The organism is Boudabousia liubingyangii, from assembly GCF_001907245.1.
Lineage (GTDB): Bacteria > Actinomycetota > Actinomycetes > Actinomycetales > Actinomycetaceae > Boudabousia > Boudabousia liubingyangii.
The window spans coordinates 172,370-287,712 of the sequence record NZ_MQSU01000003.1 but is presented as its reverse complement, the minus strand read 5'-3'; the positions used below and the strand labels follow the sequence as shown (position 1 = coordinate 287,712).

96 protein-coding genes and 1 tRNA gene (2 of these 97 running past the window's edge) are annotated in these 115,343 nt (G+C 55.3%); 44 read left to right on the top strand and 53 right to left on the bottom strand.

Annotated elements, in window-relative coordinates; all coding sequences use genetic code 11:
* The 4 genes from BSR28_RS05935 to clpB all read right to left on the bottom strand — a co-directional run.
* Positions 1–1,067: the 5' portion of an ABC transporter substrate-binding protein gene (locus BSR28_RS05935; protein WP_073713624.1), read on the bottom strand. 298 nt of this gene lie to the left of the window's left edge; 1,067 of the gene's 1,365 nt are visible here — the first part of the coding sequence; its start codon is at positions 1,065–1,067; its stop codon lies beyond the left edge, outside the window.
* 226 nt (positions 1,068–1,293) lie between these two features.
* A complete protein-coding gene (locus BSR28_RS05930; protein ID WP_073713623.1) occupies positions 1,294–2,103 on the bottom strand; it encodes a serine hydrolase domain-containing protein in 810 nt (269 codons plus the stop codon).
* 21 nt (positions 2,104–2,124) lie between these two features.
* Positions 2,125–2,499, bottom strand: a complete 375-nt coding sequence (locus BSR28_RS05925; RefSeq protein WP_198928937.1) for a rhodanese-like domain-containing protein — start codon at positions 2,497–2,499, stop codon at positions 2,125–2,127.
* A 337-nt stretch (positions 2,500–2,836) separates the two neighbouring features.
* Positions 2,837–5,446 (bottom strand): ATP-dependent chaperone ClpB, encoded by a 2,610-nt coding sequence (gene clpB / locus BSR28_RS05920; protein ID WP_073713622.1) that lies wholly within the window; start codon positions 5,444–5,446, stop codon positions 2,837–2,839.
* A 389-nt stretch (positions 5,447–5,835) separates the two neighbouring features.
* Here clpB and BSR28_RS05915 point away from each other — a divergent pair, with 389 nt between their 5' ends.
* The 10 genes from BSR28_RS05915 (at position 5,836) to BSR28_RS05870 (ending at position 17,626) form a co-directional block, all read left to right on the top strand.
* Entirely contained in the window at positions 5,836–7,002 is a 1,167-nt protein-coding gene (locus tag BSR28_RS05915) for an HIRAN domain-containing protein (RefSeq protein ID WP_143237603.1), read from the top strand.
* Between the two features lie 41 nt (positions 7,003–7,043).
* On the top strand, positions 7,044–7,781 hold the full coding sequence (locus BSR28_RS05910) for a hypothetical protein (protein ID WP_073713620.1): 738 nt from the start codon (positions 7,044–7,046) through the stop codon (positions 7,779–7,781).
* 59 nt (positions 7,782–7,840) lie between these two features.
* Positions 7,841–9,589 carry a DUF2207 family protein gene (locus tag BSR28_RS05905; RefSeq protein ID WP_073713619.1) on the top strand — a complete coding sequence of 583 codons (1,749 nt, stop codon included), beginning with the start codon at positions 7,841–7,843 and terminating at the stop codon, positions 9,587–9,589.
* Between the two features lie 24 nt (positions 9,590–9,613).
* Complete coding sequence (locus tag BSR28_RS05900) at positions 9,614–11,344, top strand: DUF2207 family protein (protein WP_073713618.1); 1,731 nt, start codon at positions 9,614–9,616, stop codon at positions 11,342–11,344.
* Positions 11,345–11,368: 24 nt separating this feature from the next.
* Positions 11,369–13,093 (top strand): DUF2207 family protein, encoded by a 1,725-nt coding sequence (locus BSR28_RS05895; RefSeq protein ID WP_073713617.1) that lies wholly within the window; start codon positions 11,369–11,371, stop codon positions 13,091–13,093.
* A 49-nt stretch (positions 13,094–13,142) separates the two neighbouring features.
* Entirely contained in the window at positions 13,143–14,330 is a 1,188-nt protein-coding gene (locus tag BSR28_RS05890; protein WP_073713616.1) for a hypothetical protein, read from the top strand.
* Between the two features lie 63 nt (positions 14,331–14,393).
* Positions 14,394–15,176: a hypothetical protein gene (locus tag BSR28_RS05885; protein WP_073713615.1), complete on the top strand. Its 783-nt coding sequence runs from the start codon at positions 14,394–14,396 to the stop codon at positions 15,174–15,176.
* A 37-nt stretch (positions 15,177–15,213) separates the two neighbouring features.
* Positions 15,214–16,005, top strand: coding sequence for a hypothetical protein (locus BSR28_RS05880; RefSeq protein WP_073713614.1), 792 nt, complete (start codon positions 15,214–15,216; stop codon positions 16,003–16,005).
* A 114-nt stretch (positions 16,006–16,119) separates the two neighbouring features.
* The gene (locus BSR28_RS05875) at positions 16,120–16,914 is read left to right on the top strand and encodes a hypothetical protein (protein ID WP_073713613.1); all 795 of its coding nucleotides are present in this window, start codon (positions 16,120–16,122) and stop codon (positions 16,912–16,914) included.
* On the top strand, positions 16,895–17,626 hold the full coding sequence (locus BSR28_RS05870) for an NAD-dependent protein deacylase (RefSeq protein ID WP_198928936.1): 732 nt from the start codon (positions 16,895–16,897) through the stop codon (positions 17,624–17,626). Before BSR28_RS05875 ends, BSR28_RS05870 begins: the two co-directional genes overlap by 20 nt.
* A gap of 29 nt (positions 17,627–17,655) precedes the next feature.
* On the opposite strand, the gene BSR28_RS05865 is transcribed toward BSR28_RS05870, so the two are convergent.
* Positions 17,656–19,065: a DUF2254 domain-containing protein gene (locus BSR28_RS05865; protein WP_125899202.1), complete on the bottom strand. Its 1,410-nt coding sequence runs from the start codon at positions 19,063–19,065 to the stop codon at positions 17,656–17,658.
* 183 nt (positions 19,066–19,248) lie between these two features.
* Between BSR28_RS05865 and BSR28_RS05860 the strand changes: the two genes are divergently transcribed.
* On the top strand, positions 19,249–19,527 hold the full coding sequence (locus tag BSR28_RS05860) for a hypothetical protein (RefSeq protein ID WP_073709305.1): 279 nt from the start codon (positions 19,249–19,251) through the stop codon (positions 19,525–19,527).
* An 85-nt stretch (positions 19,528–19,612) separates the two neighbouring features.
* On the opposite strand, the gene BSR28_RS05855 is transcribed toward BSR28_RS05860, so the two are convergent.
* The 4 genes from BSR28_RS05855 to dnaK form a co-directional block, all read right to left on the bottom strand.
* On the bottom strand, positions 19,613–20,011 hold the full coding sequence (locus tag BSR28_RS05855; protein WP_073709306.1) for a heat shock protein transcriptional repressor HspR: 399 nt from the start codon (positions 20,009–20,011) through the stop codon (positions 19,613–19,615).
* A gap of 17 nt (positions 20,012–20,028) precedes the next feature.
* Positions 20,029–21,108, bottom strand: a complete 1,080-nt coding sequence (locus tag BSR28_RS05850) for a DnaJ C-terminal domain-containing protein (protein ID WP_073713612.1) — start codon at positions 21,106–21,108, stop codon at positions 20,029–20,031.
* 139 nt (positions 21,109–21,247) lie between these two features.
* Positions 21,248–21,895, bottom strand: a complete 648-nt coding sequence (locus tag BSR28_RS05845; RefSeq protein ID WP_073713611.1) for a nucleotide exchange factor GrpE — start codon at positions 21,893–21,895, stop codon at positions 21,248–21,250.
* Positions 21,896–22,020: 125 nt separating this feature from the next.
* Positions 22,021–23,871 carry a molecular chaperone DnaK gene (gene dnaK / locus BSR28_RS05840; protein WP_073713610.1) on the bottom strand — a complete coding sequence of 617 codons (1,851 nt, stop codon included), beginning with the start codon at positions 23,869–23,871 and terminating at the stop codon, positions 22,021–22,023.
* 291 nt (positions 23,872–24,162) lie between these two features.
* Between dnaK and BSR28_RS05835 the strand changes: the two genes are divergently transcribed.
* Entirely contained in the window at positions 24,163–25,854 is a 1,692-nt protein-coding gene (locus tag BSR28_RS05835; RefSeq protein ID WP_073713609.1) for a cation:proton antiporter, read from the top strand.
* Positions 25,851–26,318 (top strand): GNAT family N-acetyltransferase, encoded by a 468-nt coding sequence (locus tag BSR28_RS05830; RefSeq protein WP_073709311.1) that lies wholly within the window; start codon positions 25,851–25,853, stop codon positions 26,316–26,318. Before BSR28_RS05835 ends, BSR28_RS05830 begins: the two co-directional genes overlap by 4 nt.
* 101 nt (positions 26,319–26,419) lie before the next feature.
* Here BSR28_RS05830 and BSR28_RS05825 read toward each other — a convergent pair whose 3' ends face one another.
* Both BSR28_RS05825 and BSR28_RS05820 read right to left on the bottom strand, forming a co-directional pair.
* Positions 26,420–27,208 carry a hypothetical protein gene (locus BSR28_RS05825; protein WP_073709312.1) on the bottom strand — a complete coding sequence of 263 codons (789 nt, stop codon included), beginning with the start codon at positions 27,206–27,208 and terminating at the stop codon, positions 26,420–26,422.
* Between the two features lie 202 nt (positions 27,209–27,410).
* Positions 27,411–28,202, bottom strand: coding sequence for a demethylmenaquinone methyltransferase (locus BSR28_RS05820; protein WP_083563125.1), 792 nt, complete (start codon positions 28,200–28,202; stop codon positions 27,411–27,413).
* Positions 28,203–28,255: 53 nt separating this feature from the next.
* Here BSR28_RS05820 and BSR28_RS05815 point away from each other — a divergent pair, with 53 nt between their 5' ends.
* Positions 28,256–29,569 carry an isochorismate synthase gene (locus BSR28_RS05815; RefSeq protein WP_073713608.1) on the top strand — a complete coding sequence of 438 codons (1,314 nt, stop codon included), beginning with the start codon at positions 28,256–28,258 and terminating at the stop codon, positions 29,567–29,569.
* A gap of 105 nt (positions 29,570–29,674) precedes the next feature.
* Here BSR28_RS05815 and BSR28_RS05810 read toward each other — a convergent pair whose 3' ends face one another.
* From BSR28_RS05810 to BSR28_RS05790, 5 genes are all read right to left on the bottom strand, one after another.
* A complete protein-coding gene (locus BSR28_RS05810; RefSeq protein ID WP_073713607.1) occupies positions 29,675–31,225 on the bottom strand; it encodes a S1C family serine protease in 1,551 nt (516 codons plus the stop codon).
* Between the two features lie 109 nt (positions 31,226–31,334).
* Positions 31,335–33,206, bottom strand: a complete 1,872-nt coding sequence (locus BSR28_RS05805; RefSeq protein WP_073713606.1) for a thiamine pyrophosphate-binding protein — start codon at positions 33,204–33,206, stop codon at positions 31,335–31,337.
* A gap of 117 nt (positions 33,207–33,323) precedes the next feature.
* Positions 33,324–34,493, bottom strand: coding sequence for an o-succinylbenzoate synthase (locus BSR28_RS05800; RefSeq protein ID WP_073713605.1), 1,170 nt, complete (start codon positions 34,491–34,493; stop codon positions 33,324–33,326).
* A 102-nt stretch (positions 34,494–34,595) separates the two neighbouring features.
* Positions 34,596–37,898, bottom strand: a complete 3,303-nt coding sequence (locus BSR28_RS09030; protein ID WP_083563123.1) for a VaFE repeat-containing surface-anchored protein — start codon at positions 37,896–37,898, stop codon at positions 34,596–34,598.
* Positions 37,899–38,066: 168 nt separating this feature from the next.
* Positions 38,067–39,062, bottom strand: a complete 996-nt coding sequence (locus BSR28_RS05790) for a DUF2797 domain-containing protein (RefSeq protein ID WP_073713604.1) — start codon at positions 39,060–39,062, stop codon at positions 38,067–38,069.
* Between the two features lie 55 nt (positions 39,063–39,117).
* Here BSR28_RS05790 and BSR28_RS05785 point away from each other — a divergent pair, with 55 nt between their 5' ends.
* The 4 genes from BSR28_RS05785 to BSR28_RS05770 all read left to right on the top strand — a co-directional run bounded on the left by BSR28_RS05785 (position 39,118) and on the right by BSR28_RS05770 (position 43,187).
* Positions 39,118–40,101 (top strand): 1,4-dihydroxy-2-naphthoyl-CoA synthase, encoded by a 984-nt coding sequence (locus BSR28_RS05785; protein ID WP_073713603.1) that lies wholly within the window; start codon positions 39,118–39,120, stop codon positions 40,099–40,101.
* A 15-nt stretch (positions 40,102–40,116) separates the two neighbouring features.
* On the top strand, positions 40,117–41,553 hold the full coding sequence (locus BSR28_RS05780) for an AMP-binding protein (protein ID WP_143237599.1): 1,437 nt from the start codon (positions 40,117–40,119) through the stop codon (positions 41,551–41,553).
* A 63-nt stretch (positions 41,554–41,616) separates the two neighbouring features.
* Complete coding sequence (locus tag BSR28_RS05775) at positions 41,617–42,543, top strand: 1,4-dihydroxy-2-naphthoate polyprenyltransferase (protein ID WP_073713601.1); 927 nt, start codon at positions 41,617–41,619, stop codon at positions 42,541–42,543.
* A gap of 92 nt (positions 42,544–42,635) precedes the next feature.
* Positions 42,636–43,187, top strand: coding sequence for a hypothetical protein (locus BSR28_RS05770; protein WP_073713600.1), 552 nt, complete (start codon positions 42,636–42,638; stop codon positions 43,185–43,187).
* Between the two features lie 14 nt (positions 43,188–43,201).
* Here the strand turns inward: BSR28_RS05770 and BSR28_RS05765 are convergent, their stop codons facing one another.
* On the bottom strand, positions 43,202–43,873 hold the full coding sequence (locus BSR28_RS05765; RefSeq protein ID WP_073713599.1) for a histidine phosphatase family protein: 672 nt from the start codon (positions 43,871–43,873) through the stop codon (positions 43,202–43,204).
* 119 nt (positions 43,874–43,992) lie between these two features.
* Between BSR28_RS05765 and BSR28_RS05760 the strand changes: the two genes are divergently transcribed.
* Both BSR28_RS05760 and BSR28_RS05755 read left to right on the top strand, forming a co-directional pair.
* The gene (locus tag BSR28_RS05760; protein ID WP_073713598.1) at positions 43,993–44,832 is read left to right on the top strand and encodes an HAD family hydrolase; all 840 of its coding nucleotides are present in this window, start codon (positions 43,993–43,995) and stop codon (positions 44,830–44,832) included.
* Positions 44,833–45,003: 171 nt separating this feature from the next.
* Positions 45,004–45,711 (top strand): VIT1/CCC1 transporter family protein, encoded by a 708-nt coding sequence (locus BSR28_RS05755; RefSeq protein ID WP_073709324.1) that lies wholly within the window; start codon positions 45,004–45,006, stop codon positions 45,709–45,711.
* Between the two features lie 124 nt (positions 45,712–45,835).
* Here BSR28_RS05755 and BSR28_RS05750 read toward each other — a convergent pair whose 3' ends face one another.
* Together BSR28_RS05750 and BSR28_RS05745 are read right to left on the bottom strand one after the other, a co-directional pair.
* Positions 45,836–45,934: a 30S ribosomal protein bS22 gene (locus BSR28_RS05750; RefSeq protein WP_003792170.1), complete on the bottom strand. Its 99-nt coding sequence runs from the start codon at positions 45,932–45,934 to the stop codon at positions 45,836–45,838.
* Positions 45,935–46,010: 76 nt separating this feature from the next.
* A complete protein-coding gene (locus BSR28_RS05745) occupies positions 46,011–46,229 on the bottom strand; it encodes a helix-turn-helix domain-containing protein (protein ID WP_073709325.1) in 219 nt (72 codons plus the stop codon).
* Between the two features lie 253 nt (positions 46,230–46,482).
* Between BSR28_RS05745 and BSR28_RS05740 the strand changes: the two genes are divergently transcribed.
* Together BSR28_RS05740 and BSR28_RS05735 are read left to right on the top strand one after the other, a co-directional pair.
* Positions 46,483–48,042, top strand: a complete 1,560-nt coding sequence (locus BSR28_RS05740) for a TrkH family potassium uptake protein (protein WP_083563121.1) — start codon at positions 46,483–46,485, stop codon at positions 48,040–48,042.
* 136 nt (positions 48,043–48,178) lie between these two features.
* The gene (locus tag BSR28_RS05735; RefSeq protein ID WP_073709327.1) at positions 48,179–48,847 is read left to right on the top strand and encodes a potassium channel family protein; all 669 of its coding nucleotides are present in this window, start codon (positions 48,179–48,181) and stop codon (positions 48,845–48,847) included.
* A gap of 80 nt (positions 48,848–48,927) precedes the next feature.
* On the opposite strand, the gene BSR28_RS05730 is transcribed toward BSR28_RS05735, so the two are convergent.
* Positions 48,928–50,253: an LCP family protein gene (locus BSR28_RS05730; RefSeq protein ID WP_083563119.1), complete on the bottom strand. Its 1,326-nt coding sequence runs from the start codon at positions 50,251–50,253 to the stop codon at positions 48,928–48,930.
* A gap of 104 nt (positions 50,254–50,357) precedes the next feature.
* Between BSR28_RS05730 and radA the strand changes: the two genes are divergently transcribed.
* Positions 50,358–51,737, top strand: coding sequence for a DNA repair protein RadA (gene radA / locus BSR28_RS05725; protein WP_073713596.1), 1,380 nt, complete (start codon positions 50,358–50,360; stop codon positions 51,735–51,737).
* 92 nt (positions 51,738–51,829) lie between these two features.
* Here radA and BSR28_RS05720 read toward each other — a convergent pair whose 3' ends face one another.
* Positions 51,830–52,888: a hypothetical protein gene (locus BSR28_RS05720; protein ID WP_073713595.1), complete on the bottom strand. Its 1,059-nt coding sequence runs from the start codon at positions 52,886–52,888 to the stop codon at positions 51,830–51,832.
* Between BSR28_RS05720 and BSR28_RS05715 the strand changes: the two genes are divergently transcribed.
* Entirely contained in the window at positions 52,887–53,111 is a 225-nt protein-coding gene (locus BSR28_RS05715; protein WP_073713594.1) for a hypothetical protein, read from the top strand. The two genes, BSR28_RS05720 and BSR28_RS05715, sit on opposite strands and share 2 nt — an antisense overlap.
* Before the next feature lie 41 nt (positions 53,112–53,152).
* Here BSR28_RS05715 and BSR28_RS05710 read toward each other — a convergent pair whose 3' ends face one another.
* From BSR28_RS05710 to dacB, 9 genes are all read right to left on the bottom strand, one after another.
* Positions 53,153–53,656 (bottom strand): DUF3180 domain-containing protein, encoded by a 504-nt coding sequence (locus BSR28_RS05710; protein ID WP_073713593.1) that lies wholly within the window; start codon positions 53,654–53,656, stop codon positions 53,153–53,155.
* A gap of 3 nt (positions 53,657–53,659) precedes the next feature.
* A complete protein-coding gene (folB, locus tag BSR28_RS05705) occupies positions 53,660–55,171 on the bottom strand; it encodes a dihydroneopterin aldolase (RefSeq protein WP_073713592.1) in 1,512 nt (503 codons plus the stop codon).
* Entirely contained in the window at positions 55,168–56,013 is an 846-nt protein-coding gene (gene folP / locus BSR28_RS05700; protein ID WP_198928935.1) for a dihydropteroate synthase, read from the bottom strand. The genes folB and folP overlap by 4 nt, the downstream gene beginning before the upstream one ends.
* A 5-nt stretch (positions 56,014–56,018) precedes the next feature.
* The gene (folE, locus tag BSR28_RS05695; protein ID WP_073713591.1) at positions 56,019–56,603 is read right to left on the bottom strand and encodes a GTP cyclohydrolase I FolE; all 585 of its coding nucleotides are present in this window, start codon (positions 56,601–56,603) and stop codon (positions 56,019–56,021) included.
* Complete coding sequence (gene ftsH / locus BSR28_RS05690; RefSeq protein WP_073709335.1) at positions 56,600–58,642, bottom strand: ATP-dependent zinc metalloprotease FtsH; 2,043 nt, start codon at positions 58,640–58,642, stop codon at positions 56,600–56,602. Before ftsH ends, folE begins: the two co-directional genes overlap by 4 nt.
* Before the next feature lie 90 nt (positions 58,643–58,732).
* Positions 58,733–59,284, bottom strand: coding sequence for a hypoxanthine phosphoribosyltransferase (hpt, locus tag BSR28_RS05685; RefSeq protein ID WP_073709336.1), 552 nt, complete (start codon positions 59,282–59,284; stop codon positions 58,733–58,735).
* An 82-nt stretch (positions 59,285–59,366) separates the two neighbouring features.
* A complete protein-coding gene (gene tilS, locus BSR28_RS05680) occupies positions 59,367–60,533 on the bottom strand; it encodes a tRNA lysidine(34) synthetase TilS (RefSeq protein WP_073713590.1) in 1,167 nt (388 codons plus the stop codon).
* Complete coding sequence (locus tag BSR28_RS05675) at positions 60,533–61,690, bottom strand: zinc-dependent metalloprotease (RefSeq protein ID WP_073713589.1); 1,158 nt, start codon at positions 61,688–61,690, stop codon at positions 60,533–60,535. Before BSR28_RS05675 ends, tilS begins: the two co-directional genes overlap by 1 nt.
* A 1-nt stretch (position 61,691) precedes the next feature.
* Positions 61,692–63,143 (bottom strand): D-alanyl-D-alanine carboxypeptidase/D-alanyl-D-alanine endopeptidase, encoded by a 1,452-nt coding sequence (dacB, locus tag BSR28_RS05670; RefSeq protein ID WP_073709339.1) that lies wholly within the window; start codon positions 63,141–63,143, stop codon positions 61,692–61,694.
* 232 nt (positions 63,144–63,375) lie between these two features.
* Between dacB and BSR28_RS05665 the strand changes: the two genes are divergently transcribed.
* The gene (locus tag BSR28_RS05665; protein WP_073709340.1) at positions 63,376–63,873 is read left to right on the top strand and encodes an inorganic diphosphatase; all 498 of its coding nucleotides are present in this window, start codon (positions 63,376–63,378) and stop codon (positions 63,871–63,873) included.
* A gap of 138 nt (positions 63,874–64,011) precedes the next feature.
* The gene (locus tag BSR28_RS05660) at positions 64,012–65,589 is read left to right on the top strand and encodes a peptide ABC transporter substrate-binding protein (protein ID WP_198928934.1); all 1,578 of its coding nucleotides are present in this window, start codon (positions 64,012–64,014) and stop codon (positions 65,587–65,589) included.
* A 225-nt stretch (positions 65,590–65,814) separates the two neighbouring features.
* On the opposite strand, the gene BSR28_RS05655 is transcribed toward BSR28_RS05660, so the two are convergent.
* Positions 65,815–67,425: a C40 family peptidase gene (locus BSR28_RS05655; protein WP_073713588.1), complete on the bottom strand. Its 1,611-nt coding sequence runs from the start codon at positions 67,423–67,425 to the stop codon at positions 65,815–65,817.
* Positions 67,426–67,729: 304 nt separating this feature from the next.
* Here BSR28_RS05655 and BSR28_RS05650 point away from each other — a divergent pair, with 304 nt between their 5' ends.
* On the top strand, positions 67,730–69,010 hold the full coding sequence (locus tag BSR28_RS05650) for a hypothetical protein (RefSeq protein WP_073713587.1): 1,281 nt from the start codon (positions 67,730–67,732) through the stop codon (positions 69,008–69,010).
* A gap of 39 nt (positions 69,011–69,049) precedes the next feature.
* Here BSR28_RS05650 and BSR28_RS05645 read toward each other — a convergent pair whose 3' ends face one another.
* The 4 genes from BSR28_RS05645 to BSR28_RS05630 form a co-directional block, all read right to left on the bottom strand.
* The gene (locus BSR28_RS05645; RefSeq protein WP_073713586.1) at positions 69,050–70,186 is read right to left on the bottom strand and encodes an alpha/beta hydrolase; all 1,137 of its coding nucleotides are present in this window, start codon (positions 70,184–70,186) and stop codon (positions 69,050–69,052) included.
* A gap of 77 nt (positions 70,187–70,263) precedes the next feature.
* Positions 70,264–70,632 carry a helix-turn-helix domain-containing protein gene (locus BSR28_RS08950; protein ID WP_083563653.1) on the bottom strand — a complete coding sequence of 123 codons (369 nt, stop codon included), beginning with the start codon at positions 70,630–70,632 and terminating at the stop codon, positions 70,264–70,266.
* Complete coding sequence (feoB, locus tag BSR28_RS05635) at positions 70,632–72,758, bottom strand: ferrous iron transport protein B (RefSeq protein ID WP_331203663.1); 2,127 nt, start codon at positions 72,756–72,758, stop codon at positions 70,632–70,634. Before feoB ends, BSR28_RS08950 begins: the two co-directional genes overlap by 1 nt.
* 106 nt (positions 72,759–72,864) lie before the next feature.
* On the bottom strand, positions 72,865–73,164 hold the full coding sequence (locus tag BSR28_RS05630) for a FeoA family protein (protein ID WP_073709345.1): 300 nt from the start codon (positions 73,162–73,164) through the stop codon (positions 72,865–72,867).
* Between the two features lie 293 nt (positions 73,165–73,457).
* Between BSR28_RS05630 and efeU the strand changes: the two genes are divergently transcribed.
* The 6 genes from efeU (at position 73,458) to tatC (ending at position 78,442) form a co-directional block, all read left to right on the top strand.
* A complete protein-coding gene (gene efeU, locus BSR28_RS05625) occupies positions 73,458–74,381 on the top strand; it encodes an iron uptake transporter permease EfeU (protein ID WP_073709346.1) in 924 nt (307 codons plus the stop codon).
* Positions 74,382–74,396: 15 nt separating this feature from the next.
* The gene (locus tag BSR28_RS05620; RefSeq protein ID WP_073713585.1) at positions 74,397–75,644 is read left to right on the top strand and encodes an imelysin family protein; all 1,248 of its coding nucleotides are present in this window, start codon (positions 74,397–74,399) and stop codon (positions 75,642–75,644) included.
* Positions 75,641–77,086, top strand: coding sequence for an iron uptake transporter deferrochelatase/peroxidase subunit (gene efeB / locus BSR28_RS05615; protein WP_233120618.1), 1,446 nt, complete (start codon positions 75,641–75,643; stop codon positions 77,084–77,086). Before BSR28_RS05620 ends, efeB begins: the two co-directional genes overlap by 4 nt.
* Before the next feature lie 132 nt (positions 77,087–77,218).
* Positions 77,219–77,551: a twin-arginine translocase TatA/TatE family subunit gene (locus BSR28_RS05610; RefSeq protein WP_073709348.1), complete on the top strand. Its 333-nt coding sequence runs from the start codon at positions 77,219–77,221 to the stop codon at positions 77,549–77,551.
* Positions 77,548–77,748, top strand: a complete 201-nt coding sequence (locus tag BSR28_RS05605; RefSeq protein ID WP_073713584.1) for a twin-arginine translocase TatA/TatE family subunit — start codon at positions 77,548–77,550, stop codon at positions 77,746–77,748. Before BSR28_RS05610 ends, BSR28_RS05605 begins: the two co-directional genes overlap by 4 nt.
* The gene (gene tatC / locus BSR28_RS05600; protein ID WP_073713583.1) at positions 77,714–78,442 is read left to right on the top strand and encodes a twin-arginine translocase subunit TatC; all 729 of its coding nucleotides are present in this window, start codon (positions 77,714–77,716) and stop codon (positions 78,440–78,442) included. The genes BSR28_RS05605 and tatC overlap by 35 nt, the downstream gene beginning before the upstream one ends.
* 73 nt (positions 78,443–78,515) lie before the next feature.
* On the opposite strand, the gene BSR28_RS05595 is transcribed toward tatC, so the two are convergent.
* Complete coding sequence (locus BSR28_RS05595; RefSeq protein WP_073713582.1) at positions 78,516–79,643, bottom strand: DUF5808 domain-containing protein; 1,128 nt, start codon at positions 79,641–79,643, stop codon at positions 78,516–78,518.
* A 30-nt stretch (positions 79,644–79,673) separates the two neighbouring features.
* Positions 79,674–80,054 (bottom strand): GntR family transcriptional regulator, encoded by a 381-nt coding sequence (locus tag BSR28_RS05590; RefSeq protein ID WP_073713581.1) that lies wholly within the window; start codon positions 80,052–80,054, stop codon positions 79,674–79,676.
* A 312-nt stretch (positions 80,055–80,366) separates the two neighbouring features.
* On the opposite strand from BSR28_RS05590, the gene BSR28_RS05585 reads away from it, so the two are divergent.
* Together BSR28_RS05585 and BSR28_RS05580 are read left to right on the top strand one after the other, a co-directional pair.
* Positions 80,367–80,834 (top strand): RidA family protein, encoded by a 468-nt coding sequence (locus tag BSR28_RS05585; protein ID WP_073713580.1) that lies wholly within the window; start codon positions 80,367–80,369, stop codon positions 80,832–80,834.
* A 114-nt stretch (positions 80,835–80,948) separates the two neighbouring features.
* Positions 80,949–81,899 (top strand): cation diffusion facilitator family transporter, encoded by a 951-nt coding sequence (locus BSR28_RS05580; protein WP_073713579.1) that lies wholly within the window; start codon positions 80,949–80,951, stop codon positions 81,897–81,899.
* 37 nt (positions 81,900–81,936) lie between these two features.
* Here the strand turns inward: BSR28_RS05580 and BSR28_RS05575 are convergent, their stop codons facing one another.
* A complete protein-coding gene (locus tag BSR28_RS05575; protein WP_073713578.1) occupies positions 81,937–82,491 on the bottom strand; it encodes a GNAT family N-acetyltransferase in 555 nt (184 codons plus the stop codon).
* A gap of 151 nt (positions 82,492–82,642) precedes the next feature.
* On the opposite strand from BSR28_RS05575, the gene BSR28_RS05570 reads away from it, so the two are divergent.
* The 6 genes from BSR28_RS05570 (at position 82,643) to BSR28_RS05545 (ending at position 86,877) form a co-directional block, all read left to right on the top strand.
* A complete protein-coding gene (locus tag BSR28_RS05570) occupies positions 82,643–83,440 on the top strand; it encodes a hypothetical protein (protein WP_073713577.1) in 798 nt (265 codons plus the stop codon).
* A 247-nt stretch (positions 83,441–83,687) separates the two neighbouring features.
* Positions 83,688–84,377: a hypothetical protein gene (locus tag BSR28_RS05565; RefSeq protein ID WP_073713576.1), complete on the top strand. Its 690-nt coding sequence runs from the start codon at positions 83,688–83,690 to the stop codon at positions 84,375–84,377.
* A gap of 118 nt (positions 84,378–84,495) precedes the next feature.
* On the top strand, positions 84,496–84,987 hold the full coding sequence (locus BSR28_RS05560) for a glutathione peroxidase (protein ID WP_073709358.1): 492 nt from the start codon (positions 84,496–84,498) through the stop codon (positions 84,985–84,987).
* A gap of 105 nt (positions 84,988–85,092) precedes the next feature.
* The gene (locus BSR28_RS05555; RefSeq protein ID WP_073709359.1) at positions 85,093–85,281 is read left to right on the top strand and encodes a hypothetical protein; all 189 of its coding nucleotides are present in this window, start codon (positions 85,093–85,095) and stop codon (positions 85,279–85,281) included.
* Entirely contained in the window at positions 85,247–85,558 is a 312-nt protein-coding gene (locus BSR28_RS05550; protein ID WP_233120617.1) for a metal-sensitive transcriptional regulator, read from the top strand. The genes BSR28_RS05555 and BSR28_RS05550 overlap by 35 nt, the downstream gene beginning before the upstream one ends.
* A 17-nt stretch (positions 85,559–85,575) precedes the next feature.
* Complete coding sequence (locus BSR28_RS05545; protein WP_073713575.1) at positions 85,576–86,877, top strand: glycosyltransferase; 1,302 nt, start codon at positions 85,576–85,578, stop codon at positions 86,875–86,877.
* 151 nt (positions 86,878–87,028) lie between these two features.
* On the opposite strand, the gene BSR28_RS05540 is transcribed toward BSR28_RS05545, so the two are convergent.
* The 4 genes from BSR28_RS05540 to BSR28_RS05525 all read right to left on the bottom strand — a co-directional run bounded on the left by BSR28_RS05540 (position 87,029) and on the right by BSR28_RS05525 (position 94,169).
* The gene (locus BSR28_RS05540) at positions 87,029–88,372 is read right to left on the bottom strand and encodes an MFS transporter (protein ID WP_073713574.1); all 1,344 of its coding nucleotides are present in this window, start codon (positions 88,370–88,372) and stop codon (positions 87,029–87,031) included.
* A gap of 303 nt (positions 88,373–88,675) precedes the next feature.
* Entirely contained in the window at positions 88,676–90,304 is a 1,629-nt protein-coding gene (locus BSR28_RS05535; RefSeq protein ID WP_198928932.1) for a peptide ABC transporter substrate-binding protein, read from the bottom strand.
* A 370-nt stretch (positions 90,305–90,674) separates the two neighbouring features.
* Positions 90,675–92,282: a peptide ABC transporter substrate-binding protein gene (locus BSR28_RS05530; RefSeq protein WP_073713573.1), complete on the bottom strand. Its 1,608-nt coding sequence runs from the start codon at positions 92,280–92,282 to the stop codon at positions 90,675–90,677.
* A gap of 282 nt (positions 92,283–92,564) precedes the next feature.
* Positions 92,565–94,169, bottom strand: a complete 1,605-nt coding sequence (locus BSR28_RS05525) for a peptide ABC transporter substrate-binding protein (protein WP_073709363.1) — start codon at positions 94,167–94,169, stop codon at positions 92,565–92,567.
* A gap of 472 nt (positions 94,170–94,641) precedes the next feature.
* Here BSR28_RS05525 and BSR28_RS05520 point away from each other — a divergent pair, with 472 nt between their 5' ends.
* The gene (locus tag BSR28_RS05520) at positions 94,642–97,188 is read left to right on the top strand and encodes a plasma-membrane proton-efflux P-type ATPase (protein WP_073713572.1); all 2,547 of its coding nucleotides are present in this window, start codon (positions 94,642–94,644) and stop codon (positions 97,186–97,188) included.
* Between the two features lie 31 nt (positions 97,189–97,219).
* On the opposite strand, the gene BSR28_RS05515 is transcribed toward BSR28_RS05520, so the two are convergent.
* Positions 97,220–98,470 carry a hypothetical protein gene (locus BSR28_RS05515; protein ID WP_073713571.1) on the bottom strand — a complete coding sequence of 417 codons (1,251 nt, stop codon included), beginning with the start codon at positions 98,468–98,470 and terminating at the stop codon, positions 97,220–97,222.
* Between the two features lie 280 nt (positions 98,471–98,750).
* On the opposite strand from BSR28_RS05515, the gene BSR28_RS05510 reads away from it, so the two are divergent.
* Both BSR28_RS05510 and BSR28_RS05505 read left to right on the top strand, forming a co-directional pair.
* A complete protein-coding gene (locus BSR28_RS05510) occupies positions 98,751–100,547 on the top strand; it encodes a DUF2207 family protein (RefSeq protein WP_073713570.1) in 1,797 nt (598 codons plus the stop codon).
* Entirely contained in the window at positions 100,544–101,680 is a 1,137-nt protein-coding gene (locus BSR28_RS05505; RefSeq protein WP_073713569.1) for a hypothetical protein, read from the top strand. Before BSR28_RS05510 ends, BSR28_RS05505 begins: the two co-directional genes overlap by 4 nt.
* 320 nt (positions 101,681–102,000) lie before the next feature.
* On the opposite strand, the gene BSR28_RS05500 is transcribed toward BSR28_RS05505, so the two are convergent.
* The 10 genes from BSR28_RS05500 to BSR28_RS05455 form a co-directional block, all read right to left on the bottom strand.
* Positions 102,001–102,076 (bottom strand) — tRNA-Thr (locus BSR28_RS05500).
* Positions 102,077–102,257: 181 nt separating this feature from the next.
* A complete protein-coding gene (locus tag BSR28_RS05495) occupies positions 102,258–103,874 on the bottom strand; it encodes an alpha/beta hydrolase (protein ID WP_073709369.1) in 1,617 nt (538 codons plus the stop codon).
* 51 nt (positions 103,875–103,925) lie between these two features.
* Positions 103,926–105,158 (bottom strand): DNA polymerase III subunit delta', encoded by a 1,233-nt coding sequence (locus BSR28_RS05490; protein WP_083563110.1) that lies wholly within the window; start codon positions 105,156–105,158, stop codon positions 103,926–103,928.
* Positions 105,155–105,826, bottom strand: a complete 672-nt coding sequence (gene tmk, locus BSR28_RS05485; protein ID WP_073713568.1) for a dTMP kinase — start codon at positions 105,824–105,826, stop codon at positions 105,155–105,157. The genes BSR28_RS05490 and tmk overlap by 4 nt, the downstream gene beginning before the upstream one ends.
* A gap of 91 nt (positions 105,827–105,917) precedes the next feature.
* Complete coding sequence (gene topA, locus BSR28_RS05480) at positions 105,918–108,665, bottom strand: type I DNA topoisomerase (RefSeq protein WP_073713567.1); 2,748 nt, start codon at positions 108,663–108,665, stop codon at positions 105,918–105,920.
* Between the two features lie 211 nt (positions 108,666–108,876).
* On the bottom strand, positions 108,877–111,195 hold the full coding sequence (locus tag BSR28_RS09110) for a hypothetical protein (protein WP_073713566.1): 2,319 nt from the start codon (positions 111,193–111,195) through the stop codon (positions 108,877–108,879).
* 103 nt (positions 111,196–111,298) lie between these two features.
* A complete protein-coding gene (locus BSR28_RS05470; RefSeq protein ID WP_125899211.1) occupies positions 111,299–112,897 on the bottom strand; it encodes a methyltransferase in 1,599 nt (532 codons plus the stop codon).
* Positions 112,898–113,045: 148 nt separating this feature from the next.
* Positions 113,046–114,134, bottom strand: coding sequence for a variant leucine-rich repeat-containing protein (locus tag BSR28_RS05465; RefSeq protein ID WP_073713565.1), 1,089 nt, complete (start codon positions 114,132–114,134; stop codon positions 113,046–113,048).
* An 88-nt stretch (positions 114,135–114,222) separates the two neighbouring features.
* Entirely contained in the window at positions 114,223–114,945 is a 723-nt protein-coding gene (locus tag BSR28_RS05460) for an anaerobic ribonucleoside-triphosphate reductase activating protein (protein WP_073709567.1), read from the bottom strand.
* Positions 114,946–114,947: 2 nt separating this feature from the next.
* A protein-coding gene (locus BSR28_RS05455) for a ribonucleoside triphosphate reductase (protein WP_083563107.1) crosses the window boundary here: on the bottom strand, positions 114,948–115,343 show its 3' portion. Its footprint extends 1,527 nt past the window's final position; only the last 396 of its 1,923 coding nucleotides appear in the window; its start codon lies off the right edge, out of view — the gene reads right to left on this strand; the stop codon is at positions 114,948–114,950.

Below are 115,343 nucleotides of genomic sequence, written 5' to 3'. Positions count from 1 at the left end.
ACCTGGGTGTTGTACCAGTTAGCGAACTTTAGAGCTTCCTTCTTGTGGTTGCAGCCCTTTAGCACAGCTACGCCGGAACCACCGTCAGCGCCGGTAGCGGGGTTGCCGTCTAGGGTCGGGATCGGAGCGACCTGCCAGTTGGCCTTGTCAACGCCTAGAGCACCTAGCATGAAGCCGGGTTCCCAACCAGCAGAGACAGTACCGATGATGGTCTTGTCCTTGAGCTTGGCAGAGAAGTCAGCGTCGTCCCAACGAGCGGTGGGTAGCATTAGGCCCTTGTCCAGCATGGTCTGAACCTTTTCAGCAATCTGCTGGGTCTTTTCGCCGTTTACGTCAATCTTCCAAGCATCGCCGGAAGCGTTGAACCAGGTAGCGCCGTTAGAGGCAGCTAGACCGGATAGGCGGTAGGGGCCTTCGTCGGACTGGAAGGTAGCAATGTACTTACCAGCAGCCTTGGCCTTTTCAGCAGCGGCAATGAATTCGTCCCAGGTCTTGGGGGCGGTGATGCCTAGCTTGTCGAATTCTTCCTTGTCGTAGGTGTAGATTAGCGGGCCAATGTCCTGAGGTAGACCAACAGTGACGTCGCCTAGCTTCATCTGTCCCATGGGGCCAGCGAAGAAGTTACCTTCGTATTCCTTGGCTTCTTCAGCAACGTTGTCTAGGTCGCCAGCAACGTAGTGAGCAGCGATTTCGCCGTAGCCAATCTGGGCTAGGCAGAAGCCCTGGCCGGGTTCGCCAGCTTCGACGCGCTTGTGAATAGCGGCAGCAGCTTCATCAGCCTTGCCGGGGAACTTTTCAGCGACAACCTCAATATCGGGGTTTTCTTCGTTAAAGCGCTTGACGGATTCAGCGACTTTAATCATGTTGTCCTTGTCAGGTAGACGGTGCAGGTAGGTAATCTTTACCTTTTCACCCGGCTTGGCGTCTTCCTTCGGAGCTTCGGCAGACTTGGTTGCGGTCTTGCCGTCCTTGGGGGCGTCAGCGCTGTCGTTGGAGCAAGCGGCTAGACCCATGGTGGATACGGCTAGTGCTGCAACTAGAGCGGTGGCTTTCTTAGTGATCCGCATATTCAATCCTCTTCATCGAGCTTTCAGTTGAAACTGCTTTGTTACGCACATTGTTATGCGCTTGCTCACGAGTATAACCAGTAGCAGACCAGCTTTCAACCCACGAAGATTGCATTTCGATTACAAAACGAGGAAGCAAAACCGCTATTTTCCGCGATTTTTAAGGAATTTGCCCGCCCTCATATTTAGACCACCAGATTTTCAATTAGACCAGTGGTCTAGATGTTTAATTGCCGTTTTTAGGGCCAAAGTCACGCCAAATTTGCGAATTTAGCTGCGGCCAGATGGCCTTATGGGCGGCACTAAATGGTTTCTCACCGACAAAAACCGCAGCTAGACCACTTTTACGGGAGGCCCAGAGGAACGATCCCGACTGCCCAAAATGTCCGACCGTATCAGGGTCAGTATCGGGGGCAGTCCAGTGCGGGGTCTTATTGCCTTTGACTTCAAAACCTAGGGACCAGCTATTGGGATCCTGATGCCCGAATCCGGGAACAATACCCACCAGTTCCGGGTAGTGAACGCGCAGGACTTCCTGGGCGAACGCTTCACTGATCAGGGTTGGCCGTAAGACTTCGCGGGCGAAAACCGCTAGGTCACGCGCGTTAATGTATCCTGCGTGGGCCACGGAGCCCGCTAGTTTCCAGCTGCTGATTCCCAGCGGTTCGATGACGTTCCGCTGGATTAGCTCAATGGCGCTGACGCCGGCATTCTTAGCTGCGCAGTCAGTCCCCAACTCGATAGATCGGTTGGAGTAGATTCGGCGAGTCCCAACTTCGGTAATGATCTGGTCAGAGTCGAAATCTAGTCCTGCCGCATGGGACATCAGGTGTTCTAGGGTGGAGCCTTCCGGACCGCAGGGGTCCGTGTAGCTAATGGTTCCTCGCTCTACTTCTACTGCTACTGCCCAGGCGGCGAAGAGTTTAGTCACTGAGGCGAGGGGGAAAACGGTATCGACCTCCCCCACTTGCGCTAAATCATGATCAGCGTTGGTGACGATTACGGCGTGCGGGAAGTTTAGCGTTTCAACACCCATGGGGTTTTCTCAGATTCCTTATTACTTGACGATTTCCTTGCCCGTGGCGTGATGGGCAGAGTCTAGACTACCAAGGTTGGCTAGGTGTTCGAAGCCCATTTCTTTCATAACGGACAGGGCTTTACCGGCACGGTTTCCAGAGCGGCAGTAGAGCACGTAGCTGCCCTTTGGGTCGAGCTTTTGCACCTCAGTCTTGAAGTTGGCGTCGTTAAAGTCGATATTCTTTGCGCCTTCGAGGTGTCCTTCTGCGAATTCCGCGGGGGTGCGAACGTCAAGGATCTCTGAGGTCTTCGGATCTGCTTCTAGACCGGTGTCAGCGCTGCCACCGCAGGCGCTGAGGCCTAGGGGCATGATGGTCATGAGGCTGAGGGCTAGGAGTTTGCGGGTTTTGTTCATGGTTTTGGCTCCTGTTTTCCGGGTTCGTTTTGGTTTCGGCTGGTTAACCGGGAATCATTGTGGCCAGTTTAGCGGACTTTAGGCCCGGGCGAGGGCGCTTCCTCGCCATATTTTTGTGGCCCGACCAACTTGTTGCTGGTCGGGCCACGTAAATATTTGCCTCTCCCCTGTCGGGTTCCCTTAGTTCGCCTTCGGGTCTTTCCGCTGTCTGTTTCGGTCGCCTATTCGGCTGCCCGGTTCGACTACCCATTTCGGTCGCCTCTTCGGCTACCTTTTTGGGCTGCCTGTTTCGGCTGGTCTTTTTGAGAGTCGCCTTGGGAGGGGGCGGGTTGGGCCGCTAGTCGCGGACGCTGATGACTAGGCTCTTGCCTTCTGGATCAACATCCACAACCGCGGTACCGCCGGTGGGTAGGTTTCCGGCCAGTAGTAGTCGGGCTACCGGGTCGCCGATTTCCTTTTGAACTAGTCGACGTAGCGGGCGGGCACCGTAGGCGGGGTCGTATCCGCGTTCGGCCAGGTAGGCCTTGGCGGCTTCGGTGACCTCTAGTCCGATGCGCTTGACCGCTAGTCGGGCAGCCATGGAGTTGAGCTGTAGCCCCACGATGCGGGCTAGTTCTTCCTTGGTGAGGGCCTCGAACATGAGGACTTCATCTAGGCGGTTGAGGAACTCGGGCTTGAAGGCCGCGCGTACGGTCCGCATGACGTTTTCGTGCTTTTCTTCCTCGCTGAGCATTTGGTCAGTTAAGAACTGACTGCCCAGGTTGGAGGTGAGCACTAGGATCACGTTGCGGAAGTCCACAGTTCGGCCTTGGCCGTCAGTTAGGCGTCCGTCGTCTAGTACCTGTAGCAGGATGTCGAAGACTTCGGGGTGGGCCTTTTCAACCTCGTCCAGTAGGACTACGGAGTATGGGCGTCGGCGGACGGCTTCGGTGAGCTGGCCGCCCTCGTCGTAACCAACGTAGCCGGGAGGGGCACCTACTAGCCGGGAGACAGAGTGTTTCTCTGAGTACTCGGACATGTCGATGCGGATCATGGCGCGTTCGTCGTCGAAGAGGAAGTCCGCTAGGGACTTGGCCAGTTCGGTCTTACCGACACCGGTGGGGCCTAGGAATAGGAAGGATCCGGTGGGTCGGTTCGGGTCGGCGATGCCGGCTCGGGAGCGACGAACCGCGTCAGAGACGGCGGCGACGGCGGCTTTTTGGCCGATTAGTCGGGAGCCGATCACGTCTTCCATTTCGAGGAGTTTTTCCATTTCTCCCTGTAGTAGGCGTCCGGTGGGGATGCCGGTCCAAGCTTGGATAACCTCGGCAATTTCGGCCGGGCCGACCTTTTCGGCGATCATCGGTTCGGGCGCTTCGGCAGCTTCGCTTTGGTTTTGCTCGGCTTCTTCGGCTTCCCGGATCTGGCGCTCGATGGCGGGGATTTCCGCGTTTTGTAGGCGGCCGGCTTCTTCCCAGCGTCCGTCGCGCATGGCGAGTTCTAGTTGGGTGCGCAGGTCATCTAGTTGGACGCGTAGCTCACCGACTTTATTGTGGCCGGCTTTTTCAGCTTCCCAGCGGGCGGTTAGGCCGTTTAGTTCTTCTGATTTGTCGGCTAGTTCGGCGCGCAGGTCGTTTAGGCGTTCCGAGGTCGCTTCGTCGTCTTCTCCGGATTCGGTCAGGTAGGCCTCTTCCATGCGTAGGCGTTCGACTTCGCGGGAGAGCTGGTCGATCTCTACCGGCGAGGAGTCTAGCTCCATGCGTAGGCGGGAGGCGGCCTCGTCGATTAGGTCGATGGCCTTATCCGGTAGCTGGCGGCCGCTAATGTAACGGTCAGACAGGGTGGCGGCAGCTACTAGAGCACCGTCAGAGATGGTGACCTTGTGGTGGGCCTCGTACTTGGGGGCGATACCGCGCAGGATGGCGATGGTGTCGTCCACGCTGGGTTCACCGACGAAGACCTGCTGGAAACGGCGTTCCAGGGCGGGGTCTTTTTCGATGTTTTCGCGATATTCGTCTAGGGTAGTGGCACCAACTAGGCGTAGTTCACCGCGGGCCAGCATGGGCTTGAGCATATTGCCCGCGTCCATGGCACCTTCGGATCCGCCACCGGCACCGACGACGGTGTGTAGCTCGTCGATGAAGGTGATGATCTGCCCGTCTGAGTCGGTGATTTCTTTCAGGACCGCCTTTAGGCGTTCTTCGAATTCACCGCGGTATTTGGCACCGGCTACCATTCCGGCAATGTCGAGGGCGATGAGTCGCTTATTCGCTAGGGATTCAGGGACGTCACCGGCCACGATACGCTGGGCTAGGCCTTCTACGACGGCGGTTTTACCGACGCCGGGTTCACCGATTAGTACCGGATTGTTCTTGGTGCGGCGAGATAGCACCTGCACGACGCGACGGATTTCGTCATCGCGACCAATCACGGGGTCTAGTTTGCCGCTGCGGGCTACTTCGGTAAGGTCGCGCCCGTACTTCTTGAGCGCTTCGAAGGTCCCTTCGGGGTCTGGACTGGTAATTTTGCTGCTCCCTCTTAGGTTCTTTAGGGCTTCGTTTAGTTCTTCGGGGGTAGCGCCGGCGGCGCGCAGTAGGTCCCCGGTTTGGTCCTTGCTTTCAGCTAGGGCAACTAGTAGGTGCTCGGTGGAGACGTACTCGTCTTCCATGGCTGCGGCGTGACGACCGGCGGCATCTAGGACGGATAGTAGGGCGCGTGATGCTTGGGGCTGGGCGGCACTGGAGCCACTGATGCTGGGCAGGGATACTAGGGCGTTGCGGACTTTGGCACCTAGGGTCTGGCGGTTAACACCGACGGCATCTAGGGTGCTTAGAGCAATGCCTTCGCCCTGTTCAATTAGGGCCTGCATGAGGTGCAGGGTTTCTACCTGCGGATTTCCGGCGGCGGCAGCTGATTGAACCGCGCTGGAAAGAGCCTCATTGGCCTTGGTAGTAAGTTTCGTGTTCATGGGTTGAACCTCCTGTTATTTAGTCTAACAAGTACAACAACCCCAAAGTTGAGTCTATTCCACTCAAGGTTGACAAGTGATGCGATTTAGGTCACAATAGTTTTTGGGAGGGAGACCTGGGTCACCCCAGGCGGGGCCGCTGCGAGGGTTTCCCAACCAGCGGCCTCGAGATACCAACCGGTATTCTCTCTCCTACGTTTCAAAAGAATGGGCCCGAGCGGTTACCTCGGGCCCATTCACCAATTTTTCGACAATCAGAAATCACAATATTCGCTACTTTCGCTTCCACCCTTTGACTGCGCTTATCTCCAGTTTGAAGCTTCTGTTCGTATTTAATACGATCTACTAAACTAAGCTCTATTGGTTCAGAGTTGGCTTTTAGGATCAAAATGAAGATTTCTTTTGCTGATAGTAGTGCCTACGACAGCCCACCAGTTGAAACATACTATTCTAATATGTCAACCAGATCTTGGTATTGGGCACATATGCGAGGCGCATACTTTTACCAAACGAACTTTGATTATCTAAAACGTATTGCCCTTCGAAACCAGACCGACGAAGTTCGTATACAGGTAACCTTAAGAACTGATCCGAACAATAAATACGACAAACGTGCAATCGGGATCCGCTGGGAAGGTAGACTCCTAGGCTACGTACACAGAACGGTGGCGTACAAAATGCAGTGGCACATTAATTACTTGGAGCTAAGGGGAATGGAGATAGAATGCCCCGCCCTTGTACGTTTCAAAGGTGGAGAATTCGATGAGGCACGATTAGCCAACGCATCCCCAAGCCAACGAAGAATTCTTGCCAATGAATATGAGTTCCATGCATACGTTGCCCTACCAACAGTAAGCATCCTAGAAAAAGACACCGACTGGAAACTGGTAAAACAGAGGCTAACGGAAGTCTGGCAAGAGGCTCCAGACGAGATCAAATCGAGCCTAATCGGAACAGACCTTTACGAAAATAAAAAACTTGGACGTTGGCTTCAAAAAGTCCGCACTCAAATCCCTGAGGCAGGTATCCCAGACACTCGAGATACATCTCAACTACCTAAGCAACTCTATGATTTCTTTCAAGAACAAAGAATGCTAAGACATGAAGAACTTACTAAAAAACGACGAGAACAAATTATTGAAGCGATTAATTCGGGAATGCTACTAACCCATATAGCAAGACAACTTCATGCTTCTACAAGCACGATTAAATCTGTTGCGCAAAATGCCGGACTCACTATTGCGACTTCCACTAAGAATAAGCAATCTAAAACTTCACGCGTAGATCGATGTATTCATGCAGTAAATATGGCAAAAGAAGGAAAAACCCATAAAGAGATAGCAAATATTCTAAGGGTTAGCCTAAGTACAGTTGAAAAACTGATTTCTGATGGACGTTTCTACCTAGAACCAAATTTATATCCGCAACGGGTAATCGATGCTCGCAACTACAAGTACACCCCTTGGAAAGCTAAAAGGCTATCCCCTACCCAGAAAAGCAGAATTAAGCGAGACATGAATTATCTTCAGGAAAATTTCCCACGAATCCTAAAATAAAAACGACTTCAAAGAATCACTAGAGTCTAGGAGGCTCCAAGTTGAAACTATTATTCGATCTTATTAAAGGGAAAGTTTCTCGTATCAATGAGCAAGAAAAAGTGTCCGCAAACTTCAAGAGTCAAGTTGAAGAAAGTAATTTTCCTGCGATACGTGCTGAAGACTTCGTCGCGATAGTATCTTCCGCCCTTAGCAAGGATCCTAATGTACTAGGCGGAATGAATGATTGGTGGCGAATCACGACCCCTCGGATCACTCCCAGACCCTATGATTCGTTTACTCCCGAAAACAGCACCGATAAGCTGCACCTAAGTTACGTAGGCAATTTACCCTCACCAACGTCAACCTACATTCTGTTCCAATACGACCAAGACCATGGTGGTTTTAGTTATTTTTGTAGGAGCAAACTCTTTGACAATGGGCTGGGAATTATCGACGACCCGAAATTTTTCTTAAGTGAAGAAAGAGATAAGCGTTCTTTTGATTCTGACCGTTTTGAACGTTCCGCATATACAAGTTTCAATGAGTATCTTGACCAGGAAGAGAAAGAATTTGGTGTATTTGAAGAATCAGGCGGAGGTTGGTTCAGTCCACTGGCAATTGAATACAGACTATCAACTACTCTACTAGATGCTGAAATCCAAGGATATGAACGGTTAACCCCTTGGTTCGTGCGCGTAGTAACAGGCCCGACAGCCGGAGAGTTCTTAATTCAATTCCGATGCGAAGCAAAATGGCGAGCTCCAGATCGGAGTATCCAGCCAGTATTATGGCAGTAAACTGTTTCTTCAAGTAGGGGGATTCCGCTAAAATATCCTCAAAAACGAAAGTAGCTGCGATGGTGCGCAAAACTAAGGCGATACTAATCGCCCTCGTCTTATTCTTTGGCATGTCCCTAGGGGCAGTCCCCCAGGCATGGGCCCGAAGCCTTGAAGACCTGACCATCACCATTGAAATTGACGAAGACGGTAACGCCCACTTCACCGAAAAATGGCTCGTCAGCGAAGACGGCACCGGCACCGAACTCTACAAACGACTCGGACGCCTACACAAAAACATGGAAATCACTGATTTCAAGGTTTCCGCAGATGGTATCCCGTATTTCGAAAAAGAAAAGTGGCAACCTAGTGACAGATGGGAAAACAAAAAAGGACAATACGGGATTGTCCACGATGGCGACGCCACCGAACTATGCTGGGGACGCGGCGAAGTAGGCGTCCACACCTACACCATGGAGTACACCGTCACCAACTTCATCGTAAACCTCAAAGACGCCCAAGCAATCAACTGGCAGCTACTGAACAGCAACCTCTCTGCGATCCCCACGAACTACCAATACACCATCAAATCACCCAAATTCGGACCCGAAACGGTCACCGAAATTCAAACCTTCGGAACCCGCACCTCTAATGAGTACCAAAACAATGAAATCCTCATTAGCCCAAACGAGCCTCTAGACTCTTCCCAGTACTTAGTAGTCCTAGCGAAGCTCCCCAAGGGAACGTTCAATACCAAAACTAACCTTAGTCAGACTTGGGAAGAAACCAAGGACGAAGCCAATAAAATCAGCGACGCTCCCCTGCCAAGAAGCGAACGGAGTAAATTCGTCAACTATTTAGGTTGGTTCATTGGCTTTCTAGCGCCATTCTTAGCGTATTATTCGATCTATTACCTAGCTCGTTTCGCACGCAAAAAGATAAATTTCAAGTCCCCCGCAGAAACCAATGCGCGACGAAGTAAGCTTCAAGAACAAGACCTCGATCTTGAGAACTACATTTCAAAAGACCTTCCCGACGCCGACCAAGGGACCATGTGGCGCCTGGCAGAATTCGCCGGAGACACCAAGCTCGAATTCACAATCCAGAAATCTTTTCTTTCGTCATATATCTTGAAGTGGATTATGGAAGGCCACGTTAAACCTGGTATGGAAGAGACTCACTGGCTTGGCCGAACCTCGATCCCCCTGCATTTAGATCCAATGGCGCTGAGTCATTTAGAAGAGTCCGAAATCAAACTCTATGAACTACTATTAGACGCCTCCGGCGATAACTACCTACTAGAAGATAAAGAGTTGCAGGAATACTGCCGTCGACATCCTAAGGAATGGGAAAGTGCTCAGGAGGGTATTCGCGCGCTAGGAAAACAACAGATAGATAATGAATACCTATCCAGAGAGGTCAATTACGGGATTTTCAACACCAGCAAAAAGACCGACGTACTCACTTATGCTGGCATCAAACGATACCAACAAGTCATTGGGTTCAAACACTATCTAGAGAACTTTACGATTATCGATGAGCGTGAACTAATCGAAGTGGGACTCTGGAAAAACTACCTGATCTACGCCGCGGCCTTCGGAATGGCCGAACAGGTCTACGACCAGCTCAAACGAGTCATCCCCGAATTGCTGGTCACCCACCAGATTTCAAGCACCACGGTCAGCACCTCTCGCTCCTGGTCAAACTCGGCATTCGATGGTTACACATCCACATCCTCCAGAAGTGGAGGAAGCAGTGGCGGTGGCGGAAGCTTCAGCAGCGGCGGAGGCGGTTCCTTCGGCGGCAGTTCGGGTGGCGGATTCCGCTAACCCAAACTGGAAAGCAGGATCAAAGTGCAAAAAAGCAAAGCTCTAGTAGGCGCCCTCGTACTATTTATTAGTATCGCTCTGGGTGCAGTTCCACCTGCTTGGGCAGACCGGAACCTAAGGGACCTGCAAGTCACCGTCGAGATTGCTCCCAACGGTAGTGCTCACTTCACCGAAGAATGGACCGTCTTTGAAGACGGCACCGGCACTGAAGTCTTTAAACGACTAGGGCGCCTACCCAGAACCATGGAAATCATAGACTACAAAGTCTCAGAAGATGGCACACCCTACACTTTTGAACCCAAATGGCGCCCAAGCGCACCTTGGGAAGAGAAATACCAAAAGTATGGGATCGTAAAGGGCTTCAACAAGATAGAACTTGGTTGGGGCCGTGGAAAGATGGGAGTGCACACCTATAAGATGGAGTACACCGTCACCAACTTCATCATGAACCTAAAGGACGCCCAAGTAATCAACTGGCAGTTCCTAAATGACCACCTCTCCGCCCGACCACAGCGTTACCAGTACGTCATTAAGTCCCCCAAATTTGGCCCCGAAACCGTTGAAGAAATTCATGTTTACGGAAATGACCCCCACCGTACCTACCAAAATAATCAGATACTTTTAAAAAACGACCATAGGCTATTAGAAGTCGAATACCTAGTACTCTTAGCAAAGCTTCCAGCCGGAACCTTCGACACCAAAACCAACGTTAATCAAACCTATCTAGAGACGCTGGAAATCTCCAATACCACCGACCCCGATGAGGATATCTTTACCAAACTACTCCCTTGGAGTTGGGATATCCTCACGGCCCTAGGTGCCGCCAGCGTCTTAATTGGCATACATATCAGGTCTAAATTTGTGTCCAAGAGGCAAACTGCAGAATCGGCGCGCCGAAAAGAAACTCTACTTCCCAACACCTTTAAAGAAACCAATATTTACCCCCAAGTACCCAAAGATACGCCCGAAATGATCTGGCAAATGGCTCTACTTGCCGACGACCACGTCCATGGCACGCGGATGAAAAAACATCTACTCACTGCCTACGTCCTCAAGTGGATTCTAGAAGGTCGAGTAAAAGTTGCTGGTTCTAAAACACAGGCAGCAAGAGGAATTATTGAAGGACTACAACTAGATCCGGCTCAACTCAAACAGATGGATCATGCAGAAGGCACGCTCTACAAACTACTCCTAGATGCTTCCGATTCTGAACATATCCTAGAAACATACGACCTTAGAGAATTTTGCCAGCGGCACCCCAAAAGGTGGCCGAATAGCACTTCAGGTCTAGCAGACCGCGGCAAGGTACTACTGAGCACCCGGTCACTAAGCGAAGAAGTACCACTTGGAGGTTCTTTTAAGAAGGCAAAGATAGAACGACTCTCACAACAGGGGGCACTACACTACCAGCAGGCACTTGGGTTTAAGAATTACCTTGCTCAATCCACCCTCATAAATGAGCGTGAGGTAGCTGAAGTGCACCTCTGGAAACAATACCTGATCTACGGGGCGCTTTTTGATCTAACCAAAACCGTCTATCAGCAGCTCAAAAAAATCATGCCCGAAGAACTATCCAAATATAATCTAACTGAAGCAGTTATCCACGTTTCCACCACTTGGGCTAAGTACGCCGAAACCGGAACAGAAAGCGCCTTTTCCGACGTTAACAGCTCTGGCTTTGGCTTCGGCAGCGGCGGAGGCGGAGGAGGCGGAGGCGGCTCCGCCGGTGGAAGTTCAGGCGGCGGGTTCCGCTAACCCAAATTTGAAAGCAGGATCAAAGTGCAAAAAAGTAAAGCCCTACTAGGCGCCCTCGTACTATTTCTTAGTACTGCTCTGGGTGTAGTTCCAGCTGCCTGGGCCAGCCGCGACCTAGCTGACCTAAAGGTCACCGTCGAGATTGCTCCGAACGGCAACGCTCACTTCACCGAAGAATGGACCGTCTACGAGGACGGCACCGGCAGTGAAATCTTTAAGCGTTTAGGACGCCTGCCCAAAACCATGGAGATCAGAGACTACAAAGTCTCAGAAAACGGCACACCCTACACCTTTGAGCCCAACTGGAAACCTAAGGCAGACTGGGATAAAAAATACCAAAAGTACGGGGTCGTGAAAGGTTACGGCACGATCGAACTCGGCTGGGGACGTGGCACCAGAGGCATGCACACCTACACCTTGGAATACACCGTCACCAACTTCATCATGAACCTAAAGGACGCCCAAGTAATTAACTGGCAGTTCCTAAATGACCACCTTTCCGCCCTCCCGCAGGGTTACCAGTACGTCATTAAATCCCCCAAATTCGGCCCCAAAACCGTCGAAGACATTCGCGTATACGGAAATTACGCCTACCATACCTACCAAAACAACCAGATACTTTTAAGAAGTGACCGTGCGCTTTTAAGCAGCGAATACCTGGTGGTCCTAGCAAAGCTTCCAGCCGGAACCTTCGACACCAAAACCAACGTTGATCAAACCTATCTAGAGACCCTAGAAATCTCCAATACCACCGACCCCAATAAGAACGACATTCCCAAGCCGCTCCTTTGGGGCGGAGGGATCCTGCTGGCCCTAGGTGCCGCCGGCGCAATTATTGGCCTACCGTTAAGGTCTCGGTATAAGTCCAAAAAGCAGCGGACAGAAACGGCGCGCCGAAAAGAAAATCTACTTCCCGATACCTTCAAAGACACCAATATCTACCCGCAGGTGCCCAAAGATACGCCCGAAATGATCTGGCAAATGGCGGTACTTGCCGAAGACTCCTTCTATAGCGCTCGGATGAAAAAACATCTGCTCACTGCCTACGTCCTCAAGTGGATTCTAGAGGGCAGAGTAAAAGCCACAAAGATCACCTCAAAATGGAAGTATGAGGGCACCACGGGTATCCAACTAGACCACGACCAATATCAGCAGCTGGATCGGGCTGAACAGAAACTCTACAAACTACTCCTAGATGCCTCTGGGCCTGACAATACGCTAGCCCCGGACGAACTCAAGGAATACTGCAATAAGTACCCCGATCTCTGGCCAGAGAGCCAATCAGGACTGGCAATACGCGGCCAGGCCCAACTAGCCTCACAACACCTGAGCGAAAAAGTTCCGCTAGGAGATTCTTTCCAGCACAGCAAGATAGAAAGGCTCTCTCCTACAGGTGCAAAACACTACCAGCAGGCACTGGGCTTCAAGAATTACCTGAAAGACTTCACGCTCATCGACGAACGCGAAGTAGCTGAAGTGCAACTTTGGAAACAATACCTAATCTACGGGGCACTCTTTGACCTGACCGAAACCGTCTACCAACAGCTCAAGAAGGTCATCCCTGAAGAACTAGCCAAATACAGTCTAAATGACCGAATCATTCGCATCACCGTCTCTTGGGCACCCGCTGCCGAATCCGGCACTGAAAGCAGCAACTACAACAGCAGTGATAGCTACAGCTCGGGCTCCGGTGGTGGCGGAGGCGGCGGAGGCTCCGCCGGCGGAAGTTCCGGCGGCGGCTTCCGCTAAGCAGAGTCACCCAGACAGACTTTTTACTCAAACTAAGGAACAAGTACCAATGAGCTTCCAAAAACGAACACAAGTGCCCAGGCGGATAGCCAGTATCCTAATCTTGGCCTCCACCCTAGGGGCCTGCACGTCCGCTAGTGACTACCCTGAAATCTCAAGTTCTGACCCCACTGCCCCCAGCCAGCAGGTAAGCCCAACCGCAGAATCCAGTACCCCGGACTCGTCTTCGACTACCCCCGCTCAGGGTAGCCCCGAAGACCAAACTGCCAGCCAGGAAGCTACCCCTGAAGGGAGCAAAAATAACCCGCAAAGCGACCTCGACAACTATAATCGGGTCACCAAAGAGGCAGTCTCTTTAATCCTTAAAGGCGACTGGGAGAACCTGCAGAAAAACTACTTGGCAAACCCAGAAGCAGCTGAACTTATCAAGCATGACCCGCGCGCCAAAGAATACTTCAAGGATGCCACCTGCGAATCCCTAGTTGAACAAGACAAACTACCGGCGCCGTATAAATCTGGCCCTGAAGATCCGCCTAATGGATCCAGCGGGATAGACTTCTACTTCTACAACTGCAAACTAGCGCGTCCGGGCCAGGAAAGTAGCGATTTTGCGCTAGAAATCGTGCATGATGGCCAGGATTGGAAAGTCTCTAACATTTTCAGTGTTGGAACCTTTAAGTTCTACCTGCCCTACACTACCCCAAAGAACACCGTCCTCAATGTAGCCAGTGGTTCAACCAAATTCAGTTTCGCGCCCGTTCCCAGCCTGTACCTGACGGGTAGTAGAAGGCTGGGGAATGCGTTCTTTATTCTGCCGGGAACTTACCATTTAGACCTGTCGCTAGATTCAAAACTAGTTACGTTGACAGACCAGAAAGAGATAGACGTTACCACTAAGAGTCAGCCTGATTGGAGTCCAGACCTAGCGTTCGAACCCAAGGAAGCTTTTAGGGAAGAAGTTAAAAAGCTGCTTGCAGAGAGCATCAACTACTGCCTTCAGGCACCAAAGACGCCACGCACCTGCCACTACAAACTGTGGGAACGAAACCGTGATTCAGAGAAGTTTGAACCCGACTTTGATTCAATCACCCTATCCAGCCCACCACAGCGGCTGGCGGGAGATATTTACGGAAGGATCAGAGTCGCTGATCAGTTCAACACTTCCTCCGTGTCTTTCACCATCAAAAATGCGCGCCTAGTCGATGACCACCTAGATGCTAATGTGGTCTGGAACTAGTATTTTTACGGCTTTTAGCTGACCCGATAACCGAGTTAAATAGACCAGCAGATAGGCTAGAGAATGTCAGAAAAACTCTGTCAAATACACTTTCCCGAGGTAGCCCCGAAGACTAAGCTTTTTAAGCGCGCCTCTGGTCGCTCAAAACTCGTGGCTCGTCTTCAGTTTAATCGGGGGGCTTTCCAAGAGGCGTACCCGGCAATCAGTAAGGAGACTCGGGCGAAAACCTGCACGTGTGACTATCAGTTTATAGAACTGATAAATACCAGCTATTCCGCTTGGATTGCTTGGTTAAAGGCTATTGTTGCACTGGTTATCATTAGTATTCTGATACTCGCCCTAGGTGCTTACCTAGAAAATCCCCCACTGGCGATTTTTGGCTTCTTTACAGCCATTACAACCTTCTTTGCCCTAGTGTTCATGGTCGTTGGAAACTTGATGTCCGCCCACAAGCTAGTGATGGCACTAGATAAAAAAGGAATTTCCGTAATTCAATCTGTGGAATCATTTTCCTTGGGGTTCCCCGACACTGATCGATGGTTCTTTAACCTTTGGGAGGATGTTGGAATCATCGATTTTCGCACTTCCCCAGAACCGCAACTAGTGCTTCAATCCGTATTTTTCGAAGCTAATGAGAACGCCGATCACGAGCAGAGCATCATCCCGACTAAGCAGCTCATCGATCTTGACCCCAACCAGTTCCATCAGCTGATCCTTGAAATGCAAGCGGCTGCAGTCCCCCAAAAAGCGGCCGCCTATGAGGCGAGTTTTAAAGAGCCACCTAGGGAATGGACTGAAATTCTGCAGGACTCTGAGCATTTCTTTACCAACGCCGTCATCAACTAGGATTTACGTAGTTGGGAAAAGATAGAAGGACATCAGCATGAGCGTAAGATACTGCCCAATTCACTACCCAGACAGTGGGGGCATTATTAACTACCGTATCCACAACACTCTTAGATATCAGTTTCGGATGCGTTTACGCCCATTCGAAAAATACCGTTACGATCAGTCAATCCCCAAAGAGGGTGAAGAAGCCCCGAATAACTGCCTTTGTTACCAGCACTATTTGGAAATCCAATATTATTCCCTAGCCGCCTTTTATTTTTGGCTCATTGTCATCCTCTCCCTGATTGCATTAGGGATTGGATTGTTTTATTTTAGCCCCAGACGCTGGGAAAGTACCCAGGAGAATGTGGGTTTTATAATCCTTCTTCTAATGCTCTTTCTGATTCCTTTAAACTTCGTACACTGGTTTAAAAGCGACCCGAACCTTCAGATTGAACTGCACTCTGACAAGCTAAAAATCGAAGCTTCTATTGACAAGACACTCTTTGGGTATCCAGCAATAGATACCACCTTGTGTGCCCCATGGGATGAGGTCAAACGGATCCTGATTGAAACCAAACCAAAGCCCCATATTCTGGTTAGCACTAGCGGAAGAGATCACGGATTTAAGGTCTCAAGGGAATCAATCCAGATTCCTGAACGCCAAGTCACGGCTATCGGCATAGAAACACTGCACCGACTTTTGCTGGCGGTACACACTACCGGCTCATCCAGCCTTAACCAGGCCTACCAAGAACAACATGGCGAAAAACCACTGTCGTGGCAAAAAATCCTCAAGAATCTAGCCGAGGAAACTGACCCGGGAGTAGCTTTCCTACCGCGATAAACGCGCTAAAAGATCCATCCCCGGAAAGTAATTTTTCCAGTTCCTTTGAAGTAGTATTGCTTTAACAGCCAGTTTTCCCTGACTGTTATCCCCAATGATTCGAAAGAGCAGGCCATGTTTGAGCACTACTGTCGGGTACACTACCCGCACCAGTTACGAACCATTAAGTTCTACCAAGAGACTACCTTCAAGTACCGTTTTAAAGTTTGTCTACGACGACAAAAGGCAACTTTCTCCCGCGAGTCAGACTATTACGAACCAGAAGAAAACTCAGAGTCCTGCATCTGTCAAAAACAGTACCTAGAGTTTAGTTACCGCAGCCTGCTACCCCACTGGATCTGGGGGACCATCCTGGGGGTAATTGCCATCAGCGCCTTGGCCCTATTCTTCATTGGGCTTTCTGTAGAACGTGGCGATATCGCCTTCGGGGGCATCGCGCTTGGAGTTCTCGACTTTATTTTCCTAGTACTTTTTGTTACTCAGGCTCTAATGAGCAAACCCAAGATGAGCATTGAGCTTAGCCCCCGGTACCTTAGCGTGGCCTGGGCGGACAAGCCCGGAATTTCAGGTTTTTCAACTACTTATGACAGTTTTAGAGATTCGTGGAAATCGATCTCGGTAATCCGAGTCCAGCCTACCCCCACCCCCAGGATTCGGATCGAACGTAATCCCCTGTATGCCAGGGGTGGAGACGATCAGCCCCAACAGTGCGATATCCCCTTGGAATACCTGCCTGGCTGGGATCCAGAAGCCCTCACAAAACTGATGCTGCAAGTACAGGCAAGTAGTCAGTCAAAACTAGTGAAAAAGTTTGAGGCCCGCCATGGTGTTAAGCCACTTTCATGGCGCCAGATTCTAGATCAGTTGGCACAAGAAAAAGCAGGAAACAATGATTACACGCCTAGGTGAGTGGCTGGCCGAATCCCGTAACGGCGTATTTTTTGGCGGAGCTGGGGTCTCCACCGACTCTGGGATCCCCGACTTTCGTTCAGCCGCTGGACTCTACACAAAAAATGGCGGCGACAGCCCCGAATATCTTCTGAGCACGGAATGCCTGCACGAAGAACCAGAAAAGTTCTACCAGTTATACAAGACCGAACTGGTCCACCCGCAGGCGCAGCCGAACGCGGCCCATCACCATATCAATACGCTAATTGAAGCGGGGCACCTAACTAGTGTGGTCACCCAGAATATTGATGGTCTGCACCAGGCGGCGGGTACGCAGCAGGTCTTTGAACTGCATGGTTCGGCCTGGCGGAATCACTGTGTTGGTTCAGAACACCACCCGGCCACGCTAGAGCAGGTAATGGCGCAGCCCGGTGTCCCCCACTGCCCGCAGTGCGGTGCGATGGTCCGCCCGGACGTGGTGCTCTACGGCGAAGGCCTAGATATGGATGTCCTCAACGGCGCGGTTAACGCCCTTGCGAACGCTGACCTAGTGATCGTCGGCGGGACTTCCCTGAACGTGTACCCGGCCGCGGGACTACTGCAGTACTATTCGGGGGATCGTCTGGTGCTGATTAATGCCGAACCGACCGGTTGGGATCAGGCAGCGAACCTGGTGATTCATGGCCGCCTAGGTGAGACCCTAGGTGCGGTGATCGAGGAAATGGGCCTTTAGGAACAACCGCACCCGTCAAGTTTTCCGGTTTAGACGCCCTCGTCCGGCGGGGGTTCGTGTAGGGACGAGTCCGCCCGGACCGCGTGCAGTACCGACTGCAGGTCCAGTTCGTCGGCCAGGTCGCGTTTGGCGGCTGCCACGATACTCTTACGTTGGTCGGCGATTACGTTTAGTAGCTCGGGGTCCTTAGTGGAGTCCTCTAGTAGTTCTAGGGTTTGTAGTAGGTCGATGAGGACGCCGGGTTCCTTTGAACCGTAACGACGGAACTGGGAAGAGAAGGCGTTGATCATTTCGGCGGGGGTCCGTACGGCGGCCCAGAGGACTAGGCGACCGGGTTCCTTAGGCGCCTTGTCTTCTTGATCTTCCTTTTCTTCTTTCTGGTCTTCTACCTCTTCGAAGCAGGCGGTGGGTTGCGGTGCGTCTAGTACTAGCTCCCGTAGGGCTGAGGCAGACTGCCCGATTACGTGACGGGCGGTCGTGGGGTCGTTGGTGCCCGGGGATAGGGCCCGCACGCCAATATCAAGCAGCTGGCGCAGGCCCAGTGAGAAGTCCTCACCGGAAACGCGCTCTAGGTCCAAGTAGAGGAAGCTGGGCGGGGTCTGCTCGACGTCCTCGGCGGACTGTTCGCGGTATTCCTCAGTGTCTAGGTCCTCATCGACGTCGTTGAGTTTCGCGGTTTCTGGGTCGAACCAGTAGCGGGCCACGGTCTGACCAGAGATTACGCGGTCACCGGGGCGGACGTCGACCACCACGGTAGCGCCGTATTCTTCTGCCCACTTGGTGAGGGGCTTGAGGTCGATCTTTTGGATATAGCCGAACTTGTCGGCGGTAATGCGGCGGGCGTGATCAGGGACCTGGGGACGCGGGTAGGCTTGACGGTTATCGGCCTCGGCCACGTCGTCAGAGTATTCCAAAGTGCGCTTCACGGAAGCGTTAATGATGGTGTCCACGCGGACCATGTCGACCACGCGGGAGACGTACCAGATGAAGGTTCCTAGGGCTAGGAAGACTAGGATCACGGAGATGGTGACCGCCAGCTGCGGTGGGGTCTTCTGGTCCGAATCTAGGGAACGTAGGACTAGTACCGCGTAGGTGAAGACCGAAACGTAGACGGTCACAATGCCGCGGACCGCCGGGGATTGAATGTAGTCGCGCAGTAGCTGGTGGGAGAAGTTACCACTGGCCACCTGCAGCACGATCAGGGTCATGGAGATCGTGGTGGTTAGTACCGTCATGGACGTGCCGGCAATGAAGGACAGCATGTCCGAGGCTGCTTTGGCGTCACCGGGCCACAGGTAGGTGGCGAAGGTGGCTTCGGCAGGGACGCGAATATCGGCCACTACGAAGGCGACGATCGCGCTCACCAAGGCGCCCGCTAGGGGTAGGGGCCAGAGCTTGGACGTGAACATGCTGTGCAGGTGGTTTAAGTGTTTTTTCACGCCTTCGATTGTACAAAGGGTGGCCAGAAAAGCTAGCTAAAGTAATCAGTAACGCAAAGGATTGCGAAAAAGTATGTTGCGCGTCTCGTGCTTTAAGCGAACTTTTTACCCGACGGTGGATTTGGGTCTTTTGTCATGTAATGATTGGCAGTGTCAACGTTTCTTAAAAGAAAGGAGTCGAATATGAACTTCGACGAACTGAAGAACAAGGCCGAAGAAAAGGCCACCGAAGCCAAGCACGCTGTTGAAGAAGGCCTCCAGAAGGTCGGCAACACCCTAGAAGAAGGTGCCCAGAAGGCTGAAAACCGCGCTGAAGAAGCCGGTGTCGACGCTAAGGAAGAAGGCGAAAGCCTAATGGACAAGGCTAACGACCTAAAGGACGCCGCTCTAGAAAAGGCTGAAGACCTAAAGGACGCCGCTACTGAAAAGGTTAGCGAACTAAAGGGCAAGCTAGGCTTCTGATTCAGACGTCAAGCATTAACTTAAACTAAAGCGATACTCCCCCACCGGGCTTCCGGTTGGGGGAGTATTTCTTTGCAATTTTTGGTTATCGCGCCGGCGGTAACAGGCCAGCGATGCGGCGTACCCGCACCCGAGTGTTCGGGGAGGCATACACTTGGCCGCTGGAGTCCGCCATAAACACGCGGTGGGCCGAACGTGCCTGGTCCGCCTGGGCTTCCGCTAGCCGACGCACCTGCGCCTGAGTGGCCTCCAGTTGGGCTTCCAAAGCTAGGATCCGTCGGATCCCCGCCAGGTTAATGCCCTCTTCTTGGCTAAGTTGCTGTACCCGCTGTAAGGTGCGGACGTCGCGTTCAGTGTAGCGGCGTCCTCGGCCTGAAGTGCGGATCGGAGTGACTAGGCCCAAGCGGTCGTACTGACGCAAGGTCTGCGGGTGCATCCCAGCCAGTTTAGCGGCCACGGAAATCACGAAGAGTCGCTCTGCCATTGTCAATCCTTTCCGGCCTATGCCTTAGCCAGTTGGTCTAGGTCCGCGCGCGGATCCACCTGGGCGAAAGCCTGCGCGAGCTGCTCGACCGCGGCCTGCTGGTCCTCAGTGAGTTCCTTCGGGACGGACATGGTCAGTTCCACCAGCAGGTCACCAGCGGGCTTATTAGCCTTCTTGATGCCCTTACCGCGGACTCGCAGCCGCTGTCCCACCTGGGCCCCAGCGGGGACCTTCAGGGTCACATGCTTACCGTCCAGCAGGGGAACCTTCACCTCGGTGCCGTTGACGAACTCGTCAAAACGCAGGGGTACCTTTGCTACTAGGCTACCCTTTTCGCTGATGTAGTAGACCGGGTGGGATTCGACGCTGACCTCGATCATGAGGTCACCAGCGCGGCCCCCATCGTGGCCGGGTTCGCCCTTGCCTTTGAGGCGGATCTTCTGCCCGTTGGTGACACCCGCGGGAAGTTTAACCTTGTGGTTCTTTCCGCCCGCGTTGATGGTGACGGTCGCCCCGTTGACGGCATCCTTCAGGCTCAGTTTGGCCTTGCCGGACAGGTTACGACCGGCTTGGGGCTGCGGACCGCCAAAGCCGAAGGGCATGCCACCGGCTTGTCCCCCACCGGGGAAGCCGCCCGCCTGACCGCCGCCGGGGAATCCACCCTGGAAGCCGCCGGCTTGGCCGCCGCCGAAGAGGCCAGAGAGAATGTCCTCAAAGCCTCCCGCGCCCGCGCCGCCGCCACTTTCGAAGCGCACGCGTTGGCTGCCGGAGCCCCCGCCGAACATTCCGCCCAGATCGCCGAAGAAGCTGCTGAAGGCGTCTGCTGATCCCCCCGGACCCGAAGCGAACCTCGCTCCACCCGACGCCATCTGCCTGATCGCGTCGTAGCGCTGCCGCTCTTTTGGGTCCGAAAGCACCGCGTAGGCTTCACCTACCTGCTTGAACTTCTCTTCGGCCTGCTTATCGCCCGGGTTTTTATCCGGGTGATACTTACGAGCCAGTTTGCGGTATGCCTTCTTAATTTCGGCCTCATCAGCGTCTTTAGAGACGCCGAGGACCTTATAAAAGTCTTTTTGGAAGTAGTCCTGTTCGCTCATTTAACTACTCCCCCCTTTCGGTAAAAATTTTTGTAAATGTCCGTCCTCCTGGGCCGGTTTTGACACCTTGGGCCGGTTTCGCACCCTGCGTCGGGCTGGCACTATGGGCCGGTTCAGCACCCTGGGCCAGTTGGTAACCTTAGGCCGGGTTGTGCACGATGACGCGAGCCGGGCGTAGGACCTTTTCGCCCATCTTGAAGCCCGGCTGCAGGACCTGGGCGACGACGGGTTCGGTCACTTCGGCTTTTTCTTCGGCCATTAGTGCCTCGTGTACCTGCGGGTCGAAGGCTTCGCCAGCTTCACCGAACATGGTGAACTGGGCGGCGGACCCTAGGGTGTCGGTTAGTTTCTTTACGATTGCCGCGAAGGGACCGGTTAGTTCCTCATGGTTTTGCGCGGCGTAGATGTCATCGAAGACGGGAACCAGGGCGGTGAGGATGTCGGCGCGGCCGGCGTCCTTGTGTCCCGGGATGTCAGCCTTGGCGCGGCGGACGTAGCCGTTGTACTGCTGGTTCAGGTTGTAGTATTCGGCGTTTGCGCGGGCTAGTTCTTCTTCTAGTTCCTTAACGCGGGCCTGGGCCTGAGCTAGCGGGTCAGCTTCGGTTTCCGCTTCCGTGTCGGCTGCTTCTGCGCCATTTTCTTCCGAGTTCGCGTCTAGGTTTTCGCGTTCGCTTTCGATGGCTTCGGCGGCGGCCTTGAGGGCTTCTTCAGCTTCGTTTAGGGCTGCTTCTGCCAGGTTGTCACCGTTTTCTTGGTTTGGCTCTGGGGTTTGGTTCTGGTCGCTCATGGTTCTCCTTGGGGCGTTGGTATTGACGTGTTAAAAGGGGGCTCGAAGCGTAACGGTGTTGCGCCCCGAGCCCCACTTTTTAGCGGTCCACGACTATTGTCCGCACAGCTGCTTTAGGCAGTTGTTTAGTTCTCGTCGTCGACTACTTCAGCGTCAATGACGTCCTCTTCACCGTCGGTGCCTTCAGCACCTTCCGGGGCGGCCGTGGCGGCTTCTTCCTGGGCGGCTGCGTAGAGGGCCTGGCCGATCTGCTGGGACTTTTCGTTCAGCTTCTCGAGGGCGGCCTTTACCTGGTCCACGTCGTCAGACTTCATGGCTTCCTTGAGTTCGTCGTTAGCGGCGGTGACGTCGTTGACGATTTCCTCAGAGAGCTTGTCCTTGTTTTCGTTGAGTAGTTTCTCAATCTGGTAGGAGACCTGCTCTGCCTGGTTCATGGTTTCGATCTTTTCTAGGCGCTTCTTGTCTTCTTCAGCGTGAGCTTCAGCTTCAGCGACCATGCGTTCGATCTCTTCCTTGGGCAGTGCCGAGCCACCGGTGATGGTCATGGACTGTTCCTTGCCGGTGCCCTTGTCCTTAGCGGAGACGTGGACGATACCGTTGGAGTCGATGTCGAAGGTGACCTCGATCTGCGGGATGCCACGGGGTGCCGGGGCGATGCCGGTTAGTTCGAAGTTACCTAGCGGCTTGTTGTTGGCGGCAATCTCGCGTTCACCCTGGAAGACCTGGATCATTACCGAGGGCTGGTTGTCAGCTGCGGTAGAGAAGATTTCGGACTTCTTGGTGGGGATCGCGGTGTTGCGTTCGATTAGCTTGGTCATGCGACCACCTAGGGTTTCGATGCCTAGGGATAGCGGGGTCACGTCGATTAGTAGAACGTCCTTGCGGTCGCCCTGTAGGACGCCAGCCTGGAGGGCAGCACCTACGGCCACAACCTCGTCGGGGTTTACGCCCTTGTTGGGTTCCTTGCCACCGGTTAGGGAGCGGACAACGTCGACGACGGCGGGCATACGGGTGGAGCCACCGACTAGGACGACGTGGTCGATGTCGCTGACGGAGATGCCGGAGTCCTTGATGACGGCTTCGAAGGGCTTCTTGGTGCGTTCGATCAGGTCCTTGGTCATGTCTTCGAACTTGGCCCGGGAGAGGGTGGTTTCGAGGCTGACGGGGCCTTCTGCGGTCGCGGCGATGAACTGTAGCGAGATGCTGGTGTTCATAGCGGAGGATAGTTCCTTCTTGGCCTGTTCTGCGGCTTCGCGTAGACGCTGCATGGAGGTCTTGTTGTCGGTGACGTCAACGCCGGACTCGTCCTTGATCTGCTGGACTAGCCATTCGACGATGCGGTTGTCCCAGTCGTCACCACCTAGGCGGTTGTCACCGTTGGTGGCGCGCACCTGAATGGTGCTGAAGCCATCCTCGGGGTCCTTGCCGACCTCTAGGAGGGAGACGTCGAAGGTACCGCCACCGAGGTCGAAGACTAGGATTAGTTCGTCTTCCTTACCCTTTTCGAGGCCGTAGGCTAGGGCCGCGGCGGTGGGTTCGTTGACAATACGCAGGACGTTTAGGCCAGCGATCTGACCGGCGTCCTTGGTTGCCTGACGTTCTGCGTCGTTGAAGTATGCCGGGACGGTGATGACCGCGTCGGTGACGGGTTCACCTAGGTATGCTTCTGCGTCGCGCTTGAGCTTACCCAAGATGCGAGCGGAGATTTCCTGCGGGGTGTACTGCTTGCCGTCTACGTCGAAGGTCCAGTCGGTACCCATGTGACGCTTTACGGAGCTGATGGTGCGGTCTACGTTTGAGACTGCCTGGTTCTTTGCGACGTTACCTACTAGGACGTCGCCGGCCTTGGAGAAAGCTACGACGGACGGGGTGGTCCGTAGTCCTTCTGCGTTGGCGATGATGGTGGGTTCGCCACCTTCTAGTACTGCTAGTGCGGAGTTGGTGGTTCCGAGGTCAATGCCTACTGCACGTGCCATATTTATCATTCCTCTTTCGTTCAAGTTTCTTACGCTTTTGGCTTGGGTTTGGTGGGCTTATCGGAAGCACACCCAAACTTGAGCCTGACACACTCAATATTAACCTTGAGTCTGTTCTTGTCAAGTTTTATTTTCCCAAACTTGCGTCTACTAGACTCAACTTTATTTAGCTTGTGTTTATTCCACCTTCTTTTTAAAAGATCAGTAAAATGGGTCACAGTTGTGCGTGGATATCCGCAATTCGGTCCCCGCACTAGAGTTTTCTTCATAGAAACTGGGAGAATAACCCCCATGCATTCGTCTGTTTTCATTTCCCTACTAGCCATCGTGGCAGTAGCAACCATCGCACCAATCTTCTCTTTCCTGGTGCCAAAGCGGCTACTTCCCGAATCGGTGGTCCTAGTAGCTGGCGGCGTCATCATTGGCCCCGCCGTCCTAGACATTGCCCACATGGGTAACGAAATCGAGCTACTGCGCGAACTGGGACTAGGCTTCCTGTTCCTGCTGGCCGGTTTCGAGGTTGACGTTCACGGCCTCAAGGGCAGGTCCGGCAAACTAGCCGCGGGCGCCTGGGGCGTTTCCGCGATCGCCGCCTTCGTCGTTACCGCTTTCATGCCGGGAATCAGCCCCTTCTCTGGGGAAGGCATTGCTTTCTCACTGGCCATGACCGCCACCGCCCTTGGTACTTTGATCCCCATCTTGCGTGACCGTGACATGCTGGAAACCAAGGTGGGTAAGTCAATCATCAACCACGGCACAATTGGCGAACTATTCCCCATTTTGGCCATGGCTATCCTGCTGGGTGTTCGCGGTACCTTGCTAAACGCCCTGCTGGTCCTGGCCTTCCTAGTTATTGCCATTGTGATTGGCACGATTCCCCTCCGGGTCCAGGCCGCCGGCCAGAAACTAGTGAAGATTATTCACTTTGGTGCCGAATCAACCGCCCAGACCACCGTGCGTTTGACGGTACTACTGCTGGTGGCGCTGATTACGGTTGCCTCCCTGTTCCAGTTGGACGTGGTGCTGGGTGCCTTCGCCGCGGGCTTCATCGTCCGCCAGGCCCTACCCCAGGGCCGTCGTGAACTAGAAGAAAAACTGGACGGTATTGGTTATGGCTTCTTCATCCCGGTCTTCTTCATTACTACCGGCATGGAGCTAGAACTAGACGGCATTAAGAACAATCCGATTGCCGCCGTCATCTTTGTGGGCCTGCTAATGCTGGTTCGTGGTACCCCGGTGTTTATGGCCGCCTTCCTGGAGATGGATTCGAAGTTCTTCACTCGCTTCCGTCAGGCCCTGCGGATTGCGACCTACAGTTCCACTTCCCTACCGATGATCGTCGCGGTTACCTCCGTGGCGGTCTCTTCGGGCGTGATGGAAGCCGGAACCGCCTCTACCCTGGTGGTGGCCGGCGCGGCCTCGGTCCTGATTATGCCCATGCTGGGTGCGCTGATGGAAAATAAGAAGGACAGCGAAAAGGACGACTCCACTAAGGTGCGCTCGGCCCAGCAGAAGGCGCACGAAGCGCGCGAGGCCGTAGAATCCACCCGCAAACTGGTGAAGGAAGCTGCCTTGGCTCAGCTAGAGGCCTCTGAGGTAGATCCGGATTCGCTGGATGAAGAGACCCGTGAGACCGCCTTGAAGCAGCGTGAAGAGTTGGCCCAGATGATGGCCCGCGCTCAGGCTGCGACCGAAGCGCTGGCGGATCGCGCTCACGAGATGTTCCCCGACAGCGATTGGGAAACCATTGCGCACCGCGTCCACGAGGACCGCCAGGTCGTGCTACACCACCTTGAGGATCAGCTCAAGAATGAGCTGGCTAATGATAAGGCTGCTCAGGAAGCTGCTCGCGAAGCGATCCGGGCAGAGCTTAAACCGCACGCTTTACCTGACCATTTGTTGCCACACGGGCATCATTCCCACCGCCACCGCAAAGACGCTGGTAGCGTAGAGGACAGTTCTAAAGAAAGGAAAGAATCGTGACTATTGAACTAATCGACCAGTGCAGTGAAGAGGTTTTCGAAGCTGTCAATCACCTAATCGGTCAGCTCTCCACTAGCGCCAAGCCGCTAGAGTACGAAGCCACCGAAGCACTAATCGACCAGCCGAACGTGCACCTATTCGTGTACCGCGCAGAGACCGAGGAAGAGGCCGCCCCCGAGGTGGACACTACCCTTCCGGCCCCCATTCAGGGCATGCTTTCCCTAGTGGTCTTTGAGATCCCCACCGGCACCCGCGCATGGATTGAGGATGTCGTCGTGGAAGAAAGCGCCCGTGGCACTGGCGCTGGCCGCGCCCTAGTTGAAGCTGCCGTCGCTTACGCCCAGGAACTGGGTGCAAAGAGCGTAGACCTAACCTCACGCCCCTCGCGCGAGGCCGCTAACCGCCTCTACCAGCGTTGCGGCTTCCAGGCCCGCGAAACCAACGTATACCGCTACCAGGGCTGAAACAAGTAGCTCGAATAGCAAAAAGTTCCGGCGTCCATTCCCCAACTGGGGCGGACGCCGGAACTTTTTATCAGCTCTGTTTGAGAACTTTAGCTAGTCTCTTAGAACTTCAGCTTGGTGCGTTTGGTGGCGGTCACGATGTAGACCACTACGGCACAGAAGACCAGTAGGGCAACTAGACCGACGAAGACGGCTCCACCAGAGACGAACAGGTCGCCAATGCAGATGAAGAATAGTGCCCACATGCCAGCAAAGTAGAAGGACAGGCGTTCACCAACGAAGCGGCCGCCTAGGATCAATAGGGCACCTAGAACAAGAAGTAGTAGGGTGCCGAATAGGTGACGGACGAACCAGTTCCAGCTGTAGTTGGTTAGCGGACGAGCTAGATCAGCAACTAGTAGGTAAACGGTCCAACCACCTAGTAGACCGAAGGTTAGGTTGGTGACTAGGGTTAGTAGCGAACCGGGGCCGGTGCCCTTGAAGTTTAGGGGGCTGGCCGGTAGGGCGCGTAGTAGCACTAGGACCACGACTGCCTGGACTAGCAGGATTAGGTAAGCCAACCAGTTTAGGTACAGGGTGGAGAATAGTTCATAGAGGCCAAACAGGAAGATTGCACAGGCGGGGAATAGCCAGAACTTGCGCTGGAAGTCAATCGTGTTGGCGCTGGGGAACCACTGCCAGATTGTGAAGGCCAGTGCACCTAGGGCGATGGGCAGCATTAACCAGGTACCTACGGCGGTGGCGCCTAGTAGGTGCTCCTGGGTGACAACTACCTCAACCTTGGGCGGTTGGACCAATGAAAAACGGCTAATGAACAGAAGAACTAGACCGATACCAGCGATAACGGTGGTAATGATCTGGCGACTGCGGTCTTTACTGGTTAGGTGCATGCGATCCTCCTACGGGTTTTCAGCAATCAGGCAGTACCTATTGTGACACTGCTAACCATATCCCGCTAAGTAAACCCTGCCAACTTTTAGGACTTTCGCCTTATTAGCGAAATCTGCCCAACTTTGGACCCTGTGGAGAGGCCCAGAAGCAGGGTGGAGAAAAGTCGAAAAGCGGTCGCGCGCCCTCGGGAAAAATAAAGGCTCAGGCGCCCTTTACCGCGCGGTGTAGGGCCACGATCCCGCCGGTGAGGTTACGGTATTCGACATCTTCCCAGCCGGTTTCCATCAGCATGTGGGCCAGGCCGTCCTGGTCGGGCCACTGCAGGATCGAGTCCGCCAGGTAGCTGTAGGCTTCCCCGTTTTCCTGCACGGTCCTAGAGATGACCTGCAGCATGGTCTTGAGGTAGGCGTCGTAGGCGGCGCGGAAGGGAGAGAAGACAGGGCGTGAGAACTCGCAGATGACCAGCTTCCCGCCGGGGCGCACGACACGCAGCATCTCAGACATGGCTTTCTTCGTATCAGCCACATTGCGCAGGCCAAAGGAAATGGTGACCGCGTCGAAACTATTGTCCTCGAAAGGTAGGTCCATGGCGTCACCCCAGACGAAGTTCAGGTCGGGGTGTAGTTCGCGGCCGCGAGCCAGCATGCCTTCAGAAAAGTCGCAGGCGGTGACGTCCGCACCCCAGGCCGCGAGGTGCTTTGAAGAAGTACCGGTACCGGCGGCTAGGTCTAGGATCTGGTCTCCGGGCTGGGGGTAGACGGCTTGGCGGACGGCGCGACGCCAGACTCGGTCCCAGCCGAACGTCATCAGGTCGTTGGTCAGGTCGTAGCGTTCGGCAATGGAGTCAAACATGGAGGCCACCCGTTCGGGGGTCTTGTCGACGTGCTCCGCTAGGGTTTCGGCAGCTTCTGCTAGGACTTGGTCCTGGGTTTCCGGGTTTTCTACCTGGGTTGCTTGCTGCTTAGCTTTAGTGGAGCTTGCCTTTTTAGTCATGTTGGGCTCTTTCAAGATTCATCAATTTTGGTAATCACATAGAATTATCGTTGATGAACGCACAATCCGCAGTTAGTAGTGGCACTTGGCACCTTCTGGCCCTTGATTTGCCCCCTGAAGTTTATGGCGCCCCCGCACACCCGAAGGGGATGGCGCAGCCTTGGGGGCGTTGGGCGCTATCCCTGATCCCGGCGGATTCTCAGGTGCCTGTGCGGGCCTGGATTGGCCGCGGACCCTCGGTAGTTTCTTGGGGGCCGACGATTGAGTTTACGGGAACCTTAGAGGCGGCCTCGGCCGACTATCGTGCGTGGGCGGCCGCTTTGGACGTTGACGAGGGCGTGCGTCCTTTTATTCGCGCTCTGGGCGCCTTCAATTATTCAGATTTGTCGGGCAAGCTGGAAGTGCCCACCTTGGCACTTTGGGGCCAGCCCTACTTGGAGACCTACCTGCTTTGGCATGATTCTAGGGCGGACGAGGCCGCCGCCTTAATTTCCGCCGCTAAGTCGGCTGGGCCGGTCCCCCACCTTGCCGGCCCGCAGGCACAGTGGCAGCAGGCGGGTGCCTCCCTGCCGGGGACTGAGTGGCAGCAGCAGGTCGCGCAGGCGATTTCCGCCATGCAGGCTGGGCAGGCGCAGAAGGTGGTGCTTTCGCGTGACGTTTTTTGGCAGGCGGATCGGCCCGTGCCGGTGGAGCAGGTTTTAGCTGCCCTGGTTGGTCATGATGATCATGAGGGGCAGGATGCTTCGGCTTGGGCTTTTGCTGTGGGTGACCTAGTGGGGGCTAGTCCGGAGATTTTGGCTCAGGTTCATGAGGGGCGTTTCTTTGCCCGGATTTTGGCGGGTACCCGGCCGGCTGGTCGGGGCGAGGAGCTCTGGCAGGACCCGAAGGAGCTGGCTGAGCATGAGGCGGCTCGCGCTTCGGTGATTAGGCGTTTGGAGTCGGCGGGGATTTCTGAGATTTTGGCTCCCCCGGCTAGATTGTTGAAGCTGCCGCAGGTGGAGCATTTGCAGAGTGAGGTTTCTGGCCATTGCGAAGGTCGGGATGTGGCCCAGTTGGCGGCTCATTTCCATCCGACGGCCGCGATTTGTGGTCAGCCGACGGTGGCCGCGGCGGCTTTGATTGAGCAGTTGGAGGGCATGGATCGGGGTGCTTTTGCGGGCCCGGTGGGCTGGATGGATCCGGCTGGTGATGGCCAGTTCAATATCGCTTTGCGTTGTGCGCAGGTGCCGGAGTCGTCTTTGCGGAGCCCGCAGAAGTGGCGCCTGTTGGCAGGCGCGGGGATTATGCCTTCTTCGGTTCCGGCTAATGAGTTTAGTGAGACGGGTACCAAGATGGGGACGATGCGCTCTGCCTTGGGGATCGATTAGCCGAAATGTTTTGGGCAAGCTTTAGCCCCAACCGGAAAAACAGGAGACAAAAAACCGGTCGGGGCTGGAGCTTGCTTTTCAGCCTTTGCAGGGGCGTAGCTTGGTTTAGCTATTTACCGCATCTGCAGAGATTAGTGGCCCGGTGATTTCTAGTTTCTTCTTATCACGGTAGACCTCTAGGGTGACTTGTTCACCGGGGGTATAGCGACGGACGTAGCCGATTAGGGATTGGGCGTCGTTTACGGGCATCCCGTCGATTCCTACGATCAGGTCGCCTGCTTTCAGCCCGGCTTTGCCCATCTTGGAGTTTTCGTCGATGTTTCCGACTAATGCTCCGGTTCGCAGGGTGCCGTCGATTTCGACTGAGCCACCACCCTTGATGCCGATACCTAGTAGGGCGTGTTCAAAGTGACCGTCCTTGATGATCGCGTTGGCGACCTTCTTTACTAGGTCAGAGGGGATGGCGAATCCTAGTCCGATTGATCCGGCTTGGCCTTGAGCGTTGGCGGTTAGGGAGATGATCGAGGAGTTGATTCCGATTACTCTGCCCTGTGCGTCGAATAGGGGGCCACCGGAGTTACCGGGGTTGATGGAGGCGTCGATTTGGATGGCGTTGGTGAAGACTCGACTGCCACCTTCGGGGTTTTCCCGGTCGCGTTCGGCAACTACTGTGGGTCGGTTTAGGGCCGAGATAATGCCGGTGGTCATGGTGGACTGCAGTTCTAGCGGGGCACCGATGGCCGCGACGGGCTGCCCGACCTTCAGGTCGTTGGAGTTGCCAAACTGGGCGTGGGTTAGACCCTTGGGGACCTGATCTAGTTTGATCACGGCCAGGTCGGTTTCTTTATCGGTTCCCACGATGCTGGCTTTTAGTACGCGGCCGTCCGCTAGTTTGACCTGCATGCGCCCATCGGTGTTATTGACCATATCCGCGATGACGTGGTAGTTGGTGACGATGTGTCCTTCGGGGTCAATGATGACACCGGAACCGGTTCCGCCGGAGTTCCCGGCGCGGACCTGGATGAGCACTACGGTCGGTCCGACGGCTTCGTTGACTGCCTGCCAGTTGGCGGCATTGCCCTTTGCGTTTACGACGGGGGCTACTTGGGTTTCGCGGTTGTCTTGTTGGGCGGCCACGGAGCGGCTTCCCCAGGGGCTTAGGTAGCCGCCGGCTTGTAGGCCACCGACGGTGATGCCGGATCCTAGTACGCCGGCCAGTAGGGTGCAGACAGCTAGTGAGACCCAACCGGGACGGCGCTTTTCTTTATTGCGACGACGAGGGGGTTCAGAAAGTATCTGGACTTGCTGGGGGTAGAACACGGGTTCGCTTCCCCGCACCGGCTGCGGCTGAGGTTGGGGCTGTGCCTGGGTTTGAGCTGGGCTCTGTGCTGCTCCCTGTGTTTGGGATGGCACCTGCGCTTGGCCCTGTGCCTGAGGTTGAGGCTGACCCGATACCGGCATTGCCGACTGTACCTGGGGCTGTGCCTGGGCTTGCGTCTGAGCTTGAGTCTGGGGGTAGGCCGGAGCGGGTGCGGCAGGCGAGTAGTTTTGGTCTTGGTTGACGACTTGCTGGTAGCTGGGAAGTTCTTGAGTTGCCCCAATTCCTTCATTCACTGGCTGCTGAGGACCCATTCCCTGAGGGTTTTGCTGATCCACGTGTTCCTCCTTATTCGGCTTAAATAAGCCAAAAACTCTAAAAGCGTTATCTATTTGTTATCTATTGTTACACAATCGTTATCATTCGTCTAGAGTTGATCTTGTCTGCCTAGTCACAGGGGAAAGGAACCCGAATATGAACGACCTCTACCCCTGTTTTATTGGCTTCTTTTAGCCAGCCATAATCGTCTTTTTCAGGGGCTAAATACCTAGCTCCAACGGCCTTTGCGAAGGACTGATAATCAAATTTCTGCCCCACCCGGAAACAACGCTCGAAGAGTTCCTTCGGGGCTTGGGCATGTTCTAGCCCCGCAAAGATCGCGCCACCTTCATCATCTACCAGCACCAACTGCAGGGAACTCTCATCCTGCCCACCCCCAAGGGTAGGAATCAGCGACATGGCATCATGCAAGAAGGTCAAATCCCCTAGGATCACCCGGACCGGCTGGCCGGTATGGGCAGCAATTCCCTTTGCGGTAGCAATAGTGCCATCAATCCCAGCTAATCCCCGGTTCGCGAAGACCACGGGAGGTAGTTCCCCCTCGATTTCCGGCAGAGCCCCAGCTACCCGGTCAAAGACCCGGATCAGGGTGGAGGCGCCAACAACTAAGATGCTGCCGTCTTTAGCGGCCTGCTGCCAGATTCGGGCACATAGTTCTTCCCGCGGATCCTTCCCGAGTTCTGGGGTGGCCGCAGTCAGCCAAGCTTGGCACCACTTCCCTACTTCAGCGCTGCTTGCCGAAGCATCACCGGGATTTGAAGCCTCGTTAAATAACGCTTCAGCAGCTTTCAGACCGGCTCCTTCGGCCTGGAAGGCCCGGGATTGATCTAGCAGATCAGTAGCGGTAACAACATCAGATCCAGCCGCAGCCGCATCAGGCCAGGTGGCGTAATCAGCGGCGACCACTACCTTCGCCGCGCTACTCAAAAGCCTGGTCACGGGACGACTCAAAGTTGGGTGGCCGAAGACGACCACCTGCTTGACTTGCTTAGCCAGTTCGCTTGCTTCCCGCAGTCCCAGTGCCCGCTGATAATCCACCGGGGCACAAAGGGTATTACCGAAGGCGCCCGACAGGTTCCAGTTTCGGGCCCGCGAGGACGGCTCCGCCAGTAGCGGCCAGTGGTTTTGGGCCGCGAAATGCGAAGCTTCAGGACCCGCAGAATCCCCGGCCACAACTACCGTGCGCACCTGTTTAAAGTCGACGGGGAACCCGGGATCAAAGGTCGGGGTAGACAGGGATTGCGGCCTACGTTCCGCCCACTGTCCCGGTAGTGGCCGCAGGGGCGCGGCCTCAAAAACCGGCATGGGGAACTGGGGCGTCAAGGGCACGTCAAAACAAAGATTGAGGTGGGCCGGCCCGGGCTGATTTGACAGCAATCCAAGGGCGGCACTGCAGGCCCGCCTTACCAGGGAGGGCACTTGGGCGGGTGGGTAACTGGCTGGGACGTCAAAATCCCAAACTGGCGCAGCCCCAAAAATCCCCACCTGCTTGGTGGTTTGGTTGGCCCCGGTCCCCCGCAGGTGGTGAGGACGATCAGCGCTCAGTACCAATAGTGGGGTGGCAGATTCGGCCGCCTCTAGGACTGCCGGGTGCAGGTTGGCTACTGCCGTCCCGGAAGTGACCGCAATCGCGACCGGTCCGGCGGTCGGGACTTCTTGTGCGGCCCTCGACGAAGGTGGAGCATCTAAGGTAGCCGAGGAAGCCAGGAAATCTTCTTGGTCTTCCTCGCGCACCCCGAAGGCTTGGGAGGCCCGCGCTAAACCGAGGGCGTAAAAACCTGCCGAGCGTTCATCAGCGCACGGGTGGACGCGCAGGAGGCCCGCAGCCTCGGCCGCGGCGGCAACATAACTGATGGGTGCGTTTCGTGAGCCGGGCGCTAAAACTAAATCCCGGACCCCACTGGACAATAGTGAGGTAATCAGGGCGTGTGCCACCTGTATTGACGGAGGTTGCTGGGACCAGGGCTGGGCTTCACTCATGGGCACTAGTCTAGCAATCAGGCTATTAAACGAGCGGTTCGCAATACCTTTTGGGGACGGCCAAGATTGTGAATTTTAAACTTGCGAACGTTGCTAGGTTGGCAGAGGCTAAAGCGCCTACTCTGCTAGGTATGTAAGCATCTGGGTGAGGCGTTGTTCCCAGCGCTGACGCAGATCCAAGGCTGGCGCCAAAACCGCATCAGTCATCAGGCCCTCACCCGCTGCCGGGCCCTGTCCCTCTCCTAGGCCCACTACCGGAACGCCATCAAAAGTCGGACGGGCCTGGTCCACCGGCAGAGCACAGTTTTGAACCACTATGGGAGCGGCGGCAGGTTCACCCGCGAACAGGGTGGAAGTTCCCAGCCCGCACGGGCCATCTAGCTGCTCCAAACTGGCAGCCAGTCGCATGCCCGCCCAGATTCCCAGCGCACTATCTAGGGCCGAAGAAATCACTACCGGCAGACCGGCCTGCTCAATTATTTCGGCAGCTCGACGAATCCCACCCAAGGGCTGATATTTAAGGACGAGGACGTCCGCGGCCTCAGCCCGGGCCACCGCCAGGGGGTCGGTCGCACGCCGGACGGATTCATCTGCCGCGATCCGAATATCCAGTTTTCGGCGCAAGACCGCTAGGTCTGCCACCTGGGCGCAGGGTTGTTCCGCATAGTCCAAACCCGCCGCGGCCCGGTCCAGTTCAGGCAGGGTTTTTAGGGCGGTTTCTAGATCCCAAGCAGCATTCGCATCGACCCGGATATTAGCGCCCGGGCCTAAGGCTTCACGGACCGCCGCCAAGCGTTCACAATCCTGCCCTAGGGTGCTGGCCGGGTCGGCAACTTTTACCTTCGCGCAGGTAGCCCCGGGCCTAGCTTTAATCAGTTCCTGAGCTCGATCAGGAGTGACAACCGGGATGGTTACGTTTAGCGGTACCGCATCAATCCGCGCTGCCGGGACTCCGGTTTTGAAAGGGCTACCGTTTTTGCTCCCGTTTGTTTTCCCGACCGTGCCCCAACCCGTCACCCCGGCTAGTTCAAGCGCAGAACGCAGCCAAGTCGAAGATTCTTCCGGCCCGTAATCCCAAAACGGGCTACATTCGCCCCAGCCGTCGGGCCCCTTAAGGCAAAGCCCCTCACGGACCGTAATGCGACGAAACTTAATCCGCATCGGGGTCTGCCAGGCCAGCACCCTGATAATGCCAAGGTCAGCCAGAGCGCCGGGAACCGGGATTTCCACCCGGGTTACCTTTTCAGTATGCTTCGGGACGTCATTGGGCTTTGGTTCGTTTGGCATATTTTTCTTAGAGTTATTGGTAGCGGGCAAATAAAGATGGTGGTCAGAACGAGTCTGACCACCATCTTACCTAGCGTTGGACACTATGTGTTCGTGTTCCTTTTAGGAGCGGCGACGGGATGCGGTTACCAGTCCGACGCCACCAGCTAGGAGTATTAGGGCTCCGCCTAGCAGGATCAGTGAATCTGAACCGGTGCTTGCTAGACCATCTTTGGGCTCCTGAACACTAGTGTTTTGGTTCGGAGCGGTATCACCCGGGTTCTGAGGAGCGCTTGGTTTAGCCGGGTGAGCCGGAGTATTCGGCTTCTTTGGCTTTTCTGGGCCCTTAGGAGTTTCAGCAGTTGCTTCATTTCCCGGGGCTTCCGGCGTTACCGGCTTGGCAGGCTTTTCTGGGCTGGCCGGCTTAGCAGGAGACTCCGGAGTCTTAGGTGTTTCTGGCGTTACCGGTTTTTCCGGATTGATAGGTTGTGAAGGCTTGGTGGGCTGCTTTGGCAAAACATCCTCAGGACCTTCCGGGGTGACCGGCTTAGCAGGCTTAGCGGGCTTTTCCGGGGTGGCCGGCTTAGCAGGATTCTCAGGAGTCTTTGACGTTACTGGAGCTACCGGTTTTTCCGGATTGATAGGTCTTGAAGGCTTAGTGGGTTGCTTAGGCGAAACATTTTCAGGACCTTCCGGGGTAGCCGGCTTAGCAGGCTTAGCGGGCTTTTCCGGGGTGGCCGGCTTAGCAGGATTCTCCACAACCACCACGGTCTGGGAGGGATCCTTCGGATCTTTATGTTCTCCATCCTTGCGGGAAGGATCGACAGTCTTACCACCCGCGTCAGTCACCGCGGTTACGGTTTCGAAGACCACGTATGATGCCCCGGGTTCAAGACCTTGGACCTTTCCGAAATCAAGCTTAAACTCTCCTTGAACAGCAGTGGCTTTGTAAACACTCTGAGCCTTAGCGACTGCTTTTCCAGCCGCTTTGCCATCCTGAACCTTCAATAGCTCACCAGAAACTTTGTAGTAAGTTTCCGGCTTTAGGTTCTGGTACGAAACGGTATCTACTACTTTTAGCCCATTTGCAACCTCGGAAGCTTCAACCTTTACTCCGTTTTCAGGCGAAGCGGAAGCGCCGTTAGCGACAACGGTAGTCTTAATGACTGGAACTGGAGCGTCCGGAACAGTAGGCACTTTTGGACGTTCATTTACAACAATGGTCTGGGAAGGAGCAGTGGGATCTTCATGTTTTCCACCTTTACGGGTAGGATCTTCCTTCTTTCCTTCTTGATCGGTGACCGGGATAACCTTTTCGAAAACTACGTAGATCTTCCCCGCTTGAAGTTCAAGGGCGCCGAAGTAAATCGCGAAGGTGCCATTGTTTTCTTCAGCAGTTTTAACCTCGGTTACGGACTTTAGGGCGTCTCCGACAGTCGCCCCATTCTTTACCTCGTAGAAGCTTCCTTCTACCCGGTATTTGGTGCCCTTAACAAGATTCTGGTAAGCGATAATATCCGTTACCTGAGCGGTGCCTTCTTCTGAGCGAAGAGGGGCATCTTCAGTAGCGGCAGCATCGTAGGCAGATACGGTGGTCTTGATAATGGGGGTTGGAGCCTCGGGCTCAACCGGAGCTTCAGGAACTTCGGGCTTCTCGGTGATGACGACGGTCTGAGAATTATCCTTCGGGTCCTTGTGTACTCCACCCTTACGGGACGGGTCTACAGTCTTACCAGCCTCGTCAGTCACCGGGGTAACGGTTTCAAAAACCACGTATGACGCCCCCGGCTCAAGACCTTGAACCTTTCCGAAATCAAGCTTGAAGGTTCCGTTTTCAGCAGTTGCTTTCTGAATTACGTTCTGAGTAGCAACCGCTTCACCAACGGTCTTACCTTCTTGAACCTTAAACAGTTCACCAGAAACTTTGTAGTAAGTTTCCGGCTTTAGATTCTGGTAAGAAACCGTATCAACCACGTCCACACCAGCAATGGCGACTTCAGCAGAAACCTGGGCAGCGGCCTCGGCAGAAGCCGAAGTACCATTAGCAGCAACGGTGGTCTTAATAACCGGCGCAAGAGTTTCGGGGACAACCGGGACCTCCGGAGTAAACGGCTTTTCCGCAGAGGGAACAGTGGGTTTGTCAGGAGTCGGTTTTTCCGGCACTAACGGCGCATCTTCCTTAGAGAAGGTTAATGACTGTGCAGCAACACTTGTTCCAGTATCCGTAGCCAGAACATTCTGCCCTAGAGTAATGATGGATTGTGTCTGAGAGCCCCCTTCAACAGGATGCATGATAACTGATCCACTACCGGTGGTCTCACCACTGAGCTTTTGTTTTACAGTGAAAGGCTCAAGACCATCTGAGTCAATTTCCGAACTAGGAATGATCACCCTTACGGAAGCCTCGTCGCCCTTTTCAACATACTGATCCATGATGCCGTCAACCGACCGGGCCCCTTTGAGCACGTCAACAGAGTATGCCGGATTACCCGCGTTAGCTTTTGAAAACTTGTAGGTAACTACGCCTTCCCCAGCATCATTAACGATTCCCTTGGCATCAGTAATATCAAGGCTTAAGGAATCGCCAGCATTAGAGAAACTACCGCCAACCGATACTGCAGGAAGCTTAAATAAATCCTCGTAAAGCTTGTAAACATCTTGCAGTTCTTCATAGGTTAGCTTGGGGTTAGCTTTTGAGTAATCAATATCGAACCAACGATATTTACCTTCAAAAGGACCGCCTGGCAGTGTCGGACCGACACCGCTAGAAGGAGTACCCTGAATAGCCGTACCGTTAGTGTTGTAGACAGTTTGAAGGATCAGATTGTTTCCGGGTTTATACTCAACGCTTCGCATTTTGAAATCTGGATCAGAGATACTCCAAATTGCGTATTGAGCCGCCCACACGATCGCCTCAGGAGTCAAATGGACCCCAAAACGCTGATTGACTCTTTGCGCATCGATGCCAGAAGAATCAGCATTCTTAACAGCTTGGACAATAGCTAAATATCTACCAACATTTGGATCTTTTTTCTGATAGTTGGCTAAACTCGAGCTTTCGAAAGAAACGCCTTGATAGGTCGGAATTGTGGGTTCAATGCAGAAGCCATATCCTTCCCGCCCATCAGAAGTACGGTATCCCTTTAGATGGGTTAGTCCCACCTTCGAAGCAGTTTGTTCATCCCACGCCGAGTAAACCTGACCGGCTAAAATTTCCGTTTCCAAAATCCTAGGGTTTGTGGCCACGATACTCAGATTTTCATCTAAACCACCCGAACCACTATTGGATTCACTGGTAGCTTCGCCAATCTTTACCTGATATTCGGTCTCAGCTGCATTAGCGCTCGCCGCACCAATTCCGGCAATCCCAGCAACGCCCACTGCCAAAGCAGAGAGCGCAGCAAAAATCCTGCTGTTTGATTTCATTCTTTGCCTTTCAAAAAACAATTGCAGAGAAAACCTATCGGTTTTCAAAAACGTTTTCTAGGCAAATGAAAACCATTATCCATTAAAAAATGGTACTTCTTGCAAAAAAAGTGAAAAAGTAGACAGAATTTGACACTATTTTTGGTGGCCGAAACCCAAATGAAGGTGTTAAAGAACGTCCAATTCCACTTCGATCGCCTTCAAAGCCCCGAAATCAGCGGCCGAAACCGGACCCTCAGCGGGCACCGACGCACCCGCATCAGCGGAAGCGCCCGCACCGCCGGGGGTTAAGAAACCAGTCGTACCCACCAACTGTTGTAGGTGCCAAGGCCCGCCCTGCTTCTTTAAGTCCACGCGACCCTGCGGAACCTGCGGGTTCGCCAGGAAACCTTCCTGCAGGTAGTCCAGCGCGACCTCGTTCTGCCAAGGGCTACCCAGGAAACTACCCGGGCCATCCGCCTCGTCCCCGCGCAAACCAAGCGGGTCCAAAACCTGAAGGGCCTGCCGAGCCGCATCCACACAAACGTCCTCAAGTTCTTCCACCTCGAGGGCCGTCCCCGCCACATAAGAGGCAGCCTTCCGGGACGAACGCACCTGCTGGGTCAGGGCACAACCGCCACTAACCGCATCTTCCGCCTGGCGAACCGCCCAACCATCGGGGTACTCGCCCAGACGCTGCGCCATCACCGCACCCTGCTCAACCCAACGATTCATGCCCCGCAGGGAACGGGAAGTCCCCACCTTGCTAGTCCCGTCCGCAAAAGTGGCCACATACAAGAAGTGCGGCACATCCAGATACTTCACCAGCGCCTCACTGGCGCGCTCCCGCGGAGTCCGGTGGATCAACATGGACTGATCCGCGCGACGGCAAGGGAAACACTGCGTGCTCTTGTCGATTACTCGGGCCGTCCGGCAGGGCACGTACAGAAAAGTCCCATCGGGCTGCAGGCGCGAATGCCCCACGCAACGACGCTGCCCCGTAGGCTTCACCTGTAGTTGCTGCCCCGGGTGCACATCCAGGTAACGGGCCGTCTTTGAGGTTTCCGGCAGCGGATTCGCCGGATCCTCAACGGCCGGCAGGGGCTGCCCGTCCTGGTCAAGCAGACGGAAACGCAGCACCATCTGACCGTTATTGGCATAAGTTTTCAACAGGTAAGCAAGCATGCACAACAGGTTACCTGCCCACCCGGAAAGTCGCCCAGATTGTTACACTTGACCCATGAGTGCACTACCCTTCGTTTCAGATACTTTCGACCCGGCCCGCTGGCGTGAAATCCCCGAATTTAGCGACCTAAAAGAGGTAACTTACCACCGGGGGATCTCTCGTGGACCGGAACTTGACGGGGCCCCGGAAGGTGCCGACCTGCCGGTAGTGCGCATCGCCATTGACCGGCCCGAGATCCGCAACGCCTTCCGTCCCGCCACCGTCGATGAGCTCTACCGCACCCTGGATCACGCCCGCATGAGCGGTGACGTTGCCGCCGTACTACTGACCGGGAACGGCCCCAGCCCCAAAGATGGCGGCTACGGTTTTTGTTCCGGCGGGGATCAGCGTATCCGCGGTAAAGACGGTTACCGTTACGAGGACGCCGACGCGGACCCCACCGCCGACCTAGATACGCGTCGTCGCCAGGTAGATGCGGCCCGCGCGGGTCGCCTACACATTCTGGAAGTCCAGCGCCTGATTCGCACCATGCCCAAGGTGGTTATCGCGTGCGTTAACGGTTGGGCCGCCGGGGGCGGGCACTCCCTGAACGTGGTCTGCGACCTGTCCGTCGCCTCCCTAGAGCACGCGCGTTTTATGCAGACTGACGCGAATGTGGGTTCTTTCGATGCCGGTTACGGTTCGGCCCTGCTGGCCCGCCAGTGTGGGGATAAGCGGGCCCGGGAGATCTTCTTCCTAGCGGAAGAATATTCCGCCCAGGATGCCGCCAACTGGGGTGTGGTCAACCGCGCCGTACCGCACGCCGAGCTAGAAAATACGGCCCTTGCCTGGGCGCGCACCATTGCCACCAAGTCCCCGCAGGCCATCCGTATGCTCAAGTTTGCTTTCAACCTGGCAGATGATGGCCTAGCGGGCCAGCAGGTCTTTGCCGGGGAAGCGACCCGCATGGCCTACATGACCGAGGAAGCCCAAGAGGGCCGCGATGCTTTCCTTGAGCGTCGCCAGCCGGACTGGTCCGACTACCCCTACTACTTCTAAAACCTAGGCCCCATTTTGACCAGTAATACTCCCGCACCTGACGCGCAGCCCCCGAAGAAGCCACACCCGGGGCAGCAGCCGCCTGCCGTGGAACTACTTGAGCGTCAGCCACTGCTGACCCTGTGGGGGCGGAAAGTGTGGGCCCTGCCCGCTACCTTCCATGCGGATGAACTGCTGGACCTGGCGGATTTTATTCGCACCTACTGGACCGGCCCCGAAGCTATCGACGGGTACCCGGTCCTCCTTCCCATTGCCGCTGACGAGGACGCGGAAACAGTCCTCACACAGGTGGGCATGCGCGCGCTGGAGTTTCATCCCGACGGTCCCCCGGCTCACTGGGATCACGCCGCCCTGCTGACGCGCACTTCTGGTTCTACCGCGCAGGACGGAAAGATCGTCTGCCTAAGTCGGGAAGCGCTACGCGCCTCCATCCAGGGAACCTGGAATTTCCTAGCACAATCACGGGATGACTCAACGCCGGTAAACCAGGTGGAAACCCACTGGGTCCTACCCCTATCCCCCGCCCACATTGCGGGCCTACTAGTACTGGCCCGCGCCACGCTGGCAGAAGAAATGGGCTGGGGCGAATCCCACCTGTGGGCCATTTGCGAGGGCGAGTTCACCCAGTCCTTCATTAACACCACCAATGACCTGACCCCCGGCCCAGCCTTCACCTCCCTAGTACCCACGCAGCTAAAACGCCTCCTGGACACGGAAGAGGGCACCAAGGCCGCACAACGCTACGAGATGATCCTGCTGGGTGGTGCGCCGGCTACCTCGGAACTGCTGGAAAAGGCAGCCAACCTGGGGGTCAAGGTGACCACCACCTATGGGGCTTCTGAAACTGCGGGCGGCTGCTTCTATAACGGTCACCCCATCCCCACTGAGCCGGCCACCCTAGCCAGCCTGGACCCCAATACGGGACGCATTGCCATTACCGGGCCCACGCTCTTTTGCGGCTACCTGACGGTAGAAGACGACCTCTACGAGGACGAGCACGGCCGCACCTGGTGGCTCACCAGCGACCTGGGAGAAGCCGGGCCACCCCTGAAAGTCACGGGACGCTACGACTACCTGATCAACACGGGCGGACTCAAGATTGACCCGGCCCTGGTCGAAAAGGCCCTGACCTCCCACCCGGAGATTCAAGACGCGCTGGTCTGCCCGGTCGCGGACGAAGAATGGGGGCAGATGGTGTGCGCACTGATCGTGCCCGAGCTGGAAGAACTTCCTGAGGGCATGGAAAGTACGGCCTATTCGGCTAAGACGTGGGCGGCCTCGGAAGAAGAAATCGAGAGCCTCAATGAGCACGTCCGGCAGCTGGTGGACGCACCCGCGGTCCCCAAGCACTACCTGTGGGCCGGTTCGATCCCGCTGAAAGGGATTGGGAAACCGGACCGTAATCGGGCAAGTCAGTACTTGGCCCAGAGCTATCAAAACCGCCAGCACTAGCCGCGCGGGCGTAAACTATTCCCGCTAATAGTCAAAGCTGCGAAATCGATCCGAAAGGACACCATGAAACGGAAGGTCACCTTCAATGACTGGCTCGAGGGCGCGCGCCTGCGTACCCTTCCCGCCGCCGTTGCTCCCGTATTCCTTGGCACCTGTGCCGCCTACACGCTAGGTTCCGGGAGCCTCCTGCGGGCCTTCCTAGCCGCCCTAGTGGCGCTGGGCTTACAGGTGGGCGTGAACTTCGCGAATGACTACTCGGATGGGATCCGCGGCACTGACGATCAACGCGTCGGGCCGCTACGCCTGACTGCCTCTGGGCTGGTGCCCGCCAAGACCGTCCTAAGGGTAGCCCTGGGGTGCTTCGGTTTTGCCGGACTCATGGGCCTGATCCTGCTGGCCCTGAGTGGCGACTGGTGGTTGCTGATCTTCGGAATTTTGGCCGTGATTGCCGCCTGGTTCTACACGGGCGGAAAGAAACCCTACGGGTACCTGGGTTTTGGCGAAGTCATGGTGATCCTGTGCTTCGGTTTCTTAGCCACGCAGGGTACTTTGTGGACGCAGGCTCATGCGGCTCCGTGGTGGACCTGGTTGATTGCCGCCGGGGTGGGCCTACTAAGCGCCGACCTACTAATGATCAACAATATCCGCGATATTCCTACCGACCGGGTAGCCGGAAAGAAAACCCTGGCTGTGCGTTTGGGCGAATCTAAGGCCCGGAAGGCTTACGCACAGATTTTGGTGGCCGCTTGGGTGCTTGGTTTGATTGCGGTTTTGGCTTCTGGACCTAGCACGGCGGCTTGGTATTCCTGGAACTGGTGGGGTGCATTGCTGTTCCTGCCCTCAGTGCTAGGGGTGCCTTTGCTTTCGCTGCCGGTAGTGCGCGGGAAGGCGCAGGGGCGAAAGTTGATCGTTACCCTGCGTAATACTGGTCTTTACACGCTGTTGTATTCACTGTTGCTGGGGATTGGGCTGCTGCTCAGTGCGCTCTAAGGTGAGAGGGTCACGCTTACCTGCAGTTAAGTTAGGCTTCTGCGGTAGAGTGGATTTTTGAACCAGTTAGTGGCTAAGGAGTTTTCTGAAAAATGCCTAGGGTAATCCTGATTGTCGGTCTAGTAGTGCTAGCGCTCTATGCGCTGATTGAGTGCGCAATGACTGATTCAGAAAAGATGCCAGCTAAGCTGCCGAAGCCCATGTGGATCATGATCATCCTGCTGACCGCCACGATCGCTTTGGGACCGCTGGCATGGATTGTGCTGCTGCGCATTGAACGTCATAAAGAGGGCGAAAAAAGCCCCACTCCCCTAGATTTAGCGCGCGAAATCGGGATTCAAAAACCGGCCGTGGAAGAAAGCCACCAGCCTCTAGGTCCAGATGATGACCCGGAATACCTGGCCCGGATTGAACGCGAACTAATGCGTCAAAAACTCCAAGAGCAGCGCGATCAGCAGAAAGCGGCCGAACGTCGCCAACGTGCCAGTGAACAGTCCAAAACTGAAGACTCCGACGCTGACGCTCAGGGCCCAGAATCGCAGGATTCAAATACCCCTAACCCGCAGGCGGAACCTGAAAGCGACCGACCAGCGGATTCTGAAACTGACTCGCAGTCGAATGCCGATACTGACTCGGATAACTGATTCGAAAGCCTAAACTAGCCTTTATTTACGGCAGCCTTAGAAGCACCCGGTGTCATATCGGTAGCCTGCGCCATCAGGGACGCACTAGGCTCCGCATACTCAACCCCCACTAGGGTGTGCTCATCAAAATGCAGGGTCGTCACGGAAGCCAAGGCACACTCGCGCTTACGTGGGTCGTGAACTAGGGGACGTCCCTCGGCAAAAGAACGCAGTAACCAAATCGGTAACTGGTGCGATACCAGCAGTGCCTGCCGGCCCCAAGCCTCGTCAATGACATCAGAGACTGCCGCACGCATCCGGTCAACCTGGGCGGTGAAAGGCTCTCCCCAAGAAGGGCGTAGCGGGTTTAGCAGGTACTTCCAGTTTCCGTTCCGCCACAGGACCGAACGGTCTCGGTGCAAAGACTGGCCCTCGAAGACGTTCGCCGCTTCGATTAGTCGCGGATCGGACTGCACTTCCAGCCCGTAAGCCTTAGCTGTCGGGAGGGCGGTCTGCTGGGCTCGAAGTAGGGGTGAGGCTTTTACGACCGCAATATCGGAACCATGTTCAGTAAAGAAGTCAGCGCCCTTTTGGGCCATCTGGAAACCCAGTTGGCTCAATGAGAATCCGGGTAATCGGGCGTAGAGTACGCCTTCAGGATTGTGGACCTCGCCGTGGCGCATTACGTGAACAATGGTGTGAGTCATGGGTTTAGTGTCTCAGATGCGCGCCCGGTCGTGCTACCGCTTAGGTTTCTTTGGTTGATTGGTTTCGTTTAGGGCGTTGAACCTAGATTCTGTACTTTTTGGGCGTTAATCTAGATCACATGAACAACAAGCCTTCTAAGTCGCAGATCAAGCGGATTTTTAAACGCGCAACTGTGACCCCCGCACCGGGTAAGAAGGCCGCCGCATTTTTCGATATCGACCAGACGCTGATCAAGGGTGCCTCAGCTTTCCAAGTAGCTAAAGCCCTCTATAAACGAAACTTCTTTGGCAAGCGCGATATTTTCTTTGCTGCCCGACACGCCCTGCTCTACCGCCTACTGGGTGAAGATAAGCGCAGCATTAACCGGGTAGTGCAGCGTGGCCTAGACGTAATGGCTGGGCACAGCGCCGAAGAGCTCGAAGAAATTGTTGATGAACTCTACGGCAAGATTTTCTCTCACCGGATTATCCCCGGAACCCGCGCAATCCTTGACCGCCACCTAGAGCTAGGGCATGAGGTTTGGCTGATTTCGGCCACCCCCACCCAGGTTTCTGAAACCATTGCCCGCAAGATGGGGGCTACCGGTTCACTGGGTACCAGAGTTAAAACCGATGGTCATAACCGCTTCCTACCGGAACTAGAATCTGGCATTATGCACCTGCGCGGTAAAGCCATGGCGGCAGTGTCACTGGCTTCTAGGCGCGACCTAGATTTGAAGTCTTCTTTTGCCTACGGGGATTCGATCAATGACTTACCCCTCTTAGAAACGGTGGGTAATCCCTGCGCAATTAATCCGGAGCCGCTGTTGCGCCTGGTGGCGATTGATAATGATTGGCCGATCGCTCAGTTCACGTCCCGTCGTTTTGATCTGAAGAAGTTGGTTCGGCGGATCCTGCAGACCACCGTGGGCACGCTACTGCTACGTTCTTTGCGTACCCACTTCACTCGCTGGCTCTGATCTGACCTTTTCGTGAGCGACCTCATCAGGTCTGTTCCGGGTATCTTTAGCTTTTCTTTCAGTTGTGCCTTATGGTTATCTGAACATCGATTTTTCGTTGAAATTTCAACGATTTTTACTTAGGTAGCCCTTAGCTAAGCAAGGCTAACCTGAAAGAAATTGGAGGTTCAAATGCCCACCCTTGAACACCTCAAGGAAGCCCACTCTTCCTCGCACGCCTCAAAACTGAACTGGCTACGTGCGGGCGTCCTAGGGGCCAATGACGGCATTGTTTCCGTAGCGGCCCTACTGCTGGCTATCATCGGCGCCCAAGCCAGCACCAGCACGATCATCACCGCCGGTATTGCCTCCCTAGTCGCCGGGGCCGTCTCAATGGCCCTAGGCGAATACGTGTCCGTCTCTGCCCAGCGGGACAGCGAAAAGTTCCTGATCGCCAAAGAAAAATGGGAACTTGAAGAACTACCCAAGGAAGAACACGAAGAGCTAAAACAGATCTTCATGTCCTACGGGATGAGTGAGGCCACCGCCGAACAGGCCGTTTCCGAGGTCGAATCCGGCAATCCCCTACCCGTCCACCTACGCCTAGAACTAGGTATTGACGGGGAAGAACTAACCAGCCCCTGGGCGGCAGCGGGATCCTCGGCCCTTTCCTTCACCCTCGGTGCGGCCCTACCGCTACTAGCAGCCGTACTAGCCCCCACCTCCGTTCAGGCAGTGGTGGTCGTAGCCGTCACCCTAGCGACGCTGGGCTTAACGGGCTGGATTTCCGCCAAACTATCCGAAACCGATCCGGGACGCGCAGTAGTCCGCCTCGTAATCGGTGGCGCGCTAGGTCTGGCCCTGACCTACGGGGCCGGCGTGCTCTTCGGTGGCATGTAATCCAAGAAGGAAAACTGATAAAGAAAAGCCAAAACCCCACCTCGTCGGACGGATATTTCCGTCACGGGGTGGGGTTCGCTTTAAGTAACCTAGTGGTTAACGGCGTTAAATAAACGCCTCAAACTCACTTCTTGTTACGACGCTGGTGGCGAGTTTTACGCAGCAACTTGCGGTGCTTCTTCTTCGCCATGCGCTTGCGACGCTTCTTAATTACGGAGCCCATTTGGCCCTCCTCATATTCTTAAAGTACGGAACACTCCCCCGCTCACGCGGGAAGCATTAGGACAGCGGAACCTATTTTACTCGCCAATTGCGTTCTGGCGCTCATCGGCCCAGTGATTACCACTCTGATCAAGCAGTTGATCAACCACCGTCTGCGGTACCCGGAAAGACCTACCAACCCGGATCGCAGGGAGCTCACCATCATGAATCATGCGGTAAACCGTCATTTTTGAGACGCGAAGTAAATCCGCGATCTCTGCAACGGTAGCCAATTTTGGCCGTGGTGGCTGTGACATATTGATCCCATCTCACGCTTGAAAGACAGCACACAAAAAGTGTGACAGTAGTGATTACAGGGGCAATCTTATACCAAAGTGACAAAAATAGACATAAAAACTCAGCACTATTTAAGCTACTCCCCCAAACAGCGACTAAGCTAGAATACTAGCGGCCCGAAAACCACTACCGGGATGGCCCCAAAAGCCAACCAGAAACGGTAGTAACCGGACCACGCAGGGACCCAGGACCAAAACGGAGGCAGGTGAACACATGGGCAACCCCAACCCGCGGACTAACCGCCGGCGTAGCCCACGTCGACCCAAGAATGCCCTCCAACAGACCCTAGGCACGGTGCGGACCCCCGCTTCGCACCCCCTGGCCTTCGAACCGAACCCGGAAATCGACCCCGAAAATACGGTCGTCTACCACACGGCCGAAACCTTCGTGCAACCCGGTCAGAAGGTCACCATGCGGGACCGACTCAAGTTCGCCCTAGACCGGGCGGCACGTTCCTCACCCGCGCGACTAGCCCTAGGAGTCTTTGCCCTCTTCATCCTGCTGATCACCAGCGCGCTGATGCTACCCATCTCCACGCGCTCCGGGGAAGTCCCCCGCTTCGTCGACGCGCTCTTCACGGCCACCTCTGCCGTGTGCGTTACCGGCCTGTCAGTCCAAGACACGATTACCTACTGGTCCGTCTTCGGGCAGGCCATGATCGCCCTCGGTATTGCCGTTGGCGGTCTAGGTATCATGACCCTGTCATCAATCCTGGCCCTGGCCGTCTCTAGGCGTATCGGTCTAGCCCAAAAGATGCTGGCCGCCTCGGAACGAAAAGCTGAATCCCTAGGTGACGTCGGCATGATGCTCCGGGCCGTTATTATCACCTCTGCCCTGTGTGAAGGGATCCTGTTCGCGGTCTTCTTCCCCCGCTTCCTCACCCTAGGTGAAGGCACCCTAGAAGCTGCTTGGCACGCCACCTTCATGTCTATCTCCACCTTCAACAATGCCGGCTTTGAAACCATCCACCAAGGCCTCGGACACTACGTTGAAGACTGGTGGATGCTCATGCCCATCGCCGTTGGCACCACCGTTGGCGCCCTAGGCTTCCCCGTAGTCCACGACGTCTGGGAAAACCTACGTCGCCCCTCCAAGTGGACCCTACACACCAAGCTCACGCTAACCACCTACGGTTCCCTAGCGGCCATCTCTGCCATCGTTATTCCCCTCAACGAATGGAATAACCCCCGCACCTTCGGTTCCCTAAGCTTCTCTGGGAAGATGGCCAACACCGTCCTCGGTGCCGTGAACACCCGCTCCACCGGACTGTCCGCCGTAGACATCTCCGGCATGAAACGTACCACCTGGCTAATGCAGGACATCTTCATGTTCATCGGTGGTGGCTCCGGATCAACCGCCGGCGGCCTCAAGGTCACCACCGTGGCCGTGCTGATCCTAGCGTTCATTGCCGAAGCCCGCGGTAACCGCGACATTGAAGCCTTCAAACGCCGCATCCCCACCGAAACCATTCGTGTGGCCGTGTCCATTGCGATTATCTCCACCATCACCGTCATCACCGCCGTGTGGATCCTCATGCAGATGACCGCCTACAGCCTGGACATGCTGCTCTTCGAATCAGTATCGGCCTTCGGTACCGTCGGCCTGTCCACCGGCATAGCCATGGACCCAGCCCTCGCGGACGGGCCCAAGTACGTCTTCACCGCCCTCATGTTCGCCGGCCGTACCGGCACCATGACCGTAGCCGCCGCCCTGGCCATGCGCCAGCACCTGCGACTCTTCCGTTACCCGCCCGAAAGCCCCGCCATTGGCTAGCCCCAAAACGCCAAAGCCAGCCGGGCACCAAAACCGGTAACGGAACGCGAAACCACCTCGGCCCCCAGCAAACGACCAGCGAAACCAAACCAAAAGCTTTAAACTGCACACAGGTTCAAAGAAAGAAGGAAACGCCATGGCAGACCGCTCCCGCAATGACGCCTCAACCCTAGTGATCGGACTAGGACGATTTGGCTCCGCCGTGGCCGCCACCCTAGACCGCCTAGGCCAAGAAATCCTAGTGGTCGAACAAGACCCCGCAGTTGCCGAACGCTGGACCGGACGCATCCCCCTAGTGCAGGCAGACGCCACCAGCGCCGACGCCCTCAAACAGGTCGGGGCCGCCGACTTCACCACCGCCGTCGTCGGCGTGGGCACCTCCCTAGAAGCCTCCGTGCTAATCACCGCGAACCTAGTCGACCTAGGGAACGTAGAAATCTGGGCTAAAGCGACCTCGCCCGAACACGGCCGCATCCTGCGACGCATTGGCGCCCACCACGTGGTCTACCCCGAATTCGACGCCGGCCAGCGTACCGCCCACCTAGTTGGTGGCCGCATGCTGGACTACATCGAACTAGAACGTAACGGCTTCGCCGTCGTGAAGATGCTGCCCCCGCGCGAAATTCAGGGCTTCACCATTGCCGAATCGGAAGTACAGTCCAAGTACGGCGTGAAGATCATTGGCGTTATGTCCCCCGGCCAGCAGTTCGAATACGCCACCAAGGAAACCCGCGTGGATCGCGACGACATCCTGATCGTTTCCGGCGACTCCGCCCTACTGGACGCCTTCGGTCGCCGCCCGTAAACAAAAAATGCCACCCGCAGGGGTGGCATTTTCCTTATTAAGACTTAACGCACCTAAGTGCCGTTACCGCTTAGTGCAGCTCAGTGATCTTGAGGGCAGTGCAGTAGGCCCAGGTTGTCCTCTTCCTTATGTTCCTTAGAACCATCGGGAAGTGAGGGTGCTGCCGGGGTCTTAGCGACCTCGTCATCAGAAGCATCCGAATCCGAACCGGACTTAGGCTGCTCTTCCTCCTCTTGGGCCGGCTGCTTCGGAGTCTGCTGTCCAGATTCTGAACCGGTTTCCTGCGCGGGCTCAGACGGGGTTGCCGAATCCGTATTGGCCGGCTGCTGATGCTGCTGCTCTTGCTGCTTAGCCAGTTCAGCAGCTTCTTCCTCAGCCAAGGTGGTGGGCATGAACTGCTCCCAGACCTTTACCGCATCAGAAGTCAAAACCACACGGTTACCTTCCGGTTCGAAGGGTACCCGCAGGGAAATAATGTCATCCATGGACAGGTTACGAAGGGCATAAGCCAAACCGCCCAGAGTGGTGGCGCTGGAGATGGACTCACTGAACTGCAACATGTCCTGAACCGAGTTAATCAGTTCCAAGGTCTTCAACGGATTAGAGAGGATCCCCTGCGCTTCTACGCGAGCCCAAACATTACGCAAGAAGTAATGCTGGCGAACCTGACGCTGAGTATCAGAGCCATCACCCACACCCTTACGGGCACGCACGAACTGGATCGCTTCCATGCCGTTTAGGTGGCTTTCCCCGGCAGGCAGCTGGAAGTCACCAACTGAGTGCGGTTTAAAGGGCTCAGCTAGACAAACATTCACGCCACCGATCGCATTAACGACCTTGGCGAACCCGGCGAAGTCAGCGACGACCACGCCATCAAGGTGGATCCCGGTGACCTCATGGAAGGTCTTAGCGGCACAGGCCACGCCATCGGCAATGCTCTTATCACCATTGGACCAGGCAAAACCGAAAGCCGTGTTGAACATGGCGTCACGTCTAGCCGGTACCACTACCCCATTGCTCAGTTCGCACTCGGGGATATCGACTAGCGCATCGCGAGGCATTGAAGCCATGTAAATCCGTTTACGGTCCGCCGAAATCTTGACCACAATGGTGGTATCAGCGCGGGCACTCTCATCGTCGCCACCGCCAATCTCAAGGTTTTCTTTACCCTCACGGGCGTCCGTACCAACCAGCAGGAAAGTTAGGGAACGACCGGCTTCGACATCCGGGATTGACTGGCTAACTGCTTTACCGGCAGTCTTAGCGATTTTTATCTCTCGAATATCCGTTAGGGCGTGCGCCACGAAAGCCGCCACGGTCACGAAAGCAACCAAGATGGTGAACAGCGTTAGCAAGATCGGGCGTTGCACCCGGGCCCTACGACTAGTCGAATGTAGGAATGGCACTGAGGACCCTCCTCGATAAAAATCATTAACTACCTAAGTTTAAGTCAATCCTCAATCTGTGTAAATCTCCCACCCAAGATTCAGATAACGTGTACTGTTTTTACATGGCCAAATCAAAGACTTCCTATCAGTGCACCGAATGCGGTTGGCAAACCACCAAATGGGTGGGCCAATGCCGCGAATGTCAAGCCTGGTCAACGCTTGAAGAGCACACTCCCACCGCCCAAACCGCCACCGGTCCCGTGACTGCCCTAGCGCCAAAAAGTGCGGCAAAACCCATTAATGAGATCTCGGCACACCTGACCGCCCGCCGTTCCACTGGCGTCAGTGAACTAGACCGCGTCCTAGGTGGCGGGATCGTCCCCGGGGCCGTCATCCTCCTGACCGGCGAACCGGGCGTCGGTAAGTCCACGCTCCTGCTGGAAGTCAGCGCCAAGGCTGCCGCCCAGTCGCGGGCCGACCAAAAGAACCCGGTCCTCTACATTACCGGTGAAGAATCAGCCGCCCAGGTCCGCCTACGCGCCGAACGCATTGAAGCCCTAGACGAAGACCTACTCCTAGCTTCAGAAACCGAACTAGGGGCCATCTTGGGCCATATTGAAGCCCACCAGCCTTCCCTGGTAGTCATTGACTCCATCCAGACCATGTTCAGCGCGAATGTCGAAGGCAGCGCCGGCGGTATCGCCCAGGTGCGCGCTGTTGCCAGTGCCCTGATTGCGGTAGCCAAACAGCAAAACGTCCCCGTCCTACTGGTGGGACACGTAACCAAGGACGGTAATATCGCGGGCCCGCGCGTCCTCGAGCACCTAGTGGACGTGGTCTGCCACTTCGAGGGCGAACGCCACGCCCAGCTGCGCCTCCTACGCGCTATCAAGAACCGTTACGGCGCCACCGACGAGGTCGGCTGTTTTGAAATGTCCGACGCTGGCATTAAGGGCTTGGCCGATCCGTCCGGATTATTCCTTGACGAGGTCGCCGCGCAGGTTCCCGGTACTTGCGTCACCGTGACCTTGGAGGGCCGGCGCCCCCTAGCCACCCAGCTGCAGGCGCTAGTGGCCCGGGCGGGGGCAGGCTCCCCGCGCCGAACGACCTCGGGCGTAGATAACTCCCGGGTCGCGATGATGTTGGCGGTTTGCCAGGCCCGCCTGGGGATCGATTTTTCTTCGCTGGAAGTTTATGTTTCAACCGTGGGTGGCGCTAAAACTACCGAACCGGCGGTGGACCTGTGCCTAGCTTTGGCGCTGATTTCTGCGGCCTCGGACCGATCCCCGAAAGCGGATCTGGTGGCGATCGGCGAAGTGGGCCTGACCGGTCAGCTGCGTTCCGTTAGCGGCATGCAGCGTCGCTTGAGCGAGGCCGCGCGGCTTGGTTTTAAGCAGGCGCTGGTGCCCTCGCAGGGTTTCCAGCCGCAGTTTGCGCCGAAGGGCATGAAAGTGACCCCGGTCAGCTCGCTCAAAGAGGCCGTTGCCTTTGCGCTAGGGTAAGGGCAAAAATAGTCATAACTGACTACTAAAAGGGCCCGATAGCGGAGCACGCTTCACGCTAGCGCGGGGGTCAATCGGGTTTCGGCCACTAGCTAGCGGATGGTGAAAGCGACCTCGGACTTGAGTTCCGGTAGGGTTCGCACGCTCAAACTGGCCTTGTAAGTACCCGCCGGAGCCGGGTCCCCAAACTGGCACTCACCCTTGGTGGTGTGGGCTTTCCAAACGATCTGCCGCTGGTAACTGGCCTTCGGATCCAGCATGATCGAGGGCACTTTAACCTCTGGCGTGCCACATTGAGACTCATAGTAGGTGTCTTCCCCGCTGGTTACTTTCACCATCAGGTCATCGCTGGAGGCTTCCAGCGTGCACGGGTAGGAACTCTCATTCGTGAGGGTCAGGTTGAAATCAACGGGCTGCCCGAACTGCGCGACCGGGTTGGCTACTTCAAGGACGGCTTTGACGTCTTTCGGGTCGCAGCGGTAGACCTTCATGGGCACTTCCGAGGTCGAAGGCGGCTTTGGCAGGCCAGTCTCTGGGTCGTGCGTTTCGGGCTGGCCGAATAGTTTGATCCCGCCCAGCACTAGGGCCCCTAGGATGCCCGCGATAATCACCACGTAGAGGATGATCCAGGCGGTTTTTTCTAGGATTGGCAGGTTCGCTAGACCCTGCTTGGGGGTCAGGTAGCGGGTGATTAGGCTAGGTTTGCGGGGGGCGTTTTCTGTGGGCGAGGCCGCCGGTCGCACTCCCGATACGGGGCGTTTTTTGGTGGCTTTAGCCTGTCCGGCTTTCCCGGATACGGGCCTTCCTTGACCGCCTTTCCCGGGGACTGCTTTGGTCTGTTGCGGACGAGCGGGAGCGCCCTTCGCACCCGCTTTTTTACCTGCGGTGCCTCTAGGTGTGGTTCCGGCTCCGCCTCGGCCTGAGGATGCAGCTCCACCTCTACCTGAGGTTCCGGGGACGGCTGGGCCTTTCCCGCGTGGTGCGCGAGCGTTCGAGACCGCTTTTCCGCTTCTGGGGGCGGGCTTTTCACCTCGCGGGCTTGGTTTTCCAGTTCGTGGGGCGGGTCGACCGGCACGCAGGCGGGCAGCTTCGGCAGCTAGTTCCTCATCGCTCATTTGGGCGGATCGACGGGCTTGTTCCCAAACACTCATGGGTTTAGGGTCAGGCGTTTGGGACTCTGACTTAGCTGATGAGGCTTTTGGTTTCGAATCCGGTTGTGCACTGGCACTGGGGGGACCGGATTTCTTTTTGGGGCTTAAAAATTCTTCGGGATCCAACGGCGTTTTGGGGCGCCCGGCCGCGGGTCGCTTCCCACTTTTGCCCGCACTTGAGCCTACTGGTCGTGCTGGTCGCTTTGGTGAGTTCGGATCCTGAGGTGTTGCCATAAGAAAAAACTTACGCGATGAAAACGGCGGTTAGGAAGTGGCACGCCGGGGAAAGTCAACGGGGTTTCCTTCCCGGTTCGTCTCTGATCCCGACTCATTGTCTTTATCTAGCAGGCACCAGTGTTCCACAATCAGGGCCACGACCAGTAGGACGATGGCACCTACTAGGCCGTAGATGGAAGCAATGCTTAGGGCCCGGAAGGTCTCTGCTTCCCAGCGGGTGGTCCCATAGGTTAACAGGGCCCCTAGGACGCCAATAAAAAGGCTGGAAGTGTAGGCACTGGAATGGCACATAACCGCAACTTTGAAAGCCCCAGTAGGGGTCATTTCGGTGTACTGACCGCGCTTTAATTTGAGCACGCGACGTCCTTGCACCCACAGGTAAACCGCGGCAGCTAGGAAAATGACACCTAGGATCGGGGTGGGAATAATGGGCGATTTACCGTTGATCACCAGGCTATGCGTCCCGGCGTAGGCCCCTACCGCTCCCAGAACAGCAATCAAGCCCATAATCGGGTAGCTAATGCGACGCATAGGCTATCCCTGTTCCCCTTCTTCACGCGGCATGCGCATCTGTTCGAGCTGCTCCTGCGTGAGGATCGGGATGGTCCCGGTGGTGGTGGGCCTGACAACTACTCGACGCTGGGTGGTAGTGCGGCTAACCAAGTTCGTTAACGTGGGCGTTTCATCGTGGTCTTCGGCAGAGAGTCGATCAAAGTAATCCGGGGCGTCATGTTCACCCGGTCCCTCTGAACGATGCTTAGCGTAGGCCTCGTCTGCCTCGTTGAATAGTTCCCGGATGGGACGGCGCCTAGGGGCGCGCACGCGATGCGGGACTTCATCAGGCCGGTCGGTATCTAGGGTGCGGGGGCCGACCACCTCGCCCAGGTTGACCTTCGGGTCCACGGTCAACCAGTCATCCCAAGTCTTAATGATGTCGGCTGCCTTATTGCCCGGCTGGTCCTTTACCGGTCCTAGGCCCGCTAGTTGCGCGTTTTCGTCTACGGCCAGCCAAGGCACTAGCACGAAGGCTCGCTGATGGGCCCGAGGGTGCGGCAGGGTTAGTCGGGTATCTTGCCCGGACAGGCTACCTGCGTTGATCAGGTCAATGTCTAGGGGGCGAGGCTGCCAGTGCAGGCCCAGCTTGCGGCCCGCCTGCTCTTCTAGGTTCTGAGTGAAGTCGAATAGCTCGCCCAGGGTCATGGTGGTTTTAACAATGACCACGCAGTTCAGGTAGTCCGGCTGACTGGGGGCACCCGGGTCCAGTTGTGCCCGGGTGCGCACTAGTGGGGAGACCTCTTCGACGTTAATCGCGGGGTTGTCGATGATTGCTTCTAGAGCGGTGAGCATCTGCTGGCGAACGTCCCCCTGGTTACCGCCTAGCGACAGGACGACAGGTTCTTCGACCAGTTGGTTGCAGATTTCGGTACCGTGGGTTTCAGCGGCGGCCTCGGCTTGCGGCTGGCGGGCGTGGCTGGAGGCGGCTGTAGCCAAGCCGATTGCTCGGGTGGCCGAGGTCGTAGCGACCGGTTCTGGAGCCTCTGCCCGGTACTGGGGTTCGGCCGGCTTCGGAGATTCCGGCTGGCTTAGCGGCTCAGGCTGGCTTAGCTGCTCCGGCTGGGCGTCATTTTGGGGTTCAGAATCGTATTTTTGCGGAATCGTCAGCGGGTGCTGACGGGCCCACTCGCGGTCACGCGTAATGGAGACGCTAACGTCCTCGTAAGAAACACCTAGGTCAGCCTTCGGCTTGTGAACGGTCACGGTCAGGTTCTGCAATAGGGGCATCTGGAAGAGCTGCTGAGCGATCCTCTGAGCTAGGGTTTCCAGCAGGTCGACGGGCTCTCCCGTCAAGATGGCCTCAGTTTCTTTGGCGACCTGCGCATAGTTCAGGGTGTCATCCAAGTCGTCGCTTTCGGCGGCCCGCTGCGTGTCTAGCCCTAGGACTAGGTCCACTACGAAAGGCTGCCCCTGGGTACGTTCTTCGGGGTAGACCCCGTGGTATCCCAAGGCAGAGATACCTTTGATGGTGATCAGATCGAGGTTGCTCATCGCGTCGTCTCCTTTGATTGCGCGGCTAGCAGTTCTTGAGCTGCTCGAATAGCTTGTACGCTACCTACCACATCATGAACTCGGGTTCCCCAAACGCCCTTAAGGGCTAGGAAACCAGAGACTACTGCGGTTAGCGTGTCACGGTCTGTGGCTTGGTGTTCCCCGTCCACTAGATCGCCGAGGAAGCGTTTCCGGGATGCACCTACCAGTAACGGGCACCCTAGGGAGGCCAAGGTGTCCACCCCCGCCATCATGGCCCAGTTGTGTGGGGAACGCTTGGCGAATCCTAGGCCCGGGTCCACGATTACCCGATCCAGTTCAACGCCCGCATTTTCTAGGTCTTGGAGCTGGACCAGCAGTTCACGGCAAACCTCACTGAGGGCATCCTCGTAATTGGCGGCTTGGTCCATCAGGTCGGGGGTGGTGCGCCAGTGCTGGCAGACGTAAAGGCAGTCAAGATCAGCGATAGTTTTCGCCATGTCTGGGTCGTAGCAGCCCCCGGAAACATCGTTGATGATCGCGGCACCGGCCTCCGCGGCTGCGCGGGCGGTTGCTGCGTGCAGCGTATCGACAGAGACCGTGATGCCCTCTTCTACTAGGGCTCGAACCACGTGCATGATTCGTAGCTGCTCAGCTTGGGGGCTAATACGGTCAGAAGCAGGGCGGGTAGATTCGCCACCAATATCAATGATGGCCGCACCCTGTTTGATCATTTCTAGTCCCCGGGCTACCGCATCATCTACATCTTGATAGCGACCCCCGTCAGAGAATGAATCGGGGGTGACGTTCAAGATTCCCATCACCCGGGTGGGGGCGGGATCTAGAAGTGCGGAATAAGGCATGGGACTCACCTTCCACCGGCCGGGGCGATTAGGGCTAGAACTTCTGCCCTAGTGGCCGGATTATTTCTCATGGCCCCACGCAGGGCACTGGTAACGGTTGAAGCACCGGGCTTAGCTACCCCGCGCACGGTCATGCACAGGTGTTCGGCCTCAATGACCACGGCACAGCCGCGGGGCGAAAGCTTTTCTTCGATTGCATCAGCGATCTGCATGGTCAGGCGTTCTTGGACCTGTGGGCGACGGGCGTAACCGTCCACCACGCGCGCTAGTTTCGACAGGCCAGTTACTTGCCCATCTGCGGGCAGGTAGGCCACGTGGGCCTTCCCGAAGAAGGGCAGTAAGTGGTGTTCGCACAGTGAGTGGAAGGTGATATCGCGGACCAGCACGACCTCGTCATGGCCAATATTGAAACGGGTTTCTAGGTGCTTGGCCGGGTCGATATGCAGGCCGGAAGTCATCTCTTCAAAGGCCTTGGCGACCCGCATGGGGGTGTCTGCCAGCCCTTCCCGATCCGGGTCTTCCCCGATGGCGACCAGCAGTTGCCGGACCGCCTGAGCGGCGGCCTCGAGGTCTACTGGCTGTTTGGTCACTGTCCGTCCTCCGGGGTGATCCGCGGTTCGGGGGTCGGTTCGGGCTGCATCTGCGGGGCCGGCTGGTTCGGGGCCTCTTCGGTACCCACTACCGGGTTACCGAACTTGGCACCCTCAACGGCCGCCTCAGAGAGGTAGTTCCAGACCGGGCGTTCGGGCTGCTTACGGACGTTCTTGAAGATTTCCTTCAGTTCGTCCTCTAGCAGGGTTTCGTCTTCGAGCAGACGTTTAGCCAAGTGGTCCAGGATGTCACGGTTACGGGTGAGGATTTCCCAAGCCTCACGGGTAGCACCGTCCATTAGGTTGCGGATTTCTTCTTCCACGGTACCGGCGACCGGGCCCGCAATGGGGGTTTCCTGCTGGCCGCGACGCTGACCGGTCAGGCCGTCAGAGGCGCCACCACCCAGTTTCACGTTACCGATCTTGTCAGAGAAACCGTAGTCGGTGACCATCTTGCGAGCGTTCGCGGTGGCGTTCTGAATATCGTTCGAAGCACCAGTGGAGGGGTCAATGAAGACTAGTTCTTCCGCGACACGACCACCCATGGCGTAGACCAGATCGTCTAGTAGCTGGTTACGGGTCTTGGAGTAGCGGTCCTCAGAGGGCATCACCATGGTGTAGCCCAGGGCGCGACCACGAGGCAGGATGGTCACCTTGGTGACCGGGTCCGTGTAGTTCAGGGCGGCCGCACATAGGGCGTGGCCACCTTCGTGGTAGGCGGTAACGGTCTTATCGTGATCGTTCATCACGCGGGTACGCTTCTGCGGGCCGGCAATGACGCGGTCAATGGCCTCATCGATGGCGCGCATGTCAATGACGTTCGCTTCTTCACGGGCGGTAAGCAGGGCGGCCTCGTTAAGGACGTTAGCTAGGTCAGCTCCGGTAAAGCCCGGGGTGCGCTTAGCGATATGCGCTAGGGACACATCCGGCATGAGCGGCTTGTTTTTAGCGTGGATCTTAAGGATGGCTTCGCGGCCCTTGAGGTCCGGGGCTTCCACGGCAATCTGACGGTCGAAACGACCGGGACGCAGCAGGGCCGGGTCCAGCATGTCGGGTCGGTTAGTGGCGGCAATCAGGATGACGCTGGTGCGCTCATCGAAGCCGTCCATTTCGACCAGTAGCTGGTTTAGGGTCTGTTCGCGTTCTTCGCCGCCGCCACCCATGGCAAAACCACGGGCACCACCCACGGCATCGATTTCGTCAACGAAGATGATCGCCGGTTCGGCAGCCTTAGCGCGGACGAAAAGGTCACGGACGCGGGAGGCACCCACACCGGCGTACATTTCGACGAAGTCAGAACCAGAGATGGAGAAGAAGGGTACGGAGGCTTCACCGGCAACGGCGCGGGCCAGTAGGGTCTTACCGGTGCCGGGCGGGCCGTAAAGCATGACACCGCGCGGGATGCGGGCGCCGAGGTTGGTGTACTTCTTCGGGTTGGACAGGAAGTCGCGGATTTCTTCTAGTTCTTCCACGGCCTCGTCTTCACCGGCCACATCAGCGAAGGTGACGTTCGGGCGTTCTTCGTTGAATTCGCGGGTGCGGGCTTTGGCAAAATTGCCCAGTCCCCCAATGCCTCCGGATTTCTTAAGCAGGTACGCGTAGAGGAAGTAGAAGCCGGCAATCAGGATGACCATGGGCAGCACGGTCTGCATCAGCATGGACCAGAAGCCGGGCTGCGGGTTCAGGGAGTTGTAGCCGCCCTTGGGGGTGTTGGCATTGATCAGGTTGATAATGCCTTCGGCCTGGGCGCGAGTGTAGGTGAAGGTGACGTCTTTACCGTGGGGAACTTCCTGCTGATCTTTTAGTCGGGCAGGGGTGGTGTATTCCTTTGAGAGCTGCAGGTTTACCTGCTGGGTGCCCTCATTGACCACCACGCGTTCCACCGTGTCACCGCGGAGCAGTTCCAGACCTTCGCTGGTGTCGATCTGAGAGGGAGAGAAGGCCACGCTCAGAGCCGAATAGACGAAGGCCAAAATCAGCAGGACGGGAAGTACCCATACCCAGCCTTTGGCTCCGGGGTTCTTTTTCACCTGTGCCATTAAGTCCCTTTCTTCAGGTTCAGTCCCGACTGGTTCCGCAGGTCTTCACCTGAGGCCCCGGTTTTCAAAGCTTTGAAAATCCCGGCCGGGTTAGCGTTCGTAAACGCGTTTCGCAAGGATTCCAACGTACGGTAGGGTGCGGTACTGTTCCGCGTAATCCAGACCGTATCCGACCACGAAGTGGTTAGGAATGTCGAATCCTAAATAGCGTACGTCGACATCGACCTTGGCGGCTTCTTTTTTGCGCAGGGCGGAGGCAATCGCGACCGAAGCCGCACCGCGACTCTGCAGGTTACGGGCCAACCAGGAAAGGGTTAGGCCGGAATCAATGATGTCTTCGACAATCAGGACGTGGCGACCAGCAACGTCAGTGTCAAGGTCCTTAAGGATGCGGACTACGCCAGAAGACTTGGTGCCCGAACCGTATGAGGAAACTGCCATCCAGTCCATGGTGACGGGGATGGTGAGCTTGCGGGCTAGGTCAGCCATGACCATTACCGCACCTTTAAGCACGCCCACTAGCAGCAGGTCTTTGCCTTCATAATCACGGTCGATTTCTTTAGCCAGTTCCGCTAGGCGTTCCTGCATTTGGGCTTCAGTAATGAGGATTTCGTCAAGGTCGGGATGTTGCTCTGCAGCCATCTGGTTTTACCTTCCAAGGTAGCGACTTTAGTGATTACCGGCTGGCAAACACATATACGGTTATTCTACCGCCGCCGCGCGCTTAGCTAAAACGCAGTCTGAGTGGAGCCCCCTGCGTGGGAACACTCAAGCCCGGTTGGCCGTGCTCAGTTGGCTTGTCTAGGCGGATACGGGCCGCCACCACCCCACCGGGCAGGTAGACGGGACCCTGTCCCCTGTAGTCATTTACCAGTGCGGTCAGGGCTTCAATATGAGTTGAGTTCAGAGCCGCCCCGTTAGCTCCTGCCTGCAGGGCCGCCAGTCGGACCGTGCGAGAGATAATGGCCGGGTGCAGTCCCTGCATGGCTTCCCAGTCAAGTTCTAGGCGTGCCGTACGTCCCGTGTAGATAGAAACTCCGGCCGGCAGGGTCACCTGCCGTAGTAGTTCAGAGGCAATCTCATCTAGGCAGTCATTATCGCGGCGCAGCTGACTGGCAGTGCGCATCAGCGCGGGAGCGGGATCTTGCCCCAGCGCGGCAGCCAAGCTAGGTAGAGCGAACTCGCGAACGGCAGCCCGACGCAGGGCGGAACCATCAGCGGTCCGCCAGGGCCCATCTGCCCGGTTAGTGGGATCGTCAATAGCCGGCAAGCCCAGTTTTTCACAGGTCAAAACCGTATCGTGACGGCGACACTGCAGTAGGGGTCGCATGATCGTGGGGTCGTTTTCGGTAGCAGGCTGACTAATCGGCTCCATCCCAGCTAAAGACCGCAGGCCCGAACCGCGGGCCAGCCCCAGCAGGACCGTTTCTGCCTGATCGTCCAGCGTATGCCCCAAAAGCAGGTAGACCGGGTTGCCCATTGCGCGCTTTAAAACTCGACAAGCGCGCTGGAGTGCCTGGTGACGACCTTCGCGGGCGTTACCTTCTGGCCCTAGGTTGGACTCTTGCCGGGTAAGCGGCAGGACCTGTGCGGTATTTACGCCCAAAGTGCGGGCTAGGGCGGAAACCTGCTGCGCTTCCTCGGCCGAACCGGAACGAATCCCATGGTCCACGGTCAGGCTTTCCACGTGCCAACCCTGACGGCGAGCGTAATCCGTAGCCGCCACCAATAAGGCCAAAGAATCCGGGCCTCCAGAGCAACCCACTACTACCGTAGCCGGCTGGCCGGCGGGAATCGTACTGAGGGCTTCACGGACGGCCAATGAGACCCGTCGGACGGCACCCTTAGGGTTGGGCCCGATCAACTCTGTGGCTCTGACATTGGCATTCATTAGATTCGTCCTTGTACCCGGCTGATCCAAAGATTCGGGTCAGCCAGTTCTGCGCTGGTAGGTAGATTCTCAGGGCTAACAAAGATCAGGTTCAGCAGACCTTTACCGCCCTGCTGCTTAATGTACCTCAGAAAGCGTCGTGCTTGGGCCGCATTGAAACGAACCGGCGCTAATCCTAGGGCCCGGCCCCAGGTGCGGATCAGCAAAGCCGTGGGCGAAGGCGCCAAAGCCGTATGGATCCGAATCTGTGCGATAGAAGGAAGATGCAGGGGCTGAATATCCTCTAAGGCCACCCGCTGGTAGGCGTCCATGAGCCCGGCTAGGCGGGCAAGTTTCGCTAAGGCCTCACCGGGGTCTGCCTCAGCCACTGCCGGTTTTCCAGGCTTTTCCACTGCGCCAGGTGCAACAGGCGAAGGATCATTGGCCGCTACTTCCCCTTCGGCAGTTTCCGGCAGGGTCAAGGTGTATCCCCGCGGGCCCCGAACCCGACCCAGGGTGCTGGGTGGTACCGGTGGGGCCTGAGGGGCGTCCTCGGGGGCTAAATCAACATTGCGTAACGCCTGCAGCAGGCCGGGTAGAGACAGGTCCGCCAGGCTGTGCGCGCGGGCTCCCTGGAGGACCGCGTCGATCTGATCCTGTAGGTAGTCGACCAGCCAGGGGGCGGCCTCGAACTGAAGGGCGTAGAGGGCAGAGCGCAGCACCACCCAGCAACGGAAGTCGATGCTGTCTAGGCGGCTAGCGCGCTCGGCCGCGTAAATATTGGGGGCGACGGCGAAAATCTGACGGCTGATCGGATCGTAGTGACCGTAGAGCCTAGTGGCTAGGGCGTTCATGGTGGCGCTCACGGCTAGGACTCGAAGCGGGGAGCCTAGGGCGCTGGCATCACTGTCAGACTGGGCGGCGTTGGTGGCCGCTACGAAGGTTTCTAAGGTTTCCCCTAGGGCTTTGATCCAGCCGGGTCGGTCCACGGAGGTGACCTTGACATCTTGGAGGATCGGAGCGGGCAGGCCGGTTAGGTTAGCGGCTAGCTGGTAGGCAGGTTCTTGGGCCGCAGCAATCAGGTTGACGGTACTGCGGGCGCGACTGCGACTGACCGCCGGTCCGGGTAGGACCAGTTTGGCCGCGAGTTTAGTGGCATCTGCCCAAGTTGAGAACATGCTACTTCTTCCTTACCGTGCTCAGTTCGTTGAGGAATTGGTCCATGGCGCCGCGTACTTCCCAGACGGCTCCCTCTTCGAAATTATCCGCCAAGAGGGCAAAGCTTAGCAAGTGCCCATCCTGGGTTCGCAAATATCCGGCCAGCGCGGAAACTCCCGGCAAAGATCCGGTTTTGGCGCGTACTTGGCCCGCGGCGGCTTGCCCGGCAATCATGCGGTTGGTGAGGGTGCCATCCCAGCCTGAGACCGGTAACAGCGTGGGTAGGAAGCTGAGTTTCGGGTTCTTCAGGTCGTGATTTAGTAGTGAGGTCAAAGAGGCCGCGGTGACGCGGTTATCGTGGTTCAGACCAGAGCAGTCCTTGAGGCTGACCCCTTCAGTGTTGACGCCCTGTTGTTTGAGGTAGTTGACCATGGCTTGCGCGGGGGCCTCGTAGTTGGGCACAACCTTTAACGGCCCGGCCAGGATGCGGCAGTACTGTTCAGAGAGCGTATTATCTGAGGTTTTTTCAAGGAAGCGCCAGATGTTTTCGTTGGTGTCTGAGGTGACGCTTGCTAGTGGGGCGAGGCCGTCGGGGACGATCCCGATTTTGATTTTGGGGACGGCAGCGGGCCCAGCTTGGTCGGGCTCGTTGGCGATTGAGATACCTTCAGCTTTGAGCGCGTCAGCAAAAACGCGTAGCGCTTGGGCCTGCGGGTAGAGGTTGAAGACCTGGGCTTTTTGGGGGTTGGTGCGGCCTTCTAGGACGGCCATGTCAGTGGTATTGCCGGAGTAGTTTTGGATCCCTTGGGCTCCCCAGGCCCCGTTGCGTTCAGGTCCGTTGATGGCCGTATCGTCTAGGACGAGGGTGATGGGCGCACCTAGTTTTTTCAGTTTGGGGGCGGTTTGTCGGGCTAGGTCGCCGAGGCCGGCGTATCCGGCGGCACGGTAGGTGCCGATTTGGTTACCGCCGCCTTTATCGGCACTGAGCAATAGGTCACCGTTGCTTTTTAAGTAGAGTTCGTGGCCACTCAGGTAGGTCTCGGTTTTGAAGGTGCCATCTGGGGGTAGTAGCTCGGCGGCGGTTGAGATCGTGTAGAGCTTGGTGGTGGAGGCCGGAATCATGGGCTCTTTAGCGTTGATTTCGATCCAATTTTGGCCGGTCTGGGTGTCGGTGACGACGATGGCGACTTTACCTTTGGCCTGTTTGATTTTGTTTTCTAGCTTTTGGGTGATGGGGGCTAGTTGTTCGGGGCTGGGTGCTTCAGCGGGGGTTGCTTGGGCGGCAGCTTCTGGGGTTTGGTCGCTTTGATAGGGTACCCAGGCTTCGGGGGTAGGTACTGGGGGCAGTTGTGGTGCTGGTTTTAGGGTGAGGAAGCCGGGTACGGCATCATAGGCGTCGGCTGCCAGGTATCCGCCCATTCCGAGGGCGAGGGCGGCCCCACTGAGGGCGGCGATTAGCTGCCGTTTTTGCACCTTTTTGCTCCTTTTTGGTTTTGGGCCGCGCAACCGTGCACGGAGGGTTACGCACTACACACTGTCCCTAGGTTATCGGATAAAGTGACCTATATGGGAAAGCTAGCCTGACTGCAGTTCTGCGCTGCTACCACTATAGTTATCTATAACTATATTTTGAGGTACTTGGTCAGGACCGCTTTTAAGGCTCCGTGGCCTGCTAAGACTTTGTTTAACCGAAAGGACCGGCATCATGGAATTTGATGTAACGATCGAAATCCCGAAGGGGAATCGTAACAAGTATGAGGTCGACCATGAGACGGGCCGTATTCGTCTAGACCGTATGCTGTTCACCTCTACCCGTTACCCGGATGATTACGGCTACATTGATGGCACTTTGGGCGAGGATGGGGACCCCTTGGATGCGCTGGTACTGCTGGAAGAACCGACCTTCCCGGGTTGTTTGATTCGTTGCCGCGCACTGGGTATGTTCCGTATGCGTGATGAAAAGGGCGGCGATGATAAGGTCCTTTGCGTTCCGTCCATGGACCAGCGGGCTTCTTGGCGTACTGACATTGAGGATGTCTCTGAGTTCCACCGTCTGGAAATCCAGCACTTCTTTGAGGTCTACAAGGATCTTGAACCCGGCAAGTCGGTTGAGGGCGCTCACTGGGTAGGCCGCGAGGCTGCTGAGGAAGAAATTCGTCGTTCCTTTGAGCGTGCTAAGGAACAGGGTTACGAGCACCCCTAGGTCCTAAACCTTAGTTTTTCGCCCGGAAAGGCCTTATGAGGATAGTCTCAGATGGTGCCTTTCCGGGCTTTTTCATGGTCATTTTGGTTTACGCTTTTTAAGTCCATCAACATTTTTTACACCGTTATGGAGGACTCCATGCATAACCGAATGACTAAGTTCGGCCTAGTGGGTCTTGCTTCTGCGCTTGTCCTAGCAGGCTGCTCAAGCACCGCCCAGCAATCTGAGGCAAACGCCCCGGTCAGCTTCTCTGCCTGTGAAGCTCAGTCCGGCATTGCCCCCGGTATCACCACCGAATTCTGCGGTATGACCGTAGTTAACCTAACTTACGGCCGTCTCTTGGCCTACGACGAGAACGGCAAGACCTCTAACGAACTAGCCGAATCCGTCACCTCAGATGACAACAAGACTTGGACCATTAAGCTCCGTCCGAACCTAAAGTTCTCTGATGATTCTGATCTAACTGCGGAAAGCTTCGTGAAAGCTTGGAACCTAGTAGTTCGCGAAAAGCAGTTCCAGGCTTCTTTCTTCTCTAACGTAGAAGGCTACGAGCCGGGCAAGGATATGACCGGTTTGAAGGTAGTCGATCCCCAGACCTTCACTGTCACCCTACAGCAGGCTGAATCTGACTTCCCCATGCGTTTGGGCTACATTGCTTACGCCCCGCTTCCCGAGGTCGCTTTTAAGGACCTCAAGGCTTACGCCGAGAACCCGGTTTCTTCCGGCCCTTACAAGCTAACCAAGTGGGAACACCGCAAGAGCTACACCTACGAAGTTAACGATAAGTACGATGGTCCCCGCAAGGCTAAGAACGCTGGTCTAGAGGGCCGCGTTTACACCAACCCGGATGCTGCCTACAACGATTTGATCGCCGGCAACCTGGATCTAACCCAGCACATTCCGGACTCGGCTCTAAAGACCTTCAAGGATGACCTAGAGGGTCGCGCCGTTTCGAGTCCTTACGATGGCAACTCCATCATCAAGATTCCGTTCAACGTGAAGCACTTTGAAAAGGGTGAAGAAGGCCAGCTACGTCGCCAGGCTATCTCCATGTCGATTAACCGTCCCGAGGTCGTTAAGGCTATTTTCGCGGACACTAAGACTCCCGCAACTGACTTCACTGCTCCCCTAATCGAAGGTTACAAGGCTGACCTACCGGGCAACGAAGTTCTCAAGTTTAACCCGGAAAAGGCTAAGGAACTGTGGGCGAAGGCTGACGCGATCTCTAAGTTCGATGGCACCTTCAAGATTGCTTACAACTCTGATGCTGGCCACCAGGCTTGGGTTGACGCAGTTGCTAACCAGATTAAGAACAACCTGAACATTGACGCTGCTGGTGATTCCTACCCAGACATGAAGTCGCTTCGCGACAAGGTTTTGAATGGCGACATTCAGACTGCTTTCCGTTCCGGTTGGAGTGCCGACTACCCGTCGCTGTACAACTTCCTAGGCCCGATCTACCAGACCGGTGCCGGCGCAAACGATATCAAGTTCTCTGATCCTGAGTTCGATAAGCTACTCAATGAAGGCCTTGGTTCTGCCTCTAAGGAAGAAGCGCTTAAGAAGTTCGATGCCGCTCAAGAAATCCTCTTCCGTGAACTACCCTCGATTCCGCTTTGGTACCAGTCCGTTAACGGCGGTTGGTCCAACAAGATCGATAACGTGAAGTTTGGTTGGGATTCCCAGCCGCTTTACTGGGAAATCACCAAGAAGTGAGTTCATAGCAGCGCTATGGGGGTTCACTGAAGTGTTCCCCGATAGAACTTAAAGTCTAGAACTTAAAGCTTTGGCCCCACCGTTTTGGTGGGGCCAAAGCTTTGTCTATTTAAAGGTCTTAAGGGAAGGGGCGTCCTCGTAAACTAAAAGCTTACGGCCACTGAAAAGCTCAAGGTGGCGCGCTAGCAAATCAACCCGTAGCGCCCGGGGGAAATCCCGCCGAGACTAGTTAACGCGGACGGCGTAGGGCATGATTCGACGGTAGCGGACCGAGGTTTCGTGAACGTTTTCTCCCGGAACGGGAGCTTCCACCATTCGGCCACCGCCGGTGTAGATTGCTACGTGGTAGATTCCAGAGGCCCCACCAGAGTAGGACCAGAAGAGTAGGTCACCGGGCTTGGCCGCGTCGATTGGAATCTTACGTCCCGAGTTGTATTGCCGGCGCGAAGAGTGCGGTAGGCGGACTCCCTGGGAACCCCAGGCGCCCTGGGTTAGACCAGAACAGTCATATCCGCTGTCATCATCGCCGCCCCAAACATAGGGGATGCCAATCTTTGAGCGAGCCCAACGGATTGCCCCCTGGGCACCGGAAGCAGCTGGCGCGCTAGCGTTTGAGTCAGCTTCTTTTTGAGATTCGCGTTCAGATTCTTCGCGGGCGCGCTTTCGCTCGGCTTCTTCGCGAGCACGACGTTCAGCTTCTTTCCGCTCACGTTCACGGCGTTCGGCGGCCCGACGATCAGCGGCTTCCTGTTGCTCTTTTTCCCTTTGCGCTTCTGCCCGACGACGCTCTTCGGCCGCACGTTTTTCACGGTCAGCCTTTGCTTTGGCTTCGGCGGCCCGACGACGCTGGGCTTCACTACGATCTCGCTGAGCCTTTTCCTGTTCTTGACGGGCTCGCTCTTCCGCAGCCTTAGCTTCACGGTCTTTACGAGCCTGCTCTTCCCGGGCTGCTTGCTGGCGCTTTTCTTCGTCACGCTTGCGAGCAGCTTCGATTTCAGCATCACGCTTGGCTTTTGCTTCAGCTGCTTGACGGTTCTTTTCTTCCTGCTCACGCAGTCGTGCTTGGGCTTGTTTTTCGGCGCGTTCATCAGCTTCGCGTTCCAGCTGTTCCTGGTGGCGTCGTTCTTCTTCGATCGAGCGCTGACGGATTGCCGCTAGTCGGGCGATTAGGTCTTCGCGTTCTTCAGCTAGGCGTTTGACTTCTGAATCGACATTCTTGGCAGCTGCTTGGGCAAGCTTACGTTGCTTATTAACTTCTGCGGCGGCTTTCTCACGGTTTGCAACTTCCGTATTAGCCTGTTTTTCTAGGACGCGGACTACCGCTTGAGAGGCCTGGTACTTCTGTAGTTTTTGCTGCGCTTGGGAGCCAAAGCGTTCTTGGAAGACTTGGCGTCGCTGCACATTGTCTAGGCCATTTTCTTCTAGGTAGGGAGCTAGTGTGGCAAGGGAGACCGAGTTATCACGGTAGACCGCGGTCACAACCTGCATTAGTTCCTTGCGGGCGGCTTCTGCCCCTTCACGGGCCTTAACGGTGGCTTCTTGAGTGTTGCTGAGGTTCTTTTTGGCTGCTTCTAGGTCATCGACAGCTATCTGGTAGTCTTCGGTGGCCTGTTGGGCTTTGATGAAGGCTTGTTCGCGTTGGGTCCGTAGGTTTGCCAGTTGCACTTCCATGTCGGCAATCTGGGCGGGACCGTTTTGCATGACGATCTGGTCGGTGCTGGGACTGGGGGTGGGTTCCGCATAGGCGTTACTTCCGCCCAAAGAAAGTAGGGAAGCAGTGACGGCGCAGGCCGTGAGGATCACGATTCTGCGCTGGTGTTTCACAGTTTTAGCCACTGGGAACCTTCCTTGTGGGTGGGGTCAAGATCGTTCTTGGGTAGAGCTGGTTGACCAGAGTCGAACCTAGCCTACCGAATTTTCACCACATAAACAACAGTTTTCACATTTTTAACAATATTCACATTGTTAACATTAACCACAACTTTCACATTTTTAACAGGCACCTTCTCTTTCCCCGCACCTTTAGCACCTTCTTTTAACCAGTCTGCTTCCTTTCGGGCGCGTACCCTTCACCAGCCTAAAATTCCATGGAATAATGGGGCTAACGCGGCTTGCAAGCACAGTTAGGGGAGTTGTTTTTATGGCACTGTTTGAGTACGATCAGGGTCGTTTTTTCCCTGCCCAGTTCGGGCGGCCAGTATCCTCCGGGATCTCTGCTGAAGTTCTTCACTCTTTAAGGGAACAGGTTCTTGATCTGCTTCAACGCCCCTTCTTCCCCGTTAAATGGCTGGGCGACAGTAACCCCTCACGCCTAATCGCCTTGGACGCTTCTGGCCAGGTCGTTTCCATCCAAGTAATTGAGACCCTTGATTCTGCCCGGATGGTTTCTTCCCTGGCAGCTTTGAACGAGGTTCGCGGCTTAGGCTGGAATGAACTTTCCGCCCTCTACCCCGGCGGTCAAGCAGCTTTCAGCTCTAGCTTGGCTCAGTTCCGCTCCCAGGTACCGGCCAATAGCTCCCCGGGTCCGCGTCTGATTGTGGTCACCACCCAGGTTGACGAGGACGTGCGTCCCGCCTTGGAGGTTCTAGCCTCCTCGGGTATGGAAGTTAACGAGGTTTCTTTGCGGGAGATGTCCAATGGACGCCAGTTCATTGAGATTACTCCGGTATCTCAGTCTTACTGGGGTTACAGCCCACTCTGGTTAGGTGGTCGTTCAGATTCAGTTTCCGAACTCCCCGCTGGCCAGGAGGTTTCCGAAGCACCAGCTTTACAGGCTGCCCCGGAAGCCCCACAGGCCCCGCAGGTGCCGGAGTCAGTTCCAGCTTCAGAAGAAAGCGAGCCGAAGGTCTTCGAAGCTGAGGACACTCCCCTAATCCACACGGAAACCCACACCCCGGTTTCTGCCCAGGCTCCCCAGGCCACGACCGAACCGGTCGCCGACACTCAGGCACTACCACTAAATCGGGTCTCAGATGAACTAGCCCTAGCGCAGGGACGTCGCACATTCCCCTCTCGCCGTCGTCGCACCCGCGAACCACAGGCGGAAGAAAAGGTAGCCCCGACCCTAAATCGGGACGAAACCGCCCTCTCACTGATCGCCCGTTCCGTGGGTGAACCCCTTGAGCTGGTGGCTCTAGTTTCGGGTCAGGTTGAAACCGTGCAGCTACAGCTAGATGGCTCCCTCCACGGCGAAGCAGGCGCAGTTTCCTACACCCCAGCTATGGCACTTGAGGCTCTAGGGGAAGAACCGGAAGATGACGCTTGGGGCACCTGGCACATCCTCGACCTAGAAGGCCCCTCGCTAGCGGACGCCCTCGATGAAATCAACCAGGAACTAGCCCATGAGACCCCAGCTCCGGTTGAACCAAAACCAGAGACCAGCCCGCACGGGATGCTAATCCCCTCGCGTCGCCGTCACTGAAGTACCGCGTCTAAAGAACTAGGTGCAGGCACTAAAACCCTAGGGGCAAAGTTTAATCTCTGCCGGTTCATCAGCAGCTAAGGTTCGACCCTGCTCATCGCGCAGGTTAGCGTCATACCAACGGTAGAGGTCACGATAGAACTCCATCCGAACCTCCGGATCAGACAGGGTAATATCATGCTTCGATTCGTAGCGAACCAGCTGCACATTGCGACCCAAGCCAATGGCCCGCAAGGCAATCACGTGGACATCTAGGACGGTATCTTGGCGACGCATGATCGGCTGCCACACATCACCAGAAGAAGACTGTACGGACGCACCGACAAACACGGGGCAGTCAATATTCAACCCTTCAGCCACTACCGCATGGGCAGAAATAATCGCATGGAACCAACCGGCTCTGGTGGCGTTCCCGTGAGGATTCTTCCATAGCTCATTAGTTTGCCAACCCCCCTTAACCGAAGGATCATCCGGCCAGTCAGCCAATTCCGGGGGCACCGGACCGTCAGATTCCAACCAACCGGTCAAAGACATTCCGTAAAAGTTAGTGCCTCCCCCTAGGGGTAATACTCGTTTGGGATTACGGGCTGCCACCTGTTGCACAATGGGTGTTGAAATCCCGCGAATCGAGGCCGCCGTCTGCAGCTCCAGCCAGGGCGAGTTCAATACCAGACCGGCCAATGCTCCCGGGTGGCGATCCGCCCACATAGCGGCCGTCAAACCACCAGTCGAGTGGCCCATTAGCACCAGCGGCAGCGGCGCCTCACGTCCCTGTTCGCGGTCGTAAGCGCGGATCGCCTTGAGGGCCGCATGCAAATCCTCATCATAAACCTCGAGGGTATCCACATATCCGAAGGTCTGATACTCGCGCAGTGAGCGCCCATATTTCCGCAGGTCCAGTCCGTAAAAACCGCCCCCGGCGCGCGCTGTATGCCTGGCCAGTTCCTTTTGGAAAAAGTAGTCATTCCAGCCGTGCAGGTAGAGCACGTTAAAGCGGGGCTCCCCCGGGGTACCCGGTAGTTTCTCCGGGTCAGTTTCGGGATCATGCCGGACTAGGGTCGCTACGACCTCGCCCTCTTCGTCAGGTTCTAGTGGCAGGGCACGCGCATAGAAACCGGCGCCAAGAACGTCATCTCCCCAGTGATCAGTGGGGGCAAAAAAGTAATCTGCGGGCATATCAGTATTCTACCGACCAAAGATAAACGCCGGCAAAGCTTCACCCCAATAAGTCTCAGAGGCCGACTTCGCCAATCCTATTTCCGGAGCAGCGGGCAGGCCGCACAGTGTAAGCGTGCCTCCACCGTGACCGCCCCATCCGGACCGCAACCACCTAGGCCGGAAGCGCAGAGGCTATTGGCGTGGGCGGCGGCGCCCCCTCGTTGAAGCTGATCCACGAAGACTTTCACGAAGGTTTCACTGACACCCGCGCGCGCGGCAATCCCAGAAATTGTTCCGCCGCGCTTCATTGCCTCTAAGACTCGGGCCGAGGGCGCTTGGGGGCGCTTCTGGGGAGCAGAGCCCCTTCGCGATAAGGCAGGTTCCTTTGGTGGGAAACCTGCGGCCTCCCGGGTAAAGGGCCGCTCCTTTGGCGGGAAAGAAGGGTCAGGTAGGTTCTGGGTCATCAGACAAATAGTTTACCGATTTGGAAGACACCCACCGCTAGCAGCCACGCGATGACCAGCTGGGCGATTACCGCAACCGTGGTCATCTTCCAGCCGATTTGTCGGGCCTGTTCGGCGACTGTGGCCAGACAGGGCGTGTAGGTAAGCACAAAGATCAAGAAGGCGATTGCCGCCAAACGGGGTGCTTCCGGAGCCGACTTTTGGAAGGAGGCGTTCACTAGTTCGGGTAGCTTACCCAAGTCCTCGCCGTTGTCCTCGGCGTCGCCGCCATCGACCTCAGGGTCTAGGGCGTAAGAGGTAACGATCGAAGAGACCACGGTTTCTTTCGCGACGAAGCCGGTCATTAATGCACCGGTCATATGCCATTCACCAAAGCCGGCCGGCTCAAAGACCGGTTCTAGGACCTGGGCGGTACGTCCGTAGAGGGAATCCGACATGGGGATTTCGTCCGCGAACTTGTAGTCACCCGCCATGGGGATAGCGGCCATTAGCCACACCACCAGGGTCATGGCCACGATGGTCGCGCCAGCACCCTTCACGAACTGCCACACGTGCATGACCGTGGTGCGCAGCAGTACCAGGTAGCGGGGCATTTGGTAGGCCGGCAGGATCAGCATTAGCGGAGCCTGACCGGAGCCGCCAAAGAAGGGCTTGAGGATAAGGGCACCCAGAACAACCATCAGGATGGATACTGCGTAAAGGCCAAAGACCACCGTGCCCACGTTATCGGGGAAGAAGATGCGGGCCACCATCAGGTAGATGGTCAGGCGGGCGGCACAAGAGGTGTAGGGAATCAACAGGGTGGAGACGATGCGCTGGCGGGCAGAAGGCAGTGATTTGATGCCTGCTAGGGCTGGTAGGTTGCAACCAAATCCCATAATGAAGGGCAGGATTACGCGGCCATCTAGACCCAGTGAGCGCATCACACGGTCACCCAGGAAGGCGGCACGGGCCATGTAGCCACTGTCTTCAAGGATGGAGATTGCTAGGAAGATAACGGCCATGAGCGGCACGAAAGAGGCCACTACGCCCAAGCCGGTGCAGACACCGCCGACTAGTAGGTGCTCTAGCCAGCCACCGTCGGCGCCGATTGCCGCTAAGCCGTGCGAAGTCAGGTTCGCTAGCGACCAGGCGCCTTCTGAGTCATCGCTGAACAGTGCGTCGAACCAGTCTTGCACTGGGCCTACCCATTCACCAGCAATCTTGAACAGCAGGTACATCAGGGCAAAGAAGAAGGGGATGCCCACCAGCGGGTGCAGTAAGAATCGGTCGATCTTATCCGAACGGGAGGGCTTAACCTCTGCCGGGGTGTCGTTCTCTAGGCCGGCACTGAGAGCTTCTACCCAGTCGAAGATGGCGGCGGCTCGCTGGGTTGCCTGGGCGCGCTGCTCAGCTTCTGGGTCGGCCATCCCGCTGGGTTCGATCGGTAGTAGTTCTAGCTGATCGGGGCCCGTGGGTCGACCGCGGTCCTGGGCTAGGGCGGTACGGTTGCAGCACCCACCGGGCAGTTCGTTTCCCGGCTGCGGACGAGTATTTAGTTCCCGGTATCCCGGAGCATTCGGGTCAGGGTAAACGCCACGTACCCGCGGGGCGCTATCCAGGCTCTGCTGGATGAACTCGGTAATGTCGGCGGCAGCCCCCTTCTTGCGCGGGTCAGCTACTAGGACAGGGATACCTAGGGCGTTGGAGAGTCGATCCTGGTCAACGTGTTCACCCTCGTGCTCTACGACGTCCGCTAGGGTGACTACTGCGGCGACTGGCAGGCCCGCCTGGGCGACCTGCGCTAGTAGGTAGAGGGAGCGGCGTAGGGCGGTGGCATCGAGGACCGCTAGGACCAGGTCGATGCGTTGCCCGTTTTCGATATCGGTTAGGGAGCCGGGTTTGCCGGCTAGGGTTTCGGTGACTACCTCTTCGTCTAGGCTTTCGGGGATTAGCGAGTAGGTGCCCGGCAGGTCTAGGAGGCGCGCATTCAGGGAGGCGATCCGACCTTCCATCACGTCGACGGTGGTGCCCGGAGCGTTTACGACCTTTTGTTTTGAGCCGGTTAGGGCATTAAAGAGGGTTGATTTTCCAACGTTTGGGTTACCGACCAGCACTACGGTGGGCTGGCCTCCACTTTGCTTCACGCAGGGCGCTGGCAGGGTGGCGGTATTAGATTTTGGGGCGCACTTTGGGCAAGACATTGGAATCCTCAGATTTGTCTATTTTTGGGGTTTATTTTGTGGGCACGTTTTAGGCGAGTGCCGGTTTTAGAGTGGTTTTCGCACTAGCTGACGAGGTCGCTTCGGTGGTCTCTTCCACCGGTTCAGTTTTGATGGGTTCGGCTAGTAGTTTTTTCGCGGTACGGGCGTCAACGGCCACGCGGGCTCCGTGTACATTTAGGACTACTCCCCCAAAGGCAGATCGGTTTACCACCGTGAATTCGACGCCTGGGCGTAGGCCAAGTTCTTGTAGGCGAAGTCGATAACGTGGCTCAACGGGTACTTCTAGGAGTCGAGCCTTTTGATTTCTTGGACACTTCGATACGAACATACCTACGAGGCTAGCAGTACCTAAGTTCTGATGACCAGATTTTGAGACCAATTTCGTGCCGAAAATAGCCAAAAAATCGTTTTTCTGACAAATTGTCACAACTTTTTAGGACTTAAGTTAGAAAAAATTAACAAAAGTGAAATTAGGCAACATTCGTGTCACATATATTGACAGCTAGGTTATGTAGACCTAACTTAGGATAGTCTAAGGGACCTAATACCCCCTCAGGCAGCCACCGAAAACGGTCAAAAACCCCGTTCAGTGCCCCGGCACAAACCGTGAAATGGAGCTGCATGTACTACAACGCGTTCATCGGAAACTTCGTCATCGCCCTGCGTGAGAGCGTAGAAGCTTCACTAGTCGTAGGCATCCTAGTCGCCTATCTAGTCAAAGCCGGACGCAAAGACATCCTCCCCAAGATGTGGGCCGGCGTCGCCGCCGCGACCGCCATTCCCCTACTAGGTGGCGCCTACCTAACCTGGTCCCGCTTCACCATGAAACAGGAAGCCCAAGAGGCCATGGGCGGCTACCTATCCTTAATCGCCGCCGCTTTTGTCACCTGGATGATGTTCTGGATGACTGCCAAAGCCTCAGACCTTTCCGGTGAAGTCAAAAATGCCGCCGGTAAAGCCCTAGCCACCGGTTCCTCTTGGGCCATTGTTTGGCTCGCCATCTTCTCGGTCGGACGAGAAGGCCTAGAAACCGCCCTCTTCGTCATGGCCACCATCCAGTCCAGCGCCGCCAGCGCCTTCTGGATCCCCACTCTAGGCATGCTGGCCGGTATCGCCGCCGGCATCTTCGTCGGTTGGCTGGTCTACCGCGGTTCCCGTCAGATCAACCTGCGCCTCTTCTTCAAACTCACCGGTTTCCTTCTTATCTTCGTGGCCGCCGGGATCCTCTCTTACGGTATTGGTGACCTACAGGAAGCCAATATTCTGCCCGGTCACGGCGTGGCCCTATACGACCTCTCCCAGTCGGTTTACTCCGTCATCTCCCCCAACTCCTGGTGGTGGGCAATCCTTGAAGCCATGTTCAATGTGCAGCTCGCCCCGACCGCCCTACAGGTCATCGCCTGGTGCCTCTACGTGGGCATCGCCCTACCAGTATTCCTAATCGTTATGCGTCGTGGACGGGCCACGTCGCAACCAAAACGGAAGGCAACCATCGTTGCCCCCGTGGCGGCCTCGGAAACCCGAAAAACCCCAACCAGCCTTTAAGGAGGCAAACCCAAAATGAAGATCGCAAAAGTCGCTGCGCTCGCTGCTGTCCTATCTGTCGGACTAGCCGGCTGCTCTGCCTTTGAAGAAAAAGCCGAATCCACCGACGGTAAGACCGCTACTGCCGGTGCCGAACCCGGTGCCCTGACCGTTACCATCAAGGATGATTCCTGCCAGGTATCCGCAGCCGAAGTCCCCTCCGGCGTCGTCAAGTTCACCCTAAAGAACGAAGGCACCGTCCGTAACGAATTCGAAATCCTAGCCAACGATAAGCTCCGCATCGTGGGTGAACGTGAAAACCTAGGCCCCGGCACCTCCGTGGACTACACCCTCACCCTAGAGCCCGGCGACTACTTCACCGCCTGCAAGACCAACATGGTCGGCGCCCTAGTGGGCACCGCCGCCTTCAAGGTCACCGACTCCGGCAAGAAGGTCGAAGTTTCCGCTGACGAAAAGAAGCTCCAGGAAGAGGCCGTTGCCAACTACACCGCTTACGTCCGTGACCAGGCCGGCCAGCTAGTGACCGCCACCAAGGCCTTCACCGACGCCGTCCGCGCGGGCAACCTCGAAGAAGCTAAGAAGCTCTACCCCACCGCCCGCATGTACTACGAACGCATCGAACCGACCGCAGAACAGTTCGGCGATATCGACCCGATGCTAGACCTGCGCGAAGCTGACTGGCAGGAAGAAAAGGACGCCGCCGCTAAGGGCGAAAAGGGCGACGACGGTAAGACCGTTGAGGATCCGGGCCAGTGGACCGGTTGGCACGCCCTCGAAAAGGACCTCTGGCGTCCCGAAGGCTACCAGGGCCTATCCAAGGAAGAAGCCACCAAGCTAGCTAACCAGCTAGACGCTGACACCAAGAAGCTCTACGACTACGTTTACGCTTCGGACTTCAAGATCAGCCTCTCCGACATCTCCAACGGTGCCATCGGCCTACTAGAAGAGGTCGCTACCTCCAAGATCAGTGGTGAAGAAGAAGCCTTCAGCCACACTGACCTCTGGGACTTCAAGGCTAACGTCGAGGGCGCTCAGGTGGCCTTTGGCAATATTGAAACCCTAGCCAAGCAGAAGGATCCGGAACTAGCTAAGGAAATCCAGGAACGCTTCACCGACCTAGATGACGCCCTAGCTAAGTTGAAGGAAGGCGACGGCTACCGCTTCTACGACAAGCTCGATGATGCTCAAAAGAAGAACCTAGCGGATAAGGTTAACGCCCTACGCAAGCCGCTAGCTAAACTCACGGAGGCAATCCTAAAGTGACCAAAGAGGCTCAGTCTCAACCCGAGCCCTCGAATGCAGCACCCGCTACCTGTCCCGCACACGGGCAGGCCGCGGGTGCTGACCCGCATTCTCAGGGTTCTGCAGAAAAGTGTCCCGCCCACCACGAAAACGGTGCCAACTCGGACCTGAGCGGGAAGGCCGCCATGTACCGGATTTCGCGTCGTGGCATGCTCATCGGCTCCGGGGCCCTAGCCGCCCTCGGCCTGGGGGTAGGCGCTGCCGGCGGTTTCGCGACCGGCCGTTCCTACGGGATCGCGAAGGCTCCGGTACAGCCGGACATTATGCAGATCAGCTACCCGCTGCGCGGCAAGTACCAGCCGGGGATTTTGACCCCGCAGCCGCAGCAGATGCACACCGCAGCCTACACGGTAACCACCGATCGCAAGGAATCCCTGATTCGCCTGCTCAAAGAGTGGACGCTAGCTGCCGAACGCATGATGCACGGGGATCTGATTCGTCCCTATAAGACCTTTAAGGACGTGCCCCCGGATGACACGGGTGAGACTGGCGATTTGGGCCCGGCCGCGCTGACCGTCACCTTCGGTTTTGGTCGGACCCTGTTCCTCACGGATGATGGCAAGGACCGCTTCGGGATTGCCAACCGCATGCCCGAGCCCCTAAAGGCCGGGATTCCGCGCATGGCCGCAGAAAAGCTGGACCCGGAAGCCTGCGATGGCGACATCATTATCCAGGTCTGCGCCGAGGACCCCATGGTGGCCCTACATGCCATCCATAACCTGACCCGTATTGGGTTCGGCACGGCCTCGTTAAAGTGGTCCCAGCTGGGGTACGGGCGTACTTCCTCGACCTCGACCGCGCAGAAAACCCCGCGTAACCTGTTCGGTTTCAAGGACGGTACCTCGAATATTAAGGCCGAGGACGGCGACGCCCAGCTCAACCAGCACCTCTGGATCCAGCCGGGCGACTCTGGTGGCGACTGGGCCGCTAACGGTTCGTACCTGTGCGTGCGTAAGATTAAGCAGTTCATGGAGGTTTGGGACGAACTAATCCTCTCTGAGCAGGAAGCCATCATTGGCCGCGATAAGATCACAGGCGCTCCGCTTTCGGGTGGAGATGAGTTTACCGCCCCTGATTTTGAGAAGAAGGGCCCGGATGGGCAGCCGCTAATCCCTGAGGATTCGCACGTGGCTGTGGTGCATCCGACCCACAATAACGGCGCACGCATGCTGCGTCGCGGCTATAACTACATGGAGGGCAATGACAAGCTGGGTCGCCTAGAGGGTGGCTTGTTCTTCATTGCTTACGTGCGTGACCCGCAGACTAACTTTGTGCCGGTGCTTCGGCGCATGGTGGGTGACGCAATGACCGAGTACCTGCAGCATATTGCTTCGGGCCTGTACATCATGCCTCCGGGTTTGGGTCAGGGCCAGGAGTATGTGGGGCAGTCACTGCTGGGTTAGTTATTGCTGGGCTAGTCACTGCGAAGTTAGTCGCTGGCAATTCAGTCACTGATAGGTGAGTTGGCACCAAGCTAGCACTGCTGAATTCGTTGATTTAGCCGACTTAGATCGATAAAGGAAGGGGGATCCAAGTTGGAGTTTTTTGGCATTAATTGGGCCGAGGCCGGCGTGCTGCTGGTTTTGGCGCTGCTGATTTTTGGGCCGCAACAGTTGGCGGCTGGGCTGGCTTGGATCCGCTCTTCCTTGGCTACCCTGCGCGATTTTTCGGCCGCTACTAGGCAGCGGGTGGCGCAGGAGGCACAGCTTTTGAATCCGGAGCTTTCTTCCGAGCTGGGACCGCAGGGTGAGACCTTCCAGGCTTTTAGTCAGGTCCAGCAAGAGCTTCATTCCGAATTAGACTCATGGGCCACTTTGGGTTCTGACATGACCAAGAAACAATTAGAAAAACAGGAGGCTCAACTATGAGGCCATCACACATTTTTATTCTGCTACTGATCGCACTGATCATCTTTGGGGCACCCAAGCTCCCAGAGGTGGCTCGTTCCATTGGTCAGTCTCTTAAGATTTTGAAGAAGGAAGTTCGGGAACTATCTGATGACGACAACAACGCCTCCGTTGCCAGCGCAAATGACACTGCTGGAACATCTGGCGGAGCTGCGTAAGCGACTACTTTGGGCAGTCCTAGGACTGCTGATGGGCGCGATTGCCGGCTGGTTCGTTTTTGATCCGCTAGTTGCCTTCATGTTTAAACCGCTGGCGCAGTCCGGCGGAATCCTCTCTTTCACTACTGTCGGAGCTGCCTTCGACCTGCACCTTCGCGTGGCCCTCTGGGCGGGGGCACTGATTTCCGCCCCCTGGTGGATTGCGCAGCTCTGGCTATTTGTGGCGCCCGGTTTACTGCGGCGCGAAAAACTCTATTTTTGGTCCTTCCTAGGGGCGGCACTGGTTCTATTTGCTGCCGGTTCGGTCCTTGGTGCCTGGACTGCACCCCGAGCAGTCCGGGTGCTTTCAACTTTCACCCCCACCGGTGGCGCCCTGCTACTGGAGGCGGACGCCTATCTGCGCTTTTATATGGCGGTGGTGATCCTCTTCGGGATTTCTGCCCTAGTGCCCCTAGTTTTGGTGCTTCTGAACTTCGTTGGGGTCTTGTCAGCCCGCACGATTCTCTCTTATTGGCGCGCGGCCATTATGACCGCTTTTACCTTTGCTGCCATTGCTAATCCCCTGCCCGGCATCTGGTCCATGCTGGTGCAAGGTTTGATCTTAATGTCCCTGTGGGGGCTGGCCCTAGGCGTTTGTTTCCTACGTGAATGGTGGGCCCGCCGCCAGTTAAGGCGACAGGCCCAGCCAGTTTAGTCTGTTCTGTTGTTCGCTCACCCTAGGGTTCACGCAAGGTCACGAGTACCCTAGGTTCCCGGACGGTCCACGATTATCCCAGCGTCACCGACGGAATAACCGACATTGCTACGATCAGCAGCAGGATCCCTCCCACGAACCACCAGGAGCGACGGTTACCGTAGTTAAAATCTACGGATACTCCGCTGCGCTTTTCTACGAATAGGGCCGGGTCTTCCGGGTTGTAGTAGAACATACCCATTTTGAAGAAGCGGTCCCGGTCGGGGATTTCCCACTGGGGTTGGGTCGCAGCATCTCCCAGAGCCTGGGTTACTTCAGCCTCGGCGGCTTTACCGGCCCGCCCAATCAACACATAGGTGAGCACCAAGTAGATTGCCAGCAGTACTAGGGCCCCAATGATCAGGTAGACCTGATAGTAGGAAACCGTCTCTAGCGGTGCCAGGGCCATGGGGGCTAGGAGGATCGTCAGTAGGATCATTAGGCCACCCATTAGGCTTTGGGTCATTTCCATTTGGGATTGTAGTCGAGCCCGCCCCAGCGGAGTGTTTGTGCTTCGCAGGTTGATCCGCCCGTACCAGGGAATCATGGTGACGGCCAGCATTAGGAAGTTAAATAAGAGGGCAATTATTACGCCCGCCGAGACCCCTAGCACGCTCTTTTGGGTCCAGGCGTCCGGCTGCATATCCGGGCCCCAGTGGGAGGGGTAGCTTTGGGGAATATCAGCCCAGCGCCACCACAGCAGTAGCGCGAAGGCCGCGCTGAGCACAATCGAGGTAATAAAGCCCCACCAGGGAACGGGGATTGGATCCAGCACATTCAGGGGCTTACCCGCGTCGGTGGAGCCACGCAGCGCAGTGTGTACCTCCTGGTACCAACCCTGCACTGTTTTGGCTTTCTGGATCAGTTTCCGAGTGCTAATCCAGTTATAGAACACCACGCCGATCTGAAGATAGATCCAGGCAATATTGATAAGTTCATGCCCCGTTACCCCTAGGATCACGGTGATCACTAACAGTGCGACGGCGCTGACGGCATTGATCTTTCGGAAGCGTTGCCAGGCCGCCAAAACTACCAGGTCTTCCCGTCGGCTAGCCGGAACGCTCACCCCTAGGGGAGCATCGACCGGAGTGTATGCGGGCAAAAAGTGCATAACCGTAGCAATCAATAGGATGGTTACCGCAATGATGATGCTGAAAGTCATGTTGATTCCTTTCTAAAAGTGCGGCCGCTACTAGTTCGCGGGACGGAATTGGTTGAGGACGTTTTGGAAGATTTCTTTGGTGGCCTGCGAGTCCATTCCTTGGGCGAGGGCGCGCGCTAGGCTCACTTTCAGGTCGCCTTCTAGTTGGGCTACCTGTTCGGGGGTGGCTTGTCCGGGTTCGATGACCACGGAACCGTCACGACGGGTGGTGGCAATGACCCCCTCGGCTTTTAGAAGGTCGTAGGCTTTTTTGACCGTGGCTGGGTTGATTGCTAGGTCCATGGCTAGGGAGCGGACGGAGGCCAGTGCGGTTCCGGGTGGGAGCTCACCGCGAGCAATGCCGAAGACGATCTGGTCGTGAATTTGTTGGAAGATGGGAACTTCGCTGTATTCGTCGAGTTCTAGAATCATCTTCACACCTCCTTACTTGTATTACTACAGATAATACAGGTAGCACAGTAAGGCGTCAAGCCTGTTCCCCCCACTCCCCTAGCGTCACCATCCCCAATCCCCCAGCATCACCATCCTCACTCCCCTGGCGTCACCATCCCCCCTAGCGTCACCCCACCCAATAGGCGCCCAAACCCCCTCGGAAATCACACTACCTAAGGGTGAAATCCCGCAAATTCACTAGCTTTCCCCAAGGCCCAAAAGTTAGACTTAATCCCGACAGCTTTCGTGCCCAAGACTGGCCACGTAACCGAATAAGATTGAAGGAAAATCATGACGAAACCCTCTGAAAAGCTTGCTGAACTAGGCCTAGAACTACCCGAGGTTGCTAAGCCCGTAGCCGCCTACACCCCCGCCATCATGGACCGCGGCGTCGTACGCACTTCCGGCCAGCTGCCCCTCAAGGACGGCAACCTAGTTTCCACCGGTGCCGTTGGCGAAGGCGGCGCTTCCGTAGAAGACGCTGCTGCTGCCGCTCAGGCTTGCGCCCTGAACGCCATTGCCGCTGCCGCTCAGGTAGCCGGCGGCGTTGACCGTCTAGGTGGCGTCGTTAAGGTCCTTGGTTTCGTTTCTTCCAAGCCCGACTTCTTCGGCCAGGCTGCCGTTATTAACGGCGCTTCCGAACTATTCGCCCAGGTTTTCGGTCAGGATCACGCTCGCTCTGCCGTGGGCATGGCCGCTCTACCGCTAGACGCCTCAGTTGAGGTCGAGGCCGAATTCTTCCTAGCTGAAGAAAACTGAGCCTAAAGCGCTAACACCTAGGAAACCCTAGGTTTTTGCTCCCCTGGGGGCTTGGTAGCCCCAAGTCCCCAGGTTTCTTTTTAACCCCTTTCACTTTCCCCATAAAGGCTATTAGTGACTACTTCCCACGATCACCAGCACTCCCCACAGCAGGGCGGACATTCGCACGGGCACACTCATTCCCATACGCACGCTTCGGCCCGACGTTTAATGTGGGCACTTTTGGTCACGCTGGTGATTTTAGTGGCGGAACTAGTGGGTGCCTGGTGGTCCCAGTCCTTGGCGCTGGCAGCGGATGCCGGCCACATGGCAGTTGATTCGACCGGGCTGATCGTGGCCTTGATTGCGGCCCGATTAATGCTTCGGCCACGCAGCGACCGTTATACCTGGGGTTGGGCACGAAGCGAAGTTTTAGCCGCCGCCCTCCAGGCCGGTATGCTGATCATCATTAGCGCCCTGGTTACTTGGGAAGCGATTTGGCGTTTGGTCCAACCAGAATCTCTAGACCCCAAGCCAATGGTCATCATTGGCGTAATCGGTTTGGTAGCGAATGTGATTTCACTGCTGATTCTTTCCGGTGGCCGGCACGATTCCCTAAACATGAAGGCGGCGTTCCTTGAAGTAGCGAACGACGCTTTTGGGTCACTGGCCGTAGTTATTGCCGGGCTGGTAGCTTGGGTTTGGGGCTGGCAACGGATTGACGCGATAGCTTCACTTCTGATTGTGGTTCTAATGGTTCCCCGTGCCGTTACCCTGCTGCGCAGTGCCGTCCAGATTCTGCTTGAGGCCACTCCCAGCCAGTTAGACTTGCAGGCACTACGCCAACACATTTTGGAACTACCCAATGTGGTCTCAGTTCATGACCTACATGTGTCCACAATTCAAACTGGGATTTATGCGCTGACAGCACATGTGGGCACTAACGCCACCTCGATTGAGCAGCAAGCCCAGCTACTACACAATCTCGAAGAGTGCGCTCGTCACCACCACAACCTAAAACTGAGCCACACAACCTTCCAGCTAGAACCCGCGAACCACGCGGAACACGAAGAAATTAACCACTAGGCACCCACCTAAACGCCCCCAGAATCCTTCCGTTCGCTTATTGAGCCAGCACTTTCGCCACTTCTAGATGCTCAATCCCGGCTTCAAAATGGGTTTCTTCCCGCACCGGCATATACCCCCGCTGGGTATAAAAATCTAGGGCCTGAAGCTGAGCGGACAAAACCACCTTAACGCTTTGGGTTCCCGCTTCAGAGCGCCCGTACTCCCTTAAGGCGATCTGCTCTAAACGGGACAAAAGCTCAGAACCCAGGCCGCGACCTCGCCAATCTGAAAGGACCGCCAAACGCCCTAAGTGGACACTACCGGGGTGGGCCGAATCCAGTAACAGGCGGCCCGTACCAACCGGTTTTCCTGAGCTTAGAGCCTCCAAGTCTTCTAGCGAATCAGTCGGTTCCAAACCAAGTTCCAAAGCCAATAGGTGGTGGGTGGAAGGAAGCGGATCCCGCCCATCAATCTCTAGGTCTAGACTCACGCCCTGCTCTCCCACGAAAACCTGCTGGCGAACCTGTTGACACCCCACAATCAGACCCTCCCCCAAGCGGGCGTCACTGCCGCAAGCGTCCACAAACCGAAGCTGCGTTGAATCAGCCATTCACCTTCACCTATCCGAAGAAGTCGTCCTTAAAAGAGTTTCCCCTAGAGTAACCGTTAAAAAGCACATTAAGAAATCCGGCATATTTACTCTGGTTTACTCTCCCTTTACGGACTATGATATGTCTGGCACTACAACTTACGGAGGAAACATGTCAGATAACCAGATTCCTGTTCCAGATCAGAACCCTGGTGAAAACCCAATTCCAGAAGCCCCTCAAGAACCCGCTGTTTCGGCCGCTCCACGGCAGCCCGAATTCCAAGCACAGCAGCCCGAATTCCCGACTCAGCAGCCAGAGGCCCCGGCAGGACAGTCGGAATTCCAGGCTCAGCAGCCGGTCGCCCAGCCCATGCCGGAACCTGTCCAGCAGGCCGCTCAGCAGCCCGTACCGCAGCCGGGCGTGGATGCGCCCCAGGCCGCCCCTCAATACCCACAGGCCACCCCTCAGGCTGCGCCTCAATACCCTCAGGCCGCCGGTGGATATGCACCCGGCCAGCCCGCAGCTAAGGCCCCGGGTAGCGGCTTGAACTTCTCTTTTGATCGCGTCAAGGAATCCTTTGACCCGAAGCTTGACTGGCACTACCTTACCCTTGCCGGTGCAGTGGTATTGGGACTCCTAGGTATCCTGCTGCCCTTCATTAGCGTGGGCCCAATGTCGTTCTCTCTAATCCAGGGTCCCGATGGCTTCATCATCTTGCTCTTCTTGGTGGCAGTTGGCGTTCTAGGTCTGCTATCACTTGGTAGCCGTAAGACTGCTCTGCGTATCGCGACCGGCGTCGTCGCGGTACTGACTGGCCTAATTAGCTTTATTGACCTTGCCAACGCTAACGGCGCAGCTAATGTCGGTCACGGCTTTGGCGTATCTCTAGGTGGAGGTTTCTTCCTACTAGTTCTTTCCGCTCTTGCCTTCCTAGCAGGCGGAATTGCCTCCTTCTTTATCAAGCGCTGAAGCTAAGCGGATTGATTTCGATTAATCACACCTAGCGCCTACTGAGACCCTTTGGCCCACCGGTTCAACTTTGGAATCGGTGGGCCAAAACTTATTTGAGGCCGCTATTAAACAACTGTTTCATACGTCTACTGACGCTATTGGAAAAGTCGAATCTATAAATTACAAGGTTTCGATAAACCAGAACTTCCACATTTCCCTGGCGCAATCGGTAAACTGAGAGCGGGAATCTATGAATGGAGACAAAATGTCAGACAACAACTACCCCTCCTACCCGCAGGACCCTCAGGCACCTCAAGGTGGACAAGACCTTCCCCCGCAGGGTCCCGAGGCCGCTCAGCCTCAGCCGGGTCGGACTCCTGCTCAAGCGCAGCCGCAGCCCGCACAGCCCTATACGCAACCAAACCCATCACTGCAGCAGCCCGGCCAACCCTATACGCAACCGAACCCATCACTGCAGCAGCCCGGCCAGCCTTACAATCCCGGACGCCCACTGACCCCTGCAGAAAAGATGGGCTTTAACCCCGAGATTTTGAAGAGCACCTTCAATGCTGTAAGCGACTGGGCCTATCTACTGCTTGGCTTAGCGGCAGTACTTGGCCTTCTTAGCATCTTCCTACCCTTCGTCGTTTCTGGCAGCCAATGGGCCGCTTATTACGAGGGGCTGGATGGCAAACTTATCGGCGCCGGCTTCGTAATCTCAGCAGTGCTAGGCTTGATTTCACTTGGCAGCCGCAAAGAGTCGAATCGAATTGCAGCCGTGTCGGTATCAGCTTTCGTAGCTATTGCTGGTGGCCTTTACACCATGAACGAAATGAGAATGCTAAGCGGCCACACACTTTTCAAGTTTAACTTTGGTGCCGGCTTCTACATGTACATTGTCGCGTCGATCCTATTGGTTGTCAGCGCGGTGGGGATTTTCGTTTCTAAGCGTTAATCCAAACACCAACCTTCTAATCAAGCTATTTGGCCCACCGGTAATTTTCTGATCGGTGGGCCAAAGCTTTTCCTACCCCACCTGCGGGGACCAACAACCACTCAGCTATGATTGCCCTATGAGCACTTTCTACGATTTTTCCGCCACTGCCCTTAACGGTTCCGAAATCTCTATGTCTGACTACCAAGGATTAGTCGTCCTAGTCGTTAACACCGCCAGCAAATGTGGCTTCACTCCCCAGCTTGAAGAACTACAGCAACTACACGAACAGTACTTTGAGCAAGGTCTACGGATTCTTGGATTCCCCTGCAATCAGTTCGGAAAACAGGAACCTGGCAGCAGCGAAGAAATCTCAGAGTTTTGCCAGCTTAACTACGGCGTACAATTCCAGATGTTCCAGAAAATTGACGTCAATGGAGCCGACGCCCACCCGCTTTGGAAGTGGCTACGCGACCAAAAAGGCGGGATTCTGGGGGACGTAATCAAATGGAACTTCACTAAGTTCCTAATCGGCCGCAACGGAGAGGTAGCGGATCGCTTTGCCCCCACAACTAAGCCTTCATCCCTCACAAAAGAGATTGAATCTCTATTAAACAATTCCGCGTCATAAAGTTTTTCCCACCCTTGACCATATACCCCCGGGGGTATAATATGTGAGCAGCGCCCCTCGAAAAGTCCGATAGAGGAAGGCCCCTCACCACAAAAGGAGTTTCTTATGTGCCGTCCGGTAACCTGCCGTAAATGCCAGAAGACCACCTGGGCTGGCTGTGGCCAGCACGTCGACCAGGTCATGGCTAATGTCCCCAAGAGCCAGCGTTGCACCTGCAACGAAAAGAAGTCATCCGGAAACGACGCTGATAAATCCAACAATGGCGGAATTTTCTCTCGACTGTTCGGGCGCTGAACCCATCCCGCCGATGGAATTAGACCCTCAAGACGTTAAGCCCGCTCTAACTCGGTTAAAGCGGGCTAACGGTCAATTAAGTGCTGTAATCCGGATGATCGAAGAAGGTCGCCCCTGCGAAGAGATCATCACCCAGATTGCCGCCGTATCAAGCGCTATTGATCGCGCCGGCTACGCCATCATTGCGCAAAGCATGCAAAGCTGTCTTCGTGCTGACCCCTCGGGCGAATCCCTAGATACCAAGAAGCTAGAGAAGATGTTCCTTAGCTTACGCTGAAGCTGCTAAGCTAAGGTATGGATCAAGACGCAAAGACGCGACCACAGAACCTCAAAATTCTGTTTGTCATCAACAACCTCTACACTTCCGGCAATGGACTTAGTGCCTCTGCACGTAATGTGATTGCCGCTTTGCGCGATCACGGATACGAGGTACGCGTATTAAGTGCCGGTCCAAAATCTGGTGCCCACACCGACCTCGGCGAACCTGACTACTATCTTCCTAACCTGCGAATACCCATTGTCAACCGCCTGATTAAATCTCAGGGATACGCTTTTGCCGGGATTAGGCCCCGACAGATTAAGAAAGCAGTCGAATGGGCTGACGTCGTACACCTAGAAGAACCGTTTACCCTACAGGCGGCTGCCGGCTGGTGGGCGCGTAAACTAGGTAAAGCAGTGGTTGGAACCTACCACATCCACCCAGAAAACCTTACCGCCAGCGTAAACCTTGACGGACTGCGCACCCTAAATCGAATAATTTTAGGCTGGTGGAAACGGCAGGTTTTCGATCGCTGCCACATTGTGCAATGTCCTTCGCGCAATGTTAAAGAGCGACTACAAAGAAAAGGCTTTAAAGCCCGCTTGGAAGTAATCTCCAATGGCTTACATTTAGACCCAGCTTTTGTGACTGCTGCCCAGGAAAAACGCGAACACACGCAGAACCTGACATACCCTCCCCCAGCTTTAGCGCTTCAGTCCAAAACTACCGAACTGCTGGAAGCTGCCCAATCATTCCTGCATGTTAATACCAAGAAGCCCATCTACCAGGTGGCCAGTATTGGTCGACTCTCGAAAGAAAAAGACCAAATCACACTGCTTAAGGCACTGCGTTACAGTCGCTATTCGAAACAACTAAAGGTTATTTTGGCCGGACGCGGCCCCATGCAAAAGAAACTGGAAAAGCTTGCCGATAAGCTTCTCAAAGAAGGGGTTTTAACGCAGCCCGTAGACTTCGTATTTCTACCCCATGACGAGCTTGCTGATCTGGCAATCGCAGCAGACCTATACATTCACTCTGCCTATATTGAAGTTGAAGGTCTTTCTTGCCTTGAGGCCCTCTATTGCGGGGTCACGCCAATCATTGCCAAGGCTAGGCTGTCGGCGACCAGTCAGTTTGCAATGAGTCCAAAAAGTATTTTCCCGGCCCGCCGTCCGCGCGCCCTAGCCAAGCGCATTGATTACTGGTTAGCCCGACCCAAAGCCCGACTAGAGCAGGAGCGAGCCCATATGACCATGCCGGCGGAATACGATTTTGACTACTGCCTGCATCAACTGATCAGCATGTACCACCGGGCTTACAAACTGAGGACCAAGTAGAGAACCTTTTTCTAGCCCGATAGTTCACATCCTAAAAAGGACGTTAGTTGCGTCCTAAAAACAGATCCGCCCCGCTAGGTAGAACCTGCGGGGCGGATCAAAGTTTAACTGTTAGCTTGAAGCAAGCGCCAAGCTAGATCAGCTTTGAAACTCACATTGCGTCATCTAGTTCGTAGAGGTCGCGATCCTTGGTTTCGGGGGTTAGGTAGGTGGTTAGAACGGCAGCAGCCATTAGGATAACCATCATAATGGCAACCGGAACCCACATTTCGAAGGTGGCCATGATTGCGGTAGCGATCATCGGTAGTAGGCCACCACCGATAGCGCCGATTTCACGGGCCACGGTCTGTGCCGAGTAGCGGTTACGTGCACCGAAGATTTCCGGTAGCTGGGGGCTCTGAACACCCATGGCGCCTTCTGCCGGGAAGCAGAAGCAGAAGATCATTACTGCGACCACAGCTGCGAACTGACCGGTGTTGATCAGTAGGAAAGCGATGGGCGGGAAGATCATCATGATAGTGGTGTAGATTAGGCCAGCGGTACGACGGCCTAGCTTGTCAGATAGGTAGCCACCTAGTAGTGCGCCACCAATACCGACGACTGCACCAACGGAAGTTGCGGAAGAGAAGATCTTGCCACCGTCGCCGTCCTTGACTACGTAGTTTACGAAGTAGCCGGCCATGAATGCCTGGTATAGGAAGGAGTGGCCAACGCAGGGGAAGGTCAGGCCGAAGACGCGTAGCATGTTCAACTTGGAGTTCTTGAATGCTAGGGCTAGCGGGGCAGCATTTTCAGCACGCTGCTTGAAGGCCTTCTGCTTTTCGACGAATACCGGGGATTCCTGTAGACGACGACGTAGCCACATGGCGAAGAAGGTAACGAAGATGGTCATCCAGAAGGGGATGCGCCATGCCCAGTCTAGAACCTGCTGCTTGGTGAATACGGACATGACCACGAACCAGACCAATGCGCCTAGAACGGTACCTGCGGAAGCGCCGGCCCATACCCATGAGGCGGTACGGCCACGACGACCGATCGGAGCGATTTCGGTTAGGTAGGTAGTACCAGAGGTGTATTCAGCACCAACGGCGGCACCCTGCACACAGCGGGCTAGGATTAGTAGTAGCGGAGCAAAGATGCCGATGCTCTGCCATGAGGGGATTAGGCCGATACCGAAGGTGGCGGCACCCATCATCATAACGGTGGTGGATAGTACCCACTTACGACCCTTGGTTTCACCTAGGTGAGAGAAGATAAGGCCGCCGATGGGGCGAATTAGGAAGCCTACACCGTAGACGCCGAAGGAGGCGATTAGGGCGACGGCCGGTGAGGTATCACCGAAGAATACGTGTCCGAAGACAAGTGCTGCTGCCAGTGAAAATAGAGTCATTTCCATCTGGTCAAGGGCGGTGCCGGTGGCGGCCGCAATTTTGGCTCGACGCAGCTGGTGCGCGAACTCCAAATCCTGGGTTTGGGGATCAACCGTGGTGCTCACAGTATTCACATCTCCTTTGATAATAAATCCTGATTGAAACGCCCTGATCGCGTTTCGGACCATTGCATGCTAGCACAGCTAAATCAGTTTGTTGAGAAAGTATCGTTAATATCGTAGTAACAGTTTTATTACGGAAAATCACGAATACTTCACATTTTTGGCATCTTTGACAACTAGAGAATTGATAATGGCTGGGCGAAATTGCTTTCAAACCCAGCCATTATCAATGGTTTTTCAGATTTCTACTTGAACCTTGCTAGAACAAATGAGCAGCCGAAATCCAAATTTGTGATCTTCACCCTTCTAGGGCTTTTGTACCTGAGAAAGTACCGGGAAGCCATCGCCGGTGAACTTCACATTACTTACCTTGCTGGAGTAACCGGCGGTGATGGCGCGGTACCAAAGCGGGATAGCAGGTAGTTCATCTAGCAGGATCTGCTGTGCTTCAGCGTACTTTGCTTGGGCAGCCTTCGGATCGTTTTCACCTAGGCCCTGCTTTAGCAGTGCGTCGAACTTTTCGTTCTTGTAGTTGAAGCGGTTCGAGTCAGCATTTGAGGCGTATACCGGGCCGAGGAAGTTGTACTGCGACGGGTAGTCGGCGGTCCAGTTGGCACGGAAGGCACCCTTTAGGGTTAGGTCGTGGATTGCGCCAGCTAGGGACTTGTAGTCCGGGAAGGACTCCCCTTCTGCAGCTACCCCAAGGTTGTTCTTGACCTGGTTACAGATTGCATCCACCCATCCCTGGTTGCCGCCATCTGAGTTGTAGGCAACCTTAAAGGGACCTTCGAACTTAGAGATTGCCTCTGCCTTGGCCCACAGTTCCTTTGCCTTTTCCGGGTTGAACTTCAAGACCTCAGAGCCCGGTAGTCCGGACTTCCAACCGTCGACGGCCGGTGAAGTGAAGTCTTCAGCTGGCTGCTTGGTGCCGTCGAAGATGTTCTTGATGACTTCTTCACGGTTGATAGCCATTGAGATCGCGGCGCGACGCAGCTTGCCTTCCTCGCCTTGGAAGTGCGGGGTCGTCATGTCAATACCGATGGCTAGGACGCCGGCCATTGAACGGCTAATGTCGCGTCCTTCTAGGTCGGTCTTAACCGTTGATAGTGCAGAGTCCGGGACGGTTGAGATTACGTCCAGGTTTCCACCAAGTAGATCGTTGTAGGCGGTATCCGGTGAGGTGTACATCCGGTATTCTAGACCGCCATTCTTTGCCTTACGCGGACCGTCATAGTTGGGGTTTACGTCCATGGTGACCGAACGCTGGTGTACCCATTCTTTAACTACGTAGGGACCGGAGGAAACGGGCTTTTCACCGAAGGCTTTCATATCCTTGAAGGCAACCTCAGGTAGTGGAGCGTAAACCACGAAGCCAAGACGCAAGGGGAAATCAGATTCTGCCTGGTTTAGTTCTACGGTGAAGGTTTGGTCGTCGACCTTCTTCAAACCTGCTAGGTCCTTGCCGGGCTCATAGCCAGCAACATTCTCAAAGAAGAATGCCTGGGTCTGGTTTTCGCGGACGATGTAGTTCCAAGCGTTAATGAAGCTGTCGGCGTTAATCGGGGTTCCGTCAGAGAACTTCTGACCAGCCTTGACCTTAATGGTCCAGGTCTTGTTATCGGTCGATTCAACGCTTTCGGCAAGTTCGTTGTACATCTTGCCATCAACGTCGTAGCCAACTAGACGAGCGTTAACGTAATTCATTACGCCTACAACACAGGTTTCGTTAGCTAGACCAGGTAGGAACGGATTTCGGGGTTCGCAGCCGTTATAGCTAACGATGCCTGCGCTGGTGGCGTTAGCCCCGGCATCACCGGTGGCACTCTTTGTTTCGCCTGCGTCAGAGCAGGCTGCCAACAAAGAGCTTCCCATTGCTACGGTCGCGAATACCGCTAGTGCGCGATTATTGAGCTTCATTGGATTCTCCATCTTCATTTGGTAAGACCTCTTTCGAGTCCTCTTACAGATTAAAGAATAATTAAAAAACTTTACTTTACCTTCCCAAAATGGCGTTTTGAGAACATTAACACATTAACACGCACCCTTTTTTAACATAAACCTTTTAGATATGAATACAAGAACTGTTAGGCAATATGGCTAGCTAACCTAAAATCTAACCTCATTTTGCACTTACTTAAAAACTAGGCAAATTGTCTAGCTAAGTATAGAAAGTGAAGTTATTTTTAGCTGCCACTTTGTGCCCTACGCAAGAAAATTGGGTTGGGCCCGCGAAGAATCTCGCAGGCCCAACCCAGGTATTCTTAAGCCCTAAACTAGCTTCCCGCTAGCCTAAGGAACTCATACGCTACGGTTTGAGCACCTTGTGGAGTACCGGATTACTATCGGCGGTAAACTCTACGTTCTTAACCTTGTCTGAGTATCCAGCGTTGATGCTGCGGTACCAAAGCGGGATGGCAGGTAGGTCAGCCAATAGAATCTCTTGCGCCTTGGCATACTTTTCAGCCGCCGCCTTTGGATCGTTCTCACTGAGCCCCTGTTTCAGCAAAGCATCAAACTCTTGGCTCTTGAAGTTGAAGCGGTTCGAGTCCGCATTCGAGGAATAAACCGGGCCAAGGAAGTTATAGAGCGACGGGTAGTCGGCAGTCCAGTTGGCACGGAAGGCGCCCTTCAGGCTGAGGTCGTGGATTGCGCCTGCTAGGGACTTGTAATCCGGGAAGGACTCCCCTTCTGCTGGCACGCCGAGGTTGTTCTTAACCTGGTTGCAGATCGCATCCACCCAGCCACGGTTATCACCGTCGGCATTGTAGGCAACCTTGAAGGGACCTTCGAACTTAGAAATAGCCTCTGCCTTGGCCCACAGTTCCTTTGCCTTTTCAGGGTTAAACTTCAAGACTTCAGAACCCGGGATCCCCGACTTCCAACCATCAATAGCGGGCGAGGTAAAGTCTTCGGCCGGCTGCTTGGTACCATCGAAGATATTCTTAATAACTTCTTCACGGTTAATCGACATTGAGATCGCCGCACGACGCAGCTTACCTTCCTCACCCTGGAAGTGCGGGGTGGTCATGTCAATACCGATCGACAGCACACCAGCCATTGGCCGAGTGACGCCACGACCATCCAGATCGGATTTGAAGGTGGGCAGCGCCGATTCAGGGATCGCCGAAAGTACATCTAGATTCCCTGCAATTAGGTCGTTGTAGGCAGAATCGAGCGAAGTGTACATCCGGTATTCTAAGCCACCATTCATTGGTTCACGGGGCCCCTTGTATTTGGGGTTGGGGACCATGGTGACATTACGCTGGTGCACCCATTCTTTAACCATGTAAGGCCCAGAGGCTACCGGTTTTTCACCGTAGGCTTTAATGTCCTTAAAGGCAGCTTCCGGTAGTGGCGCATAGGTTACATATCCTAGACGTAGCGGAAAATCTGATTCCGGCTGCGAAAGTTCTACGGTGAAGGTCCGTTCATCGACCTTCTTCAGGCCGGACAGATCTTTACCTAATTCGTAGCCCGCAATATTTTCAAAGAAGAATGCCTGGGTTTGTTGCTCCCTAACGACGTAGTTCCACGCATTAATAAAGCTGTCCGAGTTAATGGGGGTGTCGTCAGAAAACTTTAGGTCTTCCTTTAGCTTGACTGTCCAGGTCTTATTATCTTCAGAAGTAATACTCTCTGCTAGTTCGTTGTAGAGCTTTCCATCTACGTCATAACCAACTAGGCGTCCACTAAAGAAATGCATGGCGCCGTTACCGCAGCCCTCATTGGCCAAACCTGGAAGGAAGGGATGCCTGGGCTCGCAGCCGTTGTAACTCACTACGCCTGAAGTTTTTCCATTGGCGTCGACACCATTTTCAGCACTGTTTTTATCTGAGCTTGAACAAGCTGCCAGAAGTGAGGTCCCCATGGCCATGGTGGCGAGTAAGGCGAGTGGTCGATTTCTGAGTTTCATTGTTTTCTCCTTCATTGATTCGCTCCTCAAAAGTATTAAGTAAAGAATAGTTAAAGTTTTTTACTTTTTCTATACAAACATGCCTTTTAGCACGTTTCTACTTTTTTTCTTTTATGGAGCGACGCCAGACCAGAGGAATTTTCTGGCCTATTTCGGAAGCATCTGGAAAAGAAAAAGGTTGGGGCTAGCAGACTTTGCGTTAGTATCTGCTAGCCCCAACTTAAAGTTGAAAACTATCTACACACCAGAGATATGGTGCTTATCGACAGCCTAGTTCCCCTTTCAGGGCTTGACTACGTCATATAGTTTCGGCACGTCATCCCAACCGTAGGTGACATTCTGAACCTGATCCGAGTAGCCGGCATTGATGCTGCCGTACCACAGCGGAATGGCGGGCAGATCAGCCAATAGCAGCTCTTGCGCTTCGGCGTACTTGGCAGCAGATCCTGCTGCATCCTTGGCGACTAGGCCTTCCTTTAGTAGCTGATCGAATTTTTCGTTGGCGTAGCCAACTCGGTTTGATTCAGCCTTGGAGGCGTAGACCGGACCTAGGAAGTTGTACTGCGACGGGTAGTCAGCAGTCCAGTTTGCACGGAAAGCAGTCTTCATCTCTCCGTTTGCAATCTTTTCCTGCACAGACTTGAAGTCTGGGTAGGCATCACCTTCGGCCGGAATTCCAAGGTTGTTCTTGATCTGGTTGCAGACGGCATCTACCCAAGCTTGGTGTCCGCCAGCAGTGTTATAGGCGAATTTGAAGGGACCCTCGAACTTGGAGATGGCCTCTGCCTGAGCCCAAAGTTCTTTTGCCTTTTCCGGGTTGAACTGCAAGACTTCAGAGCCCTTCAGTCCCGACTTCCAGCCATCAACTGCCGGAGAGGTAAAGTCTTCAGCCGGCTGCTTAGTGTTATTAAAGATCGCTTTAATAACTTCCGGCCGGTCAATAGCCATTGAAATAGCAGCCCGACGCAGGCGCCCTTCTTCACCTTGGAAGTGCGGGGCGTTCATGGGGATACCAATGGAGACTACCCCAGCTAGCGACTTGCTGATTCCGCGCCCATTCAGGTCATCTTTAAAGGTTTTTAGGGCCGAGTCTGGGATATTCGAAAGTACGTCTAGGTTACCGGCCAGCAGATCATTGTAAGCGGTTTCTGGCGAGGTGTACATCTTGTCTTCTAGGCCGCCATTTTTGGCCTTTCGCGGCCCGTCGTACTGGTCATTTACCTTGAGCTTAATGCTCTTACGGTGTTCCCATTCGGTCAACACGTAGGGGCCAGAAGAAACCGGCTTTTCACCGAAGGCTTCTAGATCTTTAAAGGCCACCTCGGGTAGCGGGCTGTAGGCAATATAGCCTAGACGCTGAGTCCAGTCAGATTCAGGCTGCGCTAGCTCAACGGTAAAGGTCAAGTCATCGACCTTCTTTAGACCGGCCAGATCTTTACCTAGTTCATAGCCTGCAATATCCTCAAAGAAGAAGGCCTGTTCTTGCTGTTCACGGACGACTAGGTTCCATGCATTCACGAAGCTGTCAGCATTGATGGGGGTTCCGTCAGAGAACTTCTTACCCGGCTTCACCTTGATGGTCCAGTGCTGATTGTCATCAGTGGTAATTGATTCAGCGAGTTCGTTGAATGCTTTACCTTCCTTGTCGTATGCCATTAGACGGCCGGCGAACATTTCCATCACGTTTACGCCACAGGTCTCATTTACGAGGCCGGGCAGAAACTTGGTTTGGGGTTCACAACCGTCGAAGCTAACGACCTTACCGGCATCACCTGGAGCAGCGACTTCCGCATTGCTTGCCTGCTTAGAGGAGGAGCAACCGGCTAACAGACTACTTCCTAGGACCAGAGTGGCCCCGATGATTACTGCACGATTGTTCAGGTTCATTGGATTCTCCATATTGTTGTGGCGAAGTGGGTTTCACTTACAAAAAAGAACTCTAACCAGCTTCAGAGCCAAAAATCGCGCAGAAAACCTCGCTTGAGAGTTTTTACACATTTGCACTATATGTTTATCATCTAACGATTTCTGCACACTTTTTTATAATTTATTGCTCAATAGTTTAGATTTGTCTTCATAGTTTCATCAAACCTAAAAAACTCGCTACAAGATGACCAGAATTCAACTATTTTCACCTCTCAGGCCTGCAGAGCATTGCGCAGGCTACTAGAATCGAAATGAAGCTTTTAAAGTTTCAACCAAAATCGCCCTTAAGTACCTCTCAGTATTTCGGCAGTATTTCGATTTAACTAAATATTCGCTAACTACTTCCCCATCGGTAGTGTCCTGGCCGGTCCTTTTATGCTCCGACCTTTCGTGGCCAAACAGTCGCCCACAAGATTTTCACCAGGAGCCCGATATGTCATTCTCACAACCAGCAAGTGACAAGATTGATTCCACCCCGATCCCACAGCTTCTAGAAACCCTTAACGCCACCAAAGAGGGACTTAGTGCCAGCGAAGCTGCTGAACGCTTAAAGATTGCTGGCCCAAACGCCCTCGCGGAAAAGAAAGTCAGCACCTGGAAGCAACTCCTACGCTACTTCTGGGGTCCGATCCCTTGGATGATCGAAATCGCTGCGATCATGTCAGCAATCGCGCAGGACTACAACGACTTCATCATCATCACTTCTCTACTAATCTTCAACGCCGTAATTGGTTTCTGGGAAGAACACAAAGCCGCCAACGCCCTAGACGCCCTTAAAGCTGGACTCGCACTTACCGCCCGGGCACTACGTGACGGAAAATGGCAAGAGGTTCAAGCAGCCTCGCTAGTGCCGGGCGATGTGGTCCGTATTCGCCTAGGCGACGTAGTACCCGCCGATTGTGTACTAATTGAAGGCGACTATATTTCAATCGATCAAGCAGCCTTAACTGGCGAATCACTACCGGTTTCAAAGAAGGTTGGCGACGTTGCCTACTCTGGGTCGGTGGCCAAACAGGGCGAAATGGTGGCGCTGGTTTGCTGTACGGGCACCAACACCTTCTTCGGCAAGACTGCCAGTTTGGTAGCTAATGCCGAATCGACCTCACACTTCCAGCAGGCAGTGCTAAAGATTGGCAACTTCCTCATCTTGGTGGCCCTAGGACTATGCACTCTGCTAACGATTGTTTTGCTGCACCGCCTAGTTGACGGACCCGGAGTCACCTTCGACAGCGTCCTCTCCCTCAGTAAGTTCGTGCTGGTGCTGGCCGTCGCGGCCATTCCCGTAGCCATGCCCGCGGTACTTTCCATCACCATGGCACTGGGTGCACTGGCCCTCTCCAAGGCCAAGGCGATCGTCTCCCGGCTACAAGCCATCGAAGAAATGGCCGGTGTGGACGTTCTTTGCTCCGATAAAACCGGTACGCTAACGCAAAACAAGCTCAGCGTAGATGACCCGGTAATGGTGCCCGCCGCCTCGGAACCAAAAGACTGCTCACTTGTGGCCGCTTTGGCTTGCCGTGCAGAAAACAATGACCCGATCGATAACGCGGTCCTAGCCACGGTGCCCGATCAGCAGCTTCTAAACAGTTACACATGCAATACCTTCGTCCCCTTCGATCCGGTTTCGAAGCGTACTCAGGCCACGATTACCGGCCCCGATGGGCAGGTTTTCTTAACCACGAAGGGTGCTCCGCAGGTGGTAATTGACCTTTGCAAGCTACCGGCAGAGGAAGAGCAGCGCATCAACGATAAGGTTCATGAGCTGGCCAGTCACGGTTACCGAACCCTAGCGGTCGCATGTTCAGCCGCCCTAGCGGATACCAGCCAGTCAGAAAGTGATAGCTGGCAGTTCATGGGGATCTTGCCGCTCTCAGACCCACCGCGAGAAGATTCAGCGGCCACCATTGCGGCCGCAAAGAAGTATGGCCTGCGCGTAAAGATGGTTACCGGTGACGATACCGCGATCGCGGCTGAGATCTCCGGTCAGTTGGGTATGGGCACCAAGATTCAAGCTGCCGCAGACATGTTCGAGGGAGTGGATCCCGACCATATCAATGCGGACTTGGCAGAGCGGATCGATAAGGCTGACGGTTTTGCCCGGGTCTTCCCTGAGCACAAGTACGGCATTGTGAAGGCGCTGCAGTCACGTGGCCACATTGTGGCCATGACGGGCGATGGCGTCAACGATGCGCCCGCCTTGAAACAGGCGGATGCGGGTGTGGCCGTCGAGGGCGCTACCGACGCGGCCCGAGCCGCCGCGGACTTGGTCCTGACCGCACCTGGTTTGAGCGTGGTGATTACCGCGATCGAGCAGGCTCGCCAGATTTTCGAGCGAATGTTGTCCTATACGATTTACCGGATTGCGATGACCATCGACGTGATGCTCTTCGTAGTTGCGGCAATTATCTGCTTCCCGCACGTTTCGGGGATTGCGGGGGCTTTCATGCCGTTAACGCCGGTGATGATTATCTTACTGGCACTGTTGGACGATATTCCGATTATGACGATCGCCTACGACAATACGCGTATCTCCCCCACTCCGGTACGTTGGGAAATGCCGCGAGTATTAACCGTTTCGACCATTCTGGGCTTGACCGCTGTTATTCAGACTTTCGGTCTGCTGGTGTTCATGGTGGATCGCAGTGGGCAGAGCCTATGGGGCGTGACAGTCGATGGCCCGCACATTCAGACGGCAATGTTCTTGCAGTTGGTAGTGGGCGGTCACTTGATGCTGTTTGTGACCCGTCAGGCTGGCGCCTTCTTCTCTAAGCCGGCCCCCTCTTGGAAGCTGGTTTCAGCACTACTAGGTACGCAGCTGTTCGCCGCTCTGCTTTGTGGTTTCGGTTCCTCTTGGTTGGGGATTCCGGCACTACCGTGGGCGCTGGTTGGTTTCGTTTGGGTTTATAACCTAGTTTGGATGGTCATCCAAGATGGCGTAAAGCTTGCTACCTACCGCTTCTTAGACCGAGGTCGCAACTGAGTTTTTTGGGGTCCTAACGCTTTATTAGGTCTTAGTCCGTAGGCGGAACACTGATCCCACCGATGGTCTTGTTACCGTCCAGGTACTGACTGACAAAGCTCAGGTCTTCTTTCTGGACCTGGTCACCGGTTTTGCGATCAAACTGGTAGAGCGTGAGCTTTTGGTTTTCTAAGTCTTGATCTAGGACCGTGATAATTCGGTATCCAAAATCTGCAACGACCCAGTGACTCTGTCCCGGTTCAGATTTGGAAATTCCTTCTCCCACCTGGGTGGTTCGGCCGGTTTCTAGGTTGGTTTTCATGATCTGACCAGTTCCCGCCAGCCAAGTTAGCTCTTTACTGTCTGCCGATGCCTCAGAGTAGTAGGCCATTGCTACCGCTTCGCTTTCAAGCGCTAGGGGCTCCCCCTGGAGATCGGTTAGAGGGATGATGCGATGCTCAAAAGTCTTGGTATCCCACAACTCTAGGGTGCTGACGTACTTGTGCTTCCGATCCGATTGTTCCTGCTGGTAGTCCTCTAAGGGACGTTCAGACTTAACTATCGGGGCTTCAACGCTAGGGATCCGTGAAGCTGACTGACTATTCTGGTCATCAGGAAAATCCTGGACCGACAGAAAAGCGATCTGCCCGTTTATGCATGGGGACGAGGGCGAATACAACAACGTTTCCTCCCCCGCTAGGGAAGATTTTGCCACCACTTTGGGGTCCGGTTTTTGGTTTTGCAACAGTTGGTTAAGGGCTAAGTAGGCGTTACCTTCTGGTCCTCGATTCAGGCTGATACCGTATGCTGCGTTTCCGCAGGCGGAAGTTATTGCCATGGGACGGTTCGTGATCCCCAGCAGGCTAGCTTTTTGATCTGCTAGGGAGATTTCTTCACGGTAGTCTGAGCGGTCTTTAGATCCTGCATTATAGGCTGCTACCCTACTGCGACCGTCCTCTAGAGTGACTAAACCATCGATATAGTTGGCTTTCGGGGCGGCACGTTTTTCTAGCTTTTCCCCATCCCAAAAATAGTCATAGTCTTTGTCTGCAAAAAAGATGCTGTCCTTATTCCAAGAAAAGGTTTGCCCGTACATATCGGCTTTTTCTAGCAGGCTAACGGATTGGTCTTTATTTATAAAGATAAGGACGCTACCTCGTTTTTGTCGTTGATCGCTGGCGTCTGTGCCGGCTTCAACTACGTATTTAACTTGGTTTAGATTTACTTTTTCGAAAGAAGCTATTTTTTGACCAGCTGCCCCAGTGCCCCAACTGCAGGCGGAAAGTGCGAGTAACGAAACCATACATAACCATACCCCCACCCTCCGGGACCTGGTTTTTCTTGCTCCGTTACTACCCTGCTGTTTCACGTCCATTCCCTTATCTTTTAGGTCGTCTTTGAGTTACAGGTCTGTCACTTTGTTTGGAGTTTAAAACTTGTGAATCAATTTATGCAAGTAACTTTTTGCCCGCGTTATCAATCTGCCCTGTTCCCAATAGGGGTCGTCAATGCCTGAAAGATCGCGAAATCTCAGGGCATTCATACCTATAATGTTCCTACAGCCCATAACCGAGGAGGCAAGGATGCGAGGCAGATACCAGATAAAGCTTTTGGCAGTACTGCTTCTATGCCTACCTTTTTTTACGATCCCGGCCCCTGCGCACGCCGTCGATAACCTACTAGATGTCGATATTACGGTAGAAATCACTGCGGATGGCTCTGCGCATTTCACCGAACGCCGCACCCATATTGGTGACGAACATACTGAGTTCTATAAGAATATCGGTCGCCTGCACGAAAAAATGAAAATTGAGGACTTCTGGGTTGAAGAGGGCGGCGTCCGCTATCAGGAACAACCAGAGTGGAATATCAAGGCAACGCGAGGCGAAAAGGCCGGTAAGTTCGGCAAGGTTAACTATCGGAACGGTTCAGTCGACCTCGCCTGGGGGCTAGGCGACCCCGGTAAACACACCTACGTATTGCATTACACGGTAACTAACTTTGTCCTTAATCTTAAGGATTCCCAAGCAATCAGCTGGAAGTTCATTAACGATAAACTCTCGCCCAGTCCTCAGGGTTACCAGCTTACGATCAAGTCCCCTCGCTTTACGCCGACGAACGTCAGTCGTATTCATGTTTTCGGTAACCATCCGGATGTCGACTATGTCAATAGCCAGATATTTGTTCGGTCTGAGGACGCTCTTTACCAAAGTAGCTACCTGGTGCTCCTGGGGAAGATACCGGCCAACACATTCAGTACGGCAACTAACCTAGATGTCACTTTTGATGAGTTGGAGAAGCTAAATTTTGAAAAGCGTGACGTTAATTTCCAGGGTAAGCCCCGCTGGTATCAGCAGTTTTTCGCTTTCATTGGTGAATACTGGCTCTACTTCGTAGGTGCTGCCGGAGTCCTCTTCGTAGGCTACTCACTTGTCAGTAATACTGGCAACGGGAAAATGTTTATTTCCAAGAGTGCGCACAAGTTGCGACTAGAACCCATCAAAGATGAAGGTACGCTGATCAGCAAGTCGGCTAGGAAGAAGCATGTTTCCAGTCGAGTTCCCGAACTTGATCTACCACTCTTGTGGGAGTTGACTGAGATAGCTGATGATGAGAAGTTCAACGCTTTAGTTCGGGAAAATTTTGTTTCCTTCTACCTGATGAAATGGACGCTGGCAAAGACTGTCTTCGTGGTACCACCAGGTTTAGAAAATAATCTTGGTAGTGATCTAGCGCTTAGGTTTGACCCAAAAAAGATCTCAGGAATGACCAAAGCTGAGGCTAAGGTTTATGGCTATTTGATTGATGCTGCTGGGGAAAACAAGATACTTGAGAAGTCCGAACTCAAAAAGTTCGTTAAGAACCATAAGAAACGCTGGGGCTACATTATTAAAGATACGGAAAAAGAAGGCCGTAATCGGACACAAGACCGGAATCTCTCAAGTAAGATCAGTGTCTCTGGCCTTCATGAGAAACTGCGAATTCTTTCTAGTGCTGGCGCTAAAGAATACGCAAACCTGGTAGGTTTCAAAAACTATCTTGAATCTTTCACCCTGGTGGATGAACGTGAGATTTCCGAAGTGGGCTTGTGGAAAACCTATTTGACCTATGCTACCGCCTTCGGTTGCGCTGACCGAGTCCTAGAGCAGTTAAGGCCTCTGGTCCCCATGGGCTTAGCCGATATTGGAGTGGACGCGGAAAAGCTAATCTACACAACTGACTGGTCCAGTATTCTCTCTGGAGATTCCTCTTACTACTCAACCTATGATTCTTATTCCGGCGGTAGTTATTCCTATGGTGGCAGCGGCAGCTCCGGCGGCGGTTTCTCCGGCGGCGGTAGCGCCTCCTTTGGTGGCGGCAGCGGAGGTGGTACCCGATGAAAATCCGTCGACTGTACAAAGACCCCGGGTTCCTGGTCATGCTGACTTTCTTTGTCTTAGTAGTCGGGATGTTCGGGTTTGCCACCCACTATGCCAATGAGCAGGTTGCTGCATCTAGGCGAGCCGCCGAGGAAGTTTTCTCTACCAGTACCGATCCGGTCCGGAAGGAGCTATTGAGCCAGGAAGCACTTGACTTACCTGAATCTGAGCTGGAACAGACTTTTAATAATGTTAACGAACTAGTATCCAAGGGGGACTTTAAAACGCTTCAGGAACAGTACTTGCTGGAACCTGAAAAAGCCCAACTGCTAGCGAACGATCCAAATACCGTCAAATACTTTGAGCCTTTGAACTTTGATAAAGATTTATCTAAGTTCGATCCCGCGCACCCCGGTGAGCTCCAAATCTACAACTACAGTGGAAAATATGCGGGAATTCCAGCATTTACCCAAAAAGCCTACTTCACTACTGCAAATGACCCGGCCCCACAATTGAGTCTTGAGTACGTTTTCGTAGGCACTCCCCAAGGCTGGAAAGTGTTAGATATTAAAGGGTTTAATAATCTTGCTCTTAAACTCCCCTACCGAGTTCCCACCTCTTTGACCATGTCTGTCAAGAGTGGGGAGCAAAGCTTCGATCTGCCCGTTGGAAAAGACCCGGAGATCTCACTTTTGCGAACCATCCGAAAGACCTATTGGGCCCTGCCTAACACCTATCAATTAGCTTTAGCTGCCCAGAATGGACTAATTTACGTTCCGGAAACTCAAAAGTTCAATTGGAGTAAGCTTGGCCAAGAGTTCACTTGGGAACCGGAAATGTCCTATAAGGCCACTGAACAGCTAGAAAATCAGCTAGAAGAACTGTTGACTGACCAGATCAAGAAGGAACTGGCAGAAGACAAGATTCCTGGGGTCATTAGCACTAAAAATACGCTAATTCCCGACAGTTTAACTATCACTGAGGCAAACTGGAGATACGATTCTTGGGATTTCAAGGGGAACTTTAGGGTTTCCGGGGACCTTGGCGAGAGCAAAGTCTCTTTCCGAAAACTGTACGTAGTCATTGGTGACAACGGGAAACTCTCTGAGCTGCCAAACAACATTAAGAAAGTAATCCCGACCGATAATCGCTGAATAAACCTGAACTAGCCGAGGTCTTTTTTGACTTGGCTGACCGGATGAAAACTGCCTCCTTTTGGCAGGCAGTAAAGATCAGAAAAGAGATCGGAAAGCTCTATAGCTTCGGATACGGCGGCCCACTAGATTTTGCTCCGTCTCAAGACACACCAGAGCTCCTTGAACGATATGCCGCAGCTGAGAAAAAGGTCAACTTTTACTTCGTCTGAAAGCTACATTCTATGATTTTCAATGGAGAACGGGTCCCGCAAACTAGCTAAGCCTTAAAGCAAAGAAGTTACATCCAGCGCCAAAACAAAATACCGGTTTGGAGTTTATGGAGCCAACTACGGGAATCGAACCCGTGACCTGCTCTTTACGAGGGAGCTGCTCTACCGACTGAGCTAAGTTGGCCTGTCCTTTACAGACTAAGCAACAATAAAAGGAAGCCACCCAAAATGCAAACGGAATCTACCGTTTTGCGGCGCAATTAACCACCTCAGGCCCGGCTTCTTAAGGTTTACTCGCTATTGGATCAACAGTCTGGTTCACCCAATATACCTATCCCAATTTCGCCTACGGAACTAGCCTTGTTCTACTTACAGACTAGTCCCGGCTTAGGCACCTTACCCTCTTGGAAGAAACCATCCACGACGCCAATCACGCAGGGACTACCTAGCGAGGAATAGGCCGTGTGGTCCCAACCTTCCACGGTGACCAAAACCCCAGAAGAAAGCTGCTTAGCTAGGTTCTGGGCCATCACCAAGGGCGTGGCCGGATCGTGGGTGGTGCCAATAACTAGAATCGGCGGGGCCCCCTCGGCTGTTAAAGGCTTAAGGTCAGTACGTTTTGACTTAACGGGCCAATCAACCCGGGTGGCGTCACCCCAGGCGAAGAACTGTGCCACTACAGGTTCTTCTTCCTTCATCTTCTTAGCTTGAGCTTCCCAAGACTTCTGGTCACCCTGAACCGGGTAGTCCAAAGAATGGATCGCAATGAAAGCCTCTTCTTGGTTTCCCTCATAGGTGCCGTCATCAAGCCGATCATTGAGCAGGTCAGCCATCTGCAGCAAATACTGGCCATCATGTGCCTTGATTGCCGCGGTAAGCGCCTGACGCAAACGCGGGAACCAGTGATGAGAGTACATCCCACCAAAAATAGCGGTAGAGGCTAAAGACTTGGTAAGTTTCCGGTCCCCGACCCTCATCGGGGCCTGCTGCAGGGATTCAATAAAATCTAGAAGCTTTTCAATCCCAGCTTCCCCATCCGGTAGCGGGCAGTCACCAGTATTTTGGCACCAGGTAACAAAGTTCTGCAAAGAGGCTTTAAAGCCCTTCATCTGCAGGTAAGAAAGCTGATCAAAAGGCACCGTCGGGTCCACTGCCCCGTCCAGTACCATGCGTCCTACCTTCTGGGGGAACAGGTCCGCATACTGGGCACCCAGGTGGGTTCCGTAACTGAAACCTAGGAAGTTAAGCTTGTCCTGCCCCAACAGGTGTCGTAGCACGTCCATGTCACGGGCGGCAGACACCGTGTCTACCCACTTGATCATGTCGCTGTGTTCCAGGCACTTACGGCCCAGTTCGGCAACTTCGAATCGTTCTACTGCTCGACCAGCCTCCGTGTAAAGGTCCTGGCCGTTCCCCTCTAGGAGTTTGTCCTTTTCCTTATCGGTCAGGCATTCGATGGGAGTGGACCAGCGAGTACCACGGGAATCCATCCCCACAATCGCAAATTTCTTACGCATCCCACGGGTGAAAACAAAGTCAGCGTTCTTGGAAACGAAGTCCACTGCCGAACCACCCGGACCACCCGGGTTCACCAAGATAGCTTCCCCCACCTTCGGGTTCTCTGCATGCATATAGGCCTGGATCTTAATATTGCCCAAGCTGGGGTCCTCGTAAGACTTGGGGACCTCAAAAGAAGCACAGTGGTCTAAATCGGTGGTTTCAATCCCGCTGGGGCAAGATCCCCATACTAGTTTCTGCTCATAGAACTTCTTGAGCTGATCCGGGACCTCTTCGGTGGAAGAGGGTTCAGGCATTTCTAGCGGGCCAGCGACCGGGGCCGGCTTGGGTTTACTGGCGTGCGGGACGGTAAAACTGGCGCAGGCAGTCAAGGATGAGACCAAAAATGCCACGACCCCAAGGGTTTTTAGGCGAGCAAGACGCGGTCGACCTACCGATACGGCTGCTTTTTTACTATTGCTCAAGAGGCTCCCTTTCAGAGGTTCGGGCCAGATTTCACGGTCTATAACCGAAAATTATATAAAAACTTCGCCACCCTTGAAGGGCGGAAGGAATGAAACCACCATGGCTTCAAGGGCACTTAGAGGCGCGACATTGGCGTTAATCCGGCGTCTAGCCTGCGCGATAGCGTCCATTCGCAGCAGGGTCAGTTCCGTGGTTGATTCCTGTGCGCTCTGATTAACCAAAGCCGTTAGATCCTGGTTCACTAAGGGCACTTGAGAACCGGTTTGTACGGTCAGGACGTCCCGGTAGAAACCTAAACAGTCCAGCATGGTGCTATCCAGTTCATCGCGCAGGATACGTGCGGCCCGGCGTTTATTGTCAGCCTCTTTTTCTTTGATCTGAGACTTGAGGGCGGGAGTGTCCTTACCGCCTTCCTCACCACCTAGGGCTTTTCTGAGCGCGTTAATCTCTTCAATAGCTTGACCACTAAGGAACTCATCAGACTGTTCCTTCGCGTGCTGGTGAATCTGGGCTGCCATCTGCAGGGCCTGCCCCACGCTATCGACCTGTACCAGTTGGGAGAGTCGGGCACGCAATGATTTACGGTATTCAGCCTTATCTGGCTCTAGTAGCATGCGGGCCCGGCCAATATGGGACTGGGCGGCTAGGGCAGCTTCTAGGGCCACTTCTTGGTCTTGCGCGCGTCCTTCTTTAACTAGCTGCTGGGCTACCAGTTCAGCCGGGGGCACTACTAGACTGACTAGGCGGCAGCGCGAACGGATTGTGGGCAGCACGTCTTGGACCGAGGGCGTAGAGAGGATCCACACGGTTCGTTCCGGGGGTTCTTCAATAGCTTTTAGCAGCGTATTGGTGGTTGCGGTAAGCATGCGGTCCGCATCCTCGATGATCATTACGCGCCAGCGGCCATTTCCGGGGGCGGACTGGGCTTGCATGACCATCTGTCGCACGTCGTCGATTGAGATGATGACCTTATCGGTGGCTAGATGTTGTACGTCCCGGTGCCGGCCTTCTAAGACACTGCGGCACTGTTCGCACTGCCCGCACCCGACCGGGTCAGATTCGCACTGTAGTGCGGCCGCGAAGGCCAGTGCGGCATTAGAGCGTCCGGATCCGGGCGGGCCGGTCACTAGCCAAGCGTGGGTCATGGCTCGTTGCGCGTCTTCTTGCGCTCCGGTCAGCTCTTCACCCCAAGCGGCTTTGAGTCGGTAGCGGGCCCCCTGGGCGGCCCGGGCGAGTTCTTCGGCGGCACTCCGCTGCCCGATTAGTCCTTCCCAGACGGTCATGATTTCACCAGCTGATGACGGCCGTCGGTTAGGCGGGCGTTGAGGTGCTGCCAGATTTGCGCAGCAATGGCTTCTGGGTCGCTCAGGGCATCTAGCACTAGGATGCGACCTGGTTCTGCAGCGGCTAGCTCTAGGAAGCGTTCCCGGACGGCCTGGTGGAAAGTCAAAGACTCCCGTTCTAGCCGGTCGGTGGCGCCGTCACGACGGGAGTGGACGTCTTCAGGGTTGGCGTCCAGCAGGAAGGTCACGTGCGGCATGAGACCATCGGTGGCCCAGCGGGAGAGGTTTTCAACGTCCTCGCCAAGGCCACGGGCCCCACCTTGGTAGGCGATGGATGAGTCTAGGTAACGGTCGGTGATGACAACTTTTCCGGCTTCTAGGGCGGGCCGGATTTTGGTGGCCACATGGTATGAGCGGTCTGCGGCGTAGAGGAGCGCTTCGCACTTGGGGTTGACGTCCTCGGGTCCGTGTTGGACCAGGTTACGTAGCTGGTTACCTAGGTCAGTCCCGCCGGGTTCGCGCGTGCTGACTACCTGGTAGCCTTCGCTTTCGAGCTGTTCGGTGAGCAGCCGAATCTGGGTGGTTTTCCCTACTGCCTCGCCGCCTTCGAAGGAAATGAATAGCCCGTTGGCGGCTTGGTCGGTGACGTTGGGAATACTTAGGCTCATGCACACCAGTCTAACTGTTCCCCCGCTACTTGGCCTACGCGGCGAGGGCGCACCTGGGGATTATCGGTTTCCCGCTACTTCCCCGGGTGGGTTACTTTTTGGCAGCGGTTTTCTTGGCGGCAGTTTTAGTGCCGGCCTTGGTGCTGCTCTTAGTAGCGGTGGTCTTTTTAGCCGTAGTTTTCTTGGTGGTCTTCTTCTTGGCCGGTCCCTTGGCGCGCTTTTCGGCTAGGAGTTCGAAGGCGCGTTCCTCGGTCAGGTCTTCTAGGCTTTCGGCCCGCGGGACAGTGACGTTGGTGGTGCCGTCGGTGATGTAGGGGCCGAAGCGACCATCCTTGACCACTACAGGCTTACCGGATACCGGGTCTTCCCCGAAGGACTTGAGCGGCGGCTTGGCGGTGCCGCGACCACGGGTCTTGGGCTGCGCGTAAATCGCTAGGGCTTCTTCGAGGGTGATGTCGAAGATCTGGTCTTCGCTGGTTAGAGAGCGGGAGTCAGTGCCCTTCTTCAGGTAGGGGCCGAAGCGACCGTTTTGGGCGGTGACGACTTCCCCGTCGGGGGCGGTACCGACCTCGCGCGGCAGGCTCATTAGGGCCAGTGCCTGTTCTAGGGTGACGGTGGCCAGATCCATGGTCTTGAACAGGGAGCCGGTGCGCGGCTTGACCTTGGATTTCTTTTCCCCTTCGGCCGGTTCGGGTAGTACCTCAGTGACGTAGGGTCCGTAGCGGCCATTCTTGGCGACGATGACGTGACCGGTTTCGGGGTCAGTACCTAGTTCGCGGCCATCATCAGCGGAGGCTTCGAATAGTTCGACGGCTTTTTCGGCGGTGAGTTCGTCAGGGGCGACGTCGTCGGGGACGGAGGCGCGGGTGCCGTCGGCTTTTTCTAGGTACGGGCCGTAGCGGCCGACTCGGAGGGTGATGTCGGGGGTGATCTCTAGGGAGTTCACGGCGCGGGCGTCAATGTCGCCTAGTTCTTCTACTTCCTTGCGTAGGCCGCCGGGTAGTAGGTCGTTGCGGACGCTTTCGCCTTCACCTAGGTAGATGCCGGCTAGCCAGTTGGCGCCGTTTAGTTCACCGGAGGCAATCTGGTCTAGGTCTTGTTCCATTTGGGCGGTGAAGTCGTAGTCGACTAGGCCGCCTAGGTTGTCTTCTAGTAGTCGGGTGACGGAGAAGGCTAGCCAGGAGGGTACTAGGGCTTGTCCGCGGCGCATAACGTAGCCACGGTCCATAATGACGGAGATGGTGGCCGCGTAGGTGGAGGGGCGGCCGATACCTAGTTCTTCTAGCTGTTTAACTAGGGATGCTTCGGTGAAGCGGGCGGGCGGGGTGGTGTCGTGCCCGTCAGCTTTGGCTTCCTTGATTAGTAGGTCTTGGCCGACCTTGAGGTCGGGTAGGCGTTCGGAACCGAAGGAAGCTTGGGGTTCGTTGCTTTCTTCCTCGTCGCGGCCTTCTTCGTAGACGGCTAGGAAGCCCTTGAACTTGATGATGGTACCGGAGGCGCCAAAGGTGACGGGCATGGTCCCGCTGGTTTTTTCGAGGTCGCTAACTAGGTCCCCGGGTACTTGCGTTTCGAGGGTGACGGTCGCGGTTTCTAGGATCGCGGAGGTCATCTGGGAGGCTAGGGTGCGCTTCCAGATGAGGTCGTAGAGCGCAAACTGGCTGGGGGTTAGTTGGCTGCGTACCTGGTCGGGGGTGCGGAAGTTGTCACCAGCGGGGCGGATTGCTTCGTGGGCTTCTTGGGCGCCCTTGGCTTTCTTCCCGTAACGGTTGGGCTTTTCGGGCACGTACCGGGGGTCGTAGAGTTCGGCGGCCTGTTTGCGGGCGGCGGTGACGGCCTCGCTAGAAAGGTCGGTGGAGTCTGTACGCATGTAGGTGATGTAACCGTTTTCGTACAGGGACTGGGCGGTACGCATGGTGTCGCGGGCGCTCATGCGTAGTTTGCGGGAGGCTTCCTGCTGCAGGGTGGAAGTGGTGAAGGGCGGCGCGGGGTGGCGCTTGGTTTCCTTCTTTTCTAGGTCGGCAACGGTGAATTTTTGGTCACCTAGGTATTCGGCTAGTCCGCGGGCGGAGGCTTCTTTAAGGGTGAAGGTGCCGCGTTTGGTGGCCGAGGGGGTGAGCTTGCCTTGGTCGTTGTAGTCGCGTCCAGCGGCTACTCGCTGGCCGTTTACGGTGCGGATCTGCGCAGTAAAGACGGGGGATTTGGGGTCTTTTTCGACGTGTGCGGTGACGTCCCAGTAGTTGGCGGAGATGTGTGCCATGCGGGCGCGTTCGCGGTCTACGACTAGGCGGGTGGCGACGGATTGGACGCGTCCGGCGGACAGGCCGGCGCGGACTTTACGCCAGAGTAGCGGTGAGACTTCGTAGCCGACTAGGCGGTCTAGGATGCGTCGGGTTTCTTGGGCGTCTACGAGGTTGGTGTCTAGGTCGCGGGGGTTGGCTAGGGCGCGGGAGATGGCTTCGGGGGTGATTTCGTGGAAGACCATGCGCTTGACGGGGACCTTGGGTTTGAGGACCTCTAGTAGGTGCCAGGCGATTGCTTCTCCTTCGCGGTCTTCATCGGTTGCGAGGTAGAGTTCGTCGGCTTCTTTGAGTAGTCGTTTGAGTTCGGTGACTTTTTTCTTTTTGTCGGAGTCGACGACGTAGTAGGGGGTGAAGCCGTTTTCGACGTCTACGGCGAATTTGCCGTAGGGGCCTTTTTTCATGTTGGCGGGGAGTTCTGATGGCTGGGGTAGGTCTCGGATGTGCCCGACGGAGGCTTCGACCTCAAAGTCGTCACCTAGGTAGGTGCCGATGGTGCGTGCTTTCGCGGGGGATTCGACGATGACCAGCTTCTTAGCCAAATCAGTTCCTTCTACTTAAAATCTTGAGGATTTCTTCGCTTAACCCTAGCGCAGTTAGGGGGTTTCCCAAAATGTTTCGGGCATGGCAACCATAGCACGAACCGTTTTAGGTGCAAAAGTGCGGCCGGCCCTCAGTTGATAACTGGGACCGGCCGCACTTTATTTTGCTAGTTCTTTGGGTTTATGGCCCGGTTGAACTTAGCGAGGCATCTCACGCCTGGCGACGACGAGCTGCAACCACTAGGCCAGCACCAGCTAGCAGGGTTAGAGCAGCAATGCCACCTAGCATTAGAGTTTCAGCACCGGTGTGGGCCAAGTTGCCACCCTGCTGACCAGCATTGTTGCCGCCGGTGATGGGCAGGTTCGGAGCGTTATCTCCACCGGTGATGGGTAGAGTCGGGGTACCGTTACCCGGGTTACCCGGAGCAGGCTTTTCAGCGGAAGGAGCCGGGGTGGGCTCTGCAGTCGGTGCCGGTGCCGGGGTGGGCTCTACGGTCGGTGCCGGGGTGGGCTCTACGGTCGGTGCCGGAGTAGGCTCAGGATTTACCGGAGCCGGTGCCGGAGTAGGCTCTACGGTTGGAGCCGGGGTCGGAGCCGGGGTGGGCTCTACGGTCGGTGCCGGAGTAGGCTCAGGATTTACCGGAGCCGGTGCCGGTGCCGGAGTCGGAGTAGGCTCAGGATTTACCGGTGCCGGAGTCGGTGCCGGGGTGGGCTCTACGGTCGGTGCCGGGGTCGGTGCCGGAGTAGGCTCAGGATTTACCGGAGCCGGAGTCGGTGCCGGGGTGGGCTCTACGGTCGGTGCCGGGGTCGGTGCCGGAGTAGGCTCAGGATTTACCGGAGCCGGAGTCGGTGCCGGGGTGGGCTCTGCAGTCGGAGCCGGGGTCGGTGCCGGGGTCGGTGCCGGGGTGGGCTCTACGGTCGGAGCCGGAGTCGGAGCCGGGGTGGGCTCAGGCTTTACGGGTTCCGGCTTCGGGCACGCGGCTAGCTCTTCTTCAGTTAGCTTATCGGTGCGGGGTTCAACCTTTTCGGTGGTTTCTCCCTTTTCCCAGACCTTGGTGTCGTTGTTCCACTTGTATTCAGTGGTGGTTACCTTGCGGGTGTTTTCAACCTCAGGGTTTTCACAGTTGGGCTTGTTTTCAGTCCAAGGACCTTCAACAGTGGTGGGAGCACAGGTCTTATCAGAAATCAGCAACTGGTGTTCTAGGACGACCGGCAGGTAACGAGCTTCCGAATCCTTAGAGCCATCCATCTTGAACTGAACGTTGAAGGAGAAACCAGACTCAGCGGGCATCTCATCAATCTTTAGAGTTAGTTTAGTACCGTCCTCAGAAATATCTACAGTTCCTAGGCCCTTAACAGCTTGCTTGTATCCGTTAGTACCCAAGGCACCTGCAGCGGGAGAGTTTACCGAGCCAGGAGCAGCAACAAACTTACCGCCCTGGGTGGCCTTAACAGTGTAAGTACCACCGATCATGTCATTGTCGACTGCTCCGTAAACACGTAGCCAACGGGTCTGCTGGTCGACTGGTACCTTACGGTCAACGCCCCAACCATCAGCGTTTACCTCACCAATCTGAATGTTCTTACCGGAGAAATCACCGGTGAACTTCATACGGTTGTCAATATCCTTGCTGAAGGGACCCCATACGGTACGGCCTAGTAGGACGTGCTGGCAAACATTAGTCTTAGGAACCTGCGGGAAATCAGGAACTTGGGTCGAGGGAGGTAGCGGCTTACAGCGCTCAGAACCATCGGTGTTGTTCGGAACGGGGTAAGCATTCCCCTGATCGTCAACGTTGGTGTAGGGATCAATGTTGTACTTCATGGTTGCCTTGGCAACGAAGTACTGATTAATATCAGGAACTTGGCCATCTGCAAGGACGGAAGTACCGGTTACACCAAACATGGTAGCTTCACCGGGCTTGAGATCCTTATTTAGGGTTACCACTACAGTGTTCGGGCCAGTTAGCTGGCCTGAGACCCGGTTGGTGTTCCAAGTGTAGTTAGTGTAAGGCTTTCCCCAGAGTGCCATATAGTCAGGCAGCGACCGGGAGGCCGAGTCACCCATCTTGGGATCAAACTTCCAGTTACCGAAGCCAAGTTCAGCAGAAGGAAGGTTAATTAGAATACGAGTGCCCTTGGGAATGAAATAATCAGTAGCTAGCGGGATACGCCAAGCCTGAGTAAAAGACTTGCCAGAACCATAGTAGTAATGGTTAAGTTCGAACATACCGGGTCCGGACTTGTTGAGGCCGTAACCGTATTCAGGACGAACTTCCTGAATGTAGCCGCCATTTGAATAATGTGCGGTCTTACCGGAGTGATAATCAACCATCAAGTTCGGGTATCGGGGATCATCATTGGTGAGGTCCGCTTTTAGGACCGATTCGGCCTGCCATTGGCTTGAACATTCGCCAATGGGAGTATAGCCATTCTTACTACCAGCATTGGTTGCCTGGGCCCAAGGGGTCAGGCCAGCGACCAACAGTGCGGTAGTCGCTGCGAATGCGGCAATTTTCCTGCTTTTCATAGTTCTCCAGTGCTCTTTTCAAAATTAGGGTTTCACCAGCCTATCGGTTTTAAACCCCAATTGATAGAGTTGGAGGCCTTATGGTAACGATTAACACAATTTGTTACATAAAAAAGCCATTAAACCATGTTGCAGCTAACGTTGATTGCAATTCAAACCTAATACTTTCGAGCCTAATCTCAAGGATTTCAGCCAAAGCTGCACAAATCTGAGCACAGGTAAGTTCACCGTCACAAGCCCCAAAAAAGCCTGCAAAAACCTGCCCGACCTGTATCTTATGCCCCCAGGAAGACTGCAGAACCAAGATTCTCGGGTCTTCCGTCCCGGGATCGAAGTATCGAACCTCAACTACCTCTGGATTTTTCACCAGCACTATATCAGAAGTCAAAATTTCGCTTGTTAGACCTTCTTCGCCCAAGAAACCATGATCGCTGGCGAATTGTACCGACTGTAACCAACTCTGAACCTGTTTCGCAGTTGGCGGTGCCCACTGGGAGATTTGTTCCGACATCTGGAAACCTAAGCGCCCATGAAGGGGACGACGTAGGGTGATATAGCCAAAACCTATCGCCTCAACTGAGATATGACGGAAATAGTCAAGGTAGTCAATAAACTGACTAGTTGTCTGCTGATCAAGGGAGACAACTTTCCCTCCGTCACGCAACCACATCTGAGCATACTGGCTCGGAGAATATACCTCACGCTGCCAAAAGAGGGCGTCTATGCCAGTGGGCACAAGCCCCATTAGTCTCTCATCCCAAGGGATTTCATTGAGATGCAACCAGTTTCCAAGCAATACCGCCTGACCTCCAGGTGCTAAGACTTTCGGAAGTTCGCTAATGAGAGTAGTCATAAGCTGATCCGCCTCATTCCCTGTCGCACGATATTCCATCACAGGCTCCTGTGAAGGAGGCGTGATAACGAAGGGGGGATTCGTGACAACTAAATCGAAACTTTCTTCAATAACCGGCTCAAGCATGGACCCCTGGCGCAGTTCTATTTCCACCCCATTTAAGGCGGCATTAAAAGCAGCAATCTGCAAGGCACGTGTCGAAATGTCAGTTGCTACCACCCGATCAGCATGTCGAGCTGCCACTATCGCTTGAACCCCACATCCAGTACCGATATCAAGCACTCTGGAGATAAAGCCTCTGGGGGTAATTCGTAAGAGGGAACGGGTTGCCCCTCCAATCCCCATCACATGGTTAGGTTCTAGTGGGCAGCCCATCTGACTACTAGGCCAATCAGTTAAGAACCAGAACTCAGCCACCCCCGACTCAACATATTCAGTATCAACCTCATTAGAAAAGTCATACGGGCGCATTTCAAAACCACTCTGCACCTGCCCCGCCTGTACCTTAACTAGACCCCAGTCGACAAGTTTTTCTAAGGTGATCGTTTCCCCTAGGGTTTCACGCACCAAGTTTTCTGGCACGGCCATTCGAAAAGCAAACAGGGCCCCCAAAACCACTACTTTATCCGGCAGCTCAACCAGCAGACGAGCTAACTCCTTGCGAGCGGGCATCGGGATTTCCAATTGCCATGCTTCCCAAGCATCAGCAGAAAGCAGTTCTTTAAGAGAAGTTTCAGTGTATTCCTGGAGTAATCCTCTAAGTCCCTCCATAGCTTGTGGATCAGCCACAGCTGAAGAAAGCCTGTCGGTGCTCATCGGTTTACCCAATAGAATCGATTGTTGACTCAATATTTTTACCTATCCTAATAACAATAAAAATTCTCAAAAGACTTAACAGAGACTATATAAGAATCTCAGTCTGCAGATACAGAATTAAGAAGGCGGCCTGTTAGAGGCTCTTTCGAGTCTCAAAACAGACCGCCTAACTTCTTAAGATTCAGCGAATACCGGTGGCGAAATCTGCGCGGCGCATAGTGAAGGCCTTGCCGGTTCGTAGGTTCCAGCAGGAAATACCGGCCGGGTCAGAAGTACAAGCGTAGTGCTGGTTAGCAGCGGAAGTGCCATAGACCAGGGTCGGGGCGTTGGGCTGCACCTTCTTGGCTAGCTCATCGTTACAGGTCTGTAGCGCGTCGCCTTCCTTATTAATACGCAAACCGAAGACCCCATTACAGGCGCCAGCGCCTTCCTTAAGGTAGTCACGTTCACGAATCGAACAGTAGGTGACATCTTCGGTCATGATGCAGCTGATGTTGCCACTGGGAGAGCTGAATGCCGGGGCAATCACGGAACCGCTAGGAGCCGGGAACTTAATCGGGGCTTCCACGGTGGGGGCTTCCTTAGTAGGTTCGGGGGCTTCTTGGGTGGGCTCCTGCTTATCCTTGGATTCGTCTTCGCTTACGGTCTTTTCCGCGGTTGCCACCGTACCCTTGGAATTTGAATCGTTCGCCCCGCCACCTAGGGTAAGGACCCCAGTAAACAGGGACACCACAATACCGACGATGGTAGCTGCTAGTAGGAAAGCAAGGATGAGCACGACGGCTTTACCGTGAGACTTCTTTTCTTCCTGCGCCTCAGCAACGGCGAAACCTTCCGGGGCGGTCTGGGTGGTGAAACCATCCCGGGCTTCAGCGCCAGAGCTGGCGCCCTGCGCGCCCGCGGCACCCGCAGCCATCCCCTGGTCGGAATACTGCGGCTGAGGAGCCGAAGAATCCTGCGGGTCAGGACGGTCAGCCGGGTTCGAGTAAACCGGTTCTGCTGCCTGGGCGGCGTTCTGCGCCTGGGTAACACCCTGCATGCCAAAGGTGCCAGCATTGATCATCTGCTGACGCTGCATAAGAGCCTGGTTGACCTGCGGGTCATTCAAGGACGACAACCACTGCAGTAGGTCCGGGTAGGTGGCCGGGTTTAGGGCAATGGTGGGTCGCAGACCGGGGTATGCAGCCGCAATATCGCGTAGCTGGGTTAGGTCCACATTGGGATCAGCCGCTAAGCTCGCCAGACGATCAAATTCGGCATTCGGTGACATCAAAAAGCTCCTTTAAAGCATTTATGGTTCTGGCCAGAACACTGCATAGCCTACCGCTATCCTTTAGAAGATGCGCGTCACAAGGGTCTTACGCAGCGGCGGGCCTAACCTCTAGAGGTACTCCCGCTTGGTCTGCCAGTTCTTGGGCCGCTGCCGCTAGGTCCACAAACTTTCGGTCCACAAGGGGCTGAAACCCGGCGGCCGCACCAACCGCCCGCGCCTGCTGAAGGGCCAAGGCGGGGACTCCCTGCGCTAGTAATTCTTCCACCAGGGTCAGCCAGTCACTACCCCCGGGGTAGACGGTTACCCGCACCTCTCCAGCAATACCCGACTCCAACCAGGCTTCCAAGGATTCAGCAACGACCGAGGCAGTCTTCACCGCGGCTGGGCGTCCCACCACCCGCGGATAGTCGCGTGGTAGCGCCTTAACATCTAGCCCCACCCAGTCCAAACAGCCAGCCGCCAACAGAGACCGCAAGGCTCTAGGGAAAGCCCCACCCGTGTGCAATCCCAGCTCGTAGCCCATGACTTTAAACTCAGGCAAAAGCCGCTCCAAGGCACTGCCCTGCATTAGCGGCTCTCCGCCAGAGAATACCAAGCCATCCAGAAAACCTAGGCGACTCTGGGCGACTTGCATAAGCTCCTCGACACTGACCCGTCCCGGCTGTCTAGGATCCAAAATCTGATGATTATGGCAGTAGGCGCAGCGCCACGGGCAGCCCTGAAGGAACACCGTGGCCACCAACTTCCCCGGCCAATCCACCATTGAGAAGGGATCTAAACCAGCAATCCGTAAATCAGATCCAGACAACTCTAGGCCACCTGGGCGGCCGCCGGCAGGTCCGGTACCCGAGCTTCCTCGAAATACTGGCGCTGCGCAAACTCGCCCTGCTTACCGATATTGAAAGAAGCAACCGGACGGAAGTAGCCCATCACGCGAGTCCAAACCTCACACTCAACCTCGCGACCCTGGGCGGCACACTTCGGGCAGTGCGGGTGCTCGCCCGAAACATAGCCGTGAACCGGGCAGATAGAGAAGGTCGGTGTGATCGTAATGTACGGGGAACGGAACTTAGCCAAAGAACGACGAACCAGCTCTCGGCAGGCCTCCGCGCTAGAAACCCGCTGCCCCATGTACAGGTGCAAAACCGTGCCACCCGTGTACTTCGTCTGCAATTCTTCCTGCATGGACTGCACTAGGAAAGGATC

Coding starts and splice junctions, on each gene's coding strand:
- BSR28_RS05575 (WP_073713578.1), bottom strand. CDS start 82,491: ATGGCTGATTCAACGCAGCTTCGGTTTGTGGACGCTTGCGGCAGTGAC.
- BSR28_RS05720 (WP_073713595.1), bottom strand. CDS start 52,888: ATGAGTGTTTGGGAACAAGCCCGTCGATCCGCCCAAATGAGCGATGAG.
- BSR28_RS05660 (WP_198928934.1), top strand. CDS start 64,012: ATGCATAACCGAATGACTAAGTTCGGCCTAGTGGGTCTTGCTTCTGCG.
- tatC (WP_073713583.1), top strand. CDS start 77,714: ATGACACTGCTGGAACATCTGGCGGAGCTGCGTAAGCGACTACTTTGG.
- BSR28_RS05515 (WP_073713571.1), bottom strand. CDS start 98,470: ATGGTTTCGTTACTCGCACTTTCCGCCTGCAGTTGGGGCACTGGGGCA.
- BSR28_RS05565 (WP_073713576.1), top strand. CDS start 83,688: ATGTCAGACAACAACTACCCCTCCTACCCGCAGGACCCTCAGGCACCT.
- BSR28_RS05740 (WP_083563121.1), top strand. CDS start 46,483: ATGGGCAACCCCAACCCGCGGACTAACCGCCGGCGTAGCCCACGTCGA.
- BSR28_RS05755 (WP_073709324.1), top strand. CDS start 45,004: ATGCCCACCCTTGAACACCTCAAGGAAGCCCACTCTTCCTCGCACGCC.
- BSR28_RS05765 (WP_073713599.1), bottom strand. CDS start 43,873: ATGACTCACACCATTGTTCACGTAATGCGCCACGGCGAGGTCCACAAT.
- BSR28_RS05820 (WP_083563125.1), bottom strand. CDS start 28,202: ATGACTAAAAAGGCAAGCTCCACTAAAGCTAAGCAGCAAGCAACCCAG.
- BSR28_RS05555 (WP_073709359.1), top strand. CDS start 85,093: ATGTGCCGTCCGGTAACCTGCCGTAAATGCCAGAAGACCACCTGGGCT.
- BSR28_RS05510 (WP_073713570.1), top strand. CDS start 98,751: ATGCGAGGCAGATACCAGATAAAGCTTTTGGCAGTACTGCTTCTATGC.
- BSR28_RS05770 (WP_073713600.1), top strand. CDS start 42,636: ATGCCTAGGGTAATCCTGATTGTCGGTCTAGTAGTGCTAGCGCTCTAT.
- BSR28_RS05925 (WP_198928937.1), bottom strand. CDS start 2,499: ATGAACAAAACCCGCAAACTCCTAGCCCTCAGCCTCATGACCATCATG.
- tmk (WP_073713568.1), bottom strand. CDS start 105,826: ATGAGCCTAAGTATTCCCAACGTCACCGACCAAGCCGCCAACGGGCTA.
- BSR28_RS05535 (WP_198928932.1), bottom strand. CDS start 90,304: ATGAAGATGGAGAATCCAATGAAGCTCAATAATCGCGCACTAGCGGTA.
- BSR28_RS05860 (WP_073709305.1), top strand. CDS start 19,249: ATGAACTTCGACGAACTGAAGAACAAGGCCGAAGAAAAGGCCACCGAA.
- BSR28_RS05835 (WP_073713609.1), top strand. CDS start 24,163: ATGCATTCGTCTGTTTTCATTTCCCTACTAGCCATCGTGGCAGTAGCA.
- BSR28_RS05745 (WP_073709325.1), bottom strand. CDS start 46,229: ATGTCACAGCCACCACGGCCAAAATTGGCTACCGTTGCAGAGATCGCG.
- BSR28_RS05715 (WP_073713594.1), top strand. CDS start 52,887: ATGGGTTTAGGGTCAGGCGTTTGGGACTCTGACTTAGCTGATGAGGCT.
- BSR28_RS05785 (WP_073713603.1), top strand. CDS start 39,118: ATGAGTGCACTACCCTTCGTTTCAGATACTTTCGACCCGGCCCGCTGG.
- efeU (WP_073709346.1), top strand. CDS start 73,458: ATGTACTACAACGCGTTCATCGGAAACTTCGTCATCGCCCTGCGTGAG.
- BSR28_RS09030 (WP_083563123.1), bottom strand. CDS start 37,898: ATGAAATCAAACAGCAGGATTTTTGCTGCGCTCTCTGCTTTGGCAGTG.
- BSR28_RS05665 (WP_073709340.1), top strand. CDS start 63,376: ATGGAATTTGATGTAACGATCGAAATCCCGAAGGGGAATCGTAACAAG.
- BSR28_RS05815 (WP_073713608.1), top strand. CDS start 28,256: ATGAACGCACAATCCGCAGTTAGTAGTGGCACTTGGCACCTTCTGGCC.
- BSR28_RS05570 (WP_073713577.1), top strand. CDS start 82,643: ATGTCAGATAACCAGATTCCTGTTCCAGATCAGAACCCTGGTGAAAAC.
- BSR28_RS05595 (WP_073713582.1), bottom strand. CDS start 79,643: ATGACTTTCAGCATCATCATTGCGGTAACCATCCTATTGATTGCTACG.
- BSR28_RS05905 (WP_073713619.1), top strand. CDS start 7,841: ATGGTGCGCAAAACTAAGGCGATACTAATCGCCCTCGTCTTATTCTTT.
- ftsH (WP_073709335.1), bottom strand. CDS start 58,642: ATGGCACAGGTGAAAAAGAACCCCGGAGCCAAAGGCTGGGTATGGGTA.
- BSR28_RS05845 (WP_073713611.1), bottom strand. CDS start 21,895: ATGAGCGACCAGAACCAAACCCCAGAGCCAAACCAAGAAAACGGTGAC.
- BSR28_RS05630 (WP_073709345.1), bottom strand. CDS start 73,164: ATGTTCGTATCGAAGTGTCCAAGAAATCAAAAGGCTCGACTCCTAGAA.
- BSR28_RS05525 (WP_073709363.1), bottom strand. CDS start 94,169: ATGAACCTGAACAATCGTGCAGTAATCATCGGGGCCACTCTGGTCCTA.
- radA (WP_073713596.1), top strand. CDS start 50,358: ATGGCCAAATCAAAGACTTCCTATCAGTGCACCGAATGCGGTTGGCAA.
- hpt (WP_073709336.1), bottom strand. CDS start 59,284: ATGGCTGCAGAGCAACATCCCGACCTTGACGAAATCCTCATTACTGAA.
- BSR28_RS05805 (WP_073713606.1), bottom strand. CDS start 33,206: ATGAGTGAAGCCCAGCCCTGGTCCCAGCAACCTCCGTCAATACAGGTG.
- BSR28_RS05645 (WP_073713586.1), bottom strand. CDS start 70,186: ATGCCCGCAGATTACTTTTTTGCCCCCACTGATCACTGGGGAGATGAC.
- BSR28_RS05505 (WP_073713569.1), top strand. CDS start 100,544: ATGAAAATCCGTCGACTGTACAAAGACCCCGGGTTCCTGGTCATGCTG.
- BSR28_RS05675 (WP_073713589.1), bottom strand. CDS start 61,690: ATGTTCTCAACTTGGGCAGATGCCACTAAACTCGCGGCCAAACTGGTC.
- folB (WP_073713592.1), bottom strand. CDS start 55,171: ATGAGCAACCTCGATCTGATCACCATCAAAGGTATCTCTGCCTTGGGA.
- BSR28_RS05855 (WP_073709306.1), bottom strand. CDS start 20,011: ATGGCAGAGCGACTCTTCGTGATTTCCGTGGCCGCTAAACTGGCTGGG.
- dnaK (WP_073713610.1), bottom strand. CDS start 23,871: ATGGCACGTGCAGTAGGCATTGACCTCGGAACCACCAACTCCGCACTA.
- BSR28_RS05530 (WP_073713573.1), bottom strand. CDS start 92,282: ATGAAACTCAGAAATCGACCACTCGCCTTACTCGCCACCATGGCCATG.
- BSR28_RS05875 (WP_073713613.1), top strand. CDS start 16,120: ATGTTTGAGCACTACTGTCGGGTACACTACCCGCACCAGTTACGAACC.
- BSR28_RS05825 (WP_073709312.1), bottom strand. CDS start 27,208: ATGCACCTAACCAGTAAAGACCGCAGTCGCCAGATCATTACCACCGTT.
- BSR28_RS08950 (WP_083563653.1), bottom strand. CDS start 70,632: ATGACCCAGAACCTACCTGACCCTTCTTTCCCGCCAAAGGAGCGGCCC.
- BSR28_RS05790 (WP_073713604.1), bottom strand. CDS start 39,062: ATGCTTGCTTACCTGTTGAAAACTTATGCCAATAACGGTCAGATGGTG.
- BSR28_RS05650 (WP_073713587.1), top strand. CDS start 67,730: ATGGCACTGTTTGAGTACGATCAGGGTCGTTTTTTCCCTGCCCAGTTC.
- BSR28_RS05880 (WP_073713614.1), top strand. CDS start 15,214: ATGAGCGTAAGATACTGCCCAATTCACTACCCAGACAGTGGGGGCATT.
- BSR28_RS05605 (WP_073713584.1), top strand. CDS start 77,548: ATGAGGCCATCACACATTTTTATTCTGCTACTGATCGCACTGATCATC.
- BSR28_RS05545 (WP_073713575.1), top strand. CDS start 85,576: ATGGATCAAGACGCAAAGACGCGACCACAGAACCTCAAAATTCTGTTT.
- BSR28_RS05550 (WP_233120617.1), top strand. CDS start 85,247: ATGGCGGAATTTTCTCTCGACTGTTCGGGCGCTGAACCCATCCCGCCG.
- BSR28_RS05890 (WP_073713616.1), top strand. CDS start 13,143: ATGAGCTTCCAAAAACGAACACAAGTGCCCAGGCGGATAGCCAGTATC.
- clpB (WP_073713622.1), bottom strand. CDS start 5,446: ATGAACACGAAACTTACTACCAAGGCCAATGAGGCTCTTTCCAGCGCG.
- BSR28_RS09110 (WP_073713566.1), bottom strand. CDS start 111,195: ATGAAAAGCAGGAAAATTGCCGCATTCGCAGCGACTACCGCACTGTTG.
- BSR28_RS05465 (WP_073713565.1), bottom strand. CDS start 114,134: ATGTCACCGAATGCCGAATTTGATCGTCTGGCGAGCTTAGCGGCTGAT.
- BSR28_RS05585 (WP_073713580.1), top strand. CDS start 80,367: ATGACGAAACCCTCTGAAAAGCTTGCTGAACTAGGCCTAGAACTACCC.
- BSR28_RS05775 (WP_073713601.1), top strand. CDS start 41,617: ATGAAACGGAAGGTCACCTTCAATGACTGGCTCGAGGGCGCGCGCCTG.
- BSR28_RS05800 (WP_073713605.1), bottom strand. CDS start 34,493: ATGCCAAACGAACCAAAGCCCAATGACGTCCCGAAGCATACTGAAAAG.
- BSR28_RS05750 (WP_003792170.1), bottom strand. CDS start 45,934: ATGGGCTCCGTAATTAAGAAGCGTCGCAAGCGCATGGCGAAGAAGAAG.
- BSR28_RS05870 (WP_198928936.1), top strand. CDS start 16,895: ATGATTACACGCCTAGGTGAGTGGCTGGCCGAATCCCGTAACGGCGTA.
- BSR28_RS05620 (WP_073713585.1), top strand. CDS start 74,397: ATGAAGATCGCAAAAGTCGCTGCGCTCGCTGCTGTCCTATCTGTCGGA.
- BSR28_RS05915 (WP_143237603.1), top strand. CDS start 5,836: ATGAAGATTTCTTTTGCTGATAGTAGTGCCTACGACAGCCCACCAGTT.
- BSR28_RS05590 (WP_073713581.1), bottom strand. CDS start 80,054: ATGATTCTAGAACTCGACGAATACAGCGAAGTTCCCATCTTCCAACAA.
- BSR28_RS05760 (WP_073713598.1), top strand. CDS start 43,993: ATGAACAACAAGCCTTCTAAGTCGCAGATCAAGCGGATTTTTAAACGC.
- BSR28_RS05490 (WP_083563110.1), bottom strand. CDS start 105,158: ATGACCGTCTGGGAAGGACTAATCGGGCAGCGGAGTGCCGCCGAAGAA.
- folP (WP_198928935.1), bottom strand. CDS start 56,013: ATGCCTTATTCCGCACTTCTAGATCCCGCCCCCACCCGGGTGATGGGA.
- BSR28_RS05710 (WP_073713593.1), bottom strand. CDS start 53,656: ATGCGTCGCATTAGCTACCCGATTATGGGCTTGATTGCTGTTCTGGGA.
- BSR28_RS05735 (WP_073709327.1), top strand. CDS start 48,179: ATGGCAGACCGCTCCCGCAATGACGCCTCAACCCTAGTGATCGGACTA.
- BSR28_RS05850 (WP_073713612.1), bottom strand. CDS start 21,108: ATGAGCGAACAGGACTACTTCCAAAAAGACTTTTATAAGGTCCTCGGC.
- BSR28_RS05560 (WP_073709358.1), top strand. CDS start 84,496: ATGAGCACTTTCTACGATTTTTCCGCCACTGCCCTTAACGGTTCCGAA.
- BSR28_RS05930 (WP_073713623.1), bottom strand. CDS start 2,103: ATGGGTGTTGAAACGCTAAACTTCCCGCACGCCGTAATCGTCACCAAC.
- BSR28_RS05520 (WP_073713572.1), top strand. CDS start 94,642: ATGTCATTCTCACAACCAGCAAGTGACAAGATTGATTCCACCCCGATC.
- tilS (WP_073713590.1), bottom strand. CDS start 60,533: ATGAATGCCAATGTCAGAGCCACAGAGTTGATCGGGCCCAACCCTAAG.
- BSR28_RS05885 (WP_073713615.1), top strand. CDS start 14,394: ATGTCAGAAAAACTCTGTCAAATACACTTTCCCGAGGTAGCCCCGAAG.